The organism is Arthrobacter horti (genome assembly GCF_030731045.1).
In the GTDB taxonomy this organism is placed as follows: domain Bacteria; phylum Actinomycetota; class Actinomycetes; order Actinomycetales; family Micrococcaceae; genus Arthrobacter_E; species Arthrobacter_E nanjingensis.
In genome coordinates, this window is sequence record NZ_JAVALS010000004.1 from 1 (window position 1) to 112124 (window position 112124).

At 67.1% G+C, this 112124-nt stretch carries 108 protein-coding genes, 1 tRNA gene and 1 CRISPR repeat array (1 of these 110 running past the window's edge); of the genes, 68 read left to right on the plus strand and 41 right to left on the minus strand.

Annotation, left to right across the window (positions count from 1 at the left end; translation table 11 throughout):
* Positions 1 to 170: 170 nt before the first annotated feature.
* Positions 171 to 566, minus strand: a complete 396-nt coding sequence (locus Q9R02_RS07765; RefSeq protein WP_305996099.1) for a MarR family winged helix-turn-helix transcriptional regulator — start codon at positions 564 to 566, stop codon at positions 171 to 173.
* A gap of 84 nt (positions 567 to 650) precedes the next feature.
* Between Q9R02_RS07765 and Q9R02_RS07770 the strand changes: the two genes are divergently transcribed.
* The gene (locus Q9R02_RS07770; RefSeq protein ID WP_305996100.1) at positions 651 to 2123 is read left to right on the plus strand and encodes an MFS transporter; all 1473 of its coding nucleotides are present in this window, start codon (positions 651 to 653) and stop codon (positions 2121 to 2123) included.
* 110 nt (positions 2124 to 2233) lie between these two features.
* Here the strand turns inward: Q9R02_RS07770 and Q9R02_RS07775 are convergent, their stop codons facing one another.
* From Q9R02_RS07775 to Q9R02_RS07785, 3 genes are read right to left on the minus strand one after another with little or no spacing between them, the layout of a single operon-like run.
* Positions 2234 to 2881 (minus strand): hypothetical protein, encoded by a 648-nt coding sequence (locus tag Q9R02_RS07775; protein WP_305996101.1) that lies wholly within the window; start codon positions 2879 to 2881, stop codon positions 2234 to 2236.
* Positions 2878 to 3516: a hypothetical protein gene (locus Q9R02_RS07780; protein ID WP_305996102.1), complete on the minus strand. Its 639-nt coding sequence runs from the start codon at positions 3514 to 3516 to the stop codon at positions 2878 to 2880. The genes Q9R02_RS07775 and Q9R02_RS07780 overlap by 4 nt, the downstream gene beginning before the upstream one ends.
* Before the next feature lie 47 nt (positions 3517 to 3563).
* Positions 3564 to 4493, minus strand: a complete 930-nt coding sequence (locus tag Q9R02_RS07785) for a WXG100 family type VII secretion target (RefSeq protein ID WP_305996103.1) — start codon at positions 4491 to 4493, stop codon at positions 3564 to 3566.
* A gap of 315 nt (positions 4494 to 4808) precedes the next feature.
* On the opposite strand from Q9R02_RS07785, the gene Q9R02_RS07790 reads away from it, so the two are divergent.
* From Q9R02_RS07790 to Q9R02_RS07845, 13 genes are all read left to right on the plus strand, one after another.
* Complete coding sequence (locus Q9R02_RS07790) at positions 4809 to 5936, plus strand: GuaB3 family IMP dehydrogenase-related protein (RefSeq protein ID WP_305996104.1); 1128 nt, start codon at positions 4809 to 4811, stop codon at positions 5934 to 5936.
* Between the two features lie 381 nt (positions 5937 to 6317).
* The gene (gene cas3 / locus Q9R02_RS07795; RefSeq protein WP_305996332.1) at positions 6318 to 8867 is read left to right on the plus strand and encodes a CRISPR-associated helicase Cas3'; all 2550 of its coding nucleotides are present in this window, start codon (positions 6318 to 6320) and stop codon (positions 8865 to 8867) included.
* Between the two features lie 9 nt (positions 8868 to 8876).
* Positions 8877 to 9221, plus strand: a complete 345-nt coding sequence (locus tag Q9R02_RS16495; protein WP_367575471.1) for a hypothetical protein — start codon at positions 8877 to 8879, stop codon at positions 9219 to 9221.
* On the plus strand, positions 9221 to 10909 hold the full coding sequence (casA, locus tag Q9R02_RS07800) for a type I-E CRISPR-associated protein Cse1/CasA (RefSeq protein ID WP_305996105.1): 1689 nt from the start codon (positions 9221 to 9223) through the stop codon (positions 10907 to 10909). The genes Q9R02_RS16495 and casA overlap by 1 nt, the downstream gene beginning before the upstream one ends.
* A complete protein-coding gene (gene casB / locus Q9R02_RS07805) occupies positions 10906 to 11529 on the plus strand; it encodes a type I-E CRISPR-associated protein Cse2/CasB (protein WP_305996106.1) in 624 nt (207 codons plus the stop codon). Before casA ends, casB begins: the two co-directional genes overlap by 4 nt.
* Positions 11526 to 12653, plus strand: coding sequence for a type I-E CRISPR-associated protein Cas7/Cse4/CasC (gene cas7e, locus Q9R02_RS07810; protein ID WP_305996107.1), 1128 nt, complete (start codon positions 11526 to 11528; stop codon positions 12651 to 12653). Before casB ends, cas7e begins: the two co-directional genes overlap by 4 nt.
* Positions 12653 to 13360, plus strand: a complete 708-nt coding sequence (gene cas5e, locus Q9R02_RS07815) for a type I-E CRISPR-associated protein Cas5/CasD (RefSeq protein WP_305996108.1) — start codon at positions 12653 to 12655, stop codon at positions 13358 to 13360. Before cas7e ends, cas5e begins: the two co-directional genes overlap by 1 nt.
* Complete coding sequence (gene cas6e, locus Q9R02_RS07820; protein WP_305996333.1) at positions 13360 to 14031, plus strand: type I-E CRISPR-associated protein Cas6/Cse3/CasE; 672 nt, start codon at positions 13360 to 13362, stop codon at positions 14029 to 14031. Before cas5e ends, cas6e begins: the two co-directional genes overlap by 1 nt.
* Positions 14032 to 14035: 4 nt before the next feature.
* Positions 14036 to 14986 (plus strand): type I-E CRISPR-associated endonuclease Cas1e, encoded by a 951-nt coding sequence (cas1e, locus tag Q9R02_RS07825; protein ID WP_305996109.1) that lies wholly within the window; start codon positions 14036 to 14038, stop codon positions 14984 to 14986.
* Positions 14983 to 15354, plus strand: a complete 372-nt coding sequence (gene cas2e, locus Q9R02_RS07830) for a type I-E CRISPR-associated endoribonuclease Cas2e (RefSeq protein WP_305996110.1) — start codon at positions 14983 to 14985, stop codon at positions 15352 to 15354. The genes cas1e and cas2e overlap by 4 nt, the downstream gene beginning before the upstream one ends.
* Positions 15355 to 15404: 50 nt before the next feature.
* Positions 15405 to 19887: a CRISPR direct-repeat array (repeat unit 29 nt; unit sequence ATGCTCCCCGCACCTGCGGGGATGAGCCC).
* Positions 19888 to 20390: 503 nt separating this feature from the next.
* On the plus strand, positions 20391 to 21161 hold the full coding sequence (locus Q9R02_RS07835; protein ID WP_305996111.1) for a DUF427 domain-containing protein: 771 nt from the start codon (positions 20391 to 20393) through the stop codon (positions 21159 to 21161).
* Positions 21162 to 21362: 201 nt separating this feature from the next.
* Positions 21363 to 23099: a glycerol-3-phosphate dehydrogenase/oxidase gene (locus tag Q9R02_RS07840; protein ID WP_305996112.1), complete on the plus strand. Its 1737-nt coding sequence runs from the start codon at positions 21363 to 21365 to the stop codon at positions 23097 to 23099.
* A 79-nt stretch (positions 23100 to 23178) separates the two neighbouring features.
* A complete protein-coding gene (locus Q9R02_RS07845) occupies positions 23179 to 23667 on the plus strand; it encodes a PTS sugar transporter subunit IIA (RefSeq protein WP_305996113.1) in 489 nt (162 codons plus the stop codon).
* Between the two features lie 25 nt (positions 23668 to 23692).
* Here the strand turns inward: Q9R02_RS07845 and Q9R02_RS07850 are convergent, their stop codons facing one another.
* Together Q9R02_RS07850 and Q9R02_RS07855 are read right to left on the minus strand one after the other, a co-directional pair.
* Entirely contained in the window at positions 23693 to 25540 is a 1848-nt protein-coding gene (locus Q9R02_RS07850; protein ID WP_305996114.1) for an ABC transporter ATP-binding protein, read from the minus strand.
* Positions 25533 to 27242: an ABC transporter transmembrane domain-containing protein gene (locus Q9R02_RS07855; RefSeq protein WP_305996115.1), complete on the minus strand. Its 1710-nt coding sequence runs from the start codon at positions 27240 to 27242 to the stop codon at positions 25533 to 25535. Before Q9R02_RS07855 ends, Q9R02_RS07850 begins: the two co-directional genes overlap by 8 nt.
* A 185-nt stretch (positions 27243 to 27427) precedes the next feature.
* On the opposite strand from Q9R02_RS07855, the gene Q9R02_RS07860 reads away from it, so the two are divergent.
* The 4 genes from Q9R02_RS07860 to Q9R02_RS07875 all read left to right on the plus strand — a co-directional run bounded on the left by Q9R02_RS07860 (position 27428) and on the right by Q9R02_RS07875 (position 34464).
* A complete protein-coding gene (locus Q9R02_RS07860) occupies positions 27428 to 28282 on the plus strand; it encodes an SURF1 family protein (protein ID WP_342006906.1) in 855 nt (284 codons plus the stop codon).
* Positions 28279 to 28764 (plus strand): DUF3817 domain-containing protein, encoded by a 486-nt coding sequence (locus tag Q9R02_RS07865; RefSeq protein ID WP_305996116.1) that lies wholly within the window; start codon positions 28279 to 28281, stop codon positions 28762 to 28764. Before Q9R02_RS07860 ends, Q9R02_RS07865 begins: the two co-directional genes overlap by 4 nt.
* A 182-nt stretch (positions 28765 to 28946) precedes the next feature.
* Positions 28947 to 30494, plus strand: coding sequence for a glutamine-hydrolyzing GMP synthase (guaA, locus tag Q9R02_RS07870; RefSeq protein WP_425279246.1), 1548 nt, complete (start codon positions 28947 to 28949; stop codon positions 30492 to 30494).
* A 193-nt stretch (positions 30495 to 30687) separates the two neighbouring features.
* On the plus strand, positions 30688 to 34464 hold the full coding sequence (locus Q9R02_RS07875; protein WP_305996118.1) for a DUF4011 domain-containing protein: 3777 nt from the start codon (positions 30688 to 30690) through the stop codon (positions 34462 to 34464).
* Between the two features lie 307 nt (positions 34465 to 34771).
* Here the strand turns inward: Q9R02_RS07875 and cpaB are convergent, their stop codons facing one another.
* From cpaB to Q9R02_RS07890, 3 genes are all read right to left on the minus strand, one after another.
* Positions 34772 to 35431, minus strand: a complete 660-nt coding sequence (cpaB, locus tag Q9R02_RS07880; RefSeq protein ID WP_305996119.1) for a Flp pilus assembly protein CpaB — start codon at positions 35429 to 35431, stop codon at positions 34772 to 34774.
* A 70-nt stretch (positions 35432 to 35501) separates the two neighbouring features.
* Positions 35502 to 35762: an FmdB family zinc ribbon protein gene (locus Q9R02_RS07885; RefSeq protein WP_305996120.1), complete on the minus strand. Its 261-nt coding sequence runs from the start codon at positions 35760 to 35762 to the stop codon at positions 35502 to 35504.
* Positions 35763 to 35834: 72 nt separating this feature from the next.
* Positions 35835 to 36530 carry a 5-formyltetrahydrofolate cyclo-ligase gene (locus Q9R02_RS07890; protein ID WP_305996121.1) on the minus strand — a complete coding sequence of 232 codons (696 nt, stop codon included), beginning with the start codon at positions 36528 to 36530 and terminating at the stop codon, positions 35835 to 35837.
* A gap of 75 nt (positions 36531 to 36605) precedes the next feature.
* On the opposite strand from Q9R02_RS07890, the gene galU reads away from it, so the two are divergent.
* The 8 genes from galU (at position 36606) to Q9R02_RS07930 (ending at position 41752) form a co-directional block, all read left to right on the plus strand.
* Positions 36606 to 37502: a UTP--glucose-1-phosphate uridylyltransferase GalU gene (gene galU, locus Q9R02_RS07895; RefSeq protein ID WP_305996122.1), complete on the plus strand. Its 897-nt coding sequence runs from the start codon at positions 36606 to 36608 to the stop codon at positions 37500 to 37502.
* Between the two features lie 12 nt (positions 37503 to 37514).
* Positions 37515 to 38129, plus strand: a complete 615-nt coding sequence (locus Q9R02_RS07900) for a GNAT family N-acetyltransferase (RefSeq protein WP_305996123.1) — start codon at positions 37515 to 37517, stop codon at positions 38127 to 38129.
* A 99-nt stretch (positions 38130 to 38228) separates the two neighbouring features.
* Positions 38229 to 39128 carry a hypothetical protein gene (locus Q9R02_RS07905; RefSeq protein WP_305996124.1) on the plus strand — a complete coding sequence of 300 codons (900 nt, stop codon included), beginning with the start codon at positions 38229 to 38231 and terminating at the stop codon, positions 39126 to 39128.
* 70 nt (positions 39129 to 39198) lie between these two features.
* Positions 39199 to 39271 (plus strand) — tRNA-Ala (locus Q9R02_RS07910).
* A gap of 192 nt (positions 39272 to 39463) precedes the next feature.
* Positions 39464 to 39814 carry a PadR family transcriptional regulator gene (locus Q9R02_RS07915; RefSeq protein WP_305996125.1) on the plus strand — a complete coding sequence of 117 codons (351 nt, stop codon included), beginning with the start codon at positions 39464 to 39466 and terminating at the stop codon, positions 39812 to 39814.
* 2 nt (positions 39815 to 39816) lie between these two features.
* Positions 39817 to 40185 (plus strand): DUF1048 domain-containing protein, encoded by a 369-nt coding sequence (locus Q9R02_RS07920; RefSeq protein WP_305996126.1) that lies wholly within the window; start codon positions 39817 to 39819, stop codon positions 40183 to 40185.
* Positions 40182 to 40991, plus strand: a complete 810-nt coding sequence (locus Q9R02_RS07925) for an ABC transporter ATP-binding protein (RefSeq protein WP_305996127.1) — start codon at positions 40182 to 40184, stop codon at positions 40989 to 40991. The genes Q9R02_RS07920 and Q9R02_RS07925 overlap by 4 nt, the downstream gene beginning before the upstream one ends.
* The gene (locus Q9R02_RS07930) at positions 40988 to 41752 is read left to right on the plus strand and encodes an ABC transporter permease (RefSeq protein WP_305996128.1); all 765 of its coding nucleotides are present in this window, start codon (positions 40988 to 40990) and stop codon (positions 41750 to 41752) included. Before Q9R02_RS07925 ends, Q9R02_RS07930 begins: the two co-directional genes overlap by 4 nt.
* Positions 41753 to 41774: 22 nt before the next feature.
* Here the strand turns inward: Q9R02_RS07930 and corA are convergent, their stop codons facing one another.
* Entirely contained in the window at positions 41775 to 42770 is a 996-nt protein-coding gene (gene corA / locus Q9R02_RS07935) for a magnesium/cobalt transporter CorA (protein ID WP_305996129.1), read from the minus strand.
* A 2-nt stretch (positions 42771 to 42772) separates the two neighbouring features.
* The gene (locus Q9R02_RS07940) at positions 42773 to 43297 is read right to left on the minus strand and encodes an Lrp/AsnC family transcriptional regulator (protein ID WP_305996130.1); all 525 of its coding nucleotides are present in this window, start codon (positions 43295 to 43297) and stop codon (positions 42773 to 42775) included.
* A 167-nt stretch (positions 43298 to 43464) separates the two neighbouring features.
* On the opposite strand from Q9R02_RS07940, the gene Q9R02_RS07945 reads away from it, so the two are divergent.
* Positions 43465 to 44697 carry an MFS transporter gene (locus tag Q9R02_RS07945; RefSeq protein ID WP_305996131.1) on the plus strand — a complete coding sequence of 411 codons (1233 nt, stop codon included), beginning with the start codon at positions 43465 to 43467 and terminating at the stop codon, positions 44695 to 44697.
* 139 nt (positions 44698 to 44836) lie between these two features.
* Here the strand turns inward: Q9R02_RS07945 and Q9R02_RS07950 are convergent, their stop codons facing one another.
* Entirely contained in the window at positions 44837 to 45340 is a 504-nt protein-coding gene (locus tag Q9R02_RS07950) for an Lrp/AsnC family transcriptional regulator (RefSeq protein WP_305996132.1), read from the minus strand.
* Between the two features lie 132 nt (positions 45341 to 45472).
* Between Q9R02_RS07950 and Q9R02_RS07955 the strand changes: the two genes are divergently transcribed.
* Positions 45473 to 46399, plus strand: coding sequence for an N-acetylglucosamine kinase (locus Q9R02_RS07955; RefSeq protein WP_305996133.1), 927 nt, complete (start codon positions 45473 to 45475; stop codon positions 46397 to 46399).
* 47 nt (positions 46400 to 46446) lie between these two features.
* Here Q9R02_RS07955 and Q9R02_RS07960 read toward each other — a convergent pair whose 3' ends face one another.
* Positions 46447 to 47487, minus strand: coding sequence for a pirin family protein (locus Q9R02_RS07960; RefSeq protein WP_305996134.1), 1041 nt, complete (start codon positions 47485 to 47487; stop codon positions 46447 to 46449).
* Between the two features lie 74 nt (positions 47488 to 47561).
* Here Q9R02_RS07960 and Q9R02_RS07965 point away from each other — a divergent pair, with 74 nt between their 5' ends.
* From Q9R02_RS07965 to Q9R02_RS07980, 4 genes are all read left to right on the plus strand, one after another.
* A complete protein-coding gene (locus Q9R02_RS07965; protein ID WP_305996135.1) occupies positions 47562 to 49385 on the plus strand; it encodes a glycoside hydrolase family 35 protein in 1824 nt (607 codons plus the stop codon).
* Positions 49386 to 49477: 92 nt separating this feature from the next.
* Positions 49478 to 50476 carry an ABC transporter substrate-binding protein gene (locus tag Q9R02_RS07970; protein WP_305996136.1) on the plus strand — a complete coding sequence of 333 codons (999 nt, stop codon included), beginning with the start codon at positions 49478 to 49480 and terminating at the stop codon, positions 50474 to 50476.
* A 27-nt stretch (positions 50477 to 50503) separates the two neighbouring features.
* Positions 50504 to 51724, plus strand: a complete 1221-nt coding sequence (locus tag Q9R02_RS07975; protein ID WP_305996137.1) for a pyridoxal phosphate-dependent aminotransferase — start codon at positions 50504 to 50506, stop codon at positions 51722 to 51724.
* 41 nt (positions 51725 to 51765) lie between these two features.
* Positions 51766 to 52635: a polyphosphate kinase 2 family protein gene (locus Q9R02_RS07980; RefSeq protein WP_305996138.1), complete on the plus strand. Its 870-nt coding sequence runs from the start codon at positions 51766 to 51768 to the stop codon at positions 52633 to 52635.
* Between the two features lie 45 nt (positions 52636 to 52680).
* Here the strand turns inward: Q9R02_RS07980 and Q9R02_RS07985 are convergent, their stop codons facing one another.
* Both Q9R02_RS07985 and xseA read right to left on the minus strand, forming a co-directional pair.
* On the minus strand, positions 52681 to 52893 hold the full coding sequence (locus Q9R02_RS07985; protein WP_305996139.1) for an exodeoxyribonuclease VII small subunit: 213 nt from the start codon (positions 52891 to 52893) through the stop codon (positions 52681 to 52683).
* Entirely contained in the window at positions 52890 to 54206 is a 1317-nt protein-coding gene (xseA, locus tag Q9R02_RS07990) for an exodeoxyribonuclease VII large subunit (protein WP_305996140.1), read from the minus strand. Before xseA ends, Q9R02_RS07985 begins: the two co-directional genes overlap by 4 nt.
* Positions 54207 to 54406: 200 nt before the next feature.
* On the opposite strand from xseA, the gene Q9R02_RS07995 reads away from it, so the two are divergent.
* From Q9R02_RS07995 to Q9R02_RS08005, 3 genes are all read left to right on the plus strand, one after another.
* Positions 54407 to 55309, plus strand: a complete 903-nt coding sequence (locus Q9R02_RS07995; RefSeq protein WP_305996141.1) for a hypothetical protein — start codon at positions 54407 to 54409, stop codon at positions 55307 to 55309.
* 103 nt (positions 55310 to 55412) lie between these two features.
* Complete coding sequence (locus tag Q9R02_RS08000) at positions 55413 to 56498, plus strand: 4-hydroxy-3-methylbut-2-enyl diphosphate reductase (RefSeq protein WP_305996142.1); 1086 nt, start codon at positions 55413 to 55415, stop codon at positions 56496 to 56498.
* Positions 56499 to 56532: 34 nt separating this feature from the next.
* On the plus strand, positions 56533 to 57393 hold the full coding sequence (locus Q9R02_RS08005; RefSeq protein WP_305996143.1) for a PhzF family phenazine biosynthesis protein: 861 nt from the start codon (positions 56533 to 56535) through the stop codon (positions 57391 to 57393).
* A 62-nt stretch (positions 57394 to 57455) separates the two neighbouring features.
* Here Q9R02_RS08005 and Q9R02_RS08010 read toward each other — a convergent pair whose 3' ends face one another.
* On the minus strand, positions 57456 to 58685 hold the full coding sequence (locus tag Q9R02_RS08010; protein ID WP_305996144.1) for a DNA recombination protein RmuC: 1230 nt from the start codon (positions 58683 to 58685) through the stop codon (positions 57456 to 57458).
* 78 nt (positions 58686 to 58763) lie between these two features.
* Between Q9R02_RS08010 and ychF the strand changes: the two genes are divergently transcribed.
* The 4 genes from ychF to Q9R02_RS08030 all read left to right on the plus strand — a co-directional run bounded on the left by ychF (position 58764) and on the right by Q9R02_RS08030 (position 61112).
* The gene (gene ychF / locus Q9R02_RS08015; RefSeq protein ID WP_305996145.1) at positions 58764 to 59849 is read left to right on the plus strand and encodes a redox-regulated ATPase YchF; all 1086 of its coding nucleotides are present in this window, start codon (positions 58764 to 58766) and stop codon (positions 59847 to 59849) included.
* Positions 59850 to 59973: 124 nt separating this feature from the next.
* Positions 59974 to 60474: a DUF1877 family protein gene (locus tag Q9R02_RS08020; RefSeq protein ID WP_305996146.1), complete on the plus strand. Its 501-nt coding sequence runs from the start codon at positions 59974 to 59976 to the stop codon at positions 60472 to 60474.
* Positions 60475 to 60583: 109 nt separating this feature from the next.
* Positions 60584 to 60817 (plus strand): type II toxin-antitoxin system RelE/ParE family toxin, encoded by a 234-nt coding sequence (locus Q9R02_RS08025; protein ID WP_305996335.1) that lies wholly within the window; start codon positions 60584 to 60586, stop codon positions 60815 to 60817.
* Positions 60792 to 61112 (plus strand): HigA family addiction module antitoxin, encoded by a 321-nt coding sequence (locus tag Q9R02_RS08030; RefSeq protein ID WP_305996147.1) that lies wholly within the window; start codon positions 60792 to 60794, stop codon positions 61110 to 61112. Before Q9R02_RS08025 ends, Q9R02_RS08030 begins: the two co-directional genes overlap by 26 nt.
* 71 nt (positions 61113 to 61183) lie before the next feature.
* Here the strand turns inward: Q9R02_RS08030 and Q9R02_RS08035 are convergent, their stop codons facing one another.
* The 3 genes from Q9R02_RS08035 to Q9R02_RS08045 form a co-directional block, all read right to left on the minus strand.
* A complete protein-coding gene (locus tag Q9R02_RS08035; RefSeq protein ID WP_305996148.1) occupies positions 61184 to 61525 on the minus strand; it encodes a YciI family protein in 342 nt (113 codons plus the stop codon).
* 314 nt (positions 61526 to 61839) lie between these two features.
* On the minus strand, positions 61840 to 62643 hold the full coding sequence (locus Q9R02_RS08040; protein ID WP_305996149.1) for a hypothetical protein: 804 nt from the start codon (positions 62641 to 62643) through the stop codon (positions 61840 to 61842).
* Between the two features lie 158 nt (positions 62644 to 62801).
* The gene (locus Q9R02_RS08045; protein ID WP_305996150.1) at positions 62802 to 64379 is read right to left on the minus strand and encodes a hypothetical protein; all 1578 of its coding nucleotides are present in this window, start codon (positions 64377 to 64379) and stop codon (positions 62802 to 62804) included.
* A 396-nt stretch (positions 64380 to 64775) separates the two neighbouring features.
* Here Q9R02_RS08045 and uraH point away from each other — a divergent pair, with 396 nt between their 5' ends.
* Together uraH and Q9R02_RS08055 are read left to right on the plus strand one after the other, a co-directional pair.
* Positions 64776 to 65270 carry a hydroxyisourate hydrolase gene (gene uraH, locus Q9R02_RS08050; protein ID WP_342006904.1) on the plus strand — a complete coding sequence of 165 codons (495 nt, stop codon included), beginning with the start codon at positions 64776 to 64778 and terminating at the stop codon, positions 65268 to 65270.
* 150 nt (positions 65271 to 65420) lie between these two features.
* Complete coding sequence (locus tag Q9R02_RS08055; protein WP_305996151.1) at positions 65421 to 66656, plus strand: NAD(P)-binding domain-containing protein; 1236 nt, start codon at positions 65421 to 65423, stop codon at positions 66654 to 66656.
* 1 nt (position 66657) lies between these two features.
* Here Q9R02_RS08055 and Q9R02_RS08060 read toward each other — a convergent pair whose 3' ends face one another.
* The gene (locus Q9R02_RS08060) at positions 66658 to 67437 is read right to left on the minus strand and encodes an SDR family NAD(P)-dependent oxidoreductase (RefSeq protein WP_305996152.1); all 780 of its coding nucleotides are present in this window, start codon (positions 67435 to 67437) and stop codon (positions 66658 to 66660) included.
* Positions 67438 to 67463: 26 nt separating this feature from the next.
* Positions 67464 to 68189 (minus strand): hypothetical protein, encoded by a 726-nt coding sequence (locus Q9R02_RS08065; protein ID WP_305996153.1) that lies wholly within the window; start codon positions 68187 to 68189, stop codon positions 67464 to 67466.
* Between the two features lie 68 nt (positions 68190 to 68257).
* Between Q9R02_RS08065 and Q9R02_RS08070 the strand changes: the two genes are divergently transcribed.
* Both Q9R02_RS08070 and Q9R02_RS08075 read left to right on the plus strand, forming a co-directional pair.
* Positions 68258 to 68713 carry a MarR family winged helix-turn-helix transcriptional regulator gene (locus tag Q9R02_RS08070; protein ID WP_305996154.1) on the plus strand — a complete coding sequence of 152 codons (456 nt, stop codon included), beginning with the start codon at positions 68258 to 68260 and terminating at the stop codon, positions 68711 to 68713.
* Between the two features lie 32 nt (positions 68714 to 68745).
* Positions 68746 to 69540 (plus strand): alpha/beta fold hydrolase, encoded by a 795-nt coding sequence (locus Q9R02_RS08075; protein ID WP_305996155.1) that lies wholly within the window; start codon positions 68746 to 68748, stop codon positions 69538 to 69540.
* On the opposite strand, the gene Q9R02_RS08080 is transcribed toward Q9R02_RS08075, so the two are convergent.
* Positions 69533 to 69745, minus strand: a complete 213-nt coding sequence (locus Q9R02_RS08080) for a hypothetical protein (RefSeq protein WP_305996156.1) — start codon at positions 69743 to 69745, stop codon at positions 69533 to 69535. The two genes, Q9R02_RS08075 and Q9R02_RS08080, sit on opposite strands and share 8 nt — an antisense overlap.
* Positions 69746 to 69838: 93 nt before the next feature.
* Here Q9R02_RS08080 and Q9R02_RS08085 point away from each other — a divergent pair, with 93 nt between their 5' ends.
* Entirely contained in the window at positions 69839 to 70825 is a 987-nt protein-coding gene (locus tag Q9R02_RS08085) for an ArsR/SmtB family transcription factor (RefSeq protein ID WP_305996157.1), read from the plus strand.
* Positions 70826 to 70857: 32 nt separating this feature from the next.
* Positions 70858 to 71427, plus strand: coding sequence for an MOSC domain-containing protein (locus tag Q9R02_RS08090; protein ID WP_425279245.1), 570 nt, complete (start codon positions 70858 to 70860; stop codon positions 71425 to 71427).
* A 3-nt stretch (positions 71428 to 71430) separates the two neighbouring features.
* Here the strand turns inward: Q9R02_RS08090 and Q9R02_RS08095 are convergent, their stop codons facing one another.
* The gene (locus Q9R02_RS08095; protein ID WP_305996158.1) at positions 71431 to 71988 is read right to left on the minus strand and encodes a TetR/AcrR family transcriptional regulator; all 558 of its coding nucleotides are present in this window, start codon (positions 71986 to 71988) and stop codon (positions 71431 to 71433) included.
* A gap of 118 nt (positions 71989 to 72106) precedes the next feature.
* Between Q9R02_RS08095 and Q9R02_RS08100 the strand changes: the two genes are divergently transcribed.
* Positions 72107 to 73519 (plus strand): MFS transporter, encoded by a 1413-nt coding sequence (locus Q9R02_RS08100; RefSeq protein WP_305996159.1) that lies wholly within the window; start codon positions 72107 to 72109, stop codon positions 73517 to 73519.
* Between the two features lie 55 nt (positions 73520 to 73574).
* Here Q9R02_RS08100 and Q9R02_RS08105 read toward each other — a convergent pair whose 3' ends face one another.
* Together Q9R02_RS08105 and Q9R02_RS08110 are read right to left on the minus strand one after the other, a co-directional pair.
* Positions 73575 to 75641: a bifunctional polysaccharide deacetylase/glycosyltransferase family 2 protein gene (locus Q9R02_RS08105; RefSeq protein ID WP_305996160.1), complete on the minus strand. Its 2067-nt coding sequence runs from the start codon at positions 75639 to 75641 to the stop codon at positions 73575 to 73577.
* 77 nt (positions 75642 to 75718) lie between these two features.
* Positions 75719 to 76144, minus strand: coding sequence for a hypothetical protein (locus tag Q9R02_RS08110; protein ID WP_305996161.1), 426 nt, complete (start codon positions 76142 to 76144; stop codon positions 75719 to 75721).
* A gap of 352 nt (positions 76145 to 76496) precedes the next feature.
* Here Q9R02_RS08110 and Q9R02_RS08115 point away from each other — a divergent pair, with 352 nt between their 5' ends.
* From Q9R02_RS08115 to Q9R02_RS08130, 4 genes are all read left to right on the plus strand, one after another.
* Positions 76497 to 78131: a peptide ABC transporter substrate-binding protein gene (locus tag Q9R02_RS08115; protein WP_305996162.1), complete on the plus strand. Its 1635-nt coding sequence runs from the start codon at positions 76497 to 76499 to the stop codon at positions 78129 to 78131.
* Positions 78132 to 78276: 145 nt separating this feature from the next.
* A complete protein-coding gene (locus Q9R02_RS08120; RefSeq protein WP_305996163.1) occupies positions 78277 to 79206 on the plus strand; it encodes an ABC transporter permease in 930 nt (309 codons plus the stop codon).
* Entirely contained in the window at positions 79196 to 80176 is a 981-nt protein-coding gene (locus Q9R02_RS08125) for an ABC transporter permease (RefSeq protein ID WP_425279244.1), read from the plus strand. Before Q9R02_RS08120 ends, Q9R02_RS08125 begins: the two co-directional genes overlap by 11 nt.
* Positions 80177 to 80187: 11 nt before the next feature.
* A complete protein-coding gene (locus Q9R02_RS08130) occupies positions 80188 to 81900 on the plus strand; it encodes a dipeptide ABC transporter ATP-binding protein (protein WP_305996165.1) in 1713 nt (570 codons plus the stop codon).
* 78 nt (positions 81901 to 81978) lie between these two features.
* Here the strand turns inward: Q9R02_RS08130 and Q9R02_RS08135 are convergent, their stop codons facing one another.
* A complete protein-coding gene (locus Q9R02_RS08135; RefSeq protein WP_305996166.1) occupies positions 81979 to 82731 on the minus strand; it encodes an SGNH/GDSL hydrolase family protein in 753 nt (250 codons plus the stop codon).
* Between the two features lie 248 nt (positions 82732 to 82979).
* Between Q9R02_RS08135 and typA the strand changes: the two genes are divergently transcribed.
* The gene (gene typA / locus Q9R02_RS08140) at positions 82980 to 84887 is read left to right on the plus strand and encodes a translational GTPase TypA (protein ID WP_305996167.1); all 1908 of its coding nucleotides are present in this window, start codon (positions 82980 to 82982) and stop codon (positions 84885 to 84887) included.
* A 49-nt stretch (positions 84888 to 84936) separates the two neighbouring features.
* Here the strand turns inward: typA and Q9R02_RS08145 are convergent, their stop codons facing one another.
* Positions 84937 to 85185: a putative acetyltransferase gene (locus tag Q9R02_RS08145; protein WP_305996168.1), complete on the minus strand. Its 249-nt coding sequence runs from the start codon at positions 85183 to 85185 to the stop codon at positions 84937 to 84939.
* 117 nt (positions 85186 to 85302) lie between these two features.
* Between Q9R02_RS08145 and fdxA the strand changes: the two genes are divergently transcribed.
* The 3 genes from fdxA (at position 85303) to Q9R02_RS08160 (ending at position 88283) form a co-directional block, all read left to right on the plus strand.
* Positions 85303 to 85626, plus strand: coding sequence for a ferredoxin (gene fdxA / locus Q9R02_RS08150; protein WP_305996169.1), 324 nt, complete (start codon positions 85303 to 85305; stop codon positions 85624 to 85626).
* A gap of 11 nt (positions 85627 to 85637) precedes the next feature.
* Positions 85638 to 86780 (plus strand): succinyldiaminopimelate transaminase, encoded by a 1143-nt coding sequence (gene dapC, locus Q9R02_RS08155; protein ID WP_305996170.1) that lies wholly within the window; start codon positions 85638 to 85640, stop codon positions 86778 to 86780.
* A 219-nt stretch (positions 86781 to 86999) separates the two neighbouring features.
* Positions 87000 to 88283: a citrate synthase gene (locus Q9R02_RS08160; protein WP_305996171.1), complete on the plus strand. Its 1284-nt coding sequence runs from the start codon at positions 87000 to 87002 to the stop codon at positions 88281 to 88283.
* Positions 88284 to 88391: 108 nt separating this feature from the next.
* Here the strand turns inward: Q9R02_RS08160 and galE are convergent, their stop codons facing one another.
* Complete coding sequence (gene galE / locus Q9R02_RS08165) at positions 88392 to 89405, minus strand: UDP-glucose 4-epimerase GalE (protein ID WP_305996172.1); 1014 nt, start codon at positions 89403 to 89405, stop codon at positions 88392 to 88394.
* Positions 89406 to 89460: 55 nt separating this feature from the next.
* On the opposite strand from galE, the gene Q9R02_RS08170 reads away from it, so the two are divergent.
* Both Q9R02_RS08170 and Q9R02_RS08175 read left to right on the plus strand, forming a co-directional pair.
* Positions 89461 to 90081: a TetR/AcrR family transcriptional regulator gene (locus Q9R02_RS08170; protein WP_305996173.1), complete on the plus strand. Its 621-nt coding sequence runs from the start codon at positions 89461 to 89463 to the stop codon at positions 90079 to 90081.
* A 143-nt stretch (positions 90082 to 90224) separates the two neighbouring features.
* A complete protein-coding gene (locus tag Q9R02_RS08175; protein WP_305996174.1) occupies positions 90225 to 90797 on the plus strand; it encodes a hypothetical protein in 573 nt (190 codons plus the stop codon).
* A gap of 9 nt (positions 90798 to 90806) precedes the next feature.
* Here Q9R02_RS08175 and Q9R02_RS08180 read toward each other — a convergent pair whose 3' ends face one another.
* Together Q9R02_RS08180 and dapD are read right to left on the minus strand one after the other, a co-directional pair.
* Entirely contained in the window at positions 90807 to 91661 is an 855-nt protein-coding gene (locus Q9R02_RS08180; protein WP_305996175.1) for a hypothetical protein, read from the minus strand.
* A 91-nt stretch (positions 91662 to 91752) separates the two neighbouring features.
* Positions 91753 to 92763: a 2,3,4,5-tetrahydropyridine-2,6-dicarboxylate N-succinyltransferase gene (gene dapD, locus Q9R02_RS08185; RefSeq protein ID WP_305996176.1), complete on the minus strand. Its 1011-nt coding sequence runs from the start codon at positions 92761 to 92763 to the stop codon at positions 91753 to 91755.
* A 69-nt stretch (positions 92764 to 92832) separates the two neighbouring features.
* On the opposite strand from dapD, the gene dapE reads away from it, so the two are divergent.
* Complete coding sequence (dapE, locus tag Q9R02_RS08190; RefSeq protein ID WP_305996177.1) at positions 92833 to 93942, plus strand: succinyl-diaminopimelate desuccinylase; 1110 nt, start codon at positions 92833 to 92835, stop codon at positions 93940 to 93942.
* A gap of 59 nt (positions 93943 to 94001) precedes the next feature.
* Here the strand turns inward: dapE and Q9R02_RS08195 are convergent, their stop codons facing one another.
* The 4 genes from Q9R02_RS08195 to Q9R02_RS08210 all read right to left on the minus strand — a co-directional run bounded on the left by Q9R02_RS08195 (position 94002) and on the right by Q9R02_RS08210 (position 97357).
* Positions 94002 to 94871, minus strand: coding sequence for an amino acid ABC transporter permease (locus Q9R02_RS08195; RefSeq protein WP_305996178.1), 870 nt, complete (start codon positions 94869 to 94871; stop codon positions 94002 to 94004).
* Complete coding sequence (locus Q9R02_RS08200) at positions 94868 to 95515, minus strand: amino acid ABC transporter permease (protein WP_305996179.1); 648 nt, start codon at positions 95513 to 95515, stop codon at positions 94868 to 94870. The genes Q9R02_RS08195 and Q9R02_RS08200 overlap by 4 nt, the downstream gene beginning before the upstream one ends.
* A gap of 73 nt (positions 95516 to 95588) precedes the next feature.
* Positions 95589 to 96503 (minus strand): glutamate ABC transporter substrate-binding protein, encoded by a 915-nt coding sequence (locus Q9R02_RS08205; protein WP_305996180.1) that lies wholly within the window; start codon positions 96501 to 96503, stop codon positions 95589 to 95591.
* A 98-nt stretch (positions 96504 to 96601) separates the two neighbouring features.
* The gene (locus Q9R02_RS08210; protein WP_305996181.1) at positions 96602 to 97357 is read right to left on the minus strand and encodes an amino acid ABC transporter ATP-binding protein; all 756 of its coding nucleotides are present in this window, start codon (positions 97355 to 97357) and stop codon (positions 96602 to 96604) included.
* Between the two features lie 117 nt (positions 97358 to 97474).
* On the opposite strand from Q9R02_RS08210, the gene Q9R02_RS08215 reads away from it, so the two are divergent.
* From Q9R02_RS08215 to Q9R02_RS08240, 6 genes are all read left to right on the plus strand, one after another.
* Positions 97475 to 98251 carry an LOG family protein gene (locus tag Q9R02_RS08215; protein ID WP_305996182.1) on the plus strand — a complete coding sequence of 259 codons (777 nt, stop codon included), beginning with the start codon at positions 97475 to 97477 and terminating at the stop codon, positions 98249 to 98251.
* Between the two features lie 54 nt (positions 98252 to 98305).
* Positions 98306 to 98743, plus strand: a complete 438-nt coding sequence (locus Q9R02_RS08220; protein ID WP_305996183.1) for a hypothetical protein — start codon at positions 98306 to 98308, stop codon at positions 98741 to 98743.
* A gap of 2 nt (positions 98744 to 98745) precedes the next feature.
* Positions 98746 to 99063: a transcriptional regulator gene (locus Q9R02_RS08225; protein WP_305996184.1), complete on the plus strand. Its 318-nt coding sequence runs from the start codon at positions 98746 to 98748 to the stop codon at positions 99061 to 99063.
* Positions 99060 to 99431: a DivIVA domain-containing protein gene (locus tag Q9R02_RS08230; RefSeq protein WP_305996185.1), complete on the plus strand. Its 372-nt coding sequence runs from the start codon at positions 99060 to 99062 to the stop codon at positions 99429 to 99431. Before Q9R02_RS08225 ends, Q9R02_RS08230 begins: the two co-directional genes overlap by 4 nt.
* A complete protein-coding gene (locus Q9R02_RS08235; protein WP_425279243.1) occupies positions 99428 to 100669 on the plus strand; it encodes a putative hexosyltransferase in 1242 nt (413 codons plus the stop codon). Before Q9R02_RS08230 ends, Q9R02_RS08235 begins: the two co-directional genes overlap by 4 nt.
* A gap of 106 nt (positions 100670 to 100775) precedes the next feature.
* The gene (locus Q9R02_RS08240; protein WP_305996186.1) at positions 100776 to 100946 is read left to right on the plus strand and encodes a DUF3117 domain-containing protein; all 171 of its coding nucleotides are present in this window, start codon (positions 100776 to 100778) and stop codon (positions 100944 to 100946) included.
* 67 nt (positions 100947 to 101013) lie between these two features.
* Here the strand turns inward: Q9R02_RS08240 and Q9R02_RS08245 are convergent, their stop codons facing one another.
* Positions 101014 to 101646, minus strand: a complete 633-nt coding sequence (locus Q9R02_RS08245) for an O-methyltransferase (RefSeq protein ID WP_305996187.1) — start codon at positions 101644 to 101646, stop codon at positions 101014 to 101016.
* 196 nt (positions 101647 to 101842) lie between these two features.
* Between Q9R02_RS08245 and sigE the strand changes: the two genes are divergently transcribed.
* Together sigE and Q9R02_RS08255 are read left to right on the plus strand one after the other, a co-directional pair.
* On the plus strand, positions 101843 to 102478 hold the full coding sequence (gene sigE, locus Q9R02_RS08250) for an RNA polymerase sigma factor SigE (RefSeq protein WP_305996188.1): 636 nt from the start codon (positions 101843 to 101845) through the stop codon (positions 102476 to 102478).
* A gap of 77 nt (positions 102479 to 102555) precedes the next feature.
* Complete coding sequence (locus Q9R02_RS08255) at positions 102556 to 102921, plus strand: twin-arginine translocase TatA/TatE family subunit (RefSeq protein ID WP_305996189.1); 366 nt, start codon at positions 102556 to 102558, stop codon at positions 102919 to 102921.
* Positions 102922 to 103017: 96 nt separating this feature from the next.
* Here the strand turns inward: Q9R02_RS08255 and Q9R02_RS08260 are convergent, their stop codons facing one another.
* Genes Q9R02_RS08260 through Q9R02_RS08270 form a run of 3 tightly spaced genes read right to left on the minus strand, consistent with a single transcriptional unit; the run spans position 103018 to position 106095 of the window.
* Positions 103018 to 104148, minus strand: coding sequence for an Mrp/NBP35 family ATP-binding protein (locus Q9R02_RS08260; RefSeq protein ID WP_305996190.1), 1131 nt, complete (start codon positions 104146 to 104148; stop codon positions 103018 to 103020).
* On the minus strand, positions 104145 to 104819 hold the full coding sequence (locus Q9R02_RS08265) for a DUF1003 domain-containing protein (RefSeq protein WP_305996191.1): 675 nt from the start codon (positions 104817 to 104819) through the stop codon (positions 104145 to 104147). Before Q9R02_RS08265 ends, Q9R02_RS08260 begins: the two co-directional genes overlap by 4 nt.
* The gene (locus Q9R02_RS08270; RefSeq protein WP_305996192.1) at positions 104812 to 106095 is read right to left on the minus strand and encodes a magnesium transporter; all 1284 of its coding nucleotides are present in this window, start codon (positions 106093 to 106095) and stop codon (positions 104812 to 104814) included. Before Q9R02_RS08270 ends, Q9R02_RS08265 begins: the two co-directional genes overlap by 8 nt.
* Positions 106096 to 106171: 76 nt before the next feature.
* Between Q9R02_RS08270 and Q9R02_RS08275 the strand changes: the two genes are divergently transcribed.
* The gene (locus Q9R02_RS08275) at positions 106172 to 107029 is read left to right on the plus strand and encodes a YflT domain-containing protein (protein ID WP_305996193.1); all 858 of its coding nucleotides are present in this window, start codon (positions 106172 to 106174) and stop codon (positions 107027 to 107029) included.
* A 68-nt stretch (positions 107030 to 107097) separates the two neighbouring features.
* Here Q9R02_RS08275 and Q9R02_RS08280 read toward each other — a convergent pair whose 3' ends face one another.
* The gene (locus Q9R02_RS08280) at positions 107098 to 108660 is read right to left on the minus strand and encodes an aminopeptidase P family protein (protein ID WP_305996194.1); all 1563 of its coding nucleotides are present in this window, start codon (positions 108658 to 108660) and stop codon (positions 107098 to 107100) included.
* Positions 108661 to 108717: 57 nt separating this feature from the next.
* Between Q9R02_RS08280 and Q9R02_RS08285 the strand changes: the two genes are divergently transcribed.
* Entirely contained in the window at positions 108718 to 109563 is an 846-nt protein-coding gene (locus Q9R02_RS08285) for a PHP domain-containing protein (RefSeq protein WP_305996195.1), read from the plus strand.
* 9 nt (positions 109564 to 109572) lie between these two features.
* On the plus strand, positions 109573 to 110190 hold the full coding sequence (locus Q9R02_RS08290) for a MarC family protein (protein WP_305996196.1): 618 nt from the start codon (positions 109573 to 109575) through the stop codon (positions 110188 to 110190).
* A 16-nt stretch (positions 110191 to 110206) separates the two neighbouring features.
* Here Q9R02_RS08290 and Q9R02_RS08295 read toward each other — a convergent pair whose 3' ends face one another.
* Both Q9R02_RS08295 and Q9R02_RS08300 read right to left on the minus strand, forming a co-directional pair.
* Positions 110207 to 111079, minus strand: a complete 873-nt coding sequence (locus Q9R02_RS08295; RefSeq protein WP_305996197.1) for a DNA-methyltransferase — start codon at positions 111077 to 111079, stop codon at positions 110207 to 110209.
* Between the two features lie 8 nt (positions 111080 to 111087).
* Positions 111088 to 112124, minus strand: the 3' portion of a protein-coding gene (locus Q9R02_RS08300) for a DEAD/DEAH box helicase (protein ID WP_305996198.1). 622 nt of this gene lie beyond the right edge of the window; only the last 1037 of its 1659 coding nucleotides appear in the window; its start codon lies beyond the right edge, outside the window — the gene reads right to left on this strand; its stop codon occupies positions 111088 to 111090.

Sequence of the window (112124 nt, forward strand, 5' to 3'; positions counted from 1 at the left end):
ACAACTCGCCGAGACCGAACGGCTGTTGAACATCCGGCCCCGCAAAACCCTCCACTGGGACACCCCACGTGAAAGACTGACCCAACTGATCGACAGTGTTGCGCTAACCCCTTGAAACCGCCCGAGTTTTAGGGGCGTCAGCTGCGCTCTCGCGGAGAGAGGCGGGGCACTCAGGCGGGGTGCGCTGAGGCCATCAGCGTGTTCTGCAGGACGTCGCGGTGGATCTTCGCGGCGTCGTCGTGGAGCTTCACGCCGCTGTCCGTGAGGCCGACCACCAGGGAGCGGCGGTCCGTGCTGCAGGCCGAGCGGTGGACGTAGCCGCCCTTCTCCAGCCGGTCCACGATCTTGCTCAAGGCGCTCTGCGTCATGGGGGAAACCTGGGTGAGGTCCTTCATGCGGCACTCGGAGTCACCGTACTCGGCCAGGAGATCCAGGGTCTCGAAGTCGTTCAGCCCAATGCCGAAGTGGGAGCTGAGCTCGCGGTCCAGGGCGTTGGACGTCTTGAGATAGCAGTTCTGCACCGAGCGCCACTGCTCGACGAGGGGTTCAGGCTCCGAAGTCGACATGCCCCGATCTTAGTCGATGACGGAATATTTTTCCATAGAAACTTTTTCCTTGTCATTCAATGATGAGTCATATAAGTTTGCGTCATGGATTCAGCACGCACCCTCAGCACCGTCCCCGCGACAGCGGGTGGGACGCGTACTTCGGCGCCCCGTCCCGCTGTCTCCGATCTGATCTGGAGCCGCCGCACCTGGCTGCTCCTGGTCACCCTCTGCATCGTCCTGGCCCTGGACGGCCTGGACGTCTCCATGGTGGGCGTGGCGCTGCCCTCCATCGGCCATGAACTCGGACTGGGAACCGGCGCCCTCCAGTGGATCGTCTCCGCCTATGTGCTCGGCTACGGCGCACTTCTGCTCCTGGGAGGCCGCATGGCGGACCTCCTGGGGCGCCGCAAGGTGTTCCTGGTGGCGCTGAGCATCTTCGGCCTCGCGTCCCTGCTCGGTGGCCTGGTCAGTGATCCCACCCTGCTCATCGCCACGCGATTCATCAAGGGCCTGGCTGCGGCGTTCACCGCGCCGGCCGGCTTCTCCATCATCACCACGAACTTCGCCGAAGGCCCCGCCCGCAACAAGGCGATCTCCATCTACGCCACCTTCGGCGCCAGCGGGTACTCGCTGGGCCTGGTAGTGGGCGGCTTCATGACGGAGCTCAGCTGGCGCTGGACCTTCCTGGTCTCCGTGCCGGTGGCGGCTCTGGCGCTGATTCTGGCGCTGCGTTTCATCCCGCGGGACCGTCCGGCGGCCGACGGCGGGCATGACGTGTGGGGCGCCCTGACGCTCGCGCTCGGCATGCTCGGCCTCGTGTACACGGTGGTCCAGGCGCCGGACTCCGGCTGGGTCTCGCTTCAGACCGTCGGGGGATTCGTGCTGTCGGCGGTGATCCTGGCGCTCTTCGGAGTGATCGAGACCCGCACGCGGCACCCCCTCATCCGCTTCGGCATCCTGAAGGAGGGCTGGGTCGCCCGGGCCAATCTGTCCGCCGTCGCGCTCTTCGGCTCCTACCTGAGCTTCCAGTTCATCGTCACACTGTACCTGCAGTCTGTTCTCGGCTGGGCACCGCTGGCGATGGCACTGGCGCTGCTCCCGGCCGGGCTGCTGGTGGTCAGCAGCGCGCCGTTCGCGGACAAGCTGATCGATCGCTTCGGTGCCACCCGGCTGATCGTGGTGGGTCTGACGGCGCTGGCGGCGGGATACCTGTGGTTCTTGCGGATCGGCCCGGAGATCAATTACGTGGTGGACGTGCTCCCGTCGGTGCTGCTGCTCGGCGTGGGCTTCGCGCTCGGCTTCCCGGCGATCAACGTCCAGGCCACGGCCGGGATCGAGGACGACGAGCAGGGGCTCGCCGCGGGTCTGATCCAGTCCAGCACCCAGGTGGGCGCGGCACTGGTGCTGGCGGTCACGACGGCGATCGTCACCTCGGGTTCGCACGGTGCCTCTCCCACGCACGACGCCGCGGCGATGCTCGCGCAGTTCAAGCCGGGTCTGGTGCTGAGCATGGTGGTCGCGGTCGCCGGCCTGGTCATCGCGATCCTTCCGCAGCGGCGGGGCGCACGCGCCTGATCCACCCCCGAAGTGACAGCTCACGCCCCTAAAACCGAGTTTTAGGGGCGTGAGCTGTGATCTCGCGGGGGAGGTGAGCCCAGCCGCACACCATTCCGCCGAAGCGGTGGTCAGAGGGGGCCGTAGCTTGCGTTGCCGATGGGATCGCGCCAGGTGGCGAGGTCCTGCTCTAAGAGGGCTCGGAACGCGGGGTCCGTGGTGGCCCTGCGGCGGAACGTTTCGCGGGAGCGGCCCATGATGCTGGACGGAACGATGACGCAGGCGACCAGGAAGAGCATCAGCAGCACGAAGCCGCCGACGTAGCCCACGAAATATCTGGTGTCGTTCTGAGCCGCGACTCCCGGGGCTCCTGCTGCGAACGGCACTCCGAGGGCGACCGCGAAGAAGAGGACCAGGCGGATGCCTCCCCGCGCGGAGCCAGGGCCACGCGTTGAACGGGTCTTTCGCGTGTTCGGAAGGCGAGAGCGGGTCCTGCGGGTGCCCGCGAGGCTCAGGAGCAGGACGCAGATTCCGAGTCCCGCCAGGGTGATGGCCCATCCCGGGGGAGCCCCCACGGTGGTGAGGAAGATCCCGGCAATGAGGAAGACCGCTCCCCCTGAGATTCCCGAGCCCCACGCGGCGAGGATGGTGCCCTGCGCGTCGGCGAGATCGCGCAGCCGCGACCTCGCCTCATCAGGGCTGATCTGCGAAAGCCCGGGGGCGAGCCAGTAGTCCAGGGGATGGGCGGGCTCAGGCAAGGGAGCTGGGAAGACGGTCATGCCGAATGAAGGCTCAGTCCTTCGCGAATTTTCAGGCCGAGGTCGCTCTTAGCTACAGGGGCGGACGGCAGATCTTCACCTTCGCCATGCGCGATTGCCAAGGACCCGTCGGGCTCAGCCTTGAGATGAACCGCGTGGGACCGCTTGTCACCGAGATGCCGGCGCAGTGTGGCGGCCGCGGGGAGCCCGTCTGGACTGGTGCCCAGGTAGTAGTTGACCATCTCGATCGCGGTGGTGAACATTCCCTCGATGTTCACCAGGGGCCGGAGTTCGTGGACGCCGTACTTACTCAGGCTCAGGACCAGCGCGCCGTGATCAGAGCCGAAGAGGAAGTAGACGTGCTCGGCTTCAGGGGTGACCAGGGCGACTTCAAGCCAGGAGTCGGATTCGGCCAGGACGCCCGTGACCGCAACGGCAGGGCCCACCGGCAGGAGAGCATTCTGATCGATGGTCAGGAGTCCGCGTTCCAGAAGCGTGGTGACGCCGGCCTGCTCCAGTGGCGCACCTGCCACATGGTCAAGCCGGAACAGGGTCTGGCACGTGAGAGCGGCCGGAGTGTTGGCCAGCGCCACCAGAGCGATGAGTTCGTGTTCGGTGATGGGAAGCGGCTGGGTTTCTTCAGTTTGCGTGGTCATCTCTGCCTTTTCTTCAGCGGGTCTGTGTCCAGTCTAGGAAAGTGGTCTCATCCGCCGAGCCATCCCCACACCTTCTTGGCGCCGTCGGCCACCGCATTGACGGCGTTCTTGGCGCCATCCGCCACTGCATTGGCCGCGCTCGCGGCACCTTCGCCGATGTGTTTGCCCCAATCGCCGAGCATTTCGGTCGTTGATCCGTACCCGTTGCTCGAGGCAAGGAGACTCAGCCCGCCCCAGGCGATGCCCGCGACGGCGAAGAACGGTCCGACACCCGGAACCAGGCTTCCGCCGGCAAGGATCGTGGACACGGTGCCGTCGACGATGACGCCCGTGTCATGTTTCTGGAATCCGTCGATGATCTGCATCCCGCCGGTGACGACCCCGAGACCGCCGGAAAGCCTGCCGAGCATGGAGGTGCCGTTGAGGACCTGGGTGCCCTTGACGTAGCCCACCCCGGCCTTCTCCGCATACTGCGCCTCCAGGAAAGGCCAATTGGTGACCTTTTTCAGGAGGTCGCCCTTCCACATGGTGTCGAGGATCTTGTCCGTGGCCAGGCCTGCAGTGGTCGCCGCGGCATTCGACCAGAACCAGGGCTGCGTTCCGGCCACGCCCACGACCGCTCCGGGGAGACCACTGAGCCAGCCATTGTTTCCGGAACCGCCGGCGCTCCCTCCGCCGCCGCTCGCCCCGCCGCTCGCCCCGCCGGCCGCCACGCTGGCGTCCTGCTGCTCCTTGGCGTTCTGCAGGAGCACCTTGGAGGCGTCGTCGAGGGATTGCGTGGCGCGGTGCAGCAGGGGACGGAGCTCGTTGCTCCACTCTCGCCGGAAGCGCTCGCTGTCCTCGCCCTTCCACGCGGCGCCGGAGACGAGGCTGTTGACCTGCATCTCAGTGTTCTTGAGACGGGAACCGGCCAGGCCCATGGACTTGGACAGCGCCTTCAACTGCTCGACGTCGGCGCCGTAGAAGCCGGGGGCCATGGGCGTCCTCCTCTGGAGTCGGGTACGAAGAATCGTTGCCAGCCTAAGCACCTTGCCAAAAGATCGCGATGGGGAGGGGTGCCCATGGGCCGGGTTCCTCTGTGAAGAATAGCCAATGTCTGGAGAAATGGGCGAGATGACTGACGGAGGGCGGCGATAGCGCGATGCACGGGGTTGGGGACCCGACCGCTGCGCGGTGCGAATGCGGACACCCCGCGCCCGCACCGCGCGGGCATTGCCTAGAATGGGACGGGTGGCCGTCGCCGTCGTTGTGATGAGATCGCCCGAAACTCAGCCCCGAGGAGAGCTTGAACCGTGACTGACATTGAGATCGGCCGTGGAAAGCGCGCGCGCCGCGCCTATGGACTCGACGACATCGCGATCGTCCCCAACCGCCGCACCCGTGACCCGCAGGACGTGAGCGTCTCCTGGCAGATCGACGCGTACAAGTTCGACATGCCGGTGATCGCCGCCCCCATGGACTCGGTCATGTCCCCGGCCACGGCCATCCTCCTCGGACGACTGGGCGGACTGGGTGTGCTGGACCTCGAGGGCCTCTGGACCCGGTACGAGGATCCGCAGGCACAGCTGGACCGCATCGCCGAGCTCAAGGATGAGGCCCCGAGTCCGCTCGTCACGCGCACCCTGCAGGAGATCTACCAGGCGCCCATCAAGGCCGAGCTGATCACGCAGCGTCTCGCCGAGATCCGGGCTTCCGGTGTCACGGTGGCCGGCTCGCTGACCCCGCAGCGCACTCAGGAGTTCTACCAGACCGTGGTGGCTGCCGGCGTCGACATCTTCGTCATCCGTGGCACCACCGTCTCCGCCGAGCACGTCTCCAAGACCACGGAGCCGCTGAACCTCAAGCAGTTCATCTACGAGCTCGACGTCCCCGTGATCGTCGGCGGCGCGGCGGGCTACACCCCGGCGCTGCACCTCATGCGCACCGGTGCGGCCGGTGTGCTGGTGGGCTTCGGTGGCGGCGCCACGACGACGACGCGCCGCGCCCTGGGCATCCACTCGCCGCTCGCCTCGGCCATCTCCGATGTGGCCGCCGCGCGTCGTGACTACCTTGACGAGTCCGGTGGACGCTACGTGCACGTGATCGCCGACGGCGGCATGGGCAGCTCCGGGGACATCGTCAAGGCGATCGCCATGGGCGCCGACGCCGTCATGCTGGGTTCCGTGCTGGCGCTCGCCGAAGAGGCGCCCGGCAAGGGCTGGCATTGGGGCGCCGAGGCGCACCACCCCGAGATGCCGCGTGGCGACCGCGCCCTCATGGGCACCGTGGGTCCCATGGAGGAGGTCCTCTTCGGCCCGGGGCACCACACTGACGGCACGTCCAATCTGATCGGCGCGCTCCGCCGTTCGATGGCGACCACGGGTTACTCGGACCTCAAGGAGTTCCAGCGCGTGGACGTCGTGGTGCGCCCGCGCCAGTAACGCCTCCCTCATCACGCGCGACGGCGCGGTTCCCCTTCTGGGGACCGCGCCGTCGGCGTTTTCACGCCCGGAAGGCATCTTGGGCTTGGCCTTGGGCTCGAATTTCTGTCGGAGTCAAGGGCTAGCGTTCGGGCAGTGGAGGGCTTACGCTAGATCTTGAAGCGTCTACTACAGATACATCCAAGTTTATTTCCAAGGGATTCCCCCAGATGAAGCTTGGGGGAGCACCTTGACTACTTGTACATCCAAGGGTTCATTCCCGCGAGTGCAGGAAGTCATTCCAGACTACTCGAGCCGCCGGGGCCTTCCGGGAATCACGTGGCTCGATTAGCGTTTCATCAAGGCGAGTTCGGGCTCGCCGAATCACAATCGGGGGGATTGATGATTTCAGCAGCGGCGCAGTCCGTGTGGGGGAAGTCCGATCGGGACACTGGAGAGTGGATGTCTTTATGGCGCCACATGCAAGATTCAGCGGCCGTCGCGGGCAAGCTCTGGGATGAATGGTTGTCCTGGGCGGTGAAGAATCGCCTTCAGTCGGCGTGCTGTTCAGACGATGAATCCGATGTGCGGACACTCGTGACCTGGCTCGCCGCCACCCATGACGCGGGCAAAGCTCACCCGTTGTTCGCGTTCCAGGTTTACGGTCTCGCGGAGAAGATGAGGGACTGTGGCTTGGACATCCCCCTGGAGGTCACGCCGGACGGCAGGATCCCCCATTCCGTATTGGGCTACTCGATTGTCAGTCGCTGGTTGACATCCGAATGTAGCTTTCCCCCTATTGTCGCCATGAGCCATGCGACCGTCTCCGGTGGGCATCACGGAGTTCCGCCGACGACGGTCCAGGTCAAGACGGCCAGGGAAGCAACCGAAGCCTTGGACCGGTCTTGGCACGAAGTGCAAAACGAATTGATGACGGCTTGCGCCGAAATGACCGGAGCGGCGGACTATCTTCGTCAATGGAGGGGAAGGAGGCTGACACCCGAGGCTCAGATGCTGCTGACCGCGGTCGTCATCGTGGCCGACTGGATTGCGAGCAATCCAGATCTCTTCCCGTACGGAGACTGCAGCCCCACCGAGCAGCGTCTGGCGCGGGCGTGGACCCAGCTGGATCTGGCACAGTCATGGTCCGCGCCGGACCCTCCTTCTGATCCAGATGAGCTTTTCGCGTCGCGCTTTGACCTGCCTCCTGGCTCCCGCCCGTCGAGTATGCAGCGGAGCGCTTTTGAGGCGGCAATGGCCATGAAGGTCCCCGGGGTGCTGATCATCGAAGCAGCCATGGGGGAAGGGAAGACTGAGGCTGCCTTGACTGCAGCAGAGGTCTTCGCTGCCAAATGGGGATTGGGCGGAGCGATCTTCGCTCTGCCCACGCAGGCCACGAGTGATGCCATGTTTACCCGCTTCCCGTCGTGGGTGGAGAAGTTACCTGACAAGGGGCCCTGTAGCGGGAGACGGTCCATCTATCTGGCGCACTCCAAATCCCAGCTGAATGATGATTTCCGCCGGCGTTATCGTGAGGACGCCATCGGTGGCGCCGCCGAGGGCCCCATCGCTGAGGTCTACGACGACGGTCCGGACGGTCGTGCGAGGAGGCACGCGGCAGTCGCGCATCAGTGGTTATCCGGGCGGAAGAAAGGAATGCTGGCTGACTTCGTGGTGGCGACCATCGATCAGGTGCTGTTCGCCGCGCTTCAGAGCAGACATGTGGTCCTGCGGCATCTGGCCTTGGCAGGGAAAGTGGTGATCATCGACGAATGCCACGCCTATGACGCTTTCATGAACCGGTATCTGCACCAGGTGCTGAGCTGGTTGGCTGCCTATGGAGTTCCAGTGATCCTTCTCTCCGCCACCTTGCCAGCGGAGACCCGGAAGCAACTCGTGCATGCCTATGAGTCTGGCCGACCGAACGGAAGATCGTCAGCGGAAGGAACGGCGCTTCACAGGAGATCGAGACGTGGTCGGAAGCCGGCCGAACAGACGGACTCGCCGCTTGATGGAGACCCGGGATACCCCCTCATCGTCGCCAGTTCTCCTGACGGTCCAGTGATGACGACGCCGGAGACGAGTGGGAGCCTCTTGGAAGTCACGATTCGTCCCCTCGAGGAGAGTGCAACGGCCCTCCTGGATGCCCTCGAACCCATTCGGCTGCAAGGCGGGTGTGCCGGGATCATCTGCAACACTGTTGGCAGGGCACAGGGCATCTTCAAAGAACTTGCGACCGCCTTCACCGCGGATGAACTGATTCTGGTCCATTCCCGTTTCATGGCTCCCGACCGAATGGAGCTGGAACGAAGGATCCGTGAGCTTCTCGGCCGGGACGATGTGGTCAAAGCTGCGGGAATGGTCAGGCCTCACCGTCTCATCGTCGTTGGGACCCAGGTCTTGGAGCAGTCTTTGGACGTGGACTTCGACCTGATGATCACGGACATTGCGCCGGTTGACCTCCTTCTGCAACGCATCGGGAGGTTGCACCGCCGGCGCACCGTTTCACGACCACGGCCAGCGCATCTCGAGGAACCAGTGTGCTTGATAAGAGGCGTGAAGGATTGGGTGAGCGAACCTCCGGCGTTGGAAGACGGTTCGGCAGCGGTTTACGGCAAGTCACTTCTGTTCCGTACGTTGGCGGTTCTCGGGACGCAGCTGGCAAGCGAACAGCCGTTGTACCTTCCACCGGATATCAGCGAGTTGGTCCAGGCAAGCTACGCCGAGCTTGTTGCAGTACCGGATTCCTGGCGGGAAGAATTCGCTGAGGCTGAGGCTGAACGTGAGGCTGAAGTAGAACAGAAGGTCAATGGAGCAGAGCTCTTCCTGTTGAAAACGGTTTCGGAGTTCACGGATGGTTTGGCGATAGATCTTCTGGAACGAAATACCAGCTCTGCTGACGAGGGAGCGCAAGAGGCATCTGGGCTTGCACGCGTCAGAGATACGGATTAGTCACTTGAAGTGATTCTGGCGTGCCGTCGCGACGGCGTGGTCACCTTTGTTCCTCATCACATGCGATTCCCCTCGCGCGCGGTGCCGGTGGACGCACCGCCAGAGCACTACTTAGCACGTGCATTGAGCTCCTGCACGGTCAGGCTCCCCGCGAAATTTTGCCGGCCTGAACGGGTAGAAGCAGTGTTGAACGAACTCGAACGTCAAGGGATTGCAGCATGGCAGAAGTCTCCTTGGCTGAGGGGACTCTTGGTCCTCTTCCTGGATGACTCAATGACGGCTTCTCTGGACGGAGTGAGACTCCGTTACGACCAACGCATAGGTCTTTATGAAGTGGAAGGAGATACCTGCTGATGGAAGAAAATCCTCAGTTCAATCTGGTGCATGATCCGTGGGTGAGTTGCCTCATGATTGACGGGACGATTCAGACGCTATCCCTGAATGACTTTTTTCTGCGAAGCTCCTCGATTCGCAGGCTGGCCGGCGAGCTGCCGACACAAGACTATGCGGTACTCCGCCTGCTGCTTGCGATCGCCTACCGGAGCGCTCCCGATGTGGACGCGGCAGATGTCTCTGAGGTGTGGGGAGTGTTGTGGCGCGATCAATCACAGCTGACGAGGATGGTGCTGGAATACCTCGAGGAATCGCGAGAGGACTTTGAACTCTTCGATGCAGTTCGGCCCTTCATGCAAGTCGCTGGTCTGCACACTTCAAGCGGCAAGGTTGACGGTGTGCGCCGCCTCATCGCCGATGTGCCGAGCGGCCATCAGTATTTCACCACTCGGGCAGGGAGCGGGCTGGATTCCTTGTCGTTCGCGGAGGCGGCGCGGTGGCTCATCCATACGCACGCCTATGATCCGTCAGGGATCAAGTCCGGAGCGGTAGGTGATCCCAGGGTCAAAGGAGGGAAGGGGTACCCCATCGGAACTGGATGGACTGGGGCCACGGGTGGGATCTTCTTCGAAGGCGCGAGTATGTCGGAGACTATTCATCTCAACCTGCACCTTCCATCTATTGCTGCGGACGTGGATGGAATCGATGTTCCAGTCTGGGAACGGGACCCGCTTGGAGCCGCGGAGGAGCAAAGGGTTGGGGGACAACCGCGCCCGACTGGACCGGTGGACGTCTTCACCTGGCCGTCTCGCCGGGTCCGTCTGTTCCCGGAAAAGGGACGGGTTAGGAGCGTGATCGTCAGCAACGGTGATCCCCTTGCCATTCAGAACATGGATCTCGATCCGATGACCGCTCAGCGATTCAGTAAACCGCAAACGGCCAAGTTCAGAAAGGCTGTCTACATGCCGCGTGAGCACGACCCGGAGCGGACGCTGTGGAGCGGAGTGGGGTCATTGCTCATCCAGACTGAGAAAGAGGCATCGACGGATGGAGAGCCTGTACCGATCAAAGTCGCCCCAATGATTTTGTGGGTGGCCAGGCTCGGCGAGCTCGGTGCGATCGATTCGAGCCGCTTGTTCAACGTGCGTCTGATCGGCGCGGAGTACGGCACGCAGAGCTCCGTGATTTCTGAGATTCTCGACGATGGGTTGGCCTTCCATTTGAGTTTGCTGTCGGATCGTTCGGTGACAATCCGCAATGTGGTCAGAGTGGCAGCCGCGGAGACTGAGGCTGCCGTCTGGGCGTTTGGCCGGTTCGCCGGAGAACTGAGCCGAGCTGCAGGAGGCGAACCAGAGTCGCAGCGAGAGAAAGCCAGGCAATCGGTGTTTTTTGCGCTGAATGAGCCATTCAGACGCTGGGTGTCAGATCTTCTCGGTGATGAACCTGGAGATGTTGCCGCTGAGTGGTGGAATGCTGAGGCCAGACGCATCCTGAAGGAATACGCAACCGAGCTCCTGGCAGTTGCCGGGGAGTTGGCTTTGATCGGACGGTCGGTCGGGGGAGAGTTCATTTCCGCAGCAACGGCGGAAACCTGGTTGAATCGCAGCCTGCGGAAACATCTCCCGTTGAAACACGAAATCGAAGAGCGCGAGCGATTGCGCGCGGTCGCTGATCTGAAAATGCACCGGCCGGAAGGAGCCAAGAGATGAACGAGCAGCCGGATCTTGTACGGTACGTGAGCGCAAAGATTTCAAGAATCCAAGGGATGTACTTCGGCCATCAGCGCTCTGATGCAGCTGCTGTTCTCGCGAAGTTGAGAAGGGGAGTCGCCAAGGAGCCTGGAGCAGACACGTGGGCTTGGGGACATGTGGTTGACGGGCTGCCGAAACAGTATCTCGGGCGGACCGACTCGGCGACATCGGGTGAGAAGGCCGCATACGTGGCTCTGACGCTCTATGCAGTGCACCAGCAGTCGAAGACCATGCCTATGCATCGGCCGGGTCCGTCGATGGGGCGTTCCATCAGGCAGCTCGGGGCGGTACGGGGGACAGGCGGGGCGTCGGACGCGGTCAAGCGACGGTTCGATGCCTTGATGTCCTCGGCAACCTTCAACGAGCTTCAACATCATGCCCGAGGGCTCATTCAGCAACTCAGGGCGGCAGACATTCCGTTGGACTACGGGCGCCTTGCGGAAGATATCCGGCTCCTCCAGAGCCAGGTGACGGCGAACGGGGTTCAGCTTCGCTGGGGTCGGGACTATGCCTTTGAAGAGTTTGGCTCCGAAGCACGTATCACATCGTTCGAACATGAGGAAGGAAATGCATCATGAAGCACATCTACCTGGATATCCACGCGCTTCAGACCGTTCCGCCGAGCAACATCAACCGTGATGACACAGGCTCTCCCAAGACGGCCATCTATGGCGGCGTTCGCCGGGCGCGGGTATCCAGCCAGTCCTGGAAGCGCGCAATCCGGCAAGAGTTTGCACGGCATCTCGACGCCACACAGCTCGGAATCCGGACGAAGCGCCTTGTGGAGGTGGTGTCACAACACATCCGGGACCTTTCTCCCGAACTGGAGCCGAGCGCAACCGAACTGGCGGTTGCAGCCATTGAGGCCGGTGGCTTCAAGGTGGACGTGTCCAAGACCAAGGACGGCGAAGGAGCCGGAAAGCCAGCTCAGACCAGCTACCTGTTGTTCGTCAGCAACGTTCAGGCGCGGAGGCTGGCCGAGCTCGCGATCGAGGCCTTCCGCAAGGGAGAGAAGCTTGACAAGAAGCAGGTAAAAGCCGCTTTGAACTCAGACCACAGCGTCGACGTCGCACTTTTCGGCCGGATGATCGCAGACAGCGCCGACCTGAATGTTGATGCCAGTACGCAAGTTGCGCATGCGATCAGCGTGCACGCCGTCGAGACCGAGTTCGATTACTTTACGGCAGTCGATGACAAGAACACGGAAGAGGAATCCGGCGCAGGGATGATCGGAACCGTCGAGTTCAATTCCTCGACGCTTTACCGGTACGCGACCGTCAACCTCCGGGGCCTTGCCCAGAATCTTGGCGATTCGGACGTGACCGTCAAGGCAGTGGTCAGTTTTGTCCGTTCTTTCGTGGAGTCCATGCCGACTGGAAAGCAGAACACTTTCGCCAATAGGACGCTGCCGGATGCCGTCGTGGTGACGGTCAGGAACAGGATGCCGGTGAACCTCGTCGGAGCGTTTGAAGAAGCCGTGACGGCTGAGAAAGGGAAGAGCCGGCTGAGGGTCGCGGCCGAAAGGCTTGCCCAGCACTCGGCTGACCTCGAAGCCGGCTACGGGAATAGTGCTGTGAGGACGCTCGTCGTTGCGCCGACCAGCTCTGTCGCTCCGCTGGTCAGTTTGGGCGAGCAGGTCAGTCTTGACGACCTGCTTCTGGCTTTGGAATCTGATCTGCACGCCTGGCTTGAGGAGGCCTAGTGGCTGTCCTCAAGATGCGTCTTGCGGGACCGATGCAGGCTTGGGGCGCAAGCAGCCGGTTCGTAAACAGGAACACCAGGCAGGAACCGACCAAGAGTGGAGTCCTCGGTCTCTTGGCTGCGGCAGAAGGGCGACGGCGTTCCGACCCGGTCGAAGATCTTGCACAGCTGAGGTTTGGGGTCCGAATAGATCAGCCAGGGCGTTTGCTCCGCGATTTTCAGACCGCGAGGTCGTTGGACGGCAAGGAATCGATGCCGCTCTCGTACCGGTACTACCTAGTGGACGCAGTCTTTCTCGCAGTTGTCGAGGGGCCCAGATCGTTGATCGAAGGCCTGGGGAAGGCCCTTACCGACCCTGCATACCCGCTCTACCTCGGCAGGCGCTCGTGTGTTCCAAGCGGCGACGTCAAGATCGGGATCAGTGATGAAGAGTTGGATGCTGCACTCCGTTCGGAGCCATGGCTTGCGGCTTCTTGGTATCAGAAGAGGCAACGCTCTAAAAACGTATCACTGGAGATCGTCAGAGATGCGGTGACCATGGATGAACAGAAGGAAGGGGAGACCGTGCGGGATGTTCCTTTGAGCTTCTCTCCGGAAAACAGACAGTACACCTGGCGGACAGTCGTTCGTCCTATGCCTCAGGTGGTGGTCAATATGTTCGGACGGGACAACGAGCACGACCCCATGGCGGAACTGGGAGGTGCATGATGTATCTGACAAAGTTCGACATCAACGCTGCGCGACGCGGAGCAAGGTATCTGCTCGGTAATCCGCAGGCGTTTCATGCGGCGGTGCTCTCATCCTTTCCGCCCAGGCCGACGGGCGCGGGGGAGGGGCGGGTGCTGTGGAGGGTCGATCGCAATGGTCCACATACTGCTCTCTACGTGGTGAGCCCGGACGAACCTGACCTCTCAGCTTTGAACGAGCAGGCTGGCTGGTCCACTGCAACGTGGGCTACCCGGGACTACCGCCCGTTTCTGGATCGGATCTCAGAGGGCCAGACCTGGTCATTTCGGCTGACGGCGAACCCTGTCAAGCAATCCCTCGCACCTGAGACCAAGGGGATGCGCTTGGCTCACGTGACTTCGGCGCAACAGGCGGCTTGGCTTGCGGATCGAGCGGGGCGCAATGGGTTCCGGATCTCTGAGACTTCTGACGGAACTCCTGCCGTAATGGTGTCGTCTCGAAGCAAGGATTCTTTCTCGCGGAGTGATCCTCATCGTGGAGGTAGATCTTCACGTGTCACCTTGGTCCGAGTCCAATTCGACGGTGTGCTCACTGTCAACGACCGCGAAAAGTTTCGGGATGCATTGGTTTCTGGGTTTGGCCGAGGCAAGGCCTATGGATGCGGTTTGATGACTCTCATGAGAGCAGAGTGAACGCATGGCAGGAAGTTTTGGGGCGAAACCGCCGGATTTAACCGAACTTGTTCGGTCAGAAGATCGGCTTTCTTTCGTTTACCTCGAGCGGTGCGTTGTCCATCGGGACTCGAACGCGATCACTGCAACGGATGAGCGTGGGGTTGTTCATATACCGACGGCTACATTGGGCGCGCTCCTCCTGGGGCCTGGGACACGCGTGACTTATGCAGCCATGTGCCTGCTTGCAGACAGCGGTTCAACCGCTGTCTGGGTGGGCGAACGCGGTGTCCGCTATTACGCTCACGGGCGCTCGCTGGCTCGTTCATCCCGCCTTTTGGAAGCCCAAGCAGCCAGGGTGTCGAATCAGAGGCTTCGGCTAGATGTAGCGCGTCGGATGTATACCATTAGGTTTCCTAACGAAGATGTCTCCATGCTGACGATGCAGCAGCTGAGGGGCCGTGAGGGAGCCCGTGTCCGGCGGATCTACAAGGAGAACTCGGACCGCACAGGAGTTGCGTGGAGCAGGCGAGATTACGATCCAAACGATTTCGGTTCGGGCGATGCGATCAATCAGTGTTTGTCGGCGGCACATGCCTGCCTGTATGGAATTGTGCATTCAGTGATAGTCGCGCTGGGGTGTTCGCCTGGGCTCGGATTCGTTCACACAGGGCACGCTCGGTCCTTCGTATATGACGTTGCCGACTTGTACAAAGCTGAAGTGACGATTCCAGTCGCTTTTGACGTGGCTGCGTCGTTGAACGATAGCCCTTCTGGACAGACCAGACGAGCTGTGCGGGATGCAGTCCAGAACGGTGCAATTCTTTCGAGATGTGCGAGGGACATCAGGGCTCTACTTCTTCCTGATGACGAGATCGGCGTAGAAACTGAGTGGGAAGCCGATGTGGTGCACCTCTGGGATGAGGCATCCGGGTCTGTGGCAGCCGGACAGAACTACGATACGGCAACTGAATGATTGTGCTCGTTCTTTCAGCGTGTCCAGAGGGTCTTCGTGGGGACCTTACAAAATGGTTACTGGAGATTAGCGCTGGCGTTTTCGTAGGTAGGGTGAGCGCACGCGTCCGGGAGCTTTTGTGGGAACGCGTGGTAGAACTGGCCAAGGATGGGCGAGCCATCATGGTCTACTCGGCCAGAAATGAGCAACGGCTCGAATTTCGAGTCCACAGGAACCAATGGGTTCCGATTGATCTTGACGGACTGAAGTTGATCCTCCGACCGTCGCCCAAATCTGAAGGTCAAGGATCAGTAGAACTTCGTCCTGGATGGAGTAACGCGAGTCGCTATCGTAGGGCCGGACGCCCGAAAGCTTCAGAATCTGACTAGAGTTGAAGCAACATCGCTTCTCGGCCTGATGTTTTCGCAGGTCAATAAGTATGCTCCCCGCACCTGCGGGGATGAGCCCTGTTCAACACGAATAGCGGGAACACGCAAGCTATGCTCCCCGCACCTGCGGGGATGAGCCCAGAGAGGCACCCACCAGGTAGCCGAAGGTGTCATGCTCCCCGCACCTGCGGGGATGAGCCCAGCCCATGAGGGCCAGGTGGACAAGGCAGGGAATGCTCCCCGCACCTGCGGGGATGAGCCCGACCACAGGCCGACCATCCACGGACCACATAGATGCTCCCCGCACCTGCGGGGATGAGCCCCGTCCAGCAAGTCCATGAGCGCATCCGCGGTGATGCTCCCCGCACCTGCGGGGATGAGCCCGCGTACGCGGGCGGGGCGGGGCGGCGGCCCCAATGCTCCCCGCACCTGCGGGGATGAGCCCAGTCCCATGCCCGTAGAGTACCCCCGGCGCCTATGCTCCCCGCACCTGCGGGGATGAGCCCGAGCCGGACCTGCCCGTCGACAAGGAGTACCGATGCTCCCCGCACCTGCGGGGATGAGCCCGCCTCCACAGGTACCGGGACCGGTAACCCGGGATGCTCCCCGCACCTGCGGGGATGAGCCCTTCTAGCCCAGGCTAATCAACCACGAACCCTTATGCTCCCCGCACCTGCGGGGATGAACCCGGCTGCACGCACTGGGAGGGATCAAGCTGTGAATGCTCCCCGCACCTGCGGGGATGAGCCCTGACGCGCGAAACGCTCCACGGGCATTTCGTCATGCTCCCCGCACCTGCGGGGATGAGCCCCCGAGCATCCGTCACCAGGCGTTTCACCCACATGCTCCCCGCACCTGCGGGGATGAGCCCTGGGACAGGCAGAGGTGGTCGTAAGCGGCGAAATGCTCCCCGCACCTGCGGGGATGAGCCCTCGGCCTGGTTCGTCAGCTCTTCCGGATCGTTATGCTCCCCGCACCTGCGGGGATGAGCCCGCCCGGACCCTCCACGGATACCGGGCACATGGATGCTCCCCGCACCTGCGGGGATGAGCCCCGTTCCGCATCGGGTCCACGAGACAATTGGCCATGCTCCCCGCACCTGCGGGGATGAGCCCGGGGGGCTCATCACGGACAGGTGCACGGTGTTATGCTCCCCGCACCTGCGGGGATGAGCCCTGGTCCCTGGCGGGAACCAGACCGTGAACCAGATGCTCCCCGCACCTGCGGGGATGAGCCCGGTTCCGGCACATCCCCGAAACTCAAATCCAGCATGCTCCCCGCACCTGCGGGGATGAGCCCCGGTTAGCCCCCCTGCACAGAAGACGCCGGCCATGCTCCCCGCACCTGCGGGGATGAGCCGGGTTCGTACACGCCCCCGTGATCAGATACACGATGCTCCCCGCACCTGCGGGGATGAGCCCACCCAGGTCACGAAGTTCGACGCGACGGGTGCATGCTCCCCGCACCTGCGGGGATGAGCCCGTCTCAGACAAGGGTTAGGGCAGTCTGCGGTGATGCTCCCCGCACCTGCGGGGATGAGCCCTCGTGCAGATCGCCGCCGACACCCTGGAAGCCATGCTCCCCGCACCTGCGGGGATGAGCCCGGCCCTGTGACTGACTGGTTGCTGGGGAAGACATGCTCCCCGCACCTGCGGGGATGAGCCATGATGCCCGCCTGCGTGTTCCCCGAGCTGGTGATGCTCCCCGCACCTGCGGGGATGAGCCCGGCTCCGGCACGAACGGCCAGGTCCTGGGAATATGCTCCCCGCACCTGCGGGGATGAGCCCAACTGGGCCAACCAGCACGGTCTCGACTGGTTATGCTCCCCGCACCTGCGGGGATGAGCCCTGCGACCCGGCGACCGTCATCAAGGCCGGCTGATGCTCCCCGCACCTGCGGGGATGAGCCCCGAGAATGCAGAACGCCTTCCCGGTCCGTGCGATGGTCCCCGCACCTGCGGGGATGAGCCCTTGTACCAGTACCTCTGCACACCGTGAACCGTATGCTCCCCGCACCTGCGGGGATGAGCCCTCCGCGGCCGGCCGAAGCCTGTTCACCGGACTATGCTCCCCGCACCTGCGGGGATGAGCCCGCGGGCTTTTGACGCCACGCGAGGCGTCGGGCATGCTCCCCGCACCTGCGGGGATGAGCCCACCGCCGGCACCGCTGCCGTCACCTTCACCGCATGCTCCCCGCACCTGCGGGGATGAGCCCTCGAAGTTGAGTTCGGTGGCGAAGTCGTGGAGATGCTCCCCGCACCTGCGGGGATGAGCCCGGAGACTGGCCATGTCCCACGCCAGAGAGGCCATGCTCCCCGCACCTGCGGGGATGAGCCCACGAGCCTGCCGCCGCGGGCGGTGTGGCATATATGCTCCCCGCACCTGCGGGGATGAGCCCGGTCCCAGCACGTTCTGCCAGAGCCAGCCCGCATGCTCCCCGCACCTGCGGGGATGAGCCCTTCGCGACCCTGGTCTCCAAACCCAAACCCACATGCTCCCCGCACCTGCGGGGATGAGCCCAAACCCATCTTCTTCGACGGGTACGTGTGGCGATGCTCCCCGCACCTGCGGGGATGAGCCCGTGGACACCATGAGCCCGTCCGGGCCGATGCCATGCTCCCCGCACCTGCGGGGATGAGCCCTTCCCCGTCCCCCGCTACAACACCTCCGGCAAATGCTCCCCGCACCTGCGGGGATGAGCCCTTGTATGCCGGCCGGAGCAGCGACTGACCCAGATGCTCCCCGCACCTGCGGGGATGAGCCCGCAGGGCGTCGGCTCTCACCCGTGTGTGGACCATGCTCCCCGCACCTGCGGGGATGAGCCCTCGACGCGCTGCCCGGCGAGGACGTGCACGTTATGCTCCCCGCACCTGCGGGGATGAGCCCTGGAGGATGGGGATGCAGCGGTCCTGGAGCATATGCTCCCCGCACCTGCGGGGATGAGCCCGTCATGCTCGCCCAGCCTCTTGGCGGGGTGGGATGCTCCCCGCACCTGCGGGGATGAGCCCTCCTTGGTCCGGTCGAAGGCCATGCTGGCGGTATGCTCCCCGCACCTGCGGGGATGAGCCGGACGGGCCGTTCAACGAGAACAACCCGGTCACATGCTCCCCGCACCTGCGGGGATGAGCCCGGCGCCAGCCTCGATATTCACCGCGAGACCGGATGCTCCCCGCACCTGCGGGGATGAGCCCTGGAGGAACGCCTGCGCCGTCTCACCGAACCCATGCTCCCCGCACCTGCGGGGATGAGCCCGCTGCATTCTTCATCGTCGCCTGGCGATTCTTATGCTCCCCGCACCTGCGGGGATGAGCCCGGCGTCAGGAATCCGCCACCGCCGGTCTGGTAATGCTCCCCGCACCTGCGGGGATGAGCCCGAGGGCCTGGAGCTGGTCCACCTGCTTAGACCATGCTCCCCGCACCTGCGGGGATGAGCCCGCAGCCGAGCCGCTCGGCCAACAGTTGGAGTCATGCTCCCCGCACCTGCGGGGATGAGCCCGCCGGGAACTCCCTTGGTCCTGGTGTCAACGCATGCTCCCCGCACCTGCGGGGATGAGCCCAAGACATCATCCCCTGAGCCGAAGGCCCACACATGCTCCCCGCACCTGCGGGGATGAGCCCGGAAGCCCCGGCTGAGGAGCTGTCTCCGGCGGATGCTCCCCGCACCTGCGGGGATGAGCCCGCGGCGCAGACTTTCCGCATGAGGAACATGGGATGCTCCCCGCACCTGCGGGGATGAGCCCTGCTGGCCTTCCTGTAGCGCGGCGTTCAACCCATGCTCCCCGCACCTGCGGGGATGAGCCCCCGGCGATCTGGTTGAAGATCGAGACAACGAAATGCTCCCCGCACCTGCGGGGATGAGCCCTGACGGACCGCAGCTGGTCAATCTGATGGCGTATGCTCCCCGCACCTGCGGGGATGAGCCCGAGGGCGACTGGACCGCAATCATGAAGATGTCATGCTCCCCGCACCTGCGGGGATGAGCCCTGGGCGCGGTAGCCGGCTCTTCAAGCGCCTTAATGCTCCCCGCACCTGCGGGGATGAGCCCTGGGGTCTGTCTGCGCTCGTGCCTGTCGCCGGATGCTCCCCGCACCTGCGGGGATGAGCCCACCCCGGGCTCGTCCGTGCCTTACATTCAGGCATGCTCCCCGCACCTGCGGGGATGAGCCCGCGAGGCTGTATAGTGCAGCGGCCGTGTCCGTATGCTCCCCGGATCTGCGGGGATGAGCCCGTTCCCGCCATCGTCACACACCCACCCAGGGAATGCTCCCCGCACCTGCGGGGATGAGCCCAAGCCCGGCCGGCGGCGCGGCGTGTAGGGGGCATGCTCCCCGCACCTGCGGGGATGAGCCGAAATCAGGGGGTGCGCTGAGCTGAACTGTGCGATGCTCCCCGCACCTGCGGGGATGAGCCCAAGGCCGTGACGGTGGGCCGCGGCATCGTCGTATGCTCCCCGCACCTGCGGGGATGAGCCCACGCCGTTGATGATCGGAACGATGTTCTGGACATGCTCCCCGCACCTGCGGGGATGAGCTCGCCTCCTTCATGCTTCACGCGGCGGCAGACGAATGCTCCCCCGCACCTGCTGGGATGAGCCCGTGTAAACCCGCGCCAACGGGCTGAAGTTGATATGCTCCCCGCACCTGCGGGGATGAGCCGCGAGCGGGCTTGACGCCGCCCTTGGCCACGCCATGCTCCCCGCACCTGCGGGGATGAGCCCCGGACCTGGGCTACCTGCAGGACGTCCACCGGATGTTCCCCGCACCTGTGGGGATGAGCCCAACGTGTGAGCTGCGCAAAGCGGGGACTGGCAATGCTCCCCGCACCTGCGGGGTCGTCCCGCGCAATCCTGGCTGACCCGAGGAACCGAATTCGAGCAGTCTGGGCCGAGCGGGCGATAATTCAGGCATGATCGGTTGCAGCGCCGCTGAGCTGAGTTGGGAGGGCGGTTCATTCCTGGACGAATATCGCAGGGATCTGCGCCGCGGCACCGGTGACAACCACCGCTGACCGGAGTACAACAAAAACATGGCACTTGCGATGGACAAACTCATCAGGTCTCAGCTCGGCGAACTGCGGTGGGCCCCGGTCCTCCAGCGTGTACGGGCCTTTGCAGGGGGCGCCGCCGTGGTCGACTCGACCCGGGTCCGGCTCGTCTGGGAGCCGCACCGGGTGGTCGGGTCCTACGCCGTGCCTCGCGAGGACGTGCTGACGGAGCTGCTGGATGCGGGTCCGGTGGCGCCCGCGGACTCTCATCCTCCGGTGCTCACTCCGGCGGTGCCCTTCGGCGTCCACACGGTGCCGGGCACGGCGTGGGATTTCGGGCCGGCTGATGGCCGTCAAGTGATCAAGGGAGCCGGCTTCACGCCTCAGGACCCTGACGTCGACGATTACGTCATTCTGGACTGGAGGGCCTTCGATGAATGGCGAGAGGAGGACCAGGTGGTCCACTCTCATCCGCACGATCCTCTCAAGCGGATCGACTGCCTGACCTCGGACCGTCACGTGGTGGTCACCGTGGACGGCGAAACCCTCGCCGACACGCGCCGCGCGGTGCTTCTCCTGGAGACCGGCCTTCAGCGCCGCTGGTACGTGCCACGCGATGACATCAGGATGGACCTGCTCGAACCCAGCCCGACCTCCACCTCCTGCGCCTACAAGGGCGACGCGTCGTACTGGTCGTTCCGGAGCGGAGAGCGGCGCATCGAGGATGTCGCCTGGTCCTACGAGCACCCGCTTCACGACGCCGTACCCGTGACCGGAATGCTGTGCTTCTACGACGACCGGGTGCAGATCGACGTCCAAGCGTGACTCACGGATCTGCCTCTTGATAAGTCCTGACCACCGCGCGCGCCCCTGCCCGCGGTGCAGTTGAAAGCCGCGGTGCAGCTGAATGCCGCGGTGCAGCTGAAAGACCAGGTGCTCAGAGGTCCCTGGGCTCATTCCTCGCCCGGCGACCCCTTGCACACTAAGCTTGCTCCCAAGTCGCAGCCACGCACCTCGGAGGCCTCCATGAGCCAGCATGACAGCAGCAATGTCCTCGGTCCGGAGCAGCGCGAGCGTTCTCTTCAGGCTCTCCGGGACACGGTCAACCCGGGCCAGGAGTTGGACATCCTGATCGTCGGCGGCGGCGTGGTGGGCGCCGGCGCCGCCCTGGATGCCGCCACCCGAGGCCTCAAGGTGGGCATCGTGGAGATGACCGACTGGGCCTCCGGCACCAGCTCCCGTTCGTCCAAACTCATCCACGGCGGCCTCCGCTACCTGGAGATGCTCGACTTCGCACTCGTCACCGAAGCCCTGCAGGAACGCGGCCTCCTCATCCAGCGCATCGCCCCCCACCTCGTCCGCCCCGTCCCGTTCCTCTACCCGCTCTCCAAGCGTTTCGTGGAGCGCCCCTACGTGGGCGCAGGGATCATGCTCTACGACACCCTCGGCATGACCAGCGGGAATTCCCGCGGCGTCCCCATGCACAAGCACCTCACCCGCCGGGGCACCCTCAAGGCCGCCCCGAGCCTCAAGGACGACGCCATGGTCGGCTCCATCCGCTACTACGACGCCCAGGTGGACGACGCGCGGCTGGTGGTCAACATCGTCCGCACCGCGGCGTCGTACGGTGCCCACGCCGTCAACCGCCTCAAGGTGGTCGACTTCCTCCGCGAGGGGGAGCGGGTGGTGGGCGCACGCCTGGAGGACGTGGAGGACGGCAGCACCTTCAAGGTCCGCGCCAAGCAAGTGGTCAACGCCACCGGTGTCTGGACGGATGAGACCCAGGCTCTGGTCACGGACCGCGGCCAGCTCAAGGTCCGGGCCTCCAAGGGCATCCACCTGGTGGTGCCCCGGGACCGATTCCAGTCCACGGTGGGCCTCATCCTCCGCACCGAGAAGAGCGTCCTGTTCGTCATCCCCTGGGGCCGGCACTGGATCATCGGCACCACGGACACCGACTGGACGCTGGACAAGGCCCACCCGGCCGCCTCCAGCCAGGACATCGACTACCTCCTGGAGCACGTCAACAAGGTCCTGAAGCGTCCTCTCACCCGGGAGGACGTGGAAGGCGTCTATGCGGGCCTGAGGCCGCTGCTGGCGGGGGAGAACGACTCCACCGCCAAGCTCTCTCGTGAGCACGTGGTCGCCCATCCCGTCCCGGGCCTGGTGGTGGTGGCCGGCGGCAAGCTCACCACCTACCGCGTCATGGCCAAGGACGCCGTGGACGAGGCCGCCCGCAGCCTGGACGAGCGCGTCCCGCCGAGCTGCACGGACAGCATCCCCCTGCTCGGAGCCGAAGGCTTCAAGGCCGCCTGGAACCGCCGGCACCGCAGCGCCGATGAGGCCGGAGTACACGTGGCGCGGGTGGAGCACCTGCTCAACCGCTACGGCTCCATGGCCACGGATCTGCTGGACCTCATCCGGGAGCGCCCGGAATTGGCGGAACCACTGCCCGGAGCGGATGATTATCTGGGCGCCGAGGTGGTCTATGCGACCACCCATGAGGGCGCCCGGCACGTGCATGACGTCCTGACCCGGCGCACCCGCATCTCGATCGAGGCCTGGGACCGTGGCGTCTCCGCCGTGCCGGTGGTGGCACAGCTCATGGGTGAGGTGCTCGGATGGAGCCCCGTCCAGGAGGAGAGCGAGGTCAGGCACTATCTGGCCCGGGTGGAGGCCGAACGGCTCTCCCAGGAGCAGCCGGACGACGAATCCGCCGACGCCGCCCGTCTGGGCGTGGACGACATCACTCCGCTCCGCTGAGCGACAGGCCGGCGCATCCGGCCCAGCGGTGGCGCGGGGTGGCCGCCGGCATGACAGACCTGAGGAAAGAGGACGCCCCATGGCAGAGGACCTGAACCGATACGACGCCGAGCTCACGCTCCCCACCATGGTCATCCTGGAGATGGAGGCCACCGACCGCGCGGACGCGGCGGCGCAGCTCGCGCGCACCATGTACGACGCCGGCCGGGTCACCGATCTGGACGCCTTCCTGGAGAGCGTCAACGCACGGGAGCATCAGCTCGCCACCGGGCTGCCCGGGGGCATCGGCCTGCCCCATGCCCGCAGCGAGTTCGTCACCCAGCCGTCCATCGCCGTCGGCGTCACCCGTTACGGGCACTCACTGGACTTCGGTGCCGCGGACGGCCCCGCGAACCTGGTCCTGCTCATCGCCACCCCGGCCCAGTCGTTCTCCGAGCACCTGGAAGTTCTCGCCACCCTGGCCCGCTCGCTGTCCAAGGAGAGCTTCCGGGAATCCCTGCGGCGGGCCGGCGACACCGAAGTGATCTCCGAGCTCATCAACACGTCCCTGGTGTTCTTCGACCACTGAGCCGCTACAGGGGAGAGGCCCGCCTCTACTCGCTCCGCCAGGACCGCCACAGCGCCGCGTAGGAACCGTTCAGCGCGAGCAGCTCGTCGTGGCTGCCAAGCTCCGTGATCCGCCCGTCTTCCACCACGGCCACCCGGTCGGCGTCGTGCGCGGTGTGCAGCCGGTGGGCGATCGCCACGACCGTCCGCCCGCTCAGCACCGCACCGAGCGACTGTTCTACGCTCCGGGCCGCCTGCGGGTCGATCAGGCTCGTGGCCTCGTCCAGCACCAGGGTGTGAGGATCGGCCAGGACCAGCCGGGCCAGCGCCAGTTCCTGGGCCTGTGCCGGGGTCAGTGCATGACCGCCGGACCCCAGCTCCGTCTCCAGCCCGTCCGGAAGGGCCTGGAACCACGGCTCGGCCCCGACGTCGCGCAGCGCCTCCAGAAGCTCCTGGTCCCCGGCGTCCTCCTTGCCTAGCCGCAGATTGTCCGCCAGGGTCCCCACGAACACGTGATGCTCCTGCGTCACCAGGGCCACTTCGCGGCGCAGCTCCTCCACAGCCAGGTCCACCAGCGGCACCCCGCCCACTGTCACGGACCCCGCGGACGGGGGATTGATCCCCGCGATGAGCCGGCCCAGCGTGGACTTCCCAGCACCGGACGGGCCCACCATGGCCAGCCGTTCGCCCGGCACCAGCTCCAGGTCCACCCCGTGCAGCACGTTCCGGCCGGCACGGTAGGCGAAGGTCACGTTCCGCACGGAGATCCGGCTGCCTCGAGGGCTTTCCCCACTGACGGTCCGGTCCGCGGGCACCTCCTTCACCCCTACGATGCGGGCCAGCGACGCAGCCCCGAACTGCAGCTCGTCCAGCCACAGGATCAGGGTGTTGACGGGCTCCGTGAGGGACACCGAGTACAGGGCAACCGCGGCCACCTCGCCGGCGGAGGCGGAGTGCACGGAGACCAGCCAGCCGCCCCAGAGCACCACCACCACCGCGGGGAGCCAGAGTGCCAGCTCGGTGACGGGGAACAGCATGGAGCGCAGCCACAGCGTGTACCGTTCGGCCTCGAAGGCCTCCCGGATGGCGGCGCGGGTCCGGCCGATGCGCTGCGGACCCAGGCTCAGCGCATCCACGGTGAGGGCCCCGTCCGCGGCTTCGGAGATCGTCCCGTCGATGGTGCCGTACGCCGCGTGCTCCCGCTGGTAGGCCGGACCGGACCGTTTCAGGTACCAGCGGGTCACGGGCGCGATGAACGGCGCGCTCACCAGAAGCCCGAGCCCCAGCAGCGGCGAGACGACAAATGCGGCGGCGAGGGTCAGCGCCAGGGTGACCAGGGCCACCAGGAGCCGCGGCACCCCGAAGCGCACCGCGTGGGAGAGCGCCTCGACGTCGTTGGTGGTGCGGGAGAGCAGATCACCCGTGCCGGCGCGCTCCACCGTGGACAGCGGCAGGGAGGTGACATCCCCCATGAACTCCTCGCGCAGATCGGCGAAGACCTTCTCGCCGAGCACCATCGAGCGGTAGGAGGCGAAGCGCTGCAGGAACGCCTGAGCCACCACGGCGCCCAGGAGCACCAGGCTCAGTCCGGTGACGGCGGACATGGTGGTCCCGCCCGAGACCGTGTCCACCAGGCGCCCGATGATGTACGGGCCCACCAGGCCCGTCACCGCCGCTGCGGCGTAGAACACCATGACCCAGGCCAGGGACTGGCGGTTGCGCTTGACCAGGCGCCATGCCTCGGCCCGTACGGCGAGGGAGCCGGCGATTGGCAGACGGTTGCCCGGGGCGGGGGTGGGTCCCGCGGCCTCCGGGGCACTGAGCCGGGCTTCGTCGCCTTCCGTGTACGGCTGGTCTAGGAGCGGCCCTTCGAAGGACTCCATCGTGTCACTCACTGCGGATCACCACTGTCCGGTACTCGGGGCAGGAGTCCAGCAGCCCGGCGTGCGTGCCGGTCAGCGGGGTGCCCGTGGCGGGAAGGAAGACGACGCGGTCCATCGCGTGCAGCAGGAGCGGGCTCGCCGTGGTCACGAGCGTGGCGGAGCTGCGGCCACCGCGCGATTCTGCCAGCCCGGACGCGATCCGCGCCTCCGTATGGGCGTCCACGGCGCTCGTGGGTTCCACGAGCAGCAGGAACTCGGCGTCGCTCAGCAAGGCACGTGCCAGGGAGAGACGCTGACGCTGGCCACCGGAGAAGCTACGGCCCTTCTCATCGACCTCATGGTCCAGGCCTTCGTCCACGGCCTCCAGGATGTCCAGTGCCGCGGCCGTCCGCAGCGCCGCGATGATGCGGCCGTCGTCGTGCCGGCCCTGGGGGTCCAAGGCGGTGCGGAGGCTCCCGGTGAACAGCTGCGCCTCCGCCTGGCTGAAGACGATCCGTCGCCGCACCGCCTCCAGGGGGTAGGAGGTCAAGGGTTCGTCACCCCAGCGCGCCTGACGTGATTCGCCGTCGTCGAACCTCCCCAGACGCTTCGCCACCGCGGCCGAACGGCCGGGATCCGCGCACACCAGCGCCGTCAGCCCGTGCGGCGGGACGGTCACGCCGGTCACGCCATCCACCAGGGACGACGACGTCGGCTCGGCCACCGTCCCGCGGTCCGCCACCAGGGGTGCGGCTGCCAGCAGCTTGCTCACCTTGCGCGCGCCCACGATGCCGCGGATGCCGACGTTGAGGGCCTCCGAACCGGTGCGGATGGGGGCGACGAGGAAGACGGAGAACCCGTAGAGGGACATGAGCTCACCGACGGTGATGGTGCCGTCCAGTGCGAGGGCCGCCCCGGAGAAGGTGAAGAAGACGCTGAACGCGCCGCCGATCAGGAGCTGGGATGCCTCCAGGGTGGCCACCGAGCGGGCCACTTCCACGCCGTGCACCCGCGCGTGCTGTGAGCGCTCGCGGTACCTGTTCACGAAGATCCGTTCGCCGCCGATCCCTCGGAGCACCCGCAGCCCGGCCACCGTGTCCGCGCCCACGGACGTCATCCTGCCCGTGGCCTCACGCTGGGCCTGCTGGCGGCGCTGGAACGGCCTCACCACGAAGACCAGAAGGGCGCCGAGGGCCGGCACTCCGATGAGCACCGCGATGCCGAGCGGGAGGTGGATCTGTGCCACCAGGACTGAGACCACAAGATAGGAGATGACCGAGCCGGACAGGCGTGCCGTCACGTCGAACAGCTGGCCGAGCCTCGGGGCGTCGTTGGACGCGGCGGTGACGATCTCCCCGGTCGGCACCGCCCTGCCCACGGACTCCCCGCCGCGGGCGACCTTGACGCCGATCAGTTCCTTCGTGGTGAGGGCCGCCTGCAGCCAGTTGCTCACGGCCAGCCTGTGCCGGACGGTGGTGGTGATGGCCTGAACCACGGCAAGGCCCAGGAAGACGCTCGTCCAGAGCAGCAGGGCGGAGAAGTCCTGGCCGACCACGCCGAGGTCCAGGGCCCTGCCGATGACGAACGGTGCAAAGGCCTGTGACAACATCCACACGATGCCGAAGAAGAAACCGCCCAGGAGCGTGGGCAGCTGGCGGCGGCCCATCCAGAGCAGGAAACCGCCCGGGGAGAGCCCGAAGGGGTCATCAGGCCGGGGGTAAGGGTACTCTCGCACAGCGTCAGCTTAATGAGGTGAAGATCACATGGGAAGCTCATGTGAAAGATTGCTTTCGGGAAAATCTTGAATAACGGATCGGGCCTGTTCGGCCGCCGCTCCGACCGCTCTGGGCGGGGTGTCGCGAGGGTGTCCGGGGCGCTCCTCGCTTTTGGGGAATTCCGAGGTTCAGCAAGTACGGTGGAATGGTGCTGAAAACCGCCCTCAAGCCGCGCTGGATCGCCGGACTGCTGTTCGCGCTCGTCGTATCCACCGTGTTCGTGCTGCTGAGCCAGTGGCAGTTCGGGCGGTCCACGCAACATGACGGCCAGGACGCGCCGGACAACTCGCTCGAGACCTCCCGGCCCTTGACCTCCGTCCTCAAGCCGGGCACCTTCTTCCCGTCGAGCGCGGCCGATCAGATGGTGACGCTCAGCGGGCACTACGACGCCCGGAAGCAGGTTCTGGTCAAGGACCGCCTCCTGAACGGCACCAGCGGCTACTGGGTGGTCACGGCGTTCGCGGTGGACGGCGCCCCGAAGCTGGCCGGCACCAAGTCCACGGAGGCCACCTGGATCCCCGTGGCCCGCGGCTGGGTGGCGTCGCCCGCTGACGCTCCGCAGGCCCCGTCTGGCGAGATCGCCCTCACCGGCCGACTGGTGCCCTCGGAAGCGCCCACGGTCACCCACGATCTTCCGGAGCAGAGCTACGCGAACCTGTCCGTGGCCGAACTCATCAACGTCTGGGACGTGTCCAGCTACCAGGGCTTCGTCGGGGCCAGTCAGGAGAAGTCCGCCGGCCAGGTGATCGGAGCCTCCGACAGCAGCCCCTTGAAGCCGCTCCGCCTGAAGGCCGCCCCCAAGGACCAAAGCGTGAACTGGCTCAACATCTTCTACGCCGTGGAATGGGTGGTCTTCGCAGGCTTCGCACTCTTCATCTGGTGGCGCCTGGTCAAGGATGACCACCAGCGGCAGCTTGAGGAGGCCGAGGACGCGGCGGAGGACGCCCGCCGGCAGACGGCCCCGGAGCAGACTCTCATGGATCACAGGAGCAATAAATGATCGACCCCAAGCCGGCAGGCACCCCCACGTCCCGTCCGCGCCGATTCGGCGGGACCGCGCAGCAGATCCGCGCCGCGCTGAAGTTCTACAAGGTGTTCGCGTACATCACCGGCACCTTCCTGCTGCTGCTCTGCGTGGAACTCGTGCTGCGCTACGGCCTGGGGCAGTTCCTCTACGCCGGCGGCACCGACGCGGCCACCGGTCAGGCCCACCTCTTCGGGCTTGCCTCCGCGGATCCTGCCGGGGTGATCGGCGGCGTCAACCTCTCCCTCACAGTGCTGATCATCCACGGCTGGATGTACGTGCTGTACCTGGTCTCCAACTTCCGTCTGTGGAGCCTCATGCGCTGGCCGTTCGCCAAGCTCGTGGTCCTGGCCCTGGGCGGCGTGGTGCCGTTCCTGTCCTTCATCGTGGAGAAGAAGACCCACGTGGAGGTCGAGGCCGAGATCGCCGCGAACCCCCAGTCGGTCAGCCGCTACTGACCGCTCACACGGCGGGCGCCGGCCTCGCCGAGGTGAACTGACGACGTCGGCGGGGCGCGCGCCGTCGTCCGAGCACTGTGAGCCGCGCTACTCAGCGGGCTGCCGGCGTGCGGGCACGGCCCGCGGGCACGTATCCTGGATGGGTGACCATTTCCCCCGCCGCTCAGACTTCCCAGCGTCCCGTGCTGGTTGTTGACTACGGTGCCCAGTACGCGCAGCTCATCGCCCGTCGCGTGCGGGAGGCGAAGGTGTATTCGGAGATCGTTCCGCACACCCTCAGCACCGAACAACTCCTGGCCAAGAACCCCGCCGCCATCATCCTCTCCGGCGGCCCCTCCAGCGTCTACGCCGAAGGTGCCCCCGTGGTCCCGCGTGACCTCTTCGAGGCCGGTGTCCCGGTTCTCGGCATCTGCTACGGCTTCCAGGGCATGTCCCTCGCGATGGGCGGCGAGGTCGCACAGACCGGCCTGCGCGAGTACGGCTCCACGGAGACCACCATTCTCAGCCAGGAGAACCCGCTGCTGCAGGGCGTGAGCGATCACAAGTCCTGGATGAGTCACGGTGACTCCGTCAGCCGCGCCCCGGAGGGCTTCGAGGTGCTCGCCAGCACTGCGGGCGCCCCGGTCGCGGCCATCGCCAACGAGGAGAAGTGCCTCTACGGTGTGCAGTGGCACCCCGAGGTCAAGCATTCCGAGGGCGGCCAGCGCATCCTGGAGAACTTCCTTTACAACGGTGCCGGCCTGGAGCCGAACTGGACCACCGGCAGCATCGTCGACGAGCAGGTGGAGCGGATCCGCGAGCAGATCGGCGACTCCCGCGTGATCTGCGGCCTCTCCGGCGGTGTCGACTCCGCCGTGGCCGCTGCCCTGGTACAGCGCGCCGTCGGCGACCAGCTGACCTGTGTGTTCGTCAACCACGGCCTGCTGCGTGAAGGCGAGGCGGAGCAGGTGGAGCGCGACTTCGTCGCCGCCACCGGCGCCAAGCTGTACGTCGCCAACGAGCAGGAGCGATTCCTGAACGCCCTGGCCGGGGTCAGCGACCCCGAGACCAAGCGCAAGATCATCGGCCGCGAATTCATCCGCGCGTTCGAAGAGGCCGAGCGTGCCATCATCGCGGAGGCCGCCTCCGAGGGTGAGAGCATCAAGTTCCTGGTCCAGGGCACCCTTTACCCGGACGTCGTCGAGTCCGGCGGCGGCGAGGGCACGGCCAACATCAAGAGCCACCACAATGTGGGCGGCCTCCCCGAGGATCTGCAGTTCGAGCTCGTGGAGCCGCTGCGCACCCTCTTCAAGGACGAGGTCCGTGCCGTCGGCGCCCAGCTGGGCCTGCCGGCCGAGATCGTCGGCCGCCAGCCGTTCCCGGGCCCCGGCCTGGGTATCCGCATCGTCGGTGAGATCACCTCCGACCGTCTGGAGCTGCTCCGCAAGGCCGACGCGATCGCCCGCGCCGAGCTGACCGCGGCCGGCCTTGACGGTGAAGTCTGGCAGATGCCGGTGGTCCTGCTCGCCGATGTGCGCAGCGTGGGCGTCCAGGGCGACGGCCGCAGCTACGGTCACCCGATCGTCCTCCGTCCGGTGTCCAGCGAAGACGCCATGACGGCCGACTGGTCCCGCCTGCCGTACGACCTCCTGGCCCGGATCTCCAACCGGATCACCAATGAGGTGGACGGCGTCAACCGCGTCGTGCTCGATGTGACCAGCAAGCCGCCGGGAACCATCGAATGGGAGTGATCCCCTCGGTCTGAGGTATGTGGCCGGTCCGCTGAACAGCGGGCCGGCCACTGCCGTATTCTGCGGATTCCCGCGGATCTTTGCGGCTCCTGGGTGTTGAAGGCCGCGCGGGAGCCCCGGGGCGGATACCCTCGAAGGTATGCCCATCTGGTCAAAAGCCTCGCGTGCCAGTGCAGAGAAGAAGAAGGATTCCGTGACGGAGACATCCCAGCCCGAAGAACGCTCCGAGGAGCTGAGCCGCTGGCTCGCCGGGTTCCCGTCCGTGTCCGGCCCGGACACGCTCCTGCGCTTCTCACGCACGGCGGACGGCTTCGTCGACCTGGCACAGGCGCACCCCTCCGGACTGGCCCAGCTCATGGCGGGCCGCAAGACCCGGCTCTCCACCCTCATCCGGGAGCCCCAGGAGTACAACCGGGCGGCCCGTGCCGCCCGGAACCTCCGCGCCAAGATCTACGAGATGGCCCACGAGCGGGGGATCGACGTCGGCTTCCTTGCGGCGGGCACCGCCGTCTGGACGTCCGCGGTGGGCGGCAAGCCGCAGCGGGTGAGCGCGCCCGTCCTGCTGGCGTCCATCAGCCTGAGCCTGCGCCCGGGAGGCGATGACTACGAACTCCAGATGATGGAGCAGGCGTACGTCAACCCGGCACTGGTGCGCCATCTCAAGACCGTGCACGGCATCATCTTCGACGCCTCGGCCCTGGCCCGCATGGCCTACAGCACGGCCCGCTTCGATCCTCAGCCGGTCCTGGAGCGCATGCAGTCCGTGGTCTCCCCGATCCACGGGGCGGAGGTCCACTCCGAGCTGGTGGTGGCCTCTTTCGCGGACCTCCCGCAGGAGCTCGACGACCCGTGGATCAATGACGGGAACGCCCTCCTCGCCGCTCTTCGTGATCCCGGGTCCGTGGAGCCCCGCGTGCCGGTCACCGCGGAGGAGTTCACTCCGCTGGACGAGCGAGACCCGGAGGACGAGTTCCTCCTGCTGGACGCCGACCCGTCCCAGCAACTGGCCCTGGACGTCATCCGTTCCGGGGAGTCGGTGGTGGTCTCCGCGCCGCCGGGGACCGGCCAGACGCAAACCGTCGTCAACGCCCTCGGCACTCTGGCCATGGAGGGCAAGTCCGTCCTCCTGGTGGGGGAGCGCCGCAGCACCCTGCTGGAGCTGAGCCAGCGCTTCGCATCCCTGGGACTGGGGTCGCTGCTGCTGCCACTGGGCGCCAACAGCTCGCCCGCCCAGCTGAAGTCCCAGCTGATCCAGGCGATCGTCAGGAATGAGAAGTCCGAGGAGCCGCGGCTTGAGCAGGTGCATGAGACCCTGCGCTCGCGCCGTCACGCCCTGGCCGAGCATGTCGCCTCCCTGCACGATGTGAGGCCGCGCTGGGGCTGCTCGCCCTACCAGGCGATGCAGGCGCTGGCGGGGGCCGTGGCCACGGACACCGCTCCCGGCACCACGGTCCGGCTCAAGCGCAGTGTGCTGGACAGCATCAAGGACCGGGACGCGACGGCGTCGCAGCTGGTCCGTGCGGCCGAGCTCGGCAGCTTCACGCGTGGCACGGTGACCAGCGAATGGAACGGTGCGCGGCTCCTCACCCGAAAGGAGGCGCAGGAGGCGCACGAGACGGCCGTCCGCCTGCACGAGTCCGTGCCGGCGCTGCGGACACGGATGGAGGAGTTCGCCGGGGAGGCCCAGCTGCACCTTGGTGCCGACTTCACCGAATGGGGCGAGCAGCTGACGCTCTTCCTCGGCATGCGTGACAGCCTGAGCCGCTTCTCCGTGGAGATCTTCGACCGTGATGTCCACGATTTCATCGCCGCCACGGCCCCTGCGGCGTGGCGGCGGGAACGCGGCATTGAGATGACCAGCCTGGGCCGGGCGAAGCTCCGCAAGTACGCCAAGGAGTTCGTCCGCCCCGGGGTGCACATCCTGGACCTGCATGAGAGCCTCAAAGAGGTGCAGACTCAGCGGCAGCACTGGTCCAAGTACTCGGCCTCGCACCGGCACCCCGTGGTGCCCTCCGGTCTGGCGGACCTTGAGACCCGGTACGCCGAGGTCCTGAAGGACCTCACGTCCCTGGAACAGTCCTTGAAGGGCACGCGGGGCGGCAACGATCTCCTGTCCACCCCGCTCGAGACCCTGGAGGCCAGGCTGGCCGCGCTGGCCGGGGACACCGAGTCCCTGGAGGCGCTTCCGGAACGGACCCTCATCCTGGACAGCCTGAAGGGCCAGGGGCTCGACGAGCTCCTGGAAGACCTGGCGGCCCGCGAGGTTCCGGCGGAGGCCGTGAGCGCCGAGCTGGACCTGGCCTGGTGGCAGTCCGTCCTGGAAGCCATGATCAGCGGCGACGACTACCTGGCGATGTCCGACGGCGACAGCCTGAGGCAGACGGAGGGCGAGTTCCGCCTGGCCGACAGCACGCACATCGCCAGCGGCGCCGCCCGCCTGCGCTGGGCCCTGGCGGAGCGCTGGCGTGGGCTGCTGGAGAGCGAGACGCGCCAGTCCGAGCTTCTCCGCAGTCTTCTCAAGGACGGCCGGGTCAGTGTCGCCGCGCTCTGGGCACAGGCTCCACAGCTGCTCTCGAGCCTGGTCCCCGTCTGGACGATCAGCCCCCACGCCCTGTCCCGTGCTCTGCCCGCCGGCATCCGGTTCGATGCGGTGGTCCTCCTCGACGCCGAGTCGATGGCCCTCGCCAGCGCGCTGCCTGCGGTGGCCCGCGCCACTCAGGTGGTGGCGTTCGGGGACTCCAGCATCGGCACACCTCGGGCGTTCTCCGTGGCGGTCGAACGGCCTGGAGAGCACGACGGCGGACACCTCACCGTGACGAGCGCACTTCAGGCGCTGGAACCCGTCCTTCCGGGGGTGGAGCTGCGCAACGCCTACCGTTCCGTGGACGAGGACCTGAGTCTGCAGCTCAGCCGCTCGTTCTACGGGGACCGCCTCAACCGGCTCCCGGACGGGCATGCGGTGACCGGCCTGGACCGATCGATCGTGGTGGAGTACCTGGCGGACGGCACGGGGCTGCCTGTGCCCGGCAAGGAGGCCGTGGAATCCGTGGCCGCCGAGGTCAACCGTGTGGTGGATCTGGTCTTCGAACACGCCCGGACCCGGCCGCGGAGGTCTCTGGCCGTGGTCACGAGCACGCTGACCCATGCGGCGCGGATCGGTGAGGCCATCCGTCTGCAACTGCCCAACCATCCGCTGCTGGCCGACTTCTTCCAGAGTTCCGGTCAGGAGTCGTTCCGGGTGGTGGACCTTGAACGGGCCCGTGGCCTGGTCCGTGACCACATCATCTTCTCCCTCGGCTTCGGCCGGACCCCGCATGGGCGGGCCCTGCACAGCTTCGGGCCGCTGTCCGCACCGGGAGGCCGTGCGCGGTTCGCGCTGGCGATGTCCCGCGCCCGTCAGCAGCTGCACGTGCTGAGCTGCTTCCGGCCCGAGGACTTGGACCGGGGCCGGCTCAATCACGGTGCCGCCGACTTCTACGACCTGCTGGACCGGGAACTGGGCGGCAACTATTCTCTCGGAAGTCACGCGTCCCGCGCGGCGTCCACCGATCCGACGCTGGGCGAGGACGCTCTGGTGGTCGATCTGGCGGACCGGCTGCGGGTCCGCGGCGCGCGGGTGTGGCACCAGTACGACGGTGCCGTGGACGTGGTGGCCGCGGCTGATCCGCTGCACACGATGGGCAAGGACGACGCGGACATCCCGACCCCCGTGGCCATCGACTCGGACGGCACCCCGGCCTACCGGAGCCTGAGCATCAGGGAACGGAGCCGGACGCGTCCCGAACACCTGGAGCGTCGGGGCTGGCGCCACGTCTCCCTGTGGACCATCGAGGTCTTCACGGATCCGTCGCTCTGCGCGGACCGGATCGCGGCCTACCTCCACTTGGACGGCACCAGCATGGACGATGAAGGGGGCAGCAGCACCGGTTTCATGCGTCAGGTGGCCGTGAACGACGACGGTGCGGAATGACCCGCCCCCGGAAGTCGCGCCGCGCCACGGTCCAGGCCACGCATCTGGAACCGGCACCCGGTGTCTCGCCCGTGATGGACACCCCCGCTCGTCGGACGGGGCCGTCCGAAGCCGGCATCGCGGCGTCGTCGGGGCGGCCGGTACCGGTCGCCCCGGCACCGCGGGCCGGGAGTGTGCTCCCGGACAAGGCTGGCGAGGATGAGGCCGTCTCATGGGGAGATGCGCCGGAGCGTGGCGCCCGTGAGGACTGGTTGAAGGAGCAACGGCCACCGCATTGGTGAGGCACCGTCCCGGCTGATTCGCCATCTCAGCGGACCAGGACCACCGAGAGGCGTCCTTGGCCGGTGGCCTCGGCGATGGCGCGGGACTGCTTCTCCGAGGCGGCCAGAACCAGGAGACCGTCGGGATTGCCGGCTCCCGGCCACACGGAGTCCTTGCCTTCCCTGGCCACCCACAGGATGGCCACCCTGGTGGCGATCACGGACGGACTTCTCGCCTGGCCGGGCTCGCGTTCCGGGTTCACGACCACGTCTACGAGCTGGCCCGGGGTCAGGATCTTCAGGGTCTGCGGATCTGCCAGCCGGACGGGGACCGCCGTGGTCCCAGGGTCGGTGCCGCCGAGCAGGCCCGGGCCCAGGAGGGAGCTGTCGCTGAGGAACTGGCCTTTGCGCAACGGTGTGGCGAGCTGCCGGCCCACCAGCGTCCCAGGGTCCCGGAAGCTGCCGGCCGGAACCGACCGGCCTGGCACGGCGGCCGTCTGGAGATCGGCCCGGGACAAGGTGGCACCGGCGGGAAGTTCCACGGCTGCGGTCACCAGCGACTGGTCATCGGCCGGCGCAGGGGTGAGCTGATAGACCGCGATGCTCACGGAGAGCGAGAGGAACAGCGCGGCGAGGAAGCGGCGGTGCCGGAGGATCCATCGGCCGGTGCGGGCCGGCCGGTGCCGGGCGGATGGTGAGGGTGTCATGCCCCGACGCTAAGGCCGGCGCGGTTCCGTCACGGCTGGACGAGCGGCCTATGTGGATGAGTGTGCGGAGTCAGTTTCCACTGCCGGCCGCGGCGGCGGCAGGTGCGGGAGTGGACGCCGCAGGAGCCGACGGCACCGTGCTGGTGCCGGAGGAGCCACGCGAATCCGTACGGTAGAAACCGGAACCCTTGAACACCACGCCCACACTGTTGAACTTCTTGCGCAGGCTGCCGCCGCATTCGGGGCAGGCGGTCAGGGAGCTGTCGCTGAACGACTGGACGATCTCGAAATCGTGACCGCAGTCCTTGCAGGCATACGCATAAGTGGGCACGGATTCTCCTCAGGCTCTGGGAACCTCACGGCCCAGGCTGTTAGCACTGTCAGGTTCCGAGTGCCAATTCTATCAAAGTGATCCGGGGCGCACACCAGACCCGTCAAACCACCCGGAGGGGTCGGCCAGAGGGAAGGCCGCCCACCCGGCTTCCGAGATGACGGCATCCATCGGCCGGTCGAACCGCTCCACGGGGAACGCCTTCTCTGCGAGCACCTCGGCGGAGTAGACCAGGGCCGCCGTCGGGATCCGGTGACCAATGCCGGCCAGGACCTCCAGGAAGCGGTCGTAGTAGCCGCCGCCCTGTCCGAGACGGTTCCCCACGGCGTCCACGGCTGTGGCCGGCAGGAGGACCGCATCGAGCCCGGGACCGCCCTCGGAGAGAAGCTGCTCCGTGGTCAGGGCGTCACCCACGGGTTCGTCCACCGGGGCGTAGTCACTGCGTCTCATGGCGAGGCCCGGTTCCCACACGACCCAGTCCATCCGGTGTTCCGGCCGGCAGACGGGAAGGAGGACCGTCACGGCCCGCGCATGCAGGGCGTCCAGGACGGCAGTGGTGGGAGGCTCGGTGGCTCCGCTGAGGTAACACGCCACAGTGAACCCGGCCGGCCGGGCGGCACCGGCCGCCTGCAAGGATTGAATCCAACTCCCGGTGGAGCTTGCGAAGCCGCGGGCGAGCAGCACGGATTCCGTGGCCGTCCTGGACTTGAGCTCCAGGCGCCGCCGGAGTCTGATCGCGGAGCGGACGGCGGGTTTCGATACGGTCATGGCGGCGGATGTGCCCTTTCGTCTCATCCATGTCAGGCCAGCGGCCCGGGCGGTTCATCAGTTAGATTAGGTCCTGTGACCCTCAAGAAGCAGATCCGCAAAGCCGTCATTCCCGCCGCAGGCCTGGGCACCCGCTTCCTGCCCGCCACCAAGGCCATGCCCAAGGAAATGCTGCCGGTGGTGGACAAGCCCGCCATCCAGTACGTGGTGGAGGAAGCCACCAGCGTCGGACTGAACGACATCCTCATGATCACCGGCCGCAGCAAGCGGGCCCTGGAGGACCACTTCGACCGGGTCCCGTCTCTGGAGGCCACCCTCGAGGCGAAGGGTGATGACCGGAAGCTCTCCGCAATCCAGGAGTCGACCAACCTCGCGGACATCCACTACCTGCGTCAGGGTGACCCCCTGGGCCTGGGCCACGCGGTGCTCCGCGCCCAGCAGCACGTCGGTGACGAGCCCTTCGCCGTCCTGCTCGGTGATGATCTGATCGATGCCCGTGACGAGCTGCTGTCCACCATGATCGAGGTCCAGCAGAAGACCGGAGGCTCCGTCGTCGCCCTCATCGAGGTGGAGCCCGAGCAGATCAGCGCCTACGGCTGCGCCGACGTCACCGTCGTCGAGGGTGAGGACTTCGTCCGGGTCAACGAGCTCGTGGAGAAGCCGGCCGTGGAGGACGCCCCGTCCAACCTCGCCGTGATCGGCCGCTATGTGCTGCACCCCGCCGTCTTCGAGGTGCTGGAGAACACGCCCCCGGGGCGCGGTGGCGAGATCCAGCTGACCGACGCCCTGGAGACTCTCGCCGCCGGCGAGGGCGAAGGATTCGGCGTCTACGGCGTCGTCTTCCGTGGCCGCCGCTATGACACCGGCGACAAGCTCAGCTACCTCAAGGCCGTCATCCAGCTGGCCTCCGAGAGCGAGGACCTGGGTCCCGGCCTGCGGACCTGGCTCGGCGACTTCACAGCCACTTTCTAGAACGCGCAGACGGTGCATCGGGTCCCTTACTGGCCTGTCACGCTGGAACACGGTGACATCGTCCTGCGTCCCATCCGTCAGCGTGACAAGGCCGAATGGACGGCGGTCAGGCAGCGCAACAGGGAGTGGCTGGAGCCCTGGGAGGCCAGCAATCCCATCCCCGGCGGACGGTTTCCGAGCTACCGGGACATGGTGGCCTCCCTGCGGTCCCAGGCCCGCCAAGGGGCGGCGCTGCCGTTCGTCATCACGGAACGGCAAAGTGCCGGGGAAGCCCCGCGGATCATCGGCCAGCTCACGGTGTCCAACATCCTCTGGGGTTCGGCCATGATGGCGAGCATCGGGTACTGGGTGGACCGGGAGAGGGCCGGCCGGGGCATCGTCCCCACGGCGGTGGCGCTCGCCACCGACTTCTGCTTCCAGGAGCTCGGGATGCACCGGATGGAGATCAACATCCGTCCGGAGAACATCCCGAGCCTGCGCGTGGTGGAGAAACTGGGCTTCCGCTATGAGGGGATCCGGCCTTCGTACCTGCACATCAACGGCGCCTGGGCGGATCACTGCAGCTACGCGCTCACCGCCGAGGAAGTGCCGCAGGGCCTGCTGAACCGCTGGCTGGCCGGCGTCTGAGCCCGGCCTGGAGTTTTCCCCCTGAACTCGGCGACACACGACGTCAAATGGTCGTGGCCGTTGCGCCCACCGCATAACGTGAAGACTGTGGACTTCCCCTTGAGCAGCTCAGTGGTCTTTGTGGCCGTTGTCGCGTTCTGGCTCCTGGGGGTTGCGCCCACCGTGCTCAACCGACGGATCCCTGCCCGGGCCGTTCCCACGGTGGTCACCGACGGCGGGCCACAGGTCCTGCCCGCCGCGGATCCACCGGGGACCGAAGACGCCGGCAGCAAGGAGGACGAGACCGTGCCCATGGACGAGGCGGAGAAGGTGACCCTCCCACGCCCGGCTGTTCGCAAGCCCAGGATCCGTACCGGCCGCGCCTCCGTGGCCCTGCTGGGGGCTGTGGCCCTCGTGGCGGCGCCCGTCATGGCGCTCCTGGCGGTCTTCTCCGTGGTCTCCTCCGGCGCGCCGGTGATCTGTCTCGCGGTCACCGCGGCCTGTGTCGCCTCATTGCGCACCCTGGCCAAGCGCGACCGGCTGCGCCGGGTGCAGCGGGCCTTCGAAGAAGCCATGGCACCGGATTCGCAGGAGGTGCGCGGCGCCGTCGTGCCTGAGCGCCCGCGGAACTCGCCGATCGCTCCGTTCGACCACCGCGACGGCGCGCCGGAAGCGACGACGGCGGCGCCTCCTCCGCTGACCGCTGCGGAGCTGCGGGAGGCCGCCTTAGCCGTGGCCCGGGAGATCGGCGACTCACTGCCGGCCGAGGAGACCACCTGGGAACCGGTGGAGGTCCCCAAGCCGCTCTACGTCGACGCACCGAAGGCGGAACGCCCCTCGCCGGAGCCGCTGAACCTCCCGGAATCGCCCAAGCCGGAGGGCAAGCCGATCATCAAGGACGCGCTCAAGCCGGACCTGGCGCAGGCGCTGCAGGACGGCGATCCGACCGTGACGGTGGTCAATCCTGGACAGCCCGCCCTGAAGAATCTGGACGCCGTCCTCAAGCGGCGCCGGGCCTGAGGCACGTTTTGAACTTGTGACTGTTTCTCTGTAGTCTGAAGCAGTTGGCCTCACCACGGGTGAGGCCCACGGGGTCTTAGCTCAGTTGGTAGAGCGCTTCGTTCGCATCGAAGAGGTCAGGGGTTCAACTCCCCTAGGCTCCACATCCGTGAAACCCCCGGGTGATCAGTGAAAGCACTGGTCGCCCGGGGGTTTTGTCGTATCCGGGCTTCCTGCCGCGCCGAGGCCTGAAAAACTCCGGCCCGGATCCACTACTCAGTATTGCCAGCTACCGGTACTTAGTGTTACTTTTTAGTGGTAGTCAGCAATACAGAGTAGAGAAAGGGGGTGACCCGATGGGCAACCAGATGACGGAGATGCTCAAGGGCACATTGGAAGGCATCGTCCTGGCGATCCTGTCCGCCCGCCCCGCCTACGGTTACGAGATCACGGCGCGGCTGAGGGACGAGGGGTTCACCGACATCGCCGAGGGCACCATCTACGCGCTGCTCGTGCGCATCGAGCAGAAGGGCCTGGTGGACGTGGAGAAGGTCCCGTCTGAAAAGGGCCCTCCGCGCAAGGTGTACTCACTCAACAAGCAGGGGCGGGACCAGCTCGCCACGTTCTGGGGGACCTGGAGCTTCCTCGCAGAACGGATCGAACAGCTCCACGGACACACCGCAACAGCGATCGACGAAGGAGCATGACCATGGCCGCCAAGTGGATCGAGGCCCTCACCGGACCTCTGGAGCAGAAGAAGCAGTACAAGCAGGCCAAAGCGCGGCTGGAGGCCTTGCCGGAGTCGTACCGCAAGGCCGCGGAGGCGTTCAACCGGTACTTCATGTACTACGGCGGCGTCACCGACGGGGACACCATCGTCCGCATGTTCGAGGATCTGGCCGACCTCTGGGAGCGTGCCGCCGTGGACGGGACCCCCATCGGTGACATCGTGGGGGAGGATCCGGTGGAGTTCGCCGAGACCTTCGCCCAGGCCTACGGCGGCAAGCGCTGGATCGACAAGGAGCGCGAGCGCCTGATCCAGTCGGTCGATGAGGCCAAACGGGGTGAATTCCAATGACCACGGACGTCGCCATCCGGGTGGAGGGCATTGAGAAGTCCTTCAAGGACCTGCACGTGCTGCGGGGCGTCGAGTTCACGGTGGAGGCGGGCAGCATCTTCGCCCTCCTCGGATCCAACGGAGCCGGCAAGACCACCCTGGTGCGCATCCTCGCGACGCTGCTCACGGCGGACGCGGGCGCCGCGTCCGTGAACGGGCACGACGTCGGGTCGGCCCCAGAGGCGGTGCGGCAGGCGATCAGCCTCACGGGGCAGTTCGCCGCCGTGGACGAGGTGCTCAGCGGCCGGGAGAACCTGGTGCTCGTGGCGAAGCTGCGGCACCTCAAGGACCCGGGCGCGGTCGCGGACGCGATGCTGGAGCGTTTCTCCCTCACCGAGGCCGGTGGCCGACGGGCGGGCACCTACTCGGGTGGCATGAAGCGCCGGCTGGACATCGCCATGAGCCTCATCGGCGACCCGCCCGTGATCGTTCTGGACGAGCCCACCACCGGCCTGGACCCGCAGGCGCGCAAGGAGGTCTGGCAGACCGTACAGGGGCTGGCGCGGAACGGCACCACGGTGTTGCTCACCACCCAGTATCTCGACGAGGCCGAGCAGCTGGCCGACCGGATCGCGATCCTCCACCAGGGGGTCATCATCCAGAACGGCACCCTCACCGAACTGAAGAAGCTCCTCCCGTCCGCCACGGTCGAGTACGTGGAGAAGCAGCCGTCCCTTGAGGACGTCTTCCTGGCACTGGTGGGGGAGACCTCCGCGGACAACGGGCCCGCCGAAGACGGCGCCCTCGCTGGAAAGGAAATCCGATGAGCACGCATGCCATGGCCGACACGGCCGTCCTGACCGGCCGCTCGCTGCGGCACATCCTGCGCAGCCCGGACACCATCATCACCACGGCCGTCACGCCGGTGGCCCTGATGCTCCTGTTCGTCTACGTCCTGGGTGGCGCCATCCACACGGGATCCGGGGAGGCGTACGTCAACTACCTCCTGCCGGGCATCCTGCTCATCACGATCGCCTCCGGCATCGCCTACACGGCCTACCGGCTGTTCCTGGATCTCCAGGGCGGCATCGTGGAGCGATTCCAGTCGATGCCCATCGCCCGGTCCAGCGTGCTGTGGGCCCAGGTCCTCACCTCGGTGGCCGCCAACCTCGCCTCCGTGGTGATCGTCACCGGAGTGGCCCTTCTGATGGGCTTCCGGACGGGAGCCTCGGTGGGCGCCTGGCTGGCGGTGGCGGGCATCCTGGTGCTGTTCACTTTGGCGCTGACGTGGGTGGCTGTCATCGCCGGCCTCACGGCGAAGACCGTGGACGGGGCGAGTGCGTTCAGCTACCCGCTCATCTTCCTGCCGTTCATCAGCTCGGCATTCGTTCCCACGGCCTCCATGCCGGGCCCGGTGGCCTGGTTCGCCGAGAACCAGCCCGTGACGGCGATCGTGAACACCATCCGGAACCTGTTCGCGCAGCAGCCCGTGGGGGACGGGATCTGGGTGGCGCTGGCCTGGCTGGTGGGGATCCTGGTGGTGGCCTACGCATTCGCCGTGGCCATCTACCGGAAGAAGATCAGCTGATCCACGGACCGGTCCGGCCGGCCTACATCCACCCCTTCTTGCGGAAGATGAGGTAGAGCAGGCCGGCCAGGCCGATCATCATGCCCACGGCCATCGGATACCCGAAAGGCCAGGCGAGTTCCGGCATCTCGTGGAAGTTCATGCCGTAGACGCCGGCCACGAAGGACGGGGCGAAGAAGATGGCCGCCCAGCCGGAGATCTTCTTGACCTGTTCGTTCTGGGCCAGAGTGACTTCGTTCATGCGATTGGCCGTGAGCGTCCCATCCAGTGTGAGCGCGTTCTGCAGGATCTCGCGGAAGGAATTGACCCTTGCGGTCACCGAATCCACGTGGTCCTTGACGTCACGGAGGTTGCGCTGCAGTTCCAGGTTGACCTGGAATTTGGAGAAGCCGCGTTCCAGACTCTCCAGCATGGCCGGCAGCGGCTGGATGGCCCGCTGGAACTGGATCACCTCACGGGTGAGTTCGTAGATGCGCCGGGATACCGCGGGATCGCCGGAGAACAGCTGGTCCTCGATCTCATCGATGTCGTTCTCCAGGCCGGCCACCACGGGGGCGTAATCGTCCACCACCTTGTCCAGCAGGGCGTAGAGCACGGCTTCCGGGCCCATGGACAGCAGTTCCGGATTGTCCTCCAGACGGCGCCTCACGGCCGCCACACCCTGGGTCTCCGCATGGCGGATGGTCACCACGAAGTCGGGTCCTGTGAAGATGTGCAGCTCGCCGAACTCCACCGTCTCGGAGGAGTCCACGTAGCGCGCCGGCCGGAGCACGGTGAAGAGCGTGGAGTCGTACCGTTCCAGCTTGGGACGCTGATGGGCCGTGACCGCGTCCTCCACCGCCAGTGGGTGCAGGCCGAACTCGGCCGCGATGTCCTTCATGTCCTCCTGGTTCGGCCGGTAGAGCCCCAGCCACGCCATGCCGCCCGTCTCGTCCATGCACTCGCTGGTCTGCAGGACCGAGGCGGGCTCCAGGATCCTGCGGCCGTCACGGTAGATGGCGTTGTCGATGAGAGTCACGGCTACATTATGGGCGACTCGGGCCCGGAGGCGCGGGCGCCACGGGGAGCGGCGGCCTGGACTTCGGCCGCCCGCGCGAGCAGAGGGCCTGTGCGGTAGGGGATGTGGGTGTGCAGGGCCAGGACGGTCTCCGTCCGGATGACACCCTTGATCCGGAGCACTTGCCGCAGTGCGGACTGCAGATTACGGGTGTCCGTGGCCGCGAGCCGCACCCACAGATCACCCCGCCCGGAGATCTCATGCACTTCCAGCACCTGGGCGATGACGCGCAGCGCCGCGATGACGGCGTCCAGTTCGCGGTGGGTCACCTCGATCGTGACGAACGCGACGACGTCGTACCCCACGGCGGCAAGGTCGATCTCCCGGCCGCCGCCCTCCAGGACTCCGTTGCGCTGCAAGCGGCGCAGGCGAGCCTGCGCCGTGTTGCGTGCGATTCCCAGGATCTCGCTCAATTCGCTGATCTGCACCCGGGGGTCTTTCACCAGCTCCAGGAGGATCTTCAGATCCGTCGCGTCCAGATTGTTCACGTGCGCACTCCGGCTCAGGTCTCGAGGTGGGTATTGGAGGTTTTGCGCAAACGGAGGCGAATGCACTGATCGATAGTACGGGAATGCCGCATCCTGTGAACAGGCCCACACCCCGGGCCGAAGGGTTCGCGACGGGACACCCACCGTCAGGAACGGAAAGACCGCCCATGAGCGTCATCAACGAGCTGCGCATGCGTCCCGCCTCCCGCGAATGGGGCTGGGAGGCCTCCACCACGGCACGGCTGGTCCTGTCCGGCGTGGTCATCTTCCTCCTGCTCATCGGAGCGAATCTGGCCACCCCGCTCTACCCGGCGCTCCAGGCCGAACTGGCATTGGGCCCCTTCGGCACCACGGTGGCGTTCTCCAGCTACGTGCTCGCCCTCATCGGGACCTTGGCCCTGGCCGGGCACTGGTCCGATCACATCGGCCGCCGCGCGGCGCTGGTGGTCTCCGTCCTGGTCGGCCTCGGCGGCACCCTGGTCTTCGGCCTGGCCCAGAACCTCACCATGCTGTGCGCCGGGCGTGTGCTGCAGGGCGTCTCGGTGGCACTGGCCACCGGCGCCAGCGCGGCCGCCCTCCGCGAGTTGCTGCCGAGCCGCCCCGAGTGGGCCGCCCGCTTCACCCTGCTGTCCTCCTCCGGCGGCGTCGCGCTCGGGCCCGTGCTCGGAGGCCTCCTGTCCTGGCTCCCCGGCGGCCGGCAGGCGCCGTTCGCCGTCCAGGGTGCGTTGCTGCTCCTCATCCTGGTGCCGCTGTGGCTGGTGCGCGCCCGCCCGGCGATCATGCGCGCGGAACAGGGCTATGACCACCGTGCCCTGGCGCCCCGCGGTCTGGGGATCCCCGCGGGCGCCCGCGGACCCTTCTGGCGGGCGGCCAGTGTGGGTTTCCTGAGCTTCGCAGTGTTCGGCTTCCAGCTCTCCCTGGCCCCGGGTTACTTCGCCCACACCCTGGGGATCACGGCCGCGCCGCTCGTGGGTGTGCTCGCCGGGCTGTCGCTCGGCGCCTCGGCGCTCAGCCAGCTGACGGCATTCTCCGGACGCGCCACCGTGCCCGTCGGGCTGGGAGTCATGGGCGGATCCTTGCTCCTGTTCGCCGCCGCCACGGCCTGGTCGAATGTGTGGCTCCTGGCCCTGGCGTCCATCCTGATCGGTGTGGGCCAGGGCCTCGCCTTCCGCACCGTGTTCAACCAGGCGGCCACGGCTGTGCCCGCGTCGCAGCACGCACGCATGGTGTCCACGGTCTACGTGGCCACCTACCTCGGCAGCGCCGTCCCGGTGCTGGGGCTCGGCGTCGTCGCCTCCCTGGTGGGGATGACGACGGCGGCGCTCGGCTTCACACTGCTGGCCGCGGCTGCGGCGCTCCTCCTCGGGGCGCTCTCGCTGAAGGGCGCCCGCTCCGAGTAGCTCGGCCGGGTGGCCGCTGGGTGGGCCCACGGTGGCGAGGGCCCCGAGTTGAGCGAAGCGAAGCTTGGGAGCCGCTGGGTGGGCCCACGGTGGCGAGGGCCCCGAGTTGAGCGAAGCGAAGCTTGGGAGCCGCCGGGGATCAGTCGAGGAGCCCGGCGTTCCCGTCCATGTGCTCGAAGACCACGGTGGTCTCCGTATGGCCCACCACAGGGTCCGTGGCGAGGTTGTCCAGCACCCAGTCCCGCAGCTCTTCCGTGGTCCCCACGGCGATGTGCAGCAGATAGTCCACTGATCCCGAGGTGTGGAAGGTGGAGAGCACGGCCGGCAGGCGGGGGACCCGTGAGGTGAAGTCGTCGATCTGGTCCCGGTCGTGGGCCCGCAGCCGGATGGCGATCAATGCCTGGACGCTGCGGCCGATCGAGGCCAGGTTGAGCTCCGCGGTGAACGCCTTGATGATGCCGCGCTCCTGCAGCGTGCGGGTGCGCATGAGGGCGGTGGAGGGTGCGATCCCGACGTCCTCGGCCAGTTGCTTGTTGGAGATCCGGGCATCTTCCGAAAGGATTCTGATGATCTTCCGGTCCACGTCGTCCAGGGTCTCGCTGCCCGCAGCGGTGTGGCGAATATTCTTCGCTGAATCGGCCATTGTTCCTCCACTTTGAAAGTCACTACATGATACGGCCGGTGGCTCATTGACGGAATGGCGGCTCGGAGTGTGGGATCGTTCGCCGGGCGTCGGGTTCCTGACAGCGCGCCTCGTCCTGCGTACGCTGTTCCGGTGACCACACCGCGCGTTCCCGCCTCAGAAACCCCCTCAGCCGGTACCCGGGAGGGCATCGCCATCGACATCGGGGGAACCAAGACCCGCGGACTCCTGCTCCGCGACGGCATGGTGGCCGCCGACCATACGGTGGGCAGTGCCAACACCCAGAATGTCAGCCGTGAGGAGGCCGAGCTGGCGTTCGCCGAGCTCTTCGCCGCGCTGTCACCCTCCGCCGTGGACCGCGTCGTGGTGGGAGCCGGGGGAGCGGACACCGAGGCCGACAAGGAGGCGCTCGCGTCCCTCGTAGCCCCTCACGCCCCGGGCGCCCGGATCACCGTCGTCCACGACTCCGAGCTCCTCCTCGCCGCCGCCGGCGCCCGGACCGGGGTCGCCGTGATCGCCGGCACGGGAAGCGCCGCCTGGGGACGCAACGACGCGGGGGAGGAGTCCCGCTCCGGTGGCTGGGGCTACCTCCTGGGCGATGAAGGCAGCGGATACTGGCTCAGCCGGGAGGCCGTGCGCCTTTCACTGCGCCGGATGAACTCAGGGCTGGACGCGACAGGCCTGGCGCTCGCGCTCTGCGCCTCGGTGGACGCGGCCGACGTGGCAGGCCTCATCGCGGCCTTCCACGACCCGGAGAAGGGCCGGCGGTACTGGGCCGGGCGGAGCCGGATCGTGGTGGAAGCGGCGGAGCAGGGCGACGAGGGTGCCCAGGGCATTCTGGCGCAGGCGTCCGGGGATCTGGTGGTGCTCGCCGCCTCCGTCCTGGAGCGGCTCGGGATCCATGGGCCCGTGGTGCTCGGCGGAGGGCTCGGGCAGCATGTGTCCGCCATTCAGAACGGCTTCCGTGAGGGCTTGGCACGTCTGGGCTACCACGACGTGCGGATCCTCGAGCAGGAGCCGGTCTTCGGGGCGGCCGCTCTCCTGGACGCTCCGGCCTGAGCCGGCGGCCGGCAGCCGCTGACTCACGACGACGGCGGCCGGCGCCGTCACCGCCGGCGGATGCGCGGCTTCAGCGTGACGCTGGGGAGCGGAGGCGCCGGGATGTGACCGGCCTCCGTCCGGTCCGCCTCGGCGGGGCCGCCCTGATGACCGGGGACCCAGCCGAACCGCGAGGAGGCGATCGCAGCGGCGCCGGGCTCCACGCCGTCGGAGGTGTAGAGGCCGCCGTCGGCCTCCCAGTCCAGACGGGCCTGGAGGATCTCCTCGTGGCTGCGGCCGACGAAGTTCCACCACATCAGCAGATCCTCACCCAGGGGCTCGCCGCCCAGCAAGAAGAATCGCGTGTCCGGATCCGCCATGACGCGCACCGTTTCACGCCGGCCGCCCAGGTACAGGAGCGGTCCGGGGGTGATGCCGACTCCTTCCACGGAGAGGCCGCCGTTCAGGACCAGGAGGGCATGCTCATGACCGGGGTCCAGGGGAAGATCCAGCCCGCCGGAGCCCTCCAGCTGTGCGCCCACGATCGGACTGAACACGCTCGCAGGGGACGTCACTCTGGCGAAGGTGCCCATGACCACGGTGGCCTCCCAGCCCGGTCCGGACGCCTTCGGAAGATCCACATGACGCTCGAAGGACGGCTCCTGGTGACGGTGACCGTCCGGGAGCGCCACCCAGAACTGGAGCCCCTCCTGGACGGGGACCTCATCGCCGTCGGTGCAGGTGAACTCGGAGTGGGAGATGCCGTGCCCGGCTGTCATGAGGTTCAGCTCGCCCGGACGTACCGTCACATCGCTGCCTAGGCTGTCGCGGTGGCGGATCTCGCCCTTGAGGGGCCACGTCACGGTCTGCAGGCCGATGTGCGGATGGGGGAGCACGGTCATGGCGGAGCGGTCCGGGCCGAAGCGGTCCAGGAAGCACCAGGGGCCGATGGTCGGGAGTTCCTTCAGCGGCAGCGTGCGGTTCACCGTGATGGCACGGACGCCGCCCAGTGGAACGGCGCGCTCGGGCAGGATCTCCAGTGCCGGGTCCGGGACGGAGCCGAGGGCGGGGCAGGCCTGCTGGACGGGGGCCGGATCGAGGTTCGTCACACGCTCACTCTAGCTCTGTGCGTAAATGTTTGATTTGTATCGATTAAGTGTGAAATGAGACCTAGGATGGAGCCATGCCCGCACCCATCCTGAGCATCTCCGACGCGCGCCTCCTCCGCAGGGGCCGCGAGCATCGCATCCTGGCCGGCGCCATCCACTATTTCCGCGTCCATCCGGACCTCTGGGAGGACCGCCTGACCCGGCTGAAGGCCATGGGCGCCAACACGGTGGACACCTACGTCGCCTGGAATTTCCACCAGGAGCGGCGCGAGGATCCGGCGGACTTCAGCGGCTGGCGGGATCTGGGCCGGTTCATCGACCTCGCCGGAGAGCTGGGGCTGGACGTGATCGTCCGTCCGGGACCTTACATCTGCGCCGAGTGGGACAATGGCGGCTTCCCGTCCTGGCTCACCGGGCAGGCCGATGTGATGCTCCGCTCCACCGACCCCCGCTTCAGGGAGCCCGTGGCAGGGTGGCTGGACGTGCTGGTGCCCGTCATCGCTTCCCGGCAGGCCTGCAACGGCGGTCCCGTGGTCGCGGTGCAGGTGGAGAACGAGTACGGCAGCTACGGCGACTCGGCCGAGTACATCCGGTGGAACGCCCACGCATTGCGGGACCGCGGCATCACCGAGACGCTCTTCACGGCCGACGGCGGCACCGACTACTACCTCGACGGCGGTGCGGTGCCGGAGATCTGGGCGACGGCGACGCTCGGTTCCCGGGGCGATGAGGCGATCGACGTCTGGAAGCGCCGCCGACCGGACGAGCCGTTCTTCAACGTGGAGTTCTGGGGCGGCTGGTTCGACCACTGGGGCGAGGAGCACCACGTCCGCCCGGCCGAGGAGGCCGCGGCCGAAGTGCGGAAGATGCTCGACGCCGGCGGCTCGGTCTGCGTCTACATGGCGCACGGCGGCACCAACTTCGGGCTCGGAGCCGGAGCGAATGAACACGACGGGATCCAGCCCACCGTCACCAGCTACGATTCGGACGCGCCGATCGCGGAGAACGGCGCCCTCACCGAGAAGTTCCACGCCCTGCGCGCCGAGTTCCTGCGTGCCCAGGGTCTCGCCGAAGACGAATGGCCTGCATTGCCTGCGGCCCTGCTCGAACCGGCCGCCGTCCTTCCCCCGCGCACTGTGCCCCTCCCTGCGGCGGAGCTCCCGCTCCTGGACTTCCTGCGCGCCCGGCTGGATGCCGCCGTCGACGCCGGGTCGCACCGTCCCAGCGAACGGCCGCTCAGCTTCGAGGAACTCGGGCTGCACCATGGCCTGCTCTTCCAGCGAGCCACGGCAGTCCTCCCGGGCCGCGAGGACGCGCCGCAGGAGGCGCGCATCAAGCTCCCCGGGCTCCACGACCGTGCCCACGTCTGGGTGGACGGAGAACTTCTGGGCATCCTGGACGACACGACCGCGGCCGAGGGCCTTCTGGTTCAGGGACACGGCAGGGAAGCGGTCCTGGAGATCCTGGTGGAGAACGTGGGCCGTATCAACTACGGCCCGCACACCGGCCAGCGAAAGGGACTGCTGGGCGGTGTCCTGGTCAACCAGCGGTTCACGCTCGGCTGGGAGCACGTGGGCCTTGACCCGAGCCACTGGGACGCCACCCGGCTGGTGGGCCTGCCGTCCGCGGAGTTCCCGGTGGACGAGCCCGCGGACACCTACCTGGCACTTCCCGGCTCCACCAAAGGCTTCGTCTGGATCAACGGGTTCCTGCTTGGACGCTATTGGGAGATCGGGCCGCAGGAGACCCTGTACGTCCCGGCCCCGCTGCTGCGGCCAGGGGTCAATACGGTGCACGTGTTCGAGCTGGGGGAGACGGGCGGGACCCTGGAGCTGAGAGAGAAGCACTCGCTCGGCACGCTGAGCGCAGGCGCCATCGCGGCGGCGGAGCTCGCCTGAAACGTCGCGGAGGGAACCCGCGGGCCAGGAGGCCGATAAGCTGAATGAGCCCCTCGCACCGTTCAGCACGTCCTTCCGAAGGAGCGCCCTCGATGATTCCGACGCGCCAGGCCGCCATCCGCAGGATGGCCGCGGCCGCCGCTGTTCTCGCCGGCCTGCCCGCGCTCGCAGGCTGTTCCCCGGCCGGCCCCACGCCCACGCCGGTGCCGAGCAGCAGCATCCCCGCCCGGCCCGTCGTCGTCGGCGCCACGGACACCGCGGAAGGGCAGATCCTGGCCGAGCTGTACTCCGGTGCGCTTCAAGCGGCGGGTCTGAAGAGCTCAGTGAAGACCGGTGTCGGCGGCCGCGCGGCGTCCCTGGAGGCCCTCAAGTCGGGCGCCGTCCAGCTGGTGCCCACGTATACCGGCGGTCTCCTGCGGGCGCTCGGCACGACGGCCAAGGACACCGGGGACGACACCGTGAGGGCGGCAGCCGTGGCGGCACTGACCAAGCCCGTCACCGCGCTGGACGCCTCCGGGGCACAGGACCGGGAGGTCATCGTGGTCACCAAGGTGACTGCGGAGAGGTACCAGCTGAAATCCCTCAGCGACCTCGGCAAAGTCTGCTCCCAGACCACGTTCGCGGCGCCTGCGGACTTCTCCTCGGACCCGTACGGCGGGGTGGCTCTGAAGGGCGACTACTCCTGCACGCCCAAAAAGACGGTCACCTACGGCGTGACGAGCGGCCCGGACGGCGGACCCACTGTCCCGGCGGCCGACGCGGACAACCGCTACACGATCCCTCAGCCGCTGAAGGCGCTCCTGCAGGACGATGTGCAGGTTGCGGTCATGCTGAGCACGGACCCGGCCATCGCGGACAACGACCTGGTGGTCCTGGACGACGACAAGAAGGCGCTGCTCCCGGAACAGGTTCTGCCGCTGGTGGACGGCATCCTGCTGCCGGCGCAGGCCCGGGACGTGATCAATTCCCTCTCCCGCACGCTCACCTCGGACGACCTGGTCCAGATGAACCGGGCCATCCAGGGGGACCAGGCCGGGACGCCCCATGACGTGGCCGGCGCCTGGCTCCAGGACAAGGGCATTCTCAAATAGCCCGAGCTCGTATGGCATATTTGGTGAATGGCAGAATTCAGGCAGTCGACCAAGCTTCACAACGTCCTCTATGACATCCGGGGACCCATTCTGGAAGCTGCCCAGCAGATGGAGGCCGAGGGGCACAAGATCCTGAAGCTGAACATCGGCAATCCGGCGCCCTTCGGCTTCGAAGCACCGGACGCCATCCTGGTGGACATGATCCGCCACCTGCCGCACGCCCAGGGCTACAGCGATTCGCGCGGCATCTTCTCCGCCCGTACCGCAGTCTCGCAGTACTACCAGACCCGCGGCATCCAGTCGATCGGGGTGGATGACATCTACCTCGGCAACGGCGTCAGTGAGCTGATCACGCTCTCCCTCATGGCCCTGCTGAACGACGGCGACGAGGTCCTGATCCCCACCCCGGACTATCCGTTGTGGACCGCCTCCGTCAGCCTGGCCGGCGGACGCCCCGTGCACTACCTCTGCGACGAGCAGGAGGGCTGGGCCCCTGACCTCTCCGATCTGGAGTCCAAGATCACCGAACGCACCAAGGGCGTGGTGATCATCAACCCGAACAACCCCACCGGTGCCGTGTACTCGGAGAGCACCGTCCGCGCCATCGTGGAGCTGGCGGACAAGCATGGGCTGATCGTGTTCTCCGATGAGATCTACGAGAAGATCCTCTACGACGACGCCGTGCACGTGAACACGGCCAAGATCGCCGGCGACGACGTCCTGTGCCTGACCTTCAACGGTCTCTCCAAGGCCTACCGCGTGTGCGGCTACCGTGCCGGATGGATGGCGATCTCCGGGCCCAAGGCCCATGCCAAGGACTTCCTGGAAGGCATCAACCTGCTGGCCAATATGCGCCTGTGCGCCAATGTGCCGGGCCAGCACGCCATCCAGACCGCCCTGGGCGGATACCAGAGCATCAACGACCTCATCCTCCCCGGGGGCAGGCTCCTGGAACAGCGGAACAAGGCCTATGAGCTGCTGAACGCCATCCCGGGCGTGAGCACCGAGCAGGCCCGTGGCGCCCTGTACCTGTTCCCCAGGCTGGACCCCGAGGTCTATCACATCCGCGACGACGAGAAGTTCGTCCTGGACCTGCTGAAGGAACAGAAGATCCTGGTCTCGCACGGCCGCGCCTTCAACTGGGTGCGCCCGGACCACTTCCGCATGGTGACGCTCCCGGCGGTGAAGGACATCGAGGAGGCCATCGGCCGGATGGCGGACTTCCTGAGCAGGTACCCGGGCAACTGACTCCCGGGCCCGGCCCGGATCCCCTCTGGCGGAAGGACGGAATGATGAAGACCAAGCAGCAACGCGGGGTGGACTTCTACCTGGACCCGGGGGAGACGCTCCGGGCCGGGCCGGGCTTCCGCCTGGACGCCGTGGACCCGGAATCGACGCCGGGTTACGACGGGCGGAAGGCGGACGGCGCCCGGCATCTGGACCGTCAGGATGCCCGGCTGGACGATCTGCAGGAGAGGCTCTTCGCGGCGTCCAAGGGCGGTTCGGACCAGCGGGTGCTGCTGGTCCTGCAGGCCATGGACACGGCCGGCAAGGGCGGGATCGTCAGCCATGTGGTGGGGACCATGGACCCCCAGGGCGTCCACCTCAAGGCGTTCAAGGCGCCCACGGACCAGGAGAAGGCTCACGATTTCCTCTGGCGGATCGAGAAGGAGGTGCCGGAGGCGGGCATGGTGGGGGTCTTCGACCGCTCCCACTATGAGGACGTCCTGATCCACCGGGTGCACGGCTGGGCCGATGAGGCTGAGCTGGAGCGCCGTTACGCCGCCATCAATGACTTCGAGTCACGGCTCATGGAGCAGGGGACCACCTTGGTCAAGGTGATGCTGCACATCTCCAAGGACGAGCAGAAGGACCGCCTCCTGGCCCGCCTTCATGACCCGGCGAAGCACTGGAAGTACACTACCAACGATCTCGCGGAGCGCGGCTTCTGGGACGACTATCAGGCGGCGTTCCAGATCATGCTGGAGAAGACATCCACCGCTGCGGCCCCGTGGCACGTGATCCCGGCGAACAGGAAATGGTACGCCCGGATCGCCGTTCAGCAACTGCTGATCGACGCGCTCGAACGGATCGGCCCGCAATGGCCGGCGGCCGATTTCGACGTGGATGAGCAGATCGCGGCGGTCAGCGCTTCCTGAACGACGTCGTCAGCTGGGCGAGGCCCTTCGCTGGACCTCCGGCCCTCAGGCGTCCGGCTGGGCGGCCTTGAGCCGTGCCCGGGCGCCTTCCAGCCACTCCTCGCAGCGTGCGGCGAGGGCTTCCCCCCGTTCCCAGAGTGACAGGGACTCCTCCAGGGTTCCTCCACCCGCTTCCAGGCGCTGGACCACCATGAGGAGCTCCTCGCGGGCCTCCTCGTAGCTGAGCGTGGCGACGTCCTGCTGTTCTGCTGCGGTCATGATGCGGTCCTCTTCTCCTGAGTGGTCTTCCTGCTGCGGGTGCTGCTCTTCTCGGGTGCCTTGGGCACCGAGCGTGCCGTGAACTTACCGCCGGCCACGCGCACCAGCAGCGACCGCTCCTGGCGCACCTGGGCGGGATCACGGACGATCGCGCCGGCGTCCGGACCGTCGTCCAGGTGTACCACGGCGTAGCCGCGGTCCAGCGTCTTCTGTGGCGAGAGCGCCAGCAGCTGGGCCTTCAGGTGGGTGATGCGGTCCTGGGCGCGCACCAGAGCGGTGCCGAGCGTCGTCGTCGCGCTCTGCCGGAGCCTGGCGAGTTCCTCCGCGCGGGAGTCGACCATGACCAAGGGGTTGGCCATCACCGGGCGGGAGCGCAGCTGCTCCAGCCGGTCGCTCTCACGGTCCACGCGCTGATGGATGACGCGGCGCATCTGCTCCCGGGCGTAGGTCAGCCCGGCGAGCTCCTCGGACACGTCCGGGACGATCCGTTTCGCCGCGTCCGTGGGCGTCGAGGCCCGCAGATCGGCCACGTAGTCCAGCAGGGGCCGGTCCGCCTCGTGCCCGATGGCGCTCACCACGGGAGTGGCGGCGCGGGAGACCGCACGGATGAGCTCCTCATTGCTGAACGGGAGCAGATCCTCCAGGGATCCGCCGCCGCGGGCGATGACGATGACGTCCACGTCCGGGTGGGCGTCGAGTTCGGCAAGCGCGGCCATCACCTGCCCCACGGCGGTGACACCCTGCACGGCCACCTCGCGGATCTCGAATTCGACGGCGGGCCAGCGCAGCGCCGCATTGCGCAGCACGTCCTTCTTGGCGTCCGAGTCGCGGCCCGTGATGAGTCCGATCCGGTGGGGGAGATAGGGGAGGGGGAGCTTGAGCTCCTCGTCGAAGAGACCCTCCGAGGCCAGAGCCTGACGGAGACGCTCGATCCGGGCGAGGAGGTCCCCGAGCCCCACGGGCCGGATGTCCTTCACAGACATGTTCAGCCGGCCGGTCTTGAGCCAGAACTCGGGCTTGAGCAGCGCGACCACGCGGGAGCCTCGCTCCAGAGGCGCTTCGATCCGGTTCAGATTGGTGGCCCAGATGGACCCCGGGAGGGAGACCTCCGCATCCACATCGCGGAGCGTGAGATAGGAGGCGTTCCCGCGGTGATTGAGCTCAATGACCTGGCCTTCCACCCAGCAACTGGGGGTGCGGTCGATATGGGCCTTGAGCTTCTCGGAGAGGAGCCGCAAGGGCCAGGGATTCTCCGGGGAGGTCTCGCCCGCCGTGGCAGGCAGGACGGACGGGGTGTCCTGCGTTTCGCTCATGTCCGCTCCTCCTGTGGCCTGCTCCGGGATTCCCGATGACTTCACCCTATCGAGCGGGGCGGACATTTTCCTGCGGGCGCTGTTCCTGCCGGGGCCGGACCGTGGGCCTCCACCGGCCAGAAGCGCTCGTGACGATAGGCTTGAACGGACCGGGCCGGCCATGACGGCCGCGTCCCCTGACAGCTACCAGAGAGGTCCCGGTGCGAACCACCATCGCCGTGCTCGCGGCCATCCTGTCCTTCGTCCTCACCCTGGCGGCAGGACCGGTGGTCTGGCTCGACCGGAACGTGGTGAACCGGGACGGTTTCGTCGCCACCATGATGCCTCTGGGCCAGGATGAGACCTTCCGCGAGGACCTCGCCGTGGCGATCGGGCGGCGAGTGGCGACGGACATCAACGTCCCGCAGAAGCTCCAGCCCGTGGTGGACGGCACCGTCACGGCCGCCGCCCGTGGGATGTTCCAGCTGCCCGGATTCCCCGAGGCGTGGCGCAGCACGCTGGAACGCAGCCACGATCTGAGCATCGGCCCCGGGGCGGCGTCCACCACGAGCGCTTTCAACCTCGATGTGGCGCCGCTCGTGGACCTCGTGGCCGGCGAGGCGAGTAAGAAGCTGCCCGTCAAGCTCACCGGTCCCAAGGTGGCCGTCATCAGTTTCGGCACGCTGGACCAGCGGCAGATGATCGATCCCGTGTTGCGATCGTCCGGGTACGGCGTCGCGCTGGCGATCGGCGCAGGCATCGCATTCCTCCTCGCCTTGGTGAGTGCCCGGCGCCGTGGTGCCTTCCTGATGGTGATGGGGATCGGTGCTGCGATCATCGCCGCCATGTGGAAAGCGGCGGCATTCGTGGGTGTGGGGATTCTGGGGCAGCGCCTCGGCAACGAACTCGAGGGCATGGTGGTCGCCCGGATCGGAAATGTCGTGTCCGGGCAGATCGACCAGGTGTTCTGGGTGCTGTTGGTGGCGGGCCTGGTCATGTTCGTGGCCGGAATCGTGATCGAGTCGATTCGCCGTCGGCACGAGATCGCCGCCGCCCGGCAGCGGGAAGCGCTCGAGGACGCCTGGGAGGAGCAGCCCGACGACGGCGTCGCGCCGGGAGTCTGAGTCCGGCGCCCGGGAGACGGACCACCTGAGCCGCCGGCCGGCGTCGTCCATCTGCTCCGCCTCACACGGCAGGCGGTCAGCCTGAGTCAGTAGAATGAACGCCATGACTTCGGCCGCCGTCTCCGTGCCCATGCCCTCCATTCCCCGCAAGCGGCGCAGCCGTGCGGAGGTGGAAGCCGCCGCCCCCGTGGAGGGGGCCAAGCGGGTTCTCCTTGCCGCCCCGCGCGGCTACTGCGCCGGCGTGGACCGTGCCGTGATCGCGGTGGAGAAGGCCCTGGAGCACTACGGCCCGCCCGTTTACGTGCGCAAGCAGATCGTCCACAATGTGCACGTGGTCAGCTCCTTGGAGGCCAAAGGTGCGATCTTCGTGGAGGAGAACGACGAGGTGCCCGAGGGTGCGCTGGTCATCTTCTCCGCCCATGGTGTCTCCCCGGCGGTCGTCCAGTCGGCTGAGGAGCGTGGCCTGCGCACCATCGACGCCACCTGCCCCCTGGTCACCAAGGTGCACCGCGAGGCCGTGCGATTCGCGAAGGACGATTACGACATCCTGCTGATCGGCCATGAGGGGCACGAAGAGGTCGAGGGCACTTCCGGTGAGGCCCCCGAGCACATCCAGATCGTCAACAGCCCGGATGAGGTGGACAAGGTCACCGTCCGGGATCCGGAGAAGGTCATCTGGCTCTCCCAGACCACTCTGAGCGTGGACGAGACCATGGAAACCGTGCGGCGCCTCCGCGACCGGTTCCCCACCCTGCAGGACCCGCCCAGCGACGACATCTGCTACGCGACCACCAACCGTCAGGTGGCCATCAAGAAGGTGGCGCCGCAGGCCGATCTGGTGATCGTGGTGGGTTCCGCCAACTCCTCCAACTCCGTCCGGCTGGTGGAGGTCGCCCTGGAGTACGGAGCCAAGCGCTCCGAGCGCGTGGACTATGCGAACCAGGTCGACGAGGCCTGGTTCGAAGGCGTGGCGACGGTGGGTGTCACCTCCGGTGCGTCCGTGCCCGAGGTGCTGGTTCAGGACGTACTGCGTCTGCTGGCTGAGTATGGCTACGCGGACGTGGAAGAGGTCGTCACGGCGGAGGAGGACCTGCTGTTCTCCCTGCCCAAGGAGTTGCGCGCCACCCTGAAACAGGCCGGTGACTCGAGCCGTGGTCTGGGCGGGCGCGGGAACCGGCCGCTGAGCTGAGCATCCTGTGCCGTGCGGCTGATAGCCTCGCGGCATGAGCAGGCGATTCAGACAGGTTGATGTGTTCGGGACGTCCGCGCTGGGCGGCAACCCGGTGGCGGTGGTGCTCGACGCCGAGGGGCTGAGTACCGAAGACATGGTGCGGTTCACGGCGTGGACCAATCTGTCCGAATGCACCTTCGTGCTGCCGCCGGAGGACGCTGCGGCCGACTACCGGGTCCGGATCTTCGCCCCGGGTACCGAGTTGCCGTTTGCCGGGCACCCGACGCTCGGAACTGCGCGGGCCTGGCTGGATGCCGGGGGAGTGCCCAGAACCCCGGGGGTGATCGTTCAGGAGTGCGGCGTGGGACTCGTCCAGGTCCGCGACAAGGACGGCCGCCTGGCTTTCACGGCCCCGGAGCTGCTCCGGGGCGGTCCGGTGGAAGACGCGTACCTGCAGCAGGTCACGGAGATCCTGGGCATCGGCCCCGGGGACGTGGTGGAGTCCCGCTGGATCGACAACGGGCCGGGCTGGGTGGGCGTGCTGCTGCGCGACGACCGGGCTGTGCTGGATCTGGCGCCTGATGCCTCCCGTCACCCTGGACGCTGGGACATCGGAGTGCTCGGGCCCTGCGCCCTGGGAAGCCCCGACGCCTTCGAAGTCCGGGCGTTCTTCACTGACGGCGCCGGACCGCTCTGGGAGGATCCGGTCACAGGCAGCCTCAACGCGTCCGGGTCCCAGTGGATGATCGACACCGGCAGGGCATCGCTGCCGTTCGTCAACCGGCAGGGAACCGCCATGGGACGTGACGGACGCATCCACCTCAGCGGCTCCGCCGGACACCCCGGCCCTGATGGCACCCTCTGGGTGGGAGGCACGGCCACCGTGGTCTTCAGCGGCGAATTCCGCGGCTGACGGCCACCACCGGAGGACGGGTGCCCGCGCGCCATTCGGGATCCGTCCCCGGGAAGCCCTGTTCAGGAGGCGGCGCGTTCCTCATCCTTGAGAGCGGGTGCATCGTCCAGCAGTTCCGCGGCCGTGAGGACGCGCGGCGTGGAGTCCAGGGCGGGCGCCGGGGCGAACTGCTCGGCGTCGCCCAGATTCAGGGCCGTCATCTTGCGGGCCGTGGTGAGCACCCGGGTCTCCAGGGTTCCGACAAAGCGGTTGTAGTGCTCCACGCTGGACTTCAGGGAGGACCCCATCTTGGTGATGTGTCCACCCATGGTGCCGAGCCGCGTGTAGAGCTCCTGGGAAAGCTCATAGAGGTCCTTGGCGTTCTCCGTCAGGAGCTCCTGCCGCCATGTCACGGCCACGGCCTTGAGCACGGCCATGAGCGTGGCAGGCGAGGCCAGTGTGACGTTCCGGCCGAAGCCGTAGTCCAGCAGCCCAGGATCGGCTTCCAAGGCCGCCGCCAGGAACGACTCGGCCGGGAGGAAACAGATGACGAGTTCGGGGCTGGCAGGGACGGCATCCCAGTAGCGCTTGGCGGCCAGGGCGTCGATGTGCGTGCGAACAGCTTTCGCATGGGCCTTCATGAGATCGGCCCTCCGTTCCGAATGAGCGGACCGTCCGGCCTCCTGAGCCTCCAGGAAGGAGCTCAGCGGGACCTTGGAGTCCACCACGAGATACTTGCCCTGGGGCAGCTGGACCACCAGGTCAGGGCGCACCGACGCCTCGCCGGTCGCGGAGCTGAACTGTTCATGGAAGTCCACATGATCCAGCAGGCCCGCCGCTTCCACCACCCGGCGGAGCTGGACCTCACCCCACCGTCCCCGGCTGGCGTTGTTGCGCAACGCCGAGGCCAGGGAACGGGTGCTCTCCAACAGGGCCTGATCCGTCACACGGGCGGAATTCAGCTGTTCCGAGAGCTGGCCGAACTGGAGCTGGCGGTCCCGCTCCAGAACGGCCACATGCTGCTGCACGGCGGCCAGTTTCTCCGCCACCGGGGCCAGCGCGTGCAGCACAGTGTTCTCCTGCTCATCGAAGCTGCTGAGCGCCAGGTTCTGGCGCTCCAGCAGCTCGGCCCGGGCCCGAGCGTCCGCCAGCGATTCCCGAGCAGCCCCCAATTGCTGCTCGGAGTCCCGCAGCTGGGCACGCAGTTGCGGCGCGCCGTCGTCGTTCCGTGACCGTCCCCAGAGGAAGCCGCCGGCAGCGCCGGCCGCGAGGGAGAGGATCACCAAGAGGAGCACGAGCAGGAAATTGTCCATGCGCTCACTGTGTCACGGGGGACTGACATTAATTTCCAGGCCCGGGAGGCGGTCCTGTTCCCGGTATGATGAATGACCGTGGCTCTTACTATCGGCATCGTCGGACTGCCCAACGTCGGCAAGTCAACGCTCTTCAACGCACTGACCCGCAACCAGGTCCTCGCGGCGAACTACCCGTTCGCCACGATCGAGCCGAACGTCGGAGTCGTCAACCTTCCGGATCCCCGTCTGGCCCAGCTGGCGGAGATCTTCGGCAGCCAGCGTCTGCTGCCCGCCGTCGTGTCCTTCGTGGACATCGCGGGCATCGTCAAGGGCGCCTCCGAGGGCGAAGGCCTGGGCAACCAGTTCCTGGCGAACATCCGTGAGGCCGAGGCGATCGCCCAGGTCATCCGTGTGTTCGATGACCCGGACGTCATCCACGTGGACGGCAAGGTCAACCCGCGCTCCGATATGGAGACCATCAACACCGAGCTGATCCTCGCCGATCTGCAGACCATCGAGAAGGCCATCCCGCGCCTGGAGAAGGACATCCGCGCCCGCAAGCGCGAGCAGGCCGAGCTGGACGCCATCAAGGCCGCGCAGGCGGTCCTGGAGCGCGGCGACACCATCTTCTCCTCCATCGCCTCCGACAAGCTGGACCTGGACAAGCTGCGCGAACTGAGCCTGCTCACCGCCAAGCCCTTCATCTACGTCTTCAACGCCGATGAGGCCATTCTGGGCAGCGAGGAGAAGCAGGCCGAGCTGCGCGAGATGGTGGCCCCCGCCGACTGCATCTTCCTTGACGCCAAGCTCGAGGCCGATCTGGTGGAACTCTCCGAAGAGGAAGCCCGCGAGATGCTGGAGATGAACGGCCAGGAGGAGTCCGGCCTGGACCAGCTGGCCCGCGTCGGCTTCCACACCCTCGGCCTGCAGACCTACCTGACCGCCGGTCCCAAGGAGGCCCGCGCCTGGACGATCCGCCAGGGCGACACCGCGCCGCAGGCCGCCGGCGTGATCCATACCGACTTCCAGCGCGGCTTCATCAAGGCCGAGGTGGTCTCCTTCAACGACCTGATGGACGCCGGCTCCATGGCCGAGGCCAAGTCGCGCGGCAAGGTCCGCATCGAAGGCAAGGAATATGTGATGGTCGACGGCGACGTGGTGGAGTTCCGCTTCAACGTCTGATCTGCGCCGCGTCCGGAGCCCCCGTCACCTTTGAGGTGCGGGGGTTCCTTCGTTCATGGCGTGACTTGTCCACATACGGAAGCCGGGCGATTCACGGCCCTCTGGCAGCGTAGACACTGGCCGCATGGGAATCAGATACTACGCCTACGCTTTCAATGCCGATGCCACCGAATGGATCCTCGCAGACCCGCGAAGAGGCATGTCCGCCGACCCGCTGGCCGACGCCTGGGGCTTCGAGCCCGGGTCAGCTGGGGGCCCGGCATCGATGGAACAGACGTCCTCCGAACGGGACATGCTCTACCTCGACAAGGCGTGGGGCGGCCTTCAGCGGCTCACCGGTCCGGAGTCCGGCGGCGGCATTGCACGTCCGTCGCACAGGATGTTCGAAGGTCAGGTGGTCATGCACCACGACGGCTGGGAGGCCTGCGTTCGGGCGGTGCCGCCGGCTGACGTTGCCGCCATCGCTGAGGATTTACGTGAGCTTTTGGACGAAGTGGCTCCGGACGTGGATGATGAGACGCCCTCAGAAAGCCTTGAATACCATCTGTATTACCTGCGACAGGCGGAAAAGTTCGTCTCAGCCCTGGCCGATGAGGGACGCGGTTTCGTCTATGAGATCGGCTGATGCGGATGGCCCCGCATATGACGCCTAGCGTCAATAACGCGCTCCGTTATATTCTTGTCCTGTGATCAGATCCTTCGCAGACAAGGAGACCGAGAGGATCTGGCATGAGGTGTATGTCAGGGGCGTAGATCCGCTCGTGCAGAGGGCTGTGCTTCGAATGCTTGAACTGATCCATGCGGCACAGGACGTGCGGGATCTCCGCGCTCCTCCGGGAAACCGTTTGGAACGACTTGTCGGTGACCGTCGCGGACAGTTCAGCATTCGTGTCAATGCGCAGTGGGGACTCTGCTTTGTCTGGAGAGATGGAGGTGCGGAAGATGTCGAGCTCGTCGACTATCACTGAGATGGAATTGATCGAACCCGTCCACCCAGGGGAAATTCTGATGGCGGACTTCATCGAGGGCTTCGGTATCACCCAGAACAAGCTGGCAGTCTCGATCGGAGTGCCGCCGCGGCGTATCAACGAGATCGTGCACGGCAAGCGTGGGATCACGGCCGACACGGCTATCCGTCTGGCAAGGTACTTCGGAACGTCCGAGGAGTTCTGGATGAACCTCCAGTCGAACTATGAGCTGCGGATTGAGCGACGGTTGCTCCGAGGGAAGATCGCGGAGATCATCCCGTTGAAGGTCGCCTGAACGAAGGCATTCCGGCCTTCGTGGACAGTTTCACCGGCCACGGCCCCGGGCCTGCCAATGGTTCCGCCGTGTCAGTAGAGGCGCCTGAGCTGCTGAGGCCAGCCGCAGGCGACGGCGATCTTTCCGGCCCACATGATCGCGGTTTCATCGTCAGGGACGTCGACCACGGTCAGTCCGCCGATGTACTGCTCCTTCGGTGCGAACAGCCCGGATGTGATCTCCAGGGCTCCGCTCGTCGCGTCCGCGGTGAACGCTCGACTGGCGTCCTCATCGACGCCGGCGGCGGCCACGAGCACACCGGACGTCTTCGCCTCTTCGACGACGGCGCGTGCCATCGGGCCGCGGCTCGCGAACCACTCCGGGCTGTGGTCGCCGACCCATTGCTGGTTGAAGTAGATGATGTACAGGGACATCGCAGCTCCTCAATCACGGACGTGAATCGTTCTGCGAGCTCAGTCTACGGCCGTTCACGTCAGTGTGGACCTTGGCTGAACAACCCGGCACTCACCCGGCCGAATCCGGACTCGTGGTCGTCCTGTGAAGCGATCAGCACGCTGCATTGCCATGATCGGTGAACGACAGCACCCATCGCCAGTGCGCGAAGGGTGCGGTCGCGCGCGTGGGGGCGCCGATTCCGCGACGATGGACCAGGTACCGGCTACGACGAGAATCATCGTGAAGGCAAAGGAGACATCGCCTCTTCCGCACTTCGGCTGCGCAGCTGACGTCAGGGTTTCATTGCGGCGACGGATCCGAAGGCGACACCCGTGTGGCCAGGGAGGGCGACGAGGACTTTCCCGTCGCCCGTGCCGGCGACCCGCGCGCTGAACGGGCTCCCCGTGGTAGGGATCGGGAAGAACGAGATCGGTCTGATTCCGAAGAGAAGCTCGACTTCCGGCTGATCAGGCCCGGTGAGCTGGAGAGTAAGGCGAAGGAGAGACTGTGCGGTCAGGGTGCTGGCCTTGACTGTCGCAGTGATCTCGAACCATGGCGCTTCTCTGAGCCGTCGCACGGCGATGACACGGCGCAAGGCGACCCCAAAGTACAGTGCGAGGAGCGCCAGGGGTACGAACATAATGACGCTTAGGCCCATCACCCAGATCCCGGCTGGCCTCGGGTAGTCGCGGATTTCGCCCCACTGGTAGTCGAACTGATCGTGGCGGACCGTCACGGACGCCCCTGGCCGTGGGGCCGACTCACATGGCATGGGGACCGCCGAATGGCTGCGCACCTGCTGACCGTAGACGGAGTACTTCAAGCCGAGGTCGCAGGCTTTTCCATACCTGCCTTCGGATTCAGTCTGGCTGATGACTACAGCGTTTGCTTCGGGCCAGAATCCCCAGATCGGTTTGCCCTCGTGCCAGAGCCCGAACGCCACAACGATGAAAACCAAGGACACGAATACCGTCCGCATCCGGGCGCTGCGTATTCGTTGTGCCATGAGCCCGTCGACCTCGCGCGCCGGTGTGTCCCCGAATGGTTTGGAGGCGCGAACCTCCAGCCCGGGTCCAAGGACGGTCGTCTCGTTCATTGCTCACTCCAGCCGCCATCATTCAGGACGACGCCCACCCTGCGCGACAGGTTCATGGCGGCAGAACCGTGGACGATTGGGTCGCGAGATGGCGCCACGGTCACTTGCCTCCTGGAGGACTGTTTCAACGTACGGGTTCAGCTCAGGCAGAGGCGCTGTCAGTAGTAGGTGACGGTGATCCCGTAGCGAGGGTGCCAGGTGAGGTAGCCGCGCTGGAAGTACTGGCGAGTGCCCCACACGTTGTACGGGTAGACGGTGCTTGGAAGCCATGACTGCTCTTCGCTGGTCGGGTAACCGAGTCGTCCCCAGGCCCAGTTCAGTGATTCGTAGACCTTCATGTCCCCGTTCATGACCCGTTGCGCACCGGTTGTCGGGGACCACCAGATGATGCCGTACTGGAACCACTGGTAGCAGCCGCCACCCGGACCGGAACAGTTTTCCTCGCTGATGGGGTATCCGAGTGACTGACCGGCATAGGTGACCGAATACCGGTCGAACCACACCCAGTTGGCCCGCTGGTACGCACCCATGATGGCACCCCACACCGCATGCGCTCCGGTAGCCGGCGACCACCAGATGATGCCGCCTTGGAACCACTGGTAGCAGCCTGACTGATCCCAGGTGGAGCTGCTCCATCCGAAACATTGCTCGGGACCGGTGGGATACCCGAGGCGGCCTGCCTCACCACCCATGGCCTTCCACTTGGTGCGGATCCCGCCCTTGACCGGCTGCGAGTTCGTGGCAGGGGTCCACATGATCGTCCCGCCACTGAACTCCTGACGGCAGCCACCCTGGGTCAGACCGCACTGCTCATCCGCCAGCGGCACACCATACAAGCCGAGATTCCAGACGTCGCCGTCCCAGCGGAGCATGGCACCCTTGACCAGCACTGTTTTCTGGGCCGTGGAGTAGATGGCCGCCTGCTGGAATTTCGTCTCGCAATAGCCGGGCGCATTATAGAACTGGCAGTTCGTCTTCAGCGGATACCCGGCCCATCCGGCCTCTCCGCCAAGTGACTTCCATCGATTCCATTCCGGGCCATTGACGGCGATCGATCCCAAGGTGGACGTGCCCAAAGAGTAGGTCCGCACAATGGAACGTGGCATCGCGCTGGTGAAAATTCCAAGGAAATCCGCGGAACAGGCGCCTTGAGGCAGGCCGCAGGTGACGGGCCCGAGCCACTGGACGAATCCGTAGCTCCCCACCGGCTGAAACTGCTTGACGATCGGCTGACTGTGATCGAGGGTGAACGCCGGAGATCCCGACGGCACCACGATGATCGCCTTCTCAAAGCTCTGCTGGTGGGACTCGGGGACGTTGAAGGCATCATCGGCGAGGAACCAGCCGATCTCACCATCGGGCATGCCGTACGTCGCATAGCCCCCGTCAGCGAAGTACTTCGCGCCGGGATCCGAGGTCTTCAGCACTCCGTGCGCTCCGAGGCTCGGTTTCCAGTATGCGGTGCCGTTCTGGAAGTCCTGCGTGCAGAAGCCGGCGGACGGGCAGACCTGATCGGCGATCGGCTCTCCGAAAGTCCCCGAGTTCCCGTTGATTCCGTACCAAGCTGTGAAGGCACTCCCGACCGGGACCGCGGAAGCCGTCGCGGGAGACTGTGCGACCGCCGTGGTGGCGGGAGCGGCCGGCGTCGTCGCAGCCGTAGGCGGTTTCGGTGAGCCGGTGACGTCCGCGGCCGTGGTGGGCATGGCCGCCGGCGACGTCACCGCCGTGGTGTTCACGTCCGGTGTGGGATCCGGAGCGGCGGTTGCGGGACTCAGGGGTGCGAGGACTCCGCAGCACAAAGCGGCAGTGGCCCCCACGACGGTGAGTGCTTTGATCAATGGTCCTCGACGTCGAGGCGTGGACAGATGCACCGCGGCTCCCCCAAAAAACATACCGGTCAGCAGAATATCTGTCCGGATTCTACTCCCGAGAATGTCGATGTCCAGATGCCTGAACTGGTATTCCAATGCTACGCACTCCTTTCTGGAGGCGGCGAGAAGAGTTCAGGGCGATGTCGCGAAATAGATCCAACTCCGCAAATAGCAACATTCCGTGTGACTCGTTCTGGTCTACCAAATTCTCTAGGCTTGCCGGATCGCTTTCACCGACACCTGAATGAGGAGATGAACCACATGATCACCGTACGCAAGCCTTTCGCCGTCGCCCTTGTCGCAGCACCCCTGCTTCTGGGTCTGGCCGCGTGTTCCGGGGGGAACGCCGCCGCCTCCGTGCCTGCCGCGCCGAAGGCGGTTCCTGCCGCAGCGATCTCGGCCGCGGAGCGCAGCCACATCAGCACGCACATCCTGGACACCGGGAAGGGCAAGCCCGCCGAGGGCGTGCCGGTCACGCTGGAGGCCAAGATGGGCAAGGGCCAGGGCAACGGCTGGCAGAAGGTCGCCGACGGCGTCACGAACAATGACGGCCGTATCGACAACCTCGGTCCCAAGGCCCTCGAACCGGGCGTGTACCGCCTGACCTTCGAGACGTCGGGGTACTTCGAGAAGCAGAAGGTCGACACCTTCTACCCGTCGATCACCATCGACTTCACCATCACCAGCAAGGACCAGCACTACCACGTGCCTCTGCTGCTGAGCCCGTTCGCGTACTCGACGTACCGCGGCAGCTGAGTCCAGAGATCGGCATACCCGGCGGGCCGGGACGCGAGCGCCGCTGCTCCCGCCCCGGCCCGCCGGCCGTTGACGGTGACTGCAGGGGGCGCCCCGGATATGAAACTTCTGTAAGGGTTCCCCGGGACCTTCCGCCGATAAAATTCAGCTATGGAAACGCTCGTCATCGGAGCGGGCCAGGCAGGTCTGGCCGTGAGCCGCGGGCTGACGATCCGCGGGGTCGAACACGTGGTGCTGGAACGGTCACGGGTGGCCCAATCGTGGCGCGACCGGTGGGACAGCCTCACCCTGGTGACACCGAACTGGACCCTCTCACTTCCCGGCAGCCCTTACGACGGCACCGACCCTCAGGGCCACGTCCCGCGCGACGGGATCATCCGCTATCTGGAGCAGTATCGGACGCGGTGGCAGGTCCCGGTCCGGGAAGGCGTCCAGGTGATCCGGCTGTCCGCTGGAGCGGCCGGGCGCTTCGCCCTCCAGACCTCGGACGGCCCGCTCGAGGCGGACAACGTGGTGGTCTGCACCGGCGCCTTCCAAACGCCGCACCGCCGGCCGGAATGGAACTTTCCCGTGGGCCTGCCCATCCTCACCCCTCATGACTACCGCAACCCCGGATCTGTGCCCGAAGGCAGGGTCCTGGTGATCGGCAACGGGGAGACCGGCTGCCAGATCGCCGAGGAGCTCCACCTCGCAGGGCGCGAGGTCCATCTCTCCTGCGGCCGCGCTCCCTGGTTCCCGCGGCGGCTCGGCGGCCTGGACACGATCACCTGGCTCCAGCGGGCCGCCTTCTTCGAACAGCGTCTCGAGGACATCACGGCGGATGCGCGCCTGATCGCGACGCCGCAGTTCACCGGCGCCGACGGCGGGCGGGATCTGAACTTCCGCACCCTGCAGTCGCTGGGCGTCCTCCAGCGCGGCCGTCTGCTGGGGGTCGACGACGGCGTGGCGCACTTCGCGGACGACCTCGCGGCTTCCGTGGCCTTCGGCGATGCTCGCTGGGCGGACGTCCGCCGCTTCCTCACCGACCGCCTGCCCGCTCTCGGATTCGATGTTCCCGAGATGAGCGACCCTGAACCGTTCATCCCGCCGGAATCGAGGCCTGAGCTCGATCTGCGGGATTGCGCCGCCGTGATCCTCGCAGCGGGGTTCCGCCCGGACTACCGCTGGATCGACTTCCCGGTGTTCGACCCGACAGGATTCCCGATCACGTCCGCCGGGGCCGTGCCAGGCAGCCCGGGCCTGTACTTCTGCGGCGTCCACTTTCTCACCCGCCGTCGTTCCGCCCTGATCTGGGGCGTCGGGGACGACGCCGAAGCCGTCGCCGAAGCGATCGCCCACGCACCTTACCGGGGTGCACCGGGGCCGGACCTCGAACGCCTCCCGTGAATCACGCCAGGACCGAGCCTCCCGCGACGTCCAGGATGACGCCTGTGATCCAGGACGCCGCATCGGATGCCAGGAACAGTGCCGCCTCTGCGACGTCGTCCGGGACGCCCAGCCGCTGTGCCGGGTGCTCCCGGGCCAGGGCCTCCTGAACCGCCGCCGGGATGCGGTCCCGGTTCCGCTCGGTCAGGATGGTGCCCGGTGCCAGCCCGTTGACGCGGACGCCGAACGGCCCGGCCTGAAGCGCGAGCTGCCGTGTGAGCACTTCGACACCTGCCTTGGCCGCCGCGTACGCGGTTGGCGAATGCGCCGTCGGGCGTCGCGACGCCGAGGACGCCAGCGTGATGATGGAGCCGTGGCCGCGGGACTTCATCCCCGGCAGGAAGCTCTTCACCGTCAGGAAGGTGCTGGTCAGGTTCGCGTCCAGGCTCGCCTGCCAGCCCTCCGGGCTGATGAGTTCGATGTCGCCCGGCGGTACCGGATTGCCGCCCGCATTGGCCACCAGGATGTCGACCGCACCGAAGCGCTGCTCGATGAGCATCCGCATCTCCTCGATCTCCTCGAAGCGGGTCAGATCGGCGACGGCGGTCATCACCTGGCCTCCGTCGCCTGCTATCCGCAGGCGGACGCTCTCCAGCGCGCCGGCGTCGCGCCCGTGAAGCACCACTCGCGCGCCGTGCGCCGCGAAGGTCTCCGCGATGGCCGCGCCGATGCCCCGGGAGCTGCCCGTCACCAGAGCCACCCGGCCAGTGAGGGAGGTTGTGATCTGAATGTCGCGTGCCATGATGATTCTCCTTTCCGGGGAGCAGGTCAGCGGCGTCCGTCGTCTGAGGGCCGCCGGGGCACTTCGTGACGGGTGCGGGGCAGGCGGAATCCGATCACGGACAGCCACAGCAGGCCCGCGAACCTGCCGATCGGAAGCAGGATGTCAAGGACGGGCCAGAGCAGTCCGAAGAACGAGAGCTCACTCAGTGCGGCGAGCACCAGACCTGTCCAGGCGAGCCAGCGGGGGACCAGCCTGAGGATGAGGGATGGGACGGCGATGCCGGCGATCAGGAGCCCCAGGCCGCCGACGAAACCGACCCCGCCCACCGCGAACACGAAGTCGTTCAGCAGGTGGGTGGTCCGCGGCGAGACGCCCGCGGCGGCCTGGCCCAGGGACCAGCTCAGAAGGCCCGCGACGGACAGCAGGACCGATGCCGCGATGCCGCCATAGAACGCGATGCCAGTCCCAGGAACCCTGACTCCCAGGTGAAGCAGGCGGGCGTTGACGGTGGCGGCATAGATGCCGAGCGGGACCGAGGCGCCGAAGACGAGCGTTCCCGTCAGTGTGGCGGCGAACGGATGGGAGATGAAGTAGTCCGCTGTGACCGCGGAGGAATCGGACGGCGCCGGATACCGGGTGCCGCTCAGGAGCAAGGGAATGAGAACCGCCGCCAGACTCAGCAGCAGGGAGATCAGTGCCAGGATGCCGGCGTTGGGGCCGTCGGGACGACGGCGGCGCGGGGTCTCGGCCGAGTTGGAGGGCTGCGTCATTTCCGTCATGTTCGCAATCATTCTCTTGGTGAATCATTAAGTCAATGATGTATTCTGAAGGAATGACCATGCCGCAGCGCCCCGCCCGGATCGGCTTCCTGCTCGCCCAGCTGGGCGCACACGCCGCGGACATCTTCGCCGAGCAGACCAGGAGCCTCGGGATCACTCCATCCGAGGCGGGAGTGATCCGCATCGTGGCGCGGAATCCGGGCATCAGCCAGCGGGCCCTGGCGGATCGCCTCGGTGCCGTTCAGAGCCGCGTCGTGACACTCGTGGACCGGCTCGAGTCCGCCGGGCTCGTGAGCCGGACCCGCAGCGAATCCGACCGCCGGATGCAGTTGCTCGCCCTCACCAATGCGGGGGAATCCATGCTCGGGGGACTGCGCCAGGCCGCGGAAGAGCAGGAGAAGCAGCTCACCTCCGGCTTCACCGAGGAACAGAAGACCGCGCTCTTCGAACTGCTCTCGGCACTGGGCGCCGCCCGCGGACTCGACGCTGAAGTGCATCCGGGATACCGTTCCTGAACCGGCCGGCCAGTCCCAGCGAAAGAGACCCCTTGCCACTCCCTCATCTTCTCCGCCACGGTCACGGCACGCCGGTGATCTTCGTCCATGGCAACGGCGTCGACCACCGAATCCTGCTGGGACTCGATGACGTCTTCGGCAACGGCTTCGAGCGCTTCCACTTCGATCTTCCCGGCTTCGGCCGGACCCCGGCGCTCACTGGCGCGGGCGGCCTGCCTGAGCTGGCCGATTGGCTGGACCGGACGGTCGGTGAGCTGCTGGGGGAGCGGCCGTTCGCCGTCGTCGGCAATTCGATGGGAGGTCTGCTGGCATATGAGCTGGCCGCGCGGCGGCCCACGCAGGTCCTCGGCATGGCGCTGCTGGCGCCCGTGGTGCACACCGAGCGCGCACGGCGGACGCTGCCTGAGCGCGTGGTGCTCCGCTGGGACCCGGAGCTGCTGCGCAGTCTCAAGGGCGGGGAGGCCATGAAGTATGCGGAGATGACCGTGGTGCAGTCGCCGGAGACCTGGGAGGCTTTCCGGAAGGCCGTGCTGCCCGGCATGAAGGCGGCGGATCCCGCCGCGCTGGAGCGGCTCTCCGCCCGCTACTTCCTGAACGCAGCCCACGACGGCGCGCTGCGCGCCTTCGCGGGTCCGGTGCTGATCGTGGCGGGCCGGCAGGACCACGTGGTGGGCTTTGAGGACCAGTTCACCCTGGCGCGCAGCTTCCCGCGCGGCAGCTATGCGGTGCTGGACGCGGCCGGACACAATGTGCACCTGGACCAGCCGGCCGCGGTCCGGGCGCTCCTGGAGGGGTGGGTGGCCGCGCTCGGTGACCGCCTCATCTGATCGTGATCTGGGCCTGCGCCCGGGCCAGTTCCACGGCCCGCCGGGCGGCCTGGGCCTCCTGGCGGGCCGCGTAGGCCAGGAGCAGGCGGTCCCGGGACTCATCGTCACCGGGGGCAGGCCGGGCGGCTGCGGTGACCCGGCCGATCAGGCGGGCGAGGGGGAAGCGGCGGCGGGCGGGGATTCCTGGAGTCAGTGAAGTGAACATGACCTCAGTCTCCGAGCGCCGGAAACCACTGTCCTCGATTCGGCCAGGCCCGAATCATCCCGAAGTGTCGCCCGGCGTGAGTACTCTCAAGGCATGTTGCTGCAGCTGAACCCCACCGATCTGACGCGCATCCGCTTCTGTGTCTCCCCCTGGTGGGAGGCCGTCACCTCCGTGCTGACGCTGGCTCGCGGCACTCAGATGCACCGGGTCTGGATTCAAGATGCCGAGCCGAAGCTGCGTTCCGATCCTCGGGCAGGCCGGAGATGGGACGTGCTCCGGGCCTTCATCACCGGGAACGGGCACATCCTGGATGCCCTCACGCCCACCCCGTCCCGCGATGAGAGCTTCGAAGAGAGCCGCTCCCATGTGCTGGAACAGGACTCGGACGTCCTGCTTCACGACCTGGACATCATCCGCTCTGTCGCCGACCGTCCGGCGTCGGCGGCCATTCTGGAGGCCTTCGCCGCCGACCCCGCCGCGGTGACGGAGGAACTGTGCGACGCCGTCACCTGGGTGTGGGAGACCGCCGTCAGGCCGCACTGGGACAGGATCCACGCCCTGCAGACGGCGGACATCGACTACCGCCTGAGGCTTCTGGCCCGTGGCGGTCTCGATGACGTGCTGAAGACTCTTCACCCGCAGATTCAGCGCGTCGAGGAAGGGCTGGAGTTCGTGGGCAAGACGTGCGACGCCGGCCCGGGCGCCTCAGGCGGACCGGGGCTCACGCTGATCCCCTGCGTGTTCGCCTGGCCGGGCACGCTGCTGCTGAACGCGCGGCCGTACACGCCCACGCTGTCATACTCACCGCGCGGCGTGGGAGCCCTCTGGGAGAGTGACGGTCAGGAGCGCGATCGCTGTGCGCTCGCGGATCTCATGGGCGGCACGCGTGCCGCGGTGCTTCAGCAACTGGACATCCCCATGACCACCACCTATCTCTCGCAGCACCTCGGCATCTCGCCCGGGACCGCGAGCGAGCACCTGAAGGTGCTCGCCGCGGCCGGCCTTCTGGGCACCCATCGTCGTGGCCGCGAGGTCTTCTACCGCCGGACCGAACTGGCCGAAGGGCTGCTGCGAGGCTGAAGGGGAAGCTCCTGGAGGGCTAGGGTGGTGCCGTGAGCCAGAGTCAGCCCGTGCACCCGGACCAGTCACCCGTCGTCGAGGCCGTCCATCTGAGCCCGCGGCACGGATTCTCCAAGCTCACCGTCTCCTCGGTGACGTTGCTGGAGGGCCTCGGAGTGGAAGGCGACGCTCATTGCGGTGTCACGGTTCAGCACCGTTCCCGCGTGGCCGCTGATCCGTCGCAGCCGAATGTCCGTCAGGTGCACCTGATCCATACCGAGCTCTTCGACGACCTCGCCACAGCCGGTTTCACGGTGCTGCCGGGACAGCTCGGAGAGAACCTCAGCACCCGGGGCGTCGACCTGCTCGGGCTTCCGGTCGGCACCCGCCTGACGTTCGGCGACGCCGTGATCACGGTGACGGGGCTCAGGAACCCCTGCCAGCAGATCAATGACTTCCGGCCGGGACTGCTGAAACAGCTGGTGTCGCAGGGCGAGGACGGCCGGACGGTCCGGCTGGCCGGTGTGATGGGAATCGTCTCCCGCGGGGGCGTGGTCTCGTCCGGTGACCCGATAACCGTGACGTTGCCTCCAGCGCCGCATTTCCCGCTGACCCGGGTCTGAGCCTCAGGCGGCCTTGGGCGCCAGGAAGCCGTCGGTCAGCACCTCGAGCATCGCAGACACGGCCTCGGGGGGCAGCTCGCTGTTGTCCGCCACGGCCGCCACGCCACCCACCAGGCGGCACATCTGCATGGCCTGGACATCCGGCCGCAGTTGGCCGCCCAGCGCGTCGATGACCCGCTGATTGGCCTGCAGATAGGTCTGGCACTTGGCTTCGTACGGTGAACCGGCGACGCCCAGGGACGCGGTGATGCGCGCCGCGGCGCCCTGGTGCGTCGTGAGCATCGCGGTGTAGTCCTTCAGCCATTGCAGCAGGCGATCCCGGGCCGGCACGTCGAGCTCCATCGCCTGATCCACCGCCTCATTCACCTTGTCCGCCCAGGCTTCGATGACGGCGTCGTGCAGGGCGTCCTTGGTGGGGAAGTGGCGATAGAGCGTCCCGGCGCCGATCCCGGCGGTGCGGGCCACCTCGTCCATGCTGACGGCGTCGTAGCCCTTGGCCCGGATGAGATCGCGGGCCACCTCCACGATCCGGTCGCGGTTCCGGCGGGCGTCTGCGCGCATCTGGACGACTTCCTCTCGACAAGGTCTTGCAAAAGCGGAGAGTGTCTCCGTATAGTCATAAGCGGAGCGACTCTCCGATTAGTCTACGCCGGTTCCTCGGTTCAGAACAGGACTCCCCATGGCTTCCCTCACGGACACCCCCGTCATCCCCGCCGCGGCCACCACATCCCGTACCGCTCGCCGGGCCTCCCTCGGGCTCGGCCTTGTCATGCTCGCCCAGCTCATGCTGGTCCTCGATGCCACGGTGGTGAACGTGGCGCTGCCTCGCATCGCCACCGATCTGCACTTCTCACCCGCCCAGCTCAGCTGGGTTCTCAACGCCTACGCCCTCGCCTTCGGAGGCCTGCTGCTCCTCGGCGGCCGGGTTGGCGACGTCCTCGGCCGGCGTCGGACCTTCCTGGCCGGCGTCGCGGTCTTCACCCTCTTCTCCCTCGTGGGAGGCGTCGCCACGGACCCGCTGTTCCTGGTCATCGCCAGGGCGTTCCAGGGCGTCGGTGCGGCATTCGCCGCCCCCAGTGTGCTCGCGCTGATCACCACCAGCGCCCGGGACGACCACGCCCGCAACAAGGCGCTGGCCCTCTTCTCCGCCATCTCCTCCATGGGTGGCGCCCTGGGCCTCATCCTCGGCGGCATCCTCACCTCCACCGGCGACTGGCGGTGGACGCTGTTCATCAACGTCCCCATCGGGATCGTCGTGCTGCTGACGGTGCCCCGCCTGGTCCAGGAGACGCCGCGGCAGCCCGGCCACTTCGACATCCTGGGTGCCGTCACAGCCACCGGCGGTGCCGTGGCCATCGTCTGGGCTCTCATCCAAGCCGCCGACGCCGGATGGTCCAACCCGCTGACCATCACCGGACTGGCGCTCGGAGCGCTTCTCCTGGTGGCGCTCGCGCTCACGGAGCGCAGGGTCCCGCACCCGCTGCTCCGCCCACAGCTCCTGCGCAGCCCCAGCCGGGTGGCCGCCCTCGCAGCCATGGCCGCCACCTATGCCGGGATGCTCGCCATGTTCTTCCTGATGGTCCAGTACCTGGAAGATGCACGGCACTACTCGCCTTTGATCACGGGCCTCATGTTCCTGCCGATGCCGCTGGGCGTCTTCACCATGTCCCGCATCGTGCCCCGGCTCGTGGAGCGTTTCGGCGCGGAACGGCTCGTCAACCTCGGCGCGGCCATCCGGGTGGCCGCCTTCGTCCCACTGACCATCCTGGGTCCGGGCACCCCGCTCGCCGTCGTGGTCGCGGCGCTGGCGTTCACGGGTGTCTCCGCGGGTCTGACCTTCATGCCGCTCACCACGCTCGCCCTGCGCGATGTCGGGAGCGAGGAGGCGGGCTCCGCCTCGGGCCTGTTCCAGACCATGCAGCAACTCGGTGGCGCGATCGGCCTGGCCATCGTCGCCTCCGTCTACGCGGCCGTCGCCGTTCCAGGTGACTTTTACCCAGGTGGGCGCGCCGGATTCCTTGCCGCCACGGTCCTCTCGGTCATCGCCCTCGCGTCCGTACTCGGCCTCGCGTTCCGCCGCCGGGCGGTCTGAGCCGGCCACACGAGGACGACGACGGCGGGAGCCACCCGCCGTCGTCGTCCTCGTCTCAGCTTCGCGGGGGAGGGACGCTCAGGCTTCCGTAGCGCTCCATCCGGTGCCACTTCAGATGGATGCCCGTGACGGCCGTGGCGAGGGACCGGATGACCACCAGATACATGAGCTGGCGGTAGACCACCTGCTGCAACGGCAGTGTCCAGAGCGGCTTGAGTGATTCGCCGTCGATCCGGAAGGCGTATGCCGCCATCAGCACCTGCACCGCGAGGAACCCGAGCCACAGCAGACTGATGTGCACGGGGTCCAGGAAGATGAGCCCGTAGATGGTGAACACGTCCACCACGGGGGCGAGGAGCGGCAGGAGCACCTGCAGCACCAGGAGGTAGAGGATGCCGCGGCGCCCCAGCTTGCCGGCCTGCCCACCCTGTCCCAGGGCGGCGCGGTGCTTCCACATGGCCTGCAGCGTTCCGTAGCACCAGCGGTACCGTTGCTTCCACAGGGCGCCGAGGCTCGCCGGGGCCTCGGTCCATGCCAGGGCGTCGTCCTGGTAGACCACGCGCCAGCCGTCGCGGCAGAGTGCCATGGTCAGGTCCGTGTCCTCCGCAAGAGTGTCGTTGCTGACCCCGCCGACCCGTGCGAGGGCACTTTTCCGGAAGCCGCCGATGGCGCCGGGCACGGTGGGCATGCACTCCGCCACGTCGAAGAGGCGGCGGTCCAGATTGAACCCGACCACGTACTCGATGTGCTGCCAGGCGCCCAGAATGCCGCCGCGGTTGGCGATCTTGGTGTTGCCGGACACCGCGCCCACCGTGCGGTCGCTGAACGGCTGGATGAGGCGGCCCACGGTGTCCGGCTGGAACACGGTGTCGCCGTCCACCATCACCACCAGCTCGTGGGATGCGGCAGCGATGCCGGCGTTGAGGGCGGACGGTTTGCCGCCGTTCTCCTTGCGGATCAGGCGGACCGCCTCCAGATCCAGGGCCTCCACGAGGTCAGCGGTCGCGTCGGTGGATCCGTCGTCCACCACGATGATCTCCACCGGGTGCTCGGACAGGGCGATGGAACGGACGGCGGCCTCGATGCCCGCCGACTCGTTGTACGCCGGAACGATCACGGTCACCGGACCGGGGGTGAAGCCCCACGGTCGGCCCGCGGCGGCCTTCCGGACCGCGGCCCGCCGGTGCCTGGCGGCGAACGCCAGCACCAGGACGGCGCGGATGACCGTTACCACGCCACTGGCGAGCAGCGCCCAGCCGAGTGCGGTGACCACCAGGCCGCTGAGCCGGATCCCCCATTCAACGACGGCGCCGCGCACCTGGTCGATGAGACTCACCGCCGGCATGGTGTTCAGGTGGAGGGCATCGCCCACCGAGGTGACCCGCACCCCCCGGGAGGAATAGACGTCCAGAACGCGGTCGAGTGCCGTGACGGTCTCGCTCCGGTCTCCGCCGGCGTCGTGCATGAGCAGGACCTGCCCGGCATCGGCCCGCGGCGTGGCGTTCCGGACGATCGCCTCGACCCCCGGCCGCTGCCAGTCCTGACTGTCAATGCTGCTCAGCACCGTGAGGTACCCGGCGTCGGCGGCGGTGCGGATGGCGTCATAGCCCGAATCGGTCAGAGCACTGTTCTCCGAGCTGTACGGCGGCCGGAGGAGTGTGGGGGAGCGGCCCGTGATGCCTGCCAGGATCGCGCCTGACGTCCGCAGCTCCAGGGCCCGGCGCCAGGGCGGCGCGGTGCCCAGATCGACGTGGGTGAGGGTGTGAACACCGATCTCATTGCCGTCCGCCACGATCCGGCGCACCAGGTCCGGGTGGTCGATGGCCTCCGTCCCCACCACGAAGAACGTGGCGTGGGCACCGTGCTTCTTCAGGATGTCCAGGATCCCGGGCGTCCAGCGCGGGTCCGGGCCGTCGTCGAAAGTCAAAGCGATGGTCTTCGCCGGAGGGGCCGTGGTCTGGAGCCCGCCGTTCCGGGCGTCCACCACGGGACCCCCGTTCAGGAGTGTTTCCGGGACTCTGCCGGCGTCCGCCGACGCAGGCAGCGCATCATCCCCGATGCTGCTGAGGTGCCGGACGTATCCCTGCACCAGCAGGGCGCCGAGGAGTGCGATGAGCGACACTGTCAGGATGGCCCAATGCGCTCTGACAGTGTGGGGCCTGCGGCGTCTGCGACCTCGTGGTGCGCGGTGGGTGCCTGTCATGGGTGAGGCGGTGGCGTGGCGCGGTGGGACGCGCCAGGGGCATCGGCGGATTTACCCTTCGACTGGCCGGGAGCCGTCGTAGGCGATGTGCTGCCGGTGCTCTGGCCCTGCCCCGGTGTCTGGGGCTGCGTGTCCGGGGCGGTGTGCCCGGTGGTGACGGCGTCCGTGGGAGCAGCCCCGCCGGGTGCGGCTCCCGGCGCGAGTCCTGCGGGACCCTGGGTTCCGGGCGTCGCCTGGGATCCGTGAGAGGAGGTGGCGCCGGGCGTCGTGGCAGATGGCGATTGCGGCGTCTTCGCCGGCGCGGGGGCCGGGGCTACAGGTCTGCCGAGCAGGTCGAAGACCGGCGCGTTGACGGCGGGGCCGGAGAGGAAGGCAACGCACAGGACCGTGAAGAATCCCACGATGGCCAGGATTCCGAGCACGACAGCGGTCCGGGACCTGCGCAGGCGGTTCCCGGTGCTGTCGACGAAAACGGCGCGACGGCGGGATGATGAGCGTCCTGGCGCCGGGGGAGGAGAGGAGACCATCGCCTTCAGTATAAATAGGGACGTGGTCGGCGATATCAGTCATGAGATTGACAGACAAGTCACAGGCTACGCATCTGTAACAAATGCCCTTCTGGACGGTCACGGTTTGGCAACGGACGCCCACCTGGTGGACAAAATCAAGCTATGCTTTCACGTTGTGTAGGCCAGGTCACACCAGTGGTCTGGATCTCAGTATGGGAGTCCACGCGACGCCCACTCTCTACTTAGGAACTCCAAAGGAGGCGGAATGCGTTTTTCGCGCACTTCCAAAGCACTGGGCCTGGCGGCCATCGCTGCACTCGCCCTCACGGCATGCGGCGGCGGCAGCACCAACAGCGGCTCCGGTGGCGGCAACGCCAGCGCCGTGATCACTGTGGATGGTTCTGAACCGCAGAACCCCCTGATGCCGGCCGGCACCAATGAAGTTGGCGGCGGCAAGATCATCGATCTCATCTTCGCGGGTCTGGTCAGCTACGACTCGAGCGGCAAGAAGGTCAACGAGCTCGCCGACTCGATCACCACCACCGACGCCCAGAACTACACCATCAAGATCAAGTCTGGGAAGAAGTTCACCAATGGTGAGGCCATCACGGCCAAGAGCTTCGTGGATGCCTGGAACTTCGGTGCCGCGGCGAAGAACGCCCAGCTGAGCTCCATCTTCTTCGAGGGCATCCAGGGCTTCGATGAGGCCAACAAGGAAGGCTCCACGGTCGACACCATGTCCGGCCTGAAGGTCGTGGATGAAACCACCTTCACCGTGGCGCTGACCCAGAAGGAATCCGACTGGCCCTTGCGCCTCGGCTACTCCGCCTTCATGCCGCTGCCGTCCGGCGCGATCAAGGACCCCAAGACCTACGGCGAGAAGCCGGTGGGCGACGGTCCGTACAAGATGGATGACAGCGGCTGGCAGCACAATGTCCAGATCAAGCTCATCCCGAACCCGGACTACGACGGTCCGCGCAAGGCCAAGAACGGCGGCCTGGTCTTCAAGATCTACCAGAACGACGACGCCGCCTACCAGGATCTCGTCTCGGACAACCTGGACGTTCTGCAGACGATCCCCACCAGCGCCATCGCCAACTTCAAGAAGGACCTGGGCGACCGGACCATCGAGAAGCCGTACGCCGGCAACCAGACCATCGCCATCCCGTACTACCTGCCGGGCTGGTCCGGCGAGGCAGGCAAGCTCCGCCGCCAGGCGATCTCCATGGCCATCGACCGGCCGGAGATCACCAAGGTGATCTTCAGCAATGGCCGTCAGCCCGCCACGGACTTCACCGCTCCGGTGCTCTCCGGTTATGACGCCAACCTGCCGGGTTCCGAGAACCTGAAGTTCGACGCCGCCAAGGCCAAGCAGCTCTGGGCACAGGCCGACGCCATCCAGAAGTGGGACCCGAACCAGACCTTCACCATCGCGTACAACGCGGACAAGGGCGGTCACAAGGCCTGGGTCGAGGCTGTCACCAACCAGCTGAAGAACAACCTGGGCATCAAGGCTGAGGGCAAGCCCTACGCCACCTTCAAGGAAGCCCGCAACGACGCCACGAAGGGCACCCTCACCGGCGCGATCCGTGCCGGCTGGCAGGCCGACTACCCGTCGCTGTACAACTTCCTCGGCCCGATCTACGCCAAGGGTGCCGGTTCCAACGACGCTCGCTACGACAACCCGGCGTTCGACGCGATGCTGAACAAGGGTCTCGGCGCCACCTCGGTTGACGAAGGCAACAAGATCTTCAACCAGGCTCAGCAGATCCTCCTCCAGGACCTCCCGGCGATCCCGCTGTGGTACCAGGTGGCCCAGGGCGGCTGGAGCACCAAGGTGACCAATGTGGACTACGGCTGGGACGGCGTCCCGCTGTACTACAACATCACCGCCAAGTAATACCTGAATAGAACGGCGGCGGAGCCTGCGGGCCGCAGTGCGGCAGGCTCCGCCGTCGTTCGCATGTTTGCGAATTAAGGTTCCTTGATGAACAGATCTTTCCCCCACACCCCGGGGAGCACTTCAGGAGAGGCGGGCCGCATCCATGGCTAGTTACATCCTCAAGCGTTTCCTGCAGCTCATCCCGGTCTTCCTGGGCGCCACGTTCCTGGTCTACTACCTGGTCTTCAGCCTGCCGGGCGACCCGATCGCGGCACTGTTCGGCGACAAGCCGGTCAACCCGGCCGTCGCCGCTCAGCTCCGGACTCAGTACCACCTGGACCAGCCCTTCATCGTCCAGTACCTGCTGTACCTCAAGGGCATTTTCACTCTCGATCTCGGCCAGGACTTCTCAGGCCGTCCCATCGCCGCCGTGCTCGGCGAGGTCTTCCCCGTCACCGCCCGTCTGGCCATCATGGCTCTGATCTTCGAGGCGTTCTTCGGCATCCTCTTCGGTCTCCTCGCCGGGCTGCGCAAGGGCAAGTTCTTCGACGGCACCGTCCTGGTGGCGTCCCTGATCGTGATCGGCATCCCGATCTTCGTGCTGGGCTTCCTGATGCAGTTCGTCATCGGCGTCCAGCTCAAATGGGCCAAACCCACCGTGGGTGCTGGGGCGCCCATCCCCGATCTGATTCTTCCGGCGCTGGTGCTGGGACTCGTCTCCTTCGCCTATGTGCTGCGTCTGACCCGTACCAGCGTCATCGAGAACATGAACGCCGACTACGTCCGCACCGCCACCGCCAAGGGGCTCTCCCGTTCCCGCGTGGTCACCGTGCACATCCTCCGGAACTCCCTGATTCCGGTGGTCACCTTCCTCGGGGCGGACCTCGGATCGCTCATGGGCGGCGCCATCGTGACGGAAGGCATCTTCAACGTGCCCGGCGTGGGCAACAGGCTCTATCGCGCGGTCCTCTCGGGGGAGGGACCCACCGTGGTGTCCATCGTCACGCTGCTGGTACTGGTGTACGTCATCGCCAACCTCGTGGTTGATCTCCTGTACGCCTGGCTCGACCCGAGGATCCGTTATGACTCCTGAGAACTCTTACCCGAAAATGGACAGTACCGAAGCCATTCCGCACTTCGTCGCGCCGCTCGAGGAGACCCCTCTGCAGGCGACCGACAAGGTGAACGAGGATGAAGCCCCCTCGAGCATGTGGAAGGAGGCCTGGCGCAATCTCCGCCGCCAGCCCCTGTTCATCCTCTCCGCGCTCCTGATCATCCTGGTCATCCTGGTGGCGCTGTTCCCCGGGCTCTTCTCTCCGCTGAACCCTGCGAATGACGTCTGCCAGTTGCAGAACTCGAACGGTCCCGCGGCCGCAGGGCATCCGCTCGGCTTCACCCAGCAGGGCTGCGACGTGTACGCCCGTGTCATCTTCGGCACGCAGAACTCGGTCACGGTGGGTGTCTTCACCACGCTGGCAGTGGTTCTCCTGGGAGGCGCCATCGGTGCCCTCGCCGGCTACTACGGCGGCTGGGTGGACGCGGTCCTGGCCCGCATCAGCGATATCTTCTTCGCTCTGCCCATGATCCTCGGCGCCATCGTCGTCATGCAGCTGCCGATGTTCCGCACCTCCCGTACGGCCTGGACCCTGGTCATCATCCTGGCGCTCTTCGGCTGGCCCCAGGTGGCACGTATCACCCGCGGCGCCGTGATCGAGGTCCGCAACGCGGACTTCATCAAGTCCGCCCGTTCGCTGGGCGTCTCGCGATTCCGGGCACTCCTGCGTCACGTGATCCCCAACGCCATGGCTCCCGTGATCGTCGTCGCGACCATCTCCCTCGGCACCTTCATCGCCGCGGAATCGACGCTGTCCTTCCTGGGCATCGGTCTTCCGCCGAGCGCCATGAGCTGGGGCAATGACATCCAGAGCGCCCAGGCGTCGCTGCGGTCGAACCCGTGGCCGCTGCTCTGGCCGTCGTTCGCCCTGATTCTCACGGTGCTGAGCTTCATGATGCTGGGCGACGCCCTGCGTGATGCGCTTGATCCCAAGGCCCGGAAGCGGTGACAGGAACTCCCATGACTGACAACATCAGAATCCGCGAGGCGGGAATGGACTCGAAGCGTCCCCTGCTGGAGATCAAGGATCTCGCCATCACGTTCACGACCGGCCATGGCGAGGTCGACGCCGTCCGGAACGCCAATTTCACGGTGATGCCGGGCGAGACCGTGGCGATCGTGGGCGAGTCCGGCTCGGGCAAGTCCACCTCCGCGCTGGCCGCGATCGGTCTGCTGGCCGGGAACGGCCGCGTGTCCGCCGGCCAGATCATCTTCGACGGCGAGGACATCACTCATGTGAGTGAGAAGCGCATGATCGAACTGCGCGGTAACTCCATCGGCATGGTTCCCCAGGACCCCATGTCCAACCTGAACCCCGTGTGGAAGATCGGTTTCCAGGTCAAGGAGACGCTCAAGGCCAACGGCCTGCCGAGCGGACCCAAGGACGTGGCCAAGGTCCTCTCCCAGGCCGGTCTGCCGGACGCGGAACGGCGCGCCAAGCAGTTCCCGCACGAGTTCTCCGGCGGCATGCGCCAGCGCGCGCTCATCGCCATCGGCCTGTCTTGCCAGCCGCGCCTGCTCATCGCCGACGAGCCGACCTCGGCGCTGGATGTGACCGTCCAGCGCCAGATCCTGGACCACCTGGACCGGATGACCACCGAGCTCGGCACCGCCGTGCTGCTCATCACCCACGATCTGGGTCTCGCCGCCGAGCGCGCCCAGAAGGTGGTGGTCATGTACAAGGGACAGGTGGTCGAGTCCGGCCCGTCCCTGGAGCTGTTGAACAACCCGCAGCACCCGTACACCAAGCGCCTGGTCGCCGCCGCGCCGTCGCTGTCCTCCCGCCGCATCCAAGTGGCCAAGGAAGCCGGTGTCGAAGCCACCGATCTGCTGGCCAGCACCGAAGTGGTGCATGAGAAGGGCAAGCCGGACGAGGTCCTGCGGATCGAGAACCTGAAGAAGATCTTCAAGCTGCGTTCCGGTCTGGGCCGCTCCACCGACTTCACCGCGGTGGACGACGTGAGCTTCACGGTCAAGCGCGGCACCACCACGGCGATCGTGGGCGAGTCCGGCTCGGGCAAGTCCACGGTGGCTCAGATGGTCCTGAATCTCCTGGATCCCACCAGCGGAAAGATCATCTTCGACGGAGTCGACACCTCCAAGCTGAACTCGCGGGAACTCTTCAAGTTCCGCCGCCGTGTGCAGCCGATCTTCCAGGACCCGTACGGTTCACTCGACCCGATGTACAACATCTACCGGACCATCGAGGAGCCGTTGCGGACTCACAAGGTCGGCGACAGGGCCAGCCGGGAGAAGAAGGTCCGGGAGCTCCTGGACCACGTCTCCCTCCCGCAGTCCACCATGACCCGCTACCCGAACGAGCTCTCGGGCGGTCAGCGTCAGCGTGTGGCCATCGCCCGTGCCCTGGCTCTGGACCCCGAGGTCATCATCTGCGACGAGGCCGTGTCCGCACTGGACGTGCTGGTGCAGGACCAGGTGCTGAACCTGCTGGCCAACCTCCAGTCGGACCTGGGTCTGACGTACCTCTTCATCACCCACGATCTGGCCGTGGTGCGCCAGATCGCCGATGAGGTGTGCGTCATGGAGAAGGGCCGCCTGGTGGAGACCGGGACCACGGACGACGTGTTCGAGAACCCGCAGCAGGAGTACACCCGTAAGCTGCTGGACGCCATCCCCGGTGCCCGGCTGCTGCTGCCGCCCGAGGTCGCCTGACCTCCACGGCTGCTGAACTGACGACGGCGCCCCACCATAGGTAGGGCGCCGTCGTCGTCAGTGATGGGGCCAAGGCGCTCAGCGCAGTGCGGTGCGCACTGCGTCCGCGAAGACCGGGGTGAGGAAGCTGTGGCCGCTCGCCTTCAGGTGCACGCCGTCGGCCATCCGGCTCTCCAGACCGTAGCGGGTCACCCAGCCGCCCGGGTCAACGAAGGGGACGTGAAGGTCCCGTGCGGCCTGAGCGGCGGCGGAGTCCACAGCCAGCCGGGCTTCGCCGCCCTCGGCCGCGGACTTGGAGAGGACGCCCACCACGAGGATCCGCGAGGCGGGGTAGCGCTGCTTGAGGAGCTGGATCAGCAGATGGGCGTTCCGCTGCACCTGGTCCAGGGGACGATGCTGGCCCGCGTCATTGCCGCCGCCCTCCACCACCACCAGTTCCGGGGCGACCGAGGGGAGCTTCCACGCCTGCTTCTGGAATGAACGGAGGTAATTGTCCGCCGGGTGGTCTCCTCCGCGGGCGGCGACGTATCCGGTCCCGCCGGCTCCGACCCAGGTCACCTTGTAGCCCAGGGTGGCCAGGCCTCGCTGGGGCCAGGTGTCCGCAGGGCCGACACCTGCTGCGCCGCCTGACTGGGAATCACCGATCAGAAGGGCCGTGCCTTTGCCGGTCACCGATCCTTCGGCGGAGGCCGGGCGGGCGGCGCCGCCACTCGTGGCGGCCTGGACGCTAGGGCGGCTTTCGGGAGTGGGGTCGTGGGAGAACGCCACACCGGCGGCGATGAGGGTGAGCATTGCCGCGGACAGCAGGGTGCGGCGGGGCAGGCGGTTCATGGGGTCCTTCGACGGATGACGGAAATCCTCCCACCAGTGTGGGGCTGCAGTGGTTATTTACCTAGTCACTTTTCCATCACGGTCGTGCCGTAAAAGGGGCCGTCCGCGGTTGTGCGCCGCAGGCTTGCCGAGCCGGTAGAATTGTCGAGGAGGGCTGTGGCCTTTTCCCCAGCGTGCCCGCTGTGCGCCCCACGGCCCGCGGGTGCGGAACCAAGTCCTGTCGAACGTCGAAACGAGTCGAATAACGCATGTCCGAAAACACTGCCTCGCGCACCGATCTGCGCAATGTCGCGATCGTCGCCCACGTTGACCATGGCAAGACCACTCTGGTGGACGCCATGCTCCGCCAGACGAACTCCTTCGCCGCACACGGCGAGGTCGAGGACCGCGTGATGGACTCCGGCGACCTCGAACGGGAAAAGGGCATCACCATTCTGGCCAAGAACACGACCGTGGCCTACAACGGCCCGTCGTCCAACGGCGAGACCATCACCATCAACGTCATCGACACCCCGGGTCACGCCGACTTCGGCGGCGAGGTGGAGCGCGGCCTGTCCATGGTGGACGGCGTCGTGCTGCTCGTGGACGCTTCCGAGGGCCCGCTCCCGCAGACCCGCTTCGTGCTGCGCAAGGCCCTCGCCGCGCACAAGCCCGTGGTGCTCCTGGTCAACAAGACCGATCGCCCGGACGCTCGCATCGAAGAGGTCGTGCACGAGTCCATGGACCTGCTGCTCGGTCTCGCCTCCGACCTGGCCGACGAGGTTCCGGACCTGGACCTGGACAAGGTCCTCGAGGTCCCCGTGGTCTACGCGGCCGCCAAGGTCGGCCGCGCCTCCACCGAGCAGCCGGCCGACGGCACCGCTCCGGACAACGAGGACCTGGAGCCGCTCTTCAAGACCATCATCGAGCACATCCCGGCTCCCACGTACAACCCGGAGGGCGTCCTCCAGGCCCACGTGACCAACCTGGACGCCTCCCCGTTCCTGGGCCGTCTGGCACTGCTCCGTATCTACAACGGCACCCTGCGCAAGGGCCAGCAGGTCGCCTGGGCCCGCCAGGACGGCACTCTGAAGACCGTCAAGATCACCGAACTCCTGGCCACCAAGGCCCTGGAGCGCGTGCCGGCCGAGTCCGCCGGCCCCGGTGAGATCGTCGCCGTCGCCGGTATCGAGGACATCACCATCGGTGAGACCCTGACCGACGTGGAGAACCCGCAGCCGCTGCCGCTCATCCAGGTGGACGACCCGGCCATCTCCATGACCATCGGTATCAACACCTCCCCGCTGGCCGGCAAGGTCAAGGGCGCCAAGGTCACGGCCCGTCAGGTCAAGGACCGGCTGGACAAGGAGCTCATCGGCAACGTCTCGCTCCGCGTTCTCCCGACCGAGCGTCCCGACGCCTGGGAGGTTCAGGGCCGTGGAGAGCTCGCCCTGGCCATCCTCGTGGAGCAGATGCGCCGTGAAGGCTTCGAGCTCACCGTGGGCAAGCCGCAGGTGGTCACCAAGACCATCGACGGCAAGGTCAATGAGCCCATGGAGCACATGACCATCGACGTGCCGGAGGAGTTCCTCGGTGCGGTCACGCAGCTCCTGGCCGCCCGCAAGGGCCGGATGACCAACATGGCCAACCACGGCACCGGCTGGGTCCGCATGGAGTTCATCGTCCCCGCCCGTGGCCTGATCGGCTTCCGCACCAAGTTCCTCACGGACACCCGCGGCGCCGGCATCGCCTCCTCCATCTCCGAGGGCTACGAGCCGTGGGCCGGCCCCATCGAGTACCGCCTCAACGGTTCCATGGTTGCGGACCGCGCCGGTGTGGCGACCCCGTTCGCCATGATCAACCTTCAGGAGCGCGGCAGCTTCTTCATCCAGCCGACCTCCGAGGTCTACGAGGGCATGATCGTGGGTGAGAACTCCCGTGCTGACGACATGGACGTCAACATCACCAAGGAGAAGAAGCTCACCAACATGCGCTCCGCCAGCGCGGACAACTTCGAGGGCCTGACCCCGCCGCGGACCCTGACCCTGGAAGAGTCCCTGGAGTTCGCCCGCGAGGACGAGTGCGTCGAGGTGACCCCGGAGGCCATCCGCATCCGCAAGGTCATCCTGGACAACAACGAGCGCCTGAAGGCCAACCGGGCCCGCGCCCGCGCCTGACGCCGGTCACAGAACCGCCGTGGCATCCGTGCCGCGGCGGTTCTGCCGTTTAAGAGGGGGTCTTCGGGGCCCTCCGCGGCGGGGGAGGGGGCACCGGCTTGGCGGCCGTCACGCGGTCCAGCGGCACGCGGATCTCACCACGGCGTCCCAGAACGACGACGGCGCCCTCCTCCCGCGCGCTGAGCTCGCCGAGAGCGTCGCTGAGCGAGCCGTCGTCGAGCCTGAAACGCGCCACCACGCGGGTGCCCAAAGGAGCGCTGAGCAGGAGCGGGACGCCCCGCAACGAGGATGATGACACGCCACCATGGTAGGCGGGCGTCATGCGCTTCGGTGAAGTGGTGCCAGGGGTAATACAGTGGGAGCAGCGGATGAACGCCCGAGGGACACGGGCACCGTAGCTGAAGGGAAACGGAACGTGACGTACGTAATCGCACAGCCTTGCGTTGATGTGAAGGACAAGGCCTGCATCGAGGAATGCCCGGTCGACTGTATCTACGAAGGCGAGCGTTCCCTCTACATCCACCCCGATGAGTGCGTGGACTGCGGCGCCTGTGAGCCGGTATGCCCCGTCGAGGCCATCTACTACGAGGATGACGTCCCCGACGAGTGGAGCGAGTACTACAAGGCCAACGTCGAGTTCTTCGTGGAGCTCGGTTCCCCGGGCGGCGCCGCCAAGGTCGGGAACACCGGCACGGACCACCCGTTCGTGGCCGCCCTGCCGCCGCAGAACCAGGACTGAGCCTCCGCGACATGGCTTTTCCTTCGGACGATTTCGGCCTGAGCCTGCCCGAATACCCCTGGGAGTCCCTGGCGCCGTACCGCGCCCAGGCGGCACAGCACCCGGACGGGGTGGTGGACCTGTCCATCGGCACCCCCGTGGACCCCACGCCCGCCTTCATCCAGGAAGGGCTGGCCGCGGCAGCTGACGCCCATGGTTACCCGACCGTTCACGGGACGCCCGCGCTGCGGGAGGCCGTCGTGGACTGGTTCGCCCGCCGTCGCGCCGTCCCGGGACTGAACCCGGACGCCGTTCTGCCCACGGTGGGCTCCAAGGAGATGGTGGCCTGGCTGCCGTTCTTCCTCGGCCTGAAGCCGGGCGACGTCGTGGTCCGTCCCAGCGTCGCCTACCCCACCTATGACATCGGCGCGCAGCTGGTGGGTGCCACCCCGGTGGCCGTGGACGATCTGGACGAGCTGGACCCGGCGACCCGCGCCAAGGTCCGGCTGGTGTGGCTCAATTCGCCCGGCAATCCCACGGGTGAGGTGCGCTCCGCGGAGAGCCTGAAGAAGGTGGTGGACCAGGCCCGGGCCCAGGGCGCCGTGGTCGCCTCCGACGAGTGCTACGCCGAGCTCGGCTGGGACGCCTGGGACGCGCAGCGCGGCGGCGAGGCCGTGCCCAGTGTGCTTGATCCGCGCGTCAGCGGCGGTGACGTGGCCGGGCTGCTGGCCGTGTATTCGCTGAGCAAGCAGTCCAATCTGGCCGGCTACCGCGCGTCGTTCGCCGCGGGCGACCCGGTCCTGATCGCCAACCAGGTCAACAGCCGCAAGCATGCCGGAATGATCGTCCCGGCTCCCATCCAGTCCGCTCTCCGCCTGGCGCTGGGGGAGGACGGGCACGTCCAGGCGCAGAAGGACCTGTACCGCTCGCGCCGTGAGCGCCTGCTCCCGGCCCTGCGTGCATTCGGGCTGGACATCCGCCACTCCGAGGCGGGCCTGTATCTCTGGTGCACCGCGGGCGAGGACACCTGGGTCACCGTGGGACGTCTGGCCGAGCGCGGCATCGTCTGTGGTCCCGGCACCTTCTACGGCACCCGCGGCGAAGGGTTCGTGCGGATCGCCCTCACGGCGTCGGACGAAAGGGTCGACGCCGCGGTGCGGCGCCTTTCTGCTTGAACCGGAGGTCTATTACAGGCCTCCGGGATGAATCGCAACGCGACCTTTGAGAAAGCCGCCGATTAGGGCGGCGCTTGCCGATGGTTGTAGTTTGTTACTGAGCATCAGGCGACTTCCTACGGGAAATCCGCCCGGACTTTGTTGGGAGCGGCCAACCCGTCTCCCCCGAAGTCGCCGCCTTTGAGTTCTACCGGGGTGACGCCCCACGAAGGAGACTCCATGACCGAGCACAAGAGCGCTACGCTCCGCCACGACAACGGCGAGCTGGAGCTTCCCCGCATCCCCGCGGTGGAGGGGAACGACGGCTACGACGTCTCCAAGCTCCTGAAGGCCACCGGCGCCGTCACCTACGACCCGGGCTTCATGAACACGGCCGCCACCGCCTCCGCGATCACCTACATCGACGGCGACACCGGCATCCTGCGCTACCGGGGTTACCCGATCGAGCAGCTGGCTCAGCACTCGAGCTTCCTGGAGGTCTCCTACCTCCTGATCTACGGCGAACTCCCGACCCCCACGGAGCTGGAGGAGTTCGACCAGAAGATCCGCCGTCACACCATGCTGCACGAAGACCTCAAGGGCTTCTTCGGCGGCTTCCCGCGTGACGCGCACCCCATGCCGGTCCTCTCCTCCGCCGTCTCCGCGCTGTCCACCTTCTATCAGGACTCCCTGGACCCCTTCAACCAGGAGCAGGTGGAGCTGTCCACCATCCGCCTTCTGGCCAAGGTCCCGGTCATCGCGGCCTACGCCCACAAGAAGTCCATCGGCCAGCCCATGCTGTACCCGGACAACTCCATGAACCTGGTGGAGAACTTCCTGCGCCTGTCCTTCGGTCTGCCCGTGGAGCAGTACGAGATGGACCCGACCATCGTCAAGGCCCTGGATCTGCTCCTCATCCTGCACGCGGACCACGAGCAGAACTGTTCCACCTCCACGGTGCGCCTGGTCGGTTCCGCCAACGCGAACCTCTTCGCCTCCGTCTCCGCTGGCATCAACGCCCTCTTCGGCCCTGCCCACGGCGGCGCCAACGAGGCCGTACTGAAGATGCTCCGCCAGATCCAGGCCGACGGCATCAAGCCGGAGGACTACATGGAGAAGGTCAAGAACAAGGAGGACGGCGTCCGCCTCATGGGCTTCGGTCACCGGGTCTACAAGAACTACGACCCGCGTGCCAAGATCATCAAGGCCACCGCCCACGAGGTCCTGGGCAAGCTCGGCGGCACCGACGAGCTCCTGGACATCGCCATGCGCCTGGAGGAGAAGGCCCTGGCGGACGACTACTTCATCCAGCGCAAGCTGTACCCGAACGTGGACTTCTACACGGGCCTGATCTACAAGGCCATGGGCTTCCCGGAGAAGATGTTCACCGTCCTCTTCGCCATCGGCCGCCTCCCCGGCTGGATCGCCCAGTGGCGTGAGATGATCACGGACCCGGCCACCAAGATCGGCCGCCCGCGTCAGCTCTACACCGGGTACCCGGAGCGCAACTACCCGGCGATCTGATCGCGGGTCTCCTGTACGACGACGGGCCCTCACCTTCCAGCTGGAAGGTGAGGGCCCGTCGTCGTACAGGCAGGAACGCGGGGTCGGCGACATCTGACCCCGCGTTGCTCAGTCGGCGTAGCCGTTCGGGTTGTTCTTCTGCCAGCGCCAGTGATCCTCACACATCTGGTCCAGTGTCTTGGTGGTGGACCAGCCGAGATCGGCCAGGGCGGCCGAGGCGTCGGCGTAGCTTTCGGCGATGTCGCCCGGGCGGCGCGGGGCGAATTCGTACGGCAGCTCGCGGCCCACGGCACGGGAGAACGCGTTCAGGACCTGCAGGACGCTCGAGCCGGTGCCTGCGCCCAGGTTCCAGCGGTGCACGCCGCCGTGCGCGGTCAGGTAGTTCAGCGCCGCGACGTGCCCGGCTGCCAGGTCGACGACGTGGATGTAGTCGCGGATGCCGGTGCCATCCACGGTGGGGTAGTCATTGCCGAAGATCATGAGCTTCTCGCGGCGGCCCACGGCCACCTGGGCGATGAACGGCATCAGGTTGTTCGGGATGCCGGAGGGATCCTCGCCGATCCGGCCGGACTCGTGGGCGCCCACCGGGTTGAAGTAGCGCAGGAGCGCGATGGACCAGCGCTCGTCCGAGGCACCCAGGTCTGTGAGGATGTCCTCGATCTGTTCCTTGGTGCGGCCGTACGGATTGTTGGCGCCCATCTCCATCTTCTCGACGAACGGCGCGTGGTGGTTGTCCCCATAGACCGTGGCGGAGGAGCTGAACACGATGCTCCGCACGCCATGGGCATCCATGGCGCGGAGCAGATTGATGGTCCCGGCGACGTTGCGGTAGTAGTACTCGAGCGGGATCTCCGCGGACTCGCCCACGGCCTTCAGCCCGGCGAAATGGATCACGGAGTCGAAGCTGTGGCTGCTGAACAGGCGGTCCAGGCCCTCGGGGTCGGTGAGGTCCACACGGTGGAACGGCACGGTCCTGCCCGTCAGTTCCGCCACGCGGCGCAGGGACTCCTCGCTGGCATTGGACAGGTTGTCCATCACCACCACGTCATGCCCGGCCTCCAGGAGTGCCAGAACGGTGTGCGAGCCGATGTAGCCGGCACCGCCGGTAACCAAGATCGTCATGCGTCCAACGGTATCGCAGTGGATTATTTCAGCTCGACCGTGCTACAAAGATCGGGTGCCGAAAGTCGTGAATGCAGCAGCCCGCCGAGCCGATGTCGCCGATGCGGTGTTCCGCATCATCGTCACGGATGGCCTGGCCCGGGTGTCACTCCGCGAGGTGGCGGCGGAGGCGGGTCTGGTGGTCGGGTCGGTCCGGCACTATTTTTCCGACAGCGCAGAACTCCTGCGGCATGCCTTCGCGACGGCGAATGAGCGCTTGGAGGACCGGCTGCAGGAACGTCTGCCCGCCCTCGACGCCGCCTCCGACGCCGGGGACACGGAGGAGCTTCTGGAGTCCTCCGTGTTGCTCCTGTCCCAGTTCCTTCCCCTGGACGGCGACGCCGCGGCGGAGTGCAGCGCGCGGATCGAGTTCCGCCTGGCCTCCCGCGGCAATCCCGATCTCCAGACCGAAGCCGAGCGCGGCTACCGGGCGACGGCCGCCGTCGTCGGGCACCTGATCCAGCTGCTTCGCCCCGAAGGCGAACTGGACGATCTGGTGGTGGAGGCGGAGCGGCTTCTCTCCTTGCTGGACGGTCTCTCGCTGCACGCCCTGGTGCACAGCCGGTGGCTCGACGCCGCCACATGCCGTGCGGTGCTGGTGAACCACCTCCGTGATCTCCTCCCGGCGACTCATTAACACCGTGCCGGGCGGGATCTAAACTGGACGTATATGGGCGACTGCCGAGAGAACGGCGTGCCCAGGAGGTCCGTATGAGTACAGCTGAATCGTCCGGAGAAGGGCCCCGGGAACCGCAACGGCCCGGACCGTGGACCTTGAGCGTGGGGACGTCTTTTCCCATGCTCGTGGCGCTGTATCTAAGAGACTCCGCGGAGATGCTCGGTGCCGGGTTGCCCACGCTGGCTCCCGTTGAGCCGCGCGTTCACGGCAGCGATCACCACCAGCTGATCTCCGAGGTGGGCGGCCATGATGCCCTGCGGATCGAATGGGAAGCCTGGTGGGAGCATCTGCTCAAGACCCACGCCGAGCACTCCCAGGCCCCCTCGCTGCCGGAGACTGCCGAGTTCGTCGGATCGCCGGCCCTCTACCGGGTGGCGAGCGCCCACCGCGGCGCGGCGTTCAGCTGGGCCGAGGACAGAGTCAGAGAGCACACCCAGCAGCAGGCCCGGAACTCCGGAGCGGTGGAGACGGTGGTGGAGAGCATCATCCGCGACCGCGAGGCGACCCTGCGCCGCCGGGCGAGGTCCTTCACGCTGAGCATGGTGATCCTGCCGCTCGCCGAGCCGCGGGCCTGGTTCAGGGAGCCGGATCTGGTCCTGGTGAGCCATCAGCTGGTGAGCCATCCGGCGGCTCTGCGCAACTACCTGGAGCCCATCCTCGAACTGCTGATCTGACCGCCCTGTCTACGCTCCGGGCCCGGAGGCCAGCGTGATGACGATCTCCCGCGCCGGCGCCTGGGTGGTGCGCCAGCCGTCACGGTTCTCCCGCAGCCACGTCTGGGAGCTGTAGTCCACCCGGTCGATTCCGAAGCCCTTGGCGTTCGCCACGGCCCACTGGGCCACGGCCCAGCCGAGGGAGTCCGTGGCCTTCACGTGGACCTCCCGCCCGGAGATCTCCGGAGCGAGCGAGGGGAAGGCTGTGGTCAGTTCCTTGCGGACGGCTGCGGGATCGCCCGCGCCCGTCGCGGGGGCCAGGCTGCAGCTGAAGGACGCCGGGGACTGTCCGGTCAGGCTCGAGGCGAACGCCCGCCCTTCGCTCTCCTGATCGGCGTAGGCCTCCGGGAACGCCGAACGCTGGACCTTCTGCGCGGCCACCGTGAGCGGCAGCGACTGGTATTCGGGGACCTTCACCAGGGCGGCGTAGAACGTCGAGGCTGAGTAGTACGGGTCCATGATCTCCGCTTCCGTCCCCCAGCCCTGGGACGGGCGCTGCTGGAAGAGCCCGCGGGAATCCGGGCCGGCCGAGTCGCCGTAGTTCAGGTTCCGCAGCTGGGTCTCCTGCATTGCGGTGGCGATGGCGATGGACGTCGCCCGCGGGGGCAGACCCTTGGTGACTCCGACGGCTGCGATCAGGGACGCATACTTCGCCTGCTCGGGGGTGAGGTGGAACTGCTGCCCCGAGACATCGGCGGTGCAGAGATCCGGGCCGTCGGCGCGGACTGAGCGGGTCAGCTGAACGGCGACCCAGACGCCGCCCACGGCCAGCGCGGCGAGGAGGGTCAGGGTGATCCAGCGCCGGATGTGGCGACGTCGTGACACGTGGAGGCTTCCGGTGGGGGACAGGGACGCGAAAGGGCGGGGAGAATCCCCGCCCTTCCATGGTACTGGGGAGCGCAGCGTCCCCCGTGCGTCAGTTGGCGTGCAGGGCCGCGTTCAGCTCCACGGTCTGGCCCTTGCGCGGGAGGACCTCCACCTCGCCGGTGCTGGAGTTACGGCGGAACAGCAGGTTCGGCACTCCGGAGAGCTCCACGGCCTTGACGATCTGCTGGACCTCTTCGCCGTCGGCGTCCTTGGGGCCGTGCAGGCGCACGCGGGTTCCCGCGGTCACATACAGGCCGGCCTCGACGACGGAGTCGTCACCGATGCTGATGCCCACGCCCGAGTTGGCGCCCAGGAGGACGCGCTCACCGAGTTCGACGCGCTCCTTGCCGCCGCCGGACAGCGTGCCCATGATGGAGGCGCCGCCGCCGACGTCGGTGCCGTTGCCCGCCACCACACCGGCCGAGATGCGGCCCTCCACCATGGAGACGCCCAGGGTGCCTGCGTTGAAGTTCACGAAGCCCTCGTGCATGACGGTGGTGCCCTCGGCCAGGTGGGCGCCCAGGCGGACACGGTCGGCGTCCGCGATGCGCACGCCGGCGGGGACCACGTAATCCACCATGCGGGGGAACTTGTCCACGCCGTACACGGTGACATTGCCGCGCTTGCGCAGCTTGGCGCGGACCGTCTCGAAGCCTTCCGGCAGGGCCGGGCCGAAGTTGGTCCAGACGACGTTGGCGAGCTTGCCGAACAGACCGTCGAGGCTGATGCTGTTGGGCTCCACCAGGCGGTGGGAGAGCAGGTGCAGGCGCAGGTAGGCGTCGGCGGTGTCGGCGATAGGGGCGTCCAGGTCGATCTGGGCGAACACCACCTGCTGCTGGACACCACGGTCGGCGTCGTCGCCGGCGGCCGCGGCGTCGATGAGCTCCTGGGGGGCGTTCTCCACGGCTCGGAGGGACTCGGCGGCTTCACCGAGTGCGGGGGCCGGGAACCAGACGTCCAGGACGGTGGCCTCCTCGCCGCGGACGGCGATGGTGGCGATGCCGAAACCGTGGGCGGTCCGGGGCAGGGCGGAAGCGTTCTCAGGGGCTGCGGAAGTCATGCCTGCAGTTTAAACGCCGCGCAGGGACGCCTCAAAAGTAACGGCCGCCACGTTCGGTAAAGTGAGGAAATGACCGCTCTCGACCTGCACCAGGACGTCTCGCTGCTCACCGCGGCCCTCATCGACATCAACAGCGTCTCCGACGCTGAAACCCCCATCGCCGATGCCGTGGAGGCCGCACTGCGGGAGCTCGACGGCTTCGAGATCACGCGCGACGGCGACTCGATCGTCGCGCGCACGACGGCGGGCCACGGCGAGCGGGTCATCCTCGCCGGGCACCTGGACACGGTTCCCCTGCCCACCACCGAGGGCTCCCGCGGCACCGTCCCCAGCAGCTGGGACGGCGCGCCCGGCGAAGGCGTCCTCCACGGCCGCGGCGCCGTCGATATGAAGGGCGGCGTCGCCGTGCAGCTGGCGCTGGCTGCGGCCATCGGCCGCGGTGAGCTGACCCCAGCGAGGGACGTCACCTTCGTCTTCTACGACCACGAAGAGGTCGAGGCCACCAAGAGCGGGCTCGGCCGCCTGGTGCGCAACCATCCCGCCCTGCTGGAGGGCGAATTCGCCATCCTGCTCGAGCCGACCAACGGCGTGGTGGAGGGTGGCTGCAATGGGACCAGCCGGTTCGAGGTGACCACACACGGCGTGGCCGCCCATTCGGCCCGCGCGTGGATGGGGGAGAACGCCATTCACGCCGTGGCGCCCGTCCTGGCCCGGCTGGCCGCCTACCAGCCGAAGACCGTCTCCGTGGACGGCCTGGACTACCGCGAGAGCCTCAACGCCGTCCTGATCAACGGCGGGACCGCGGGCAATGTCATCCCGGACCGCTGCGTGGTGGAGATCAACTACCGCTTCGCCCCGGACAAGACGCCGGACGACGCCGAACGCCACGTCAGGGAGCTCATGGACGGCTTCGAGGTGGTCCGCACGGATGCGGCCTCCGGCGCCCGGCCGGGGCTGACCCACCCGGCCGCCGCGAGCTTCGTGGCCGCCGTGGGCGGCGAGCCGAAGCCCAAGTACGGCTGGACCGACGTCGCGCGCTTCTCCGAACTGGGGGTCCCGGCCGTGAACTTCGGCCCGGGCGACGCGCTTCTGGCCCACAAGGACGACGAGCGGGTCGACGCCGACGCGGTGCGGGCCTGCCTGGCCGCGCTCACGGCGTGGCTCTCGCCGATCGCCTGAGCAGGACGCGAAGGAGGCCGTGACCCGGTGGGTCACGGCCTCCTTGCGTAGGCGGGTGATCAGGCGCCGGCCTCGCCTTCGAGGGCCGAACCCGGCGCCGGATTGGCCTCGATGACCTTGCCCTTGCCGCCCTTCCGCAGCCGGATCTCGACGAGCTTGGCGATGCCGGAGAGGATCAGGCACATGCCCACGTACAGCGCCGCGGCCACCATGGCGGCCGGGATGATCGGCGAACCGTACTGACCCTGGGAACCGAAGTACTTGGCCTGGAACAGGATTTCGTTGTAGGTCACGATGAAGCCCAGCGCGGTGTCCTTCAGAATGACCACCATCTGGGCCAGGACCAAGGGGAGCATGGCACGGAACGCCTGGGGAAACAGGATCAGATTCATGACTTGGCTCTTGCGCAGACCGATCGCCATGCCGGCTTCCTTCTGCCCCTTCGGCAGCGACTCGATGCCGGCACGGAACGCCTCCGCGAGGACCGAGCCGTTGTAAAGAACCAGACCGCCGACCACCGCCGCATAGGGCGGGAGAGCGATGCCGAAGGTGGGCAGGCCGTAGTAGATCATCATCATGAGGATCAGCAGCGGGACCGCACGGAACAGTTCCACGATCCAGAAGCACGGCACCGACACCCAGCGGCGATCGGACAGCTTGCCCACGGCCAGGATCGCGCCGAACAGGACGCTGAACACCGCCGCGACGGCGAAGGCGGACAGTGTGGCGCCGGTGGCCTCGACGATGGTCCCCTGGACCAGGGGGAAGGTGAAGATCTTCCACTTGGCGGCGGTGAACTGACCGGTGTCCGCGAAGCGGATGATGATGAACGCCACGATCGCCAGCACCACCACAAGGGTGATGATCCCGCCCAGCAGGTTGCGGGCCTTCGCCTTGGGCCCGGGCGCGTCGAACAGGACCGAGGTCATCGTGCCACCTTCCACTTCGTCTCAAAGTACCGCTGCAGGAGTGACAGCAGGGCCACCAGGAGGATGAAGCCCAGCGCCACCCACAGCAGGCCCGTCATGGCCGGCTCGCCGCGCTCGGAGAGATTGGCCCGGATGGCGCCGGCTTCCATCACGGAGAAGCCCGCGGCTACCGTGGTGTTCTTGAGCAACGCGATCAGGACGCTGAACAGGGGAGGGATGACGGCCCGGAGCGCCTGGGGGAGCACCACCAGGCTCAGCGTCTGCCCGAAGTCAAGACCGATGGCCCGCGCTGCCTCCGCCTGCCCCACCGGGACGGTGTTGATACCGGACCGGATGGTCTCCGCGATGTACGTGGCCGTGTAGAGGCTGAGCCCCACGATGGCCGCCACCATGAAGGAGATCTGCGGCAGACCGAGCTTCGGGTAGCCCAGGGCGAAGAAGAACAGGATGAGGGTCAGCGGGGTGTTGCGCACCAGGTTGACGTAGACGGTCCCCACGGCTCGCGCGGCAGGGATGGGGGAGACGCGCATGGCGCCGACGATCATGCCGATGATCACGGCGAAGATCGCCGAGAAGAAGAACAGGATGATCGTGTTCTTGAAGCCTTCGGTGAAGAGATCGAGATTATCGAGCAGGGTACTCACGATGTCAGACCGCTTTCGCTCGCAGTGTCATAGGCGGTGGCGCGGGAGGGGCTCCCGCGCCACCGTGATGTGGTTACTGGTAGTCGTCGACGGCGGGCTGGATCACCTTGGTGCCGCTGGAGCCGAGGGTGCCGTCGTAGATCTTCTCCCAGGTGCTCTTGCCGTCCGTGAACATCTTGTTGATGAAGTGGCGCAGGGCGGCGTCACCTTTGGCCAGGCCCACGCCGTACTTCTCCGTGGTGAACGGCTGGCCGACCACCTTCAGATTGTCCGGGTCCTGTGAGGCGTAGCCGAGGAGGATGGCCTGGTCCGTGGTGACCGCGTCCACCGAGCCGCTCTTGAGCGAGTCGACGCACTGGGAGTACGTGTCGAACTCCACCGGGGTGGCGCTCTTGAAGTTCTCCTTGATGTTCTGGATGGGGGTGGAGCCCGTGGCGGAGCAGACCTTCTTGCCGGAGAGGTCCTTCTCACTGGTGATGGTGGTGTTGTCCTTCTTTACCAGGAGGCCCTGGCCCGTGATGAAGTACGGTCCGGCGAAGTCCACCAGCTTCTTGCGCTTGTCCGTGATGGAGTAGGTGCCGACGTAGTAGTCGATGTCACCGTTCTGCAGGGCGGATTCGCGGTTGGCCGAGGGAATCGGCTTGAAGTCGATCTTGCTCTTGTCGTAGCCGAGCGAGGCGGCGATCCACTCCGCGATCTGGATGTCGAAGCCGGTGTACTCGCCCGTGGCCGCGTCCTTGAAGCCGAGTCCGGGCTGGTCCTGCTTGACGCCGATGCGGATCTTGCCATTGGACTTGATCTTGTCGAAGGTGGGGCTGCCGCTGAGCGAGACGTTCGTGGCCACCGTGAACGGGGCGCTCGTGTCGCCGCCGCCCGCGCTGCCGCTCGGGCTGCTGCCGCCACTTCCGCCGCAGGCGGAGAGCGTCAGGGCGAGCGCCGCCGCGGCGGCGCCGTAGACCGCCTTCCGGCGCGTGAAGAATGCCTTCATGGTTGTTTCCCTTTCCGTGTCCGGCCGGGGCCGGGGATGTGGGGCGAACCAGGGGGTCCGCCTCATGGGTTCTGAGTGTCGGTGGTGAACCCGGGACGTCAGTGGGACAGCAGCTTGGACAGGAAGTCCTTGGCGCGCGAGCTCTTGGGATTGGTGAAGAACTCCTCCGGCTCGGCATCCTCGACGATCTGCCCGTCCGCCATGAACACCACACGGTCCGCGGCCTTACGGGCGAAGCCCATCTCGTGGGTGACCACGATCATGGTCATGCCGTCCTTGGCGAGCTGAACCATGACGTCCAGGACCTCGTTGATCATCTCCGGGTCCAGCGCGCTGGTGGGCTCGTCGAAGAGCATCACCTTCGGCTTCATGGCGAGCGCCCTGGCGATGGCCACACGCTGCTGCTGACCTCCGGAGAGCTGGGCCGGAAGTTTGGGAGCCTGCTTCCCCACGCCCACGCGTTCAAGGAGTGCCATGGCGTCCTTCTCCGCCCCGGCCTTGTCCTGCTTGTTGACCTTGATGGGGCCGAGGGTGACGTTGTCCAGGATGGATTTGTGTGCGAACAGATTGAAGGACTGGAACACCATCCCCACATCGGCGCGCAGCTGTGCCAGCTGCCGGCCTTCGGCGGGGAGTTCCTTGCCGTCGATGGTGATGGTGCCTTCGTCGATGGTCTCCAGACGGTTGATGGTGCGGCACAGGGTCGACTTGCCGGAGCCGGATGGTCCGATGACCACCACCACTTCGCCGCGCTTGACCTGGAGGTTGATGTCCTGCAGTACATGCAAGGAGCCGTAGTGCTTGTTTACGCCCGTGAGGGAGACGAGGGTCTCCCCTTCCTCATGTGCGGTCATGTTTATGACCTTAGTCACAAGATTTGCCGAAAGTGAACCGTGCGGAGCAATCTCGTCCCGATTGTGATCCTCCCTGAACTGGGCAAACTTCTGCTTCGCGGGTCTAGGCTCTTCACCATGAGCACGCACTTCACGTCCCCCCGTGACAATGAGCCCCGGCGCCGCGGCTCGGTGGAACTCCGCCGAGGCCAGGCCGGCATCCAGATGGCCGACCAGCGTCTGCTGGACAGCGGGACGCCCAGCGCCTTCGTCCACTCGGACCCCTGGCGCGTGATGAGGATCCAGAGCGAGTTCGTGGAGGGCTTCGGGGCACTCGCGGACCTCGGGCCGGCCATCAGCGTGTTCGGCTCGGCCCGGACCAAACCCGGGACACCCTTCTATGAACTGGGCGTGGAGATCGGGCGCCGGCTCGCGCAGAGCGGCGTCGCAGTCATCACGGGCGGCGGTCCCGGTTCCATGGAGGCGGCCAACAGGGGTGCCGTGGAAGGCGGAGGGGTCTCGGTCGGGCTGGGGATCGAGCTGCCGTTCGAGCAGGGGATGAACGAGTGGGTGGATCTGGGGATCAACTTCCGGTACTTCTTCGCCCGGAAGACCATGTTCGTCAAATACGCCCAGGGTTTCGTGGTGCTGCCGGGCGGTCTCGGCACCCTGGACGAACTCTTCGAGGCCATGGTCCTGGTCCAGACCCACAAGGTGACGTCCTTCCCGATCGTCCTGGTCGGGGTGGAGTTCTGGAGCCCGATGATCGACTGGATCCGGGAGACGCTGGTCAAGGACGGGATGGTGTCCCCTCAGGACCTGAACCTCATCCAGCTGGTGGACGATCCGGAGGACGCGGTATGCCGGGTGCTTCACGGCGTCCGCCTCGCGGACTCGGACCAGCGCCCGGAGTAGCCGCCTCCGTGTGTGGCTCTTGACCGGAGTCTGCCCGCGGCATAACTTTCCACTATGGAAAGTGACTATTCCGCCGCGGACGCTCTGACCGACGTGGACTCCGCCCGTTCCTCGGTGGCGTCGCGAGTGCGAGCGCCGGGCTGGTACTACGGGATCCTGGCGTGCTGGATGGTCTTGAGCGTGGTGAGCACCGCCTGGTTCCCGCCGGCCCTGGCCGCGCTGTCCGGCGGTCTCATCGCGGCGTCCTCGGCGTTCGTCGCCTCGGACAGGAGGAAGCGGTTCAGGGAGCGGTTCCGGCCGTCCGATCTCTGGCCGCTGGCCGGGCTGGTTCCTCTGTTGCTTCTGGGGTATCTGGGAGGGCTTCTGGTGCGCTTCGGGCAGCTGCCGGAGTGGAGCGGATGGGTCCTTGCCGCGCTGCTCGCGGTCCTCGGAGTCCTGGTGATGCGCCTCTATGAGCGCAGCCGCGCGGCCCTGCTGCGTGCGGGCCGCTGAGCGTGGAGTTCAATGAGACCATTCACGCACCGGTCCGGCTGCAGATCTGCGTCATGCTGGCCTCCGTGAAGGAACTCGAGTTCTCCCTTCTCCGGGACGAACTGACCGTGGCGGACTCGGTGCTCTCGAAGCATCTGAAGGTGCTCTCGGAAGCGGGGTATGTGGCGTTGCGCAAGCCGGTGGGCCTCGGAGGCCGGCCCAGGACCTGGGCGTCCTTGACCGCAGGGGGCCGGCGGGCGCTGTCGGGCCATCTGGAGGCTCTCCAGGAGCTGGTCATGAGGGCCCGGCCCAAGCCCGGCTCTGGCACCATGGAGGCATGAGTTTCCTCCTGGTGTTCCTGGCCGTACTGGTCCTGGGCGGCGCGGCTGTCTTGGCCACGCCGTTCCTGCGCCGGATGGTCCGCGTGGGCGGTGGCCTGAACGCCGACGACGGCTTCGAGGACCCGGTGGCGAACCTTCCTCCGGTGCTGCTCCCGGACCGCCCCACAGCAGCGGATGTGGACCGGCTCCGCTTCTCCCTGGGACTGCGCGGCTACCGCATGGACCAGGTGGACGAGGTCCTGGACCGCCTCCGCGACCAGCTGGCCGTGCAGCAGAGCGAACTGAACCGCCTCCGTACGGAACTGGCCGGGCTGCAGACGCAGCAGTCCGGCGTCGTGCCGCCGCCCGCCGCGGACGAGCGGCCGTGAGCGCCCTCGGCCAGGACGAGCTGACAGCAGGTCCCCGCCCGGCCGGCGTCCTCCTTCGCCCGGCGCAGTGGCCCTGGTGGCTGCAGGTCTCGCCGGCCTACGCCGCGGCGCGTTTCTTCAGTTTCCTGGTGTTCACCGGCGCGGCCTTCAAACAGGGACCCAACCCCTGGATGCCGGAGGCCCCGGGCTACTGGGACTTCATCACGATCTGGGACGGCCGCTGGTACCTGAACGCCGCCGAGCACGGGTATCCGTCAGTGCTCCCCGTGGATGCCATGGGCAACGTCCAGGAGAGCACCTGGGCCTTCTACCCCGTGCTCCCCGTGCTGGGGAAGGGCCTGTCCGGACTGCTCGGAATCCCGGTGATCGCCTCGATGACCGTCATCGCCATGGTGGCCGGGCTCCTCGCAGCTCTCGTGGTCTTCCGCCTGTTCCGGCATTTCGCCTCCCATCGCACCGCCTTGTGGGGCACCGTCTTCGTGGCGTCCTTCCCGGTGTCCGGCATCTTGCAGGTGCCCTATGCCGAGTCCCTCAATCTCCTGTTCCTCGCCGCCGCGATGCTGGCCCTCGTCCGCAGGCGCTATGTGGCCGCCATGCCTTTCGTGGTCCTCGCGGCGCTCTCGCGCCCCACCGGTGTCCCGTTCGCCGCCGTCGTCGGCCTGCTCTGGGCACACCGGCTCTGGACGCTGCTGAAGGAACGACGGCGCCCCGGCGCCGAGGAGCTGCCCTCGCTTCTGTGGCACGGCGCGCTGGCCGTGCTCTCCTGCGCAGCGGCACTCGCCTGGCCCGCGCTCGCCTGGGCCAGGACCGGCGATCCGGAAGCGTACACGAAGACCGAGACGGTCTGGCGCGGCGGCGGTCTGGTGCCGTTCAAGCCGTGGTGGGACATGGCCGTGGGGACCCTGGGCCCCGTGCTGGGGCCTTTCGCCCTGGCCGCCTTCCTGGCGGGCTTCGCCTGGGTCCTCCTCAAAGCCTTCCCGGTCCGCCGGATCGGGGTGGAATTGCGTCTCTGGTGCGCCTGCTACATGGTCTACCTCCTGGCCTTCCTCCAGCCGCAGACCAGCACGTTCAGGATGCTTCTGCCGCTCTTCCCGCTGGGCCTCGCCACGGCGTTCGTATCCCGCTCCACGGCGTACCGCTGGAGCGTGGTGGTCATGTTCTCCCTGCTCCAGATCGTGTGGATCGTCTGGCTCTGGGCGTGGGCCCAGCTGCCCGGCGGAGGGGACTATCCGCCCTGACCCGTGGCGGCGCGGGCACCCGCATTGCTCCATCGATTGGCCTGTGACCTGCGACTCGGGGGATAATGGGTGCTGACGCACTCGACGAACGCAAGGAGAATCTCCTATGGCCGCCATGAAGCCCCGGACCGGGGACGGACCCATGGAAGTGACCAAAGAAGGACGCAGTCTCATCATGCGGGTCCCGCTGGAGGGCGGCGGCCGGCTCGTGGTGGAGCTCAATGCAGACGAGGCCGCGGAACTGCGGCAGTGCCTTGAGGGCGTGACCGGGAACTGAGCACGACGCCGACGGGGTGGCCGCTGTGCAGCGGCCACCCCGTCCGTCGTTTAAGTCAGCTTCCCTGTCACCGCTTGACGGCGGCGAGCAGCCCGTCGCCCACCGTGAAGACGGTGGTGAGCAGGGAATCGTCCTCGCGGAGCCGCTTGATCAGCTGGCGGAGGGTCACGGTGACGGGCTCGCGGCCGGCCGGATTGGCCACGCGGTCCCGGTCCAGGGCGTCGTTGAGCAGGAGCACTCCGCCGGGCTTGAGCAGCCTCACCGCCTGCTGGGCGTAGAGGGGGGCGTTGGGCTTGTCCGCGTCGACGAAGACCAGATCGTAGGCGCCGTCGGTCAGGCGCGGGAGCACGTCCTGGGCCTTCCCGGAGATGGTGCGGGTACGGTTGGCGGGAACGCCGGCCTCGGCGAAAGCGACCCGGGCCGCACGGAGGTGTTCCACATCGTGGTCGATCGAGGTCAGTACGGCCTGAGGGGAGAGCCCACGCAGCAGGTAGACGCCAGACACGCCGGCACCGGTACCGATCTCCACCGCGGTTCGCGCCTTGGCGGTGGCGGCGAGGACGGACAGCGCCATGCCGGTGCCCGGGGAGACCGACGGCACACCGAGTTCGAAAGCCCGTTCCCGGGCCCGGAGCAGTACCGGGTCCTCGTCTGGCAGGCCTTCGGCGAAGGACCAGCTGGCGGACTTGTCGGTGCTCATGGATTTCGCCCTCTGCGGAATGGGGTGTACGGGAAGCAGTTCTCCATGAATCTCACAGGGAACCTTGACATGATAGCCGCTGAAGTGCAGAGGGCTGAAGCGGCGTCATCACCGCCCGCCCGCGCTGTTCACAGTGCGGTCGGCCCGAGCGCAGCCACCATGGGGAACCACGGGAAGGGAACAGGACATGCTGGACATGACGAAGACCCCCGACACCGTTGCGGCCGGGAGCGGTTCCGGCACGGAGGGGGCCACGCCTGACGACTGGAAGCGTCCCAGCTGGGAAGAGGTCGTCACCAATCACTCGGCCAAGGTCTACAGGCTGGCGTACCGCCTGACCGGTAACCGGCACGATGCGGAGGATCTGACCCAGGAGGTCTTCGTCCGCGCCTTCAAATCGCTGGACCGCTTCAAACCGGGCACCTTGGACGGCTGGCTGCACCGCATCACCACCAACCTCTTCCTGGACCAGGTCCGCCGCAAGGCGCGGATCCGCTTCGACGGCCTTCCGGAGGATGCGGACCAGCGCATCCCCGGCAATGAGACCAGCCCGGAACGCAGCTTCGAGTTCAACAATCTGGATGCGGACATCCAGTCGGCTCTGGACAAGCTCCCCGTGGAGTTCCGGACCGCGGTCATCCTCTGCGATATCGAAGGATTCTCCTACGATGAGGTGGCCACCTCGCTGGGTATCAAGCTCGGGACGGTGCGCTCCAGGATCCACCGTGGACGGGCGCTGCTCCGCAACGCCCTGGCCGACCGGGACCCTCGTCGCGGAGCGGGTGGCTCCAAGCCTGCGCTCAAGCTTCCGCGTGTGGCCGGAGCCCACTGATCACCGTGCCTTTCCCCGGTGTTCACCAGCGGCGCCCCGGATCGCCGGGAGAGGCCCGGAGAGGGTAATCTACCAACGTGCTATTCGGTATTAATGGACCAGAATTCCTGATCCTGCTGGTCATCGGTGTTCTGGTGATCGGCCCCAAGCGTCTGCCCGAATACACCCAGGGTCTGATGAACCTGGTCCGCGGTGTCCGCAAGATGGCATCCGGTGCCCGCGAGCAGATCAAGGAAGAAGTCGGCATCGACATCGACGAGGTCGACTGGCGCAAGTACGATCCCCGTCAGTACGATCCCCGCAGGATCATCAGAGAGGCGCTGCTGGAGCCGGAGACCCCTTCGGCCGTCCCGGCCGTTGTCCCCGCAGTGGCCGCTCCGGTCCGCGACGTGCAGCGCCTCGCCGCCGGCGAGGCGGCCCCCTTCGACACCGAAGCCACCTGAGGCTGGCCCTTCCGGTCCCCTCCTTCAGTCACGACGTCGGCCCCGCACCTGAGGTGCGGGGCCGACGTCGTACCGCGGCCGGGAGCATTCCGGGCGTCAGCCGCGCGGTGTGACGCCCAGCGAGAGGCCGGCGAGGCCACGCGGGCGGGCCGTCAGGCGCTCCGCCACCTTCAGCAGTTCGCGGGCCACCGTGGACTCCGGGTGGCCCAGGACCACCGGCAGACCGGCGTCGCCGCCCTCGCGGAGGCTGATCTCCAGCGGCAGGCTGCCCAGCAGCGGCACCGGGTAGCCGAGCGTCTCGGTGAGGCGCCGGGAGAGCGTCTCTCCGCCGCCTGAACCGAAGACCTCCAGCCGTTCGCCTCCAGGGGCGTCGAACCAGGACATGTTCTCCACGACGCCGACGACGCGCTGGCCGGTCTGCGTGGACACGGACCCGGAGCGCTCGGCGACCTCAGCCGCGGCCGCCTGGGGCGTGGTGACCACCAGCACCTCGGCGTCCGGGAGGAGCTGGGACACCGAGATGGCGATGTCGCCGGTGCCCGGGGGAAGGTCCAGGAAGAGGACGTCCAGATCACCGAAGTAGACCTCGGAGAGGAACTGCTCCAGGGCGCGGTGCAGCATGGGGCCGCGCCACGCCACCGGGGTGTTGCCTTGCACGAACATGCCGATGGAGATGACCTTCACCCCGTGGGCCACAGGCGGCAGGATCATCTCGTCCACCCGGGTGGGGGACTGGGTGATGCCCATCAGGCCGGGCACGGAGAAGCCATGGACGTCCGCGTCCACGATGCCCACGCGCAGCCCCTTGGCGGCCAATGCGCAGGCCAGGTTCACGGTCACGGACGACTTGCCCACGCCGCCCTTGCCACTCGTCACGGCGAAGACCTTGGTGAGGTTGCCGGGCTTGGAGAAGGGGATGCCGCGTTCGCCGCCCGGGCCGCGCAGGCGGTCCTTGAGCTCCTGCCGCTGCTCCGGCGTCATGACCGAGAGCTCGACGTCCACGCGGGTCACCCCGTCCAGGGCTCCCAGCGCCGCCGTCGCGTCCGAGGTGATGGTGTCCCGCAGGGGGCACCCCTGGATGGTGAGCAGCACGCGCAGGCTCACCACGCCGTCGTCGTCCGCCGAGACGGAGTCCACCATGCCGAGCTCGGTGATGGGGCGCCGCAGCTCGGGGTCGATGACCTGGGCCAGGGCCTGTTGCAGCTGCTCTTCCGTGGGACGGCTCATGCCCCCGGCTCCCGCCGGTCCGCGTCCGCCCTGTTCTTCTGGACCTTGGGGATCTGCTGGGTGCGCGGGCCCCGCTGGCGGTCCCTCTTGTCGCGGATCTTCTCCTTGACCTTCTCCGGCGTCTTCTCTCCGTCCGCGGAGTCATCGTCGGAGCTGAACTCGTGCTGCGCCTCGATGATGTCCTCCAGAAGGGAGCGCATCTCGGCCCGGACGTAGTCACGGGTGGCCACCTCGCGGAGCGCGACGCGCAGGGCGGCGAGCTCCCGGGTGAGGTACTCCGTGTCCGCCAGATTGCGCTCGTTGCGTCCGCGGTCCTGTTCGATCTGCACACGGTCCCGGTCATCCTGGCGGTTCTGTGCGAGCAGGATCAAGGGCGCCGCGTAGGAGGCCTGCAGGGAGAGGATCAGGGTCAGGAGGGTGTAGTTCAGCGATTTCGGGTCGAACTGCAGGGACTCCGGAGCTATGGTGTTCCAGCCCAGCCACAGAACGCAGAAGAGCGTCATGTAGACCAGGAACTGGGGTGTGCCCATGTACCGGGCGAAACGTTCGGCGAACCGCCCGAAGGCATCCGGGTCCGGTGCCAGGCGGGGCATCCGGCGCGAGCGTGCCGTCCGCGGCATGTCGAGGCTGAACTTGGGGGTGTCGGTGCGGCGTTCCCTGGTCTCAGCCATTGCGGCCCCTCAGCTTCCTGAATGGTTCGTCTTCGCCGTGCGCGCGCCAGTCCTCCGGGAGGAGGTGGTCCAGCACGTCATCGACGGTCACGGCGCCCACCAGGCGGCCGGCCTCGTTGACCACGGGCAGGGCGTTGAGGTTGTAGACGGCCATGGTGCGCGCCACCTCGCTGATGTGGGCCTGATCCGCGATCGGCTCAAGGTTCTTGTCCACCAGATTGCCCAGCGGCTCCGGCGGGGGATAGCGCAGGAGCTGCTGGATGTGCACGACGCCGAGGAAACGGCCCGTGGGGGTCTCCAGCGGAGGCCGTGCGATGAAGATCGTGGACGCCAGTGCCGGAGTGAGCTCCTCCCGGCGCACGTGGGCCAGCGCCTCGGCGACGGTCGCCTCCGGCGGCAGGATCACCGGAACCGGGGTCATGAGGCCGCCGGCGGTGTCCTCGTCGTACTCCAGAAGGCGGCGCACGTCCTCGGCCTCCTCCGGCTCCATCAGCTGCAGCAGCTCCTCCTGCTGGGCTTCCGGCAATTCGGACAGGAGGTCCGCGGCGTCGTCCGGGTCCATCTCCTCCAGGACGTCGGCGGCGCGCTCCCGGTCCAGGGAGGACAGGATCTCCACCTGGTCCTCCTCGGGGAGCTCCTGCAGGACGTCGGCCAGGCGCTCGTCCTGCAGTTCGTTGGCCACCTCGAAGCGGCGCTTGTCGCTCATCTCCTGCAGGGCCTCGGCGAAGTCGGCGGCCTTGAGGTCCTCGTGGCTGGCCACGAACGCGGTGGCGGCCTGCGGCTCCATCGAGGAGGCCGGTACCGCGTCGGTCCAGTTGATGATCATGGTCTCGTTGCGGCGGAGCCGTGCGAGAGGGGAGAGGGAGTGTCCGCGCCGGACGAACAGCTTGGACACGAACCAGTCGCCGGAGCGGTGCTGGTCGATGGCGATGTCCTCGATGGTCGCGGAGCCGGACCCGTCCGTGAGCGTGACGCGGCTGTCGAACATCTCGGCGACCACCAGGGTCTCCATGCCGCGCTGCTCGAAGCGGCGCAGGTTGACCAGCCCGGTGCTGATCACCTGGGCCTGATCCATGCTGGTCACGCGGGTCATGGGCACGAACACGCGCTTCTTCCCGGGGACTTCGACCACCAGGCCTACGGCATGCGGGGGTGCGTGGTTGGCGCGCCGGAGCACCACGACGTCGCGCACCCGGCCGAGGCGGTCACCGAGGGGGTCGAAGACGTCCAGGCCGAGGAGGCGGGCAACGAAGACACGGGAGGTAGGGTTGCTCACCCGTCAAGGCTATCGAGTCAGTCCGCATTTGGCTGAATTCAATCTGGACCACAGAAGAATAGGCAACAATGTTGGTATGTCGAACATGTTTGGTGCACCCAGGACCCCCGAGGAGCTCCGTTCCGTGCCTCAAGGCGTGACGGTGGGTTCCTACAACTCCTACCTCGATGCCCAGAAGGCCGTGGACTACCTGGCGGACCAGCAGTTCCCCGTCCAGTACGTGTCGATCGTGGGCAATGACCTCAAGCTCGTGGAGCGGGTCACGGGACGTCTCAGCTATCCTCGCGTGGCGGTGTCCGGCCTGCTGAGCGGTGTCTGGTTCGGCCTGTTCGTCGGTTTGCTCCTGTCCTTCTTCTCCCCGGCCGGCGGCTCGTTCTCCGTGGTCACCTCCGTGCTCATGGGCGCCGCGTTCTTCGCGCTGTTCAGCATCGTCAGCTACGCCATGCAGCGCGGCAAGCGCGACTTCACCTCCACCAGCCAGGTGCTGGCCAGCAACTACGACGTGATCGTGGCTCCCGAGGCCGCTGCGGAGGCCAGCCGCCTCCTGCAGCAGCTGCCGATGCGCGGATCCAACGACGGCGGGGGCTTCTTCCACCGTCACACGCATGATCAGAATGGGCATGGGCAGAACGGGCATGGCCAGGAGGAGCCGCCCCAGCGTCCGGACGGCTGGGGTGACCCGTACGGTCACGGCGGTCACCGCCCGCAGCAGCCTCAGGCGCCGGAGCAGCCCCAGGAGAGCGCGAACCCCGACTACAGGGACCTCCCGGATGGCCGGCCGCAGTACGGCGTGCGGCTCCCGCACCCCGGCGAACAGCAGCCGCAGCAGCCCCGGCGCCAGGGGCCTCAGCCGCAGCAGCCCTCGGAGGAGGGCCAGGATCCGGAGCACTCGCACCCGGAGCACCCGCAGGAAGGCGACGGCCGGGAGCGCTGAGCCCGTACGGTCCACATGGAAAGACCCCCGGCACTCATTCGAGTGCCGGGGGTCTTTCCATCGGGGCGTCAGCCGCGGAGGGAGGCCATCCAGGCCTCGACGTCGTCCGCGGTGCGGGGCAGCGCCGCGCTCAGGTTCACGGCGCCGTCGGCGGTGACGAGGATGTCGTCCTCGATGCGCACACCGATGCCGCGGTACTCCTCGGGAACGGCCAGGTCTTCGGCCTTGAAGTAGAGGCCGGGCTCGATGGTGAACACCATGCCCTCGACCAGCTCGGCGTCCAGGTACAGTTCACGCTTCGCCTGGGCGCAGTCGTGCACGTCCAGTCCCAGGTGGTGGCTGGTGCCATGCGGCATCCAGCGGCGGTGCTGCTGGCCGCTGTCCGCGACGGCCTCCTCGACGGAGACGGGCAGCAGGCCCCACTCGGCCAGGCGCTCGGCCAGCACGCGGGTGGCGATCTGGTGCAGCTCACGGAACTTCAGACCCGGCTTGGCCGCGGCGAAGGCGGCATCGGCGGCGTCGAGCACTGCCTCGTAGACCCGGCGCTGCACCTCGGTGTAGCTGCCGTTGACCGGGAGGGTGCGGGTGACATCCGCGGTGTAGAGGCTCTCCGCCTCGACGCCCGCGTCCAGGAGCAACAGCTCGCCCTCCTTGACCTGCCCGTTGTTGTGGATCCAGTGCAGGATGGTGGCGTTGTTGCCGGAGGCCGCGATGGTGTCGTAGCCGAGGTCGTTGCCTTCCTCGCGGGCCTTGGCGAAGAACGCGCCTTCCACGACGCGCTCGCCGCGGTGATGTGCGACGGCGCGCGGCAGGGCCTTGACGACCTCGTGGAAGCCTTCGATGGTGGCGTTCACGGCGGACTGCAGCTGTTCCACTTCCCAGGAGTCCTTGACCAGGCGCAGCTCGGAGAGGGCCTCGGTGAGCTTCTCATCCAGGGCGTCCAGCTCGGACAGGTCCAGGTTCTCCGGATCCTTCGCGGTGTTGTACCGGGCGGTGTCCACCAGGGCGTCGAGGTTCTCATCCACCTTGCGGACCAGACGGATGGAGATTCCGCCGATCTCGGAGGCGCCCACGTTCTTGGTGATGGCCACCTCCAGCTCATCCAGGTGGGCGGTCGCCAGGCCCAGACGGGCCTTCAGCTCGGCCAGGGTGGGGCGGGGGCCGATCCAGAACTCGCCGGAGCGGGCATCCGAGTAGAACTGCTCGGTGTCGCGGCCGGCGAGCGGGCGGAAGTACAGCGTGGCGTGGTGGTTGCCGCCGTCGTCGCCCTTGCCTTCATCGGTGGGCTCCAGGATGAGCACGGCGTCCGGCTCGTGATCCACGCCCAGGCCCGTCAGGTGGGCGAACGCGGAGTGGGGGCGGAAGCGGTAGTCGGTGTCATTGGAGCGGACCTTGTGCGGGCCGGCCGGGATCACCAGGCGCTCGCCGGTGAACGCCTCCGAGATCTCCCGGCGACGGCGGGCGGCGTGCTCCGCGACGGCGTCCTGGGAGGGGAGGTCCTGGGAGGCGGGGGCCCACTGGGAGGCCATGAAGGCCTTGAAGGCGTCCGACGACGGACGCTGGGAACGGTTGTTCACACGGTCCTCGAGCGGCTGGGTGCTGGCATCAGTGATGTGTTCTGCGTCATTCACTTTCCAATCGTCTCACCCCTCGCCACCTGAGCAGGCGTCCGGGACTACGCTGTGAGCGTGAGGATCGATCTGCATGCGCACTCCAACATCTCCGACGGCACCCAGCCGCCCGCGGAGCTGGTGGCCTCCGCCGCGGAGGCAGGGCTCGACGTCGTCGCGCTGACCGACCATGACACCACCGAAGGCTGGGCTGAGGCCGGCGCCGCGGCGCGTGCCCACGGCGTCGCGCTGGTGCCCGGGATGGAGGTCAGCTGCCGCACGCATGAGGGCATCAGCGTGCACCTCCTCTGCTATCTGCACGACCCCACCCACCCCGGACTTCTGGAGGAGATCTCCAAGGCCCGGGACGCCCGGCTCAGACGCGCTGAACACATGGTCGCCCTCCTCGCCGAGGACTACCCCCTCAACTGGGACGACGTCACCCAGCACCTCGCCCCCGGTGCCACCGTGGGCCGCCCGCACATCGCCGACGCCCTCGTGGCGGCCGGGATCGTGGCGGACCGGACCGAGGCGTTCGCCACCATCCTCACCTCCCGCTCCCGCTACTTCATCCCGCACTACGCGCCGGACCCGGCGTACGCCGTCGGGCTGGTCCGGGCGGCCGGTGGCGTGCCCGTGTTCGCCCATCCGGTGGCCACGGCGCGGGGCCGCGTGGTGGGGGAGCGCACCTATCACGAGATGATCGACGCCGGGCTGGGCGGGCTGGAGATCTGGCACCGGGACAACCCGCAGGAGGGGCGCGAGTTCCTGCTGGGGATGGCGGCCAAACACGATCTGATCGTCACGGGATCCAGCGACTATCACGGCCGCGGCAAGCCGAATCATCTCGGCGAGAACCTCACCGCTCCGGAGCAGTTCGCCCGGATCGAGGAGCAGGGGTCCGGGAAGGTCATCCGGCCCTAGAATTCTCCTGTGAACTGGTTTGACCTGCAGATTTTCGCGTCCACGGTGATCACGCTGTTCGTGATCATGGACCCTCCGGGCACCGTGCCGATCTTCATGTCCCTCACGGCACAGCTATCCGCGAAGGACCGCAACCGGGCCGCGCTGCAGGCGCTCCTGGTGGCGACCGGCGTGATCGTGGTGTTCGCGATCTTCGGCCAGTCGATCCTGAACTACATGCACATCTCTCTGGCTGCTCTCCAGGGCGCGGGAGGCCTCCTGCTGGTGCTGATCGCCCTGGAGCTGCTGACCGGCAAGACGAATGACGAGGGCAGTGCCGAACGGTACAAGAACGTGGCGTTCGTCCCGCTCGGCACGCCGCTCATGGCCGGGCCCGGCGCGATCGTGGCCGTCATGGTGAAAGTGCAGCAGTCCTCGGCATTCCCGCAGTATCTCGCGGTGGGGCTCGGCATCGCCGTGACGCTCGCCAGCCTCTACCTGGCCATGCGCTTCGCCGCGGTGGTCCAGCGGGTGCTCGGGGAGAACGGCGTGGAACTGGTCACCCGGATCGCCGGTCTGCTGCTGTCCGCCATCGCAGTGCAGATGATCGCCGACGCCGTGCACTCCTTCGTGTCCAGCTGGCACTAGGGCCGGCGGGCCGGCTTCAGAGCCGGTGCACCTCGGCCTTGCCGTCCAGGCGCGTGGCCATGACGTCCACCGCCGCGGGGTTCTCATCCACGCAGACGAAGCGGCGCTTCAGCTTCGCGGACACCGCACCCAGGGTGCCGGAACCGGCGAAGAAGTCCAGGCACCAGTCCCCGGGCCGCGTCGAGGCGGCCACCATGCGGCGCAGCAGGCCCTCGGGCTTCTGCGTGGGGTAGCCGGTCTTCTCCTTGCCCGTGGGGGAGACGATCGTGTGCCACCAGACGTCCGTGGGCAGCTTGCCCTTCTTCCGCTTGGCCTCCGTCACCAGGCCCGGCGCCATGTACGGCTCGCGGTCCACCTCTTCGGAATCGAAGTGGTAGCCCTCCGGGTCCTTCACGTAGACCAGGATGTTGTCGTGCTTCGCCGGCCAGCGCCGGGTGGCACGGGCGCCGTAGTCGTAGGCCCAGATGATCTCGTTGAGGAAGCACTCCCGCCCGAAGATCGCGTCCAGCATGACCTTGGCGTAGTGCACCTCGCGGTAGTCCAGGTGCAGGTACAGCGTCCCGTCCGGGGCCAGGAGACGCCACGCCTCGCGCAGCCGAGGCTCCAGGAACGCCCAGTAGTCCGTGAATGCGTCGTCGTAGCGGTGCAGCTGCCCCCGGACGGTCTGATAGGACCGGCCCTGGAAACCCACCCGGTCGCCCTCGCCTTCGGAGCTGCGGACCATGGTGGTCTGCTGACGGCGCTGCGTCCGCCCCGTGTTGAAGGGAGGATCGATGTAGATGAGCGTGAACGACTCATCCGGGAGGGACGGCAGGAACCCGGCGTTGTCCGCTTGGACCACCAGGTTCCCGCCGTCGGCCGCCCAGAGGGCCGCGGCCGGTTCAGCCATGCGGTGTGTCAGGCGTCCTGCGCGGGCGCGCCGCCCTCGGCGCGGTCCACGACCTCGCCGTTGCGGCGGCGGGTGCGGCTGCGCGGACGACGGCGCCGCGCGTCGTCGTCGCTCTTCCGCTCCGGAGCGGCCTCGGCGGCCGGGGCCTCCTGGCCTTCCGCGGCCGGCTTGGCGGGACGACGACGGCGGCGGCCCTCGCCGTCGCCGGAACCCTCCCCGGAGCGCTTCTCGGCGGAGCGGCGCTCGCCACCGCGGCCACCGGCCGCCGGCTGCTTACGCTGGCGCTTGCCGGTCTCGCCGAGGTCCTCGAGCACCTCGGCGTCGACGCCTGCCAGGACGCGCTGGCTCTTGGGCAGGCGGCCCTTGGTGCCCCCCGGGATGTCCAGATCGGTGTAGAGGTGTGCGGAGGAGGAGTAGGTCTCCACGGGCTCCGCGAAGTCCAGGCCCAGGGCCTTGTTGATGAGGGCCCAGCGGGGCATGTCCTCCCAGTCAACGAAGGTCACGGCGGTGCCCTTGTTGCCGGCACGGCCCGTGCGGCCCACGCGGTGGAGGTAGATCTTCTCGTCCTCGACGCACTGGTAGTTGATGACGTGCGTGACGTCATCCACGTCGATGCCGCGGGCTGCGACGTCGGTGGCCACCAGCACGTCCACCTTGTTGTTGCGGAAAGCGCGCAGGGCCTGCTCGCGGGCGCCCTGGCCCAGGTCACCGTGCAGGGCGGCGGCCGCGAAACCACGCTCCACCAGTTCCTCGGCCACCTTGGCGGCGGTGCGCTTGGTCTTGGTGAAGATGACGCTCCGGCCGCGCCCGCGGGCCTGCAGGATCCGGGAGACGACCTCGATCTTGTCCAGCGCGTGGGCACGGTAGACCAGCTGGCGGATGTCGCGCTTGGTCAGGCCCTCGTCGTCCGGGTCGGCCGCGCGGATGTGCGTGGGGCGCGTCATGTAGCGGCGGGCCATGGCGATGACCGGGCCGGGCATGGTGGCGGAGAACAGCATGGTCTGACGCGTGACGGGGGTGGCGGCCATGATGGTCTCCACGTCCG

What these genes read in the sequence shown, in the direction of transcription:
- Q9R02_RS07765 (WP_305996099.1), bottom strand. Translation starts at nt 566, where the DNA reads ATGTCGACTTCGGAGCCTGAACCCCTCGTCGAGCAGTGGCGCTCGGTG.
- Q9R02_RS07770 (WP_305996100.1), top strand. Translation starts at nt 651, where the DNA reads ATGGATTCAGCACGCACCCTCAGCACCGTCCCCGCGACAGCGGGTGGG.
- Q9R02_RS07775 (WP_305996101.1), bottom strand. Translation starts at nt 2,881, where the DNA reads ATGACCGTCTTCCCAGCTCCCTTGCCTGAGCCCGCCCATCCCCTGGAC.
- Q9R02_RS07780 (WP_305996102.1), bottom strand. Translation starts at nt 3,516, where the DNA reads ATGACCACGCAAACTGAAGAAACCCAGCCGCTTCCCATCACCGAACAC.
- Q9R02_RS07785 (WP_305996103.1), bottom strand. Translation starts at nt 4,493, where the DNA reads ATGGCCCCCGGCTTCTACGGCGCCGACGTCGAGCAGTTGAAGGCGCTG.
- cas3 (WP_305996332.1), top strand. Translation starts at nt 6,318, where the DNA reads ATGATTTCAGCAGCGGCGCAGTCCGTGTGGGGGAAGTCCGATCGGGAC.
- casA (WP_305996105.1), top strand. Translation starts at nt 9,221, where the DNA reads ATGGAAGAAAATCCTCAGTTCAATCTGGTGCATGATCCGTGGGTGAGT.
- casB (WP_305996106.1), top strand. Translation starts at nt 10,906, where the DNA reads ATGAACGAGCAGCCGGATCTTGTACGGTACGTGAGCGCAAAGATTTCA.
- cas7e (WP_305996107.1), top strand. Translation starts at nt 11,526, where the DNA reads ATGAAGCACATCTACCTGGATATCCACGCGCTTCAGACCGTTCCGCCG.
- cas6e (WP_305996333.1), top strand. Translation starts at nt 13,360, where the DNA reads ATGTATCTGACAAAGTTCGACATCAACGCTGCGCGACGCGGAGCAAGG.
- cas1e (WP_305996109.1), top strand. Translation starts at nt 14,036, where the DNA reads ATGGCAGGAAGTTTTGGGGCGAAACCGCCGGATTTAACCGAACTTGTT.
- cas2e (WP_305996110.1), top strand. Translation starts at nt 14,983, where the DNA reads ATGATTGTGCTCGTTCTTTCAGCGTGTCCAGAGGGTCTTCGTGGGGAC.
- Q9R02_RS07835 (WP_305996111.1), top strand. Translation starts at nt 20,391, where the DNA reads ATGGACAAACTCATCAGGTCTCAGCTCGGCGAACTGCGGTGGGCCCCG.
- Q9R02_RS07840 (WP_305996112.1), top strand. Translation starts at nt 21,363, where the DNA reads ATGAGCCAGCATGACAGCAGCAATGTCCTCGGTCCGGAGCAGCGCGAG.
- Q9R02_RS07845 (WP_305996113.1), top strand. Translation starts at nt 23,179, where the DNA reads ATGGCAGAGGACCTGAACCGATACGACGCCGAGCTCACGCTCCCCACC.
- Q9R02_RS07860 (WP_342006906.1), top strand. Translation starts at nt 27,428, where the DNA reads ATGGTGCTGAAAACCGCCCTCAAGCCGCGCTGGATCGCCGGACTGCTG.
- Q9R02_RS07865 (WP_305996116.1), top strand. Translation starts at nt 28,279, where the DNA reads ATGATCGACCCCAAGCCGGCAGGCACCCCCACGTCCCGTCCGCGCCGA.
- cpaB (WP_305996119.1), bottom strand. Translation starts at nt 35,431, where the DNA reads ATGACACCCTCACCATCCGCCCGGCACCGGCCGGCCCGCACCGGCCGA.
- Q9R02_RS07890 (WP_305996121.1), bottom strand. Translation starts at nt 36,530, where the DNA reads ATGACCGTATCGAAACCCGCCGTCCGCTCCGCGATCAGACTCCGGCGG.
- Q9R02_RS07915 (WP_305996125.1), top strand. Translation starts at nt 39,464, where the DNA reads ATGGGCAACCAGATGACGGAGATGCTCAAGGGCACATTGGAAGGCATC.
- Q9R02_RS07920 (WP_305996126.1), top strand. Translation starts at nt 39,817, where the DNA reads ATGGCCGCCAAGTGGATCGAGGCCCTCACCGGACCTCTGGAGCAGAAG.
- Q9R02_RS07925 (WP_305996127.1), top strand. Translation starts at nt 40,182, where the DNA reads ATGACCACGGACGTCGCCATCCGGGTGGAGGGCATTGAGAAGTCCTTC.
- Q9R02_RS07930 (WP_305996128.1), top strand. Translation starts at nt 40,988, where the DNA reads ATGAGCACGCATGCCATGGCCGACACGGCCGTCCTGACCGGCCGCTCG.
- Q9R02_RS07945 (WP_305996131.1), top strand. Translation starts at nt 43,465, where the DNA reads ATGAGCGTCATCAACGAGCTGCGCATGCGTCCCGCCTCCCGCGAATGG.
- Q9R02_RS07950 (WP_305996132.1), bottom strand. Translation starts at nt 45,340, where the DNA reads ATGGCCGATTCAGCGAAGAATATTCGCCACACCGCTGCGGGCAGCGAG.
- Q9R02_RS07965 (WP_305996135.1), top strand. Translation starts at nt 47,562, where the DNA reads ATGCCCGCACCCATCCTGAGCATCTCCGACGCGCGCCTCCTCCGCAGG.
- Q9R02_RS07970 (WP_305996136.1), top strand. Translation starts at nt 49,478, where the DNA reads ATGATTCCGACGCGCCAGGCCGCCATCCGCAGGATGGCCGCGGCCGCC.
- Q9R02_RS07975 (WP_305996137.1), top strand. Translation starts at nt 50,504, where the DNA reads ATGGCAGAATTCAGGCAGTCGACCAAGCTTCACAACGTCCTCTATGAC.
- Q9R02_RS07980 (WP_305996138.1), top strand. Translation starts at nt 51,766, where the DNA reads ATGATGAAGACCAAGCAGCAACGCGGGGTGGACTTCTACCTGGACCCG.
- Q9R02_RS07985 (WP_305996139.1), bottom strand. Translation starts at nt 52,893, where the DNA reads ATGACCGCAGCAGAACAGCAGGACGTCGCCACGCTCAGCTACGAGGAG.
- xseA (WP_305996140.1), bottom strand. Translation starts at nt 54,206, where the DNA reads ATGAGCGAAACGCAGGACACCCCGTCCGTCCTGCCTGCCACGGCGGGC.
- Q9R02_RS08000 (WP_305996142.1), top strand. Translation starts at nt 55,413, where the DNA reads ATGACTTCGGCCGCCGTCTCCGTGCCCATGCCCTCCATTCCCCGCAAG.
- Q9R02_RS08005 (WP_305996143.1), top strand. Translation starts at nt 56,533, where the DNA reads ATGAGCAGGCGATTCAGACAGGTTGATGTGTTCGGGACGTCCGCGCTG.
- Q9R02_RS08010 (WP_305996144.1), bottom strand. Translation starts at nt 58,685, where the DNA reads ATGGACAATTTCCTGCTCGTGCTCCTCTTGGTGATCCTCTCCCTCGCG.
- Q9R02_RS08020 (WP_305996146.1), top strand. Translation starts at nt 59,974, where the DNA reads ATGGGAATCAGATACTACGCCTACGCTTTCAATGCCGATGCCACCGAA.
- Q9R02_RS08030 (WP_305996147.1), top strand. Translation starts at nt 60,792, where the DNA reads ATGTCGAGCTCGTCGACTATCACTGAGATGGAATTGATCGAACCCGTC.
- Q9R02_RS08035 (WP_305996148.1), bottom strand. Translation starts at nt 61,525, where the DNA reads ATGTCCCTGTACATCATCTACTTCAACCAGCAATGGGTCGGCGACCAC.
- Q9R02_RS08040 (WP_305996149.1), bottom strand. Translation starts at nt 62,643, where the DNA reads ATGAACGAGACGACCGTCCTTGGACCCGGGCTGGAGGTTCGCGCCTCC.
- uraH (WP_342006904.1), top strand. Translation starts at nt 64,776, where the DNA reads ATGATCACCGTACGCAAGCCTTTCGCCGTCGCCCTTGTCGCAGCACCC.
- Q9R02_RS08055 (WP_305996151.1), top strand. Translation starts at nt 65,421, where the DNA reads ATGGAAACGCTCGTCATCGGAGCGGGCCAGGCAGGTCTGGCCGTGAGC.
- Q9R02_RS08060 (WP_305996152.1), bottom strand. Translation starts at nt 67,437, where the DNA reads ATGGCACGCGACATTCAGATCACAACCTCCCTCACTGGCCGGGTGGCT.
- Q9R02_RS08065 (WP_305996153.1), bottom strand. Translation starts at nt 68,189, where the DNA reads ATGACGCAGCCCTCCAACTCGGCCGAGACCCCGCGCCGCCGTCGTCCC.
- Q9R02_RS08070 (WP_305996154.1), top strand. Translation starts at nt 68,258, where the DNA reads ATGCCGCAGCGCCCCGCCCGGATCGGCTTCCTGCTCGCCCAGCTGGGC.
- Q9R02_RS08080 (WP_305996156.1), bottom strand. Translation starts at nt 69,745, where the DNA reads ATGTTCACTTCACTGACTCCAGGAATCCCCGCCCGCCGCCGCTTCCCC.
- Q9R02_RS08085 (WP_305996157.1), top strand. Translation starts at nt 69,839, where the DNA reads ATGTTGCTGCAGCTGAACCCCACCGATCTGACGCGCATCCGCTTCTGT.
- Q9R02_RS08095 (WP_305996158.1), bottom strand. Translation starts at nt 71,988, where the DNA reads ATGCGCGCAGACGCCCGCCGGAACCGCGACCGGATCGTGGAGGTGGCC.
- Q9R02_RS08100 (WP_305996159.1), top strand. Translation starts at nt 72,107, where the DNA reads ATGGCTTCCCTCACGGACACCCCCGTCATCCCCGCCGCGGCCACCACA.
- Q9R02_RS08115 (WP_305996162.1), top strand. Translation starts at nt 76,497, where the DNA reads ATGCGTTTTTCGCGCACTTCCAAAGCACTGGGCCTGGCGGCCATCGCT.
- Q9R02_RS08120 (WP_305996163.1), top strand. Translation starts at nt 78,277, where the DNA reads ATGGCTAGTTACATCCTCAAGCGTTTCCTGCAGCTCATCCCGGTCTTC.
- Q9R02_RS08125 (WP_425279244.1), top strand. Translation starts at nt 79,196, where the DNA reads ATGACTCCTGAGAACTCTTACCCGAAAATGGACAGTACCGAAGCCATT.
- Q9R02_RS08130 (WP_305996165.1), top strand. Translation starts at nt 80,188, where the DNA reads ATGACTGACAACATCAGAATCCGCGAGGCGGGAATGGACTCGAAGCGT.
- Q9R02_RS08135 (WP_305996166.1), bottom strand. Translation starts at nt 82,731, where the DNA reads ATGAACCGCCTGCCCCGCCGCACCCTGCTGTCCGCGGCAATGCTCACC.
- typA (WP_305996167.1), top strand. Translation starts at nt 82,980, where the DNA reads ATGTCCGAAAACACTGCCTCGCGCACCGATCTGCGCAATGTCGCGATC.
- dapC (WP_305996170.1), top strand. Translation starts at nt 85,638, where the DNA reads ATGGCTTTTCCTTCGGACGATTTCGGCCTGAGCCTGCCCGAATACCCC.
- Q9R02_RS08160 (WP_305996171.1), top strand. Translation starts at nt 87,000, where the DNA reads ATGACCGAGCACAAGAGCGCTACGCTCCGCCACGACAACGGCGAGCTG.
- galE (WP_305996172.1), bottom strand. Translation starts at nt 89,405, where the DNA reads ATGACGATCTTGGTTACCGGCGGTGCCGGCTACATCGGCTCGCACACC.
- dapD (WP_305996176.1), bottom strand. Translation starts at nt 92,763, where the DNA reads ATGACTTCCGCAGCCCCTGAGAACGCTTCCGCCCTGCCCCGGACCGCC.
- dapE (WP_305996177.1), top strand. Translation starts at nt 92,833, where the DNA reads ATGACCGCTCTCGACCTGCACCAGGACGTCTCGCTGCTCACCGCGGCC.
- Q9R02_RS08195 (WP_305996178.1), bottom strand. Translation starts at nt 94,871, where the DNA reads ATGACCTCGGTCCTGTTCGACGCGCCCGGGCCCAAGGCGAAGGCCCGC.
- Q9R02_RS08205 (WP_305996180.1), bottom strand. Translation starts at nt 96,503, where the DNA reads ATGAAGGCATTCTTCACGCGCCGGAAGGCGGTCTACGGCGCCGCCGCG.
- Q9R02_RS08210 (WP_305996181.1), bottom strand. Translation starts at nt 97,357, where the DNA reads ATGACCGCACATGAGGAAGGGGAGACCCTCGTCTCCCTCACGGGCGTA.
- Q9R02_RS08215 (WP_305996182.1), top strand. Translation starts at nt 97,475, where the DNA reads ATGAGCACGCACTTCACGTCCCCCCGTGACAATGAGCCCCGGCGCCGC.
- Q9R02_RS08220 (WP_305996183.1), top strand. Translation starts at nt 98,306, where the DNA reads ATGGAAAGTGACTATTCCGCCGCGGACGCTCTGACCGACGTGGACTCC.
- Q9R02_RS08230 (WP_305996185.1), top strand. Translation starts at nt 99,060, where the DNA reads ATGAGTTTCCTCCTGGTGTTCCTGGCCGTACTGGTCCTGGGCGGCGCG.
- Q9R02_RS08240 (WP_305996186.1), top strand. Translation starts at nt 100,776, where the DNA reads ATGGCCGCCATGAAGCCCCGGACCGGGGACGGACCCATGGAAGTGACC.
- Q9R02_RS08245 (WP_305996187.1), bottom strand. Translation starts at nt 101,646, where the DNA reads ATGAGCACCGACAAGTCCGCCAGCTGGTCCTTCGCCGAAGGCCTGCCA.
- sigE (WP_305996188.1), top strand. Translation starts at nt 101,843, where the DNA reads ATGACGAAGACCCCCGACACCGTTGCGGCCGGGAGCGGTTCCGGCACG.
- Q9R02_RS08260 (WP_305996190.1), bottom strand. Translation starts at nt 104,148, where the DNA reads ATGAGCCGTCCCACGGAAGAGCAGCTGCAACAGGCCCTGGCCCAGGTC.
- Q9R02_RS08265 (WP_305996191.1), bottom strand. Translation starts at nt 104,819, where the DNA reads ATGGCTGAGACCAGGGAACGCCGCACCGACACCCCCAAGTTCAGCCTC.
- Q9R02_RS08275 (WP_305996193.1), top strand. Translation starts at nt 106,172, where the DNA reads ATGTCGAACATGTTTGGTGCACCCAGGACCCCCGAGGAGCTCCGTTCC.
- Q9R02_RS08295 (WP_305996197.1), bottom strand. Translation starts at nt 111,079, where the DNA reads ATGGCTGAACCGGCCGCGGCCCTCTGGGCGGCCGACGGCGGGAACCTG.